Origin of the sequence: Hymenobacter frigidus, from assembly GCF_014640435.1 — a bacterium.
GTDB classification, from domain to species: domain Bacteria; phylum Bacteroidota; class Bacteroidia; order Cytophagales; family Hymenobacteraceae; genus Hymenobacter; species Hymenobacter frigidus.
On the sequence record NZ_BMGY01000015.1, the window covers coordinates 1 to 95,952 of the forward strand.

The 95,952-nt window shown below is 59.2% G+C and carries 89 protein-coding genes; 44 read left to right on the forward strand and 45 right to left on the reverse strand.

Features of this window, described 5'->3' with window-relative positions:
- The first annotated feature begins 71 nt into the window (after nt 1-71).
- The 7 genes from IEW17_RS09630 (at nt 72) to IEW17_RS09660 (ending at nt 9,179) form a co-directional block, all read left to right on the forward strand.
- Nucleotides 72-3,977 (forward strand): HAMP domain-containing protein, encoded by a 3,906-nt coding sequence (locus IEW17_RS09630; protein ID WP_229748927.1) that lies wholly within the window; start codon nt 72-74, stop codon nt 3,975-3,977.
- 98 nt (nt 3,978-4,075) lie between these two features.
- The gene (locus tag IEW17_RS09635; protein WP_188561837.1) at nt 4,076-4,606 is read left to right on the forward strand and encodes a chemotaxis protein CheW; all 531 of its coding nucleotides are present in this window, start codon (nt 4,076-4,078) and stop codon (nt 4,604-4,606) included.
- 76 nt (nt 4,607-4,682) lie between these two features.
- Nucleotides 4,683-5,069: a response regulator gene (locus IEW17_RS09640; protein WP_188561838.1), complete on the forward strand. Its 387-nt coding sequence runs from the start codon at nt 4,683-4,685 to the stop codon at nt 5,067-5,069.
- Between the two features lie 105 nt (nt 5,070-5,174).
- Nucleotides 5,175-6,815 carry a chemotaxis protein CheA gene (locus IEW17_RS09645; RefSeq protein ID WP_188561839.1) on the forward strand — a complete coding sequence of 547 codons (1,641 nt, stop codon included), beginning with the start codon at nt 5,175-5,177 and terminating at the stop codon, nt 6,813-6,815.
- Nucleotides 6,816-6,869: 54 nt separating this feature from the next.
- Nucleotides 6,870-7,502, forward strand: a complete 633-nt coding sequence (locus IEW17_RS09650; protein WP_229748928.1) for a chemotaxis protein CheC — start codon at nt 6,870-6,872, stop codon at nt 7,500-7,502.
- Between the two features lie 216 nt (nt 7,503-7,718).
- Nucleotides 7,719-8,813, forward strand: coding sequence for an agmatinase (gene speB, locus IEW17_RS09655; RefSeq protein ID WP_188561840.1), 1,095 nt, complete (start codon nt 7,719-7,721; stop codon nt 8,811-8,813).
- 27 nt (nt 8,814-8,840) lie between these two features.
- Nucleotides 8,841-9,179, forward strand: a complete 339-nt coding sequence (locus IEW17_RS09660) for a phage holin family protein (RefSeq protein WP_188561841.1) — start codon at nt 8,841-8,843, stop codon at nt 9,177-9,179.
- Nucleotides 9,180-9,380: 201 nt separating this feature from the next.
- Here IEW17_RS09660 and murA read toward each other — a convergent pair whose 3' ends face one another.
- The 3 genes from murA to IEW17_RS09675 form a co-directional block, all read right to left on the reverse strand.
- Entirely contained in the window at nt 9,381-10,685 is a 1,305-nt protein-coding gene (murA, locus tag IEW17_RS09665) for a UDP-N-acetylglucosamine 1-carboxyvinyltransferase (protein WP_188561842.1), read from the reverse strand.
- A 125-nt stretch (nt 10,686-10,810) separates the two neighbouring features.
- Nucleotides 10,811-11,566: a DUF4290 domain-containing protein gene (locus IEW17_RS09670; RefSeq protein ID WP_188561843.1), complete on the reverse strand. Its 756-nt coding sequence runs from the start codon at nt 11,564-11,566 to the stop codon at nt 10,811-10,813.
- A gap of 140 nt (nt 11,567-11,706) precedes the next feature.
- Entirely contained in the window at nt 11,707-13,953 is a 2,247-nt protein-coding gene (locus IEW17_RS09675) for an ATP-dependent helicase (protein ID WP_188561844.1), read from the reverse strand.
- Between the two features lie 101 nt (nt 13,954-14,054).
- Here IEW17_RS09675 and IEW17_RS09680 point away from each other — a divergent pair, with 101 nt between their 5' ends.
- Complete coding sequence (locus tag IEW17_RS09680) at nt 14,055-14,630, forward strand: DUF3109 family protein (protein ID WP_188561845.1); 576 nt, start codon at nt 14,055-14,057, stop codon at nt 14,628-14,630.
- A gap of 158 nt (nt 14,631-14,788) precedes the next feature.
- Here the strand turns inward: IEW17_RS09680 and IEW17_RS09685 are convergent, their stop codons facing one another.
- On the reverse strand, nt 14,789-15,247 hold the full coding sequence (locus tag IEW17_RS09685) for a peptidylprolyl isomerase (protein WP_188561846.1): 459 nt from the start codon (nt 15,245-15,247) through the stop codon (nt 14,789-14,791).
- Between the two features lie 189 nt (nt 15,248-15,436).
- Between IEW17_RS09685 and IEW17_RS09690 the strand changes: the two genes are divergently transcribed.
- Nucleotides 15,437-16,069, forward strand: coding sequence for a fasciclin domain-containing protein (locus IEW17_RS09690; protein ID WP_188561847.1), 633 nt, complete (start codon nt 15,437-15,439; stop codon nt 16,067-16,069).
- Nucleotides 16,070-16,250: 181 nt separating this feature from the next.
- Here the strand turns inward: IEW17_RS09690 and rsgA are convergent, their stop codons facing one another.
- From rsgA to IEW17_RS09715, 5 genes are all read right to left on the reverse strand, one after another.
- Nucleotides 16,251-17,219: a ribosome small subunit-dependent GTPase A gene (rsgA, locus tag IEW17_RS09695; protein ID WP_188561848.1), complete on the reverse strand. Its 969-nt coding sequence runs from the start codon at nt 17,217-17,219 to the stop codon at nt 16,251-16,253.
- Nucleotides 17,216-18,466: a 3-deoxy-D-manno-octulosonic acid transferase gene (locus IEW17_RS09700; RefSeq protein ID WP_188561849.1), complete on the reverse strand. Its 1,251-nt coding sequence runs from the start codon at nt 18,464-18,466 to the stop codon at nt 17,216-17,218. Before IEW17_RS09700 ends, rsgA begins: the two co-directional genes overlap by 4 nt.
- A 47-nt stretch (nt 18,467-18,513) precedes the next feature.
- Nucleotides 18,514-19,098 carry a peroxiredoxin gene (locus IEW17_RS09705; protein ID WP_188561850.1) on the reverse strand — a complete coding sequence of 195 codons (585 nt, stop codon included), beginning with the start codon at nt 19,096-19,098 and terminating at the stop codon, nt 18,514-18,516.
- 146 nt (nt 19,099-19,244) lie between these two features.
- Nucleotides 19,245-20,018 (reverse strand): enoyl-CoA hydratase-related protein, encoded by a 774-nt coding sequence (locus tag IEW17_RS09710; protein ID WP_188561851.1) that lies wholly within the window; start codon nt 20,016-20,018, stop codon nt 19,245-19,247.
- Between the two features lie 82 nt (nt 20,019-20,100).
- Nucleotides 20,101-21,438, reverse strand: a complete 1,338-nt coding sequence (locus IEW17_RS09715) for an aspartate kinase (RefSeq protein WP_188561852.1) — start codon at nt 21,436-21,438, stop codon at nt 20,101-20,103.
- Nucleotides 21,439-21,634: 196 nt separating this feature from the next.
- Here IEW17_RS09715 and fbp point away from each other — a divergent pair, with 196 nt between their 5' ends.
- Nucleotides 21,635-22,654, forward strand: coding sequence for a class 1 fructose-bisphosphatase (fbp, locus tag IEW17_RS09720; RefSeq protein ID WP_188561853.1), 1,020 nt, complete (start codon nt 21,635-21,637; stop codon nt 22,652-22,654).
- Nucleotides 22,655-22,737: 83 nt separating this feature from the next.
- Here fbp and IEW17_RS09725 read toward each other — a convergent pair whose 3' ends face one another.
- The 3 genes from IEW17_RS09725 to yihA form a co-directional block, all read right to left on the reverse strand.
- Entirely contained in the window at nt 22,738-23,349 is a 612-nt protein-coding gene (locus IEW17_RS09725; RefSeq protein ID WP_188561854.1) for a DUF5606 family protein, read from the reverse strand.
- 109 nt (nt 23,350-23,458) lie between these two features.
- On the reverse strand, nt 23,459-23,920 hold the full coding sequence (locus IEW17_RS09730) for an energy transducer TonB (protein WP_229748929.1): 462 nt from the start codon (nt 23,918-23,920) through the stop codon (nt 23,459-23,461).
- 88 nt (nt 23,921-24,008) lie between these two features.
- Nucleotides 24,009-24,629 carry a ribosome biogenesis GTP-binding protein YihA/YsxC gene (gene yihA / locus IEW17_RS09735; protein WP_188561917.1) on the reverse strand — a complete coding sequence of 207 codons (621 nt, stop codon included), beginning with the start codon at nt 24,627-24,629 and terminating at the stop codon, nt 24,009-24,011.
- Nucleotides 24,630-25,067: 438 nt separating this feature from the next.
- On the opposite strand from yihA, the gene IEW17_RS09740 reads away from it, so the two are divergent.
- The 4 genes from IEW17_RS09740 (at nt 25,068) to IEW17_RS09755 (ending at nt 29,770) form a co-directional block, all read left to right on the forward strand.
- Nucleotides 25,068-27,287 (forward strand): OmpA family protein, encoded by a 2,220-nt coding sequence (locus IEW17_RS09740; protein ID WP_229748930.1) that lies wholly within the window; start codon nt 25,068-25,070, stop codon nt 27,285-27,287.
- 175 nt (nt 27,288-27,462) lie between these two features.
- A complete protein-coding gene (gene ubiE, locus IEW17_RS09745) occupies nt 27,463-28,191 on the forward strand; it encodes a bifunctional demethylmenaquinone methyltransferase/2-methoxy-6-polyprenyl-1,4-benzoquinol methylase UbiE (protein ID WP_188561855.1) in 729 nt (242 codons plus the stop codon).
- The gene (porT, locus tag IEW17_RS09750) at nt 28,140-28,943 is read left to right on the forward strand and encodes a type IX secretion/gliding motility protein PorT/SprT (protein WP_188561856.1); all 804 of its coding nucleotides are present in this window, start codon (nt 28,140-28,142) and stop codon (nt 28,941-28,943) included. The genes ubiE and porT overlap by 52 nt, the downstream gene beginning before the upstream one ends.
- Nucleotides 28,944-29,020: 77 nt before the next feature.
- Nucleotides 29,021-29,770, forward strand: coding sequence for an SDR family NAD(P)-dependent oxidoreductase (locus tag IEW17_RS09755; protein WP_229748937.1), 750 nt, complete (start codon nt 29,021-29,023; stop codon nt 29,768-29,770).
- An 88-nt stretch (nt 29,771-29,858) separates the two neighbouring features.
- Here IEW17_RS09755 and IEW17_RS09760 read toward each other — a convergent pair whose 3' ends face one another.
- Together IEW17_RS09760 and cdd are read right to left on the reverse strand one after the other, a co-directional pair.
- Nucleotides 29,859-30,524, reverse strand: a complete 666-nt coding sequence (locus IEW17_RS09760; RefSeq protein WP_188561858.1) for an alpha/beta hydrolase — start codon at nt 30,522-30,524, stop codon at nt 29,859-29,861.
- An 8-nt stretch (nt 30,525-30,532) separates the two neighbouring features.
- Nucleotides 30,533-31,033, reverse strand: a complete 501-nt coding sequence (cdd, locus tag IEW17_RS09765; protein ID WP_188561859.1) for a cytidine deaminase — start codon at nt 31,031-31,033, stop codon at nt 30,533-30,535.
- 128 nt (nt 31,034-31,161) lie between these two features.
- Here cdd and IEW17_RS09770 point away from each other — a divergent pair, with 128 nt between their 5' ends.
- From IEW17_RS09770 to IEW17_RS09780, 3 genes are read left to right on the forward strand one after another with little or no spacing between them, the layout of a single operon-like run.
- On the forward strand, nt 31,162-32,508 hold the full coding sequence (locus IEW17_RS09770) for a saccharopine dehydrogenase family protein (protein WP_188561860.1): 1,347 nt from the start codon (nt 31,162-31,164) through the stop codon (nt 32,506-32,508).
- Between the two features lie 51 nt (nt 32,509-32,559).
- On the forward strand, nt 32,560-33,519 hold the full coding sequence (locus tag IEW17_RS09775; RefSeq protein WP_188561861.1) for a hypothetical protein: 960 nt from the start codon (nt 32,560-32,562) through the stop codon (nt 33,517-33,519).
- Between the two features lie 15 nt (nt 33,520-33,534).
- Entirely contained in the window at nt 33,535-34,227 is a 693-nt protein-coding gene (locus tag IEW17_RS09780; protein ID WP_188561862.1) for an ATP-binding cassette domain-containing protein, read from the forward strand.
- A 53-nt stretch (nt 34,228-34,280) separates the two neighbouring features.
- Here the strand turns inward: IEW17_RS09780 and IEW17_RS09785 are convergent, their stop codons facing one another.
- The 5 genes from IEW17_RS09785 to aroQ form a co-directional block, all read right to left on the reverse strand.
- Nucleotides 34,281-35,006, reverse strand: coding sequence for a tRNA1(Val) (adenine(37)-N6)-methyltransferase (locus IEW17_RS09785; protein ID WP_188561863.1), 726 nt, complete (start codon nt 35,004-35,006; stop codon nt 34,281-34,283).
- Between the two features lie 8 nt (nt 35,007-35,014).
- A complete protein-coding gene (gene rnhA, locus IEW17_RS09790) occupies nt 35,015-35,488 on the reverse strand; it encodes a ribonuclease HI (protein ID WP_188561864.1) in 474 nt (157 codons plus the stop codon).
- Nucleotides 35,489-36,049 (reverse strand): MarC family protein, encoded by a 561-nt coding sequence (locus tag IEW17_RS09795; protein ID WP_188561865.1) that lies wholly within the window; start codon nt 36,047-36,049, stop codon nt 35,489-35,491. It abuts the gene before it with no gap.
- Between the two features lie 147 nt (nt 36,050-36,196).
- Nucleotides 36,197-37,264 (reverse strand): aminotransferase class V-fold PLP-dependent enzyme, encoded by a 1,068-nt coding sequence (locus IEW17_RS09800; RefSeq protein ID WP_188561866.1) that lies wholly within the window; start codon nt 37,262-37,264, stop codon nt 36,197-36,199.
- A gap of 252 nt (nt 37,265-37,516) precedes the next feature.
- Nucleotides 37,517-37,963, reverse strand: a complete 447-nt coding sequence (gene aroQ, locus IEW17_RS09805; protein ID WP_188561919.1) for a type II 3-dehydroquinate dehydratase — start codon at nt 37,961-37,963, stop codon at nt 37,517-37,519.
- A gap of 153 nt (nt 37,964-38,116) precedes the next feature.
- Between aroQ and xerD the strand changes: the two genes are divergently transcribed.
- The gene (gene xerD / locus IEW17_RS09810; protein ID WP_188561867.1) at nt 38,117-39,016 is read left to right on the forward strand and encodes a site-specific tyrosine recombinase XerD; all 900 of its coding nucleotides are present in this window, start codon (nt 38,117-38,119) and stop codon (nt 39,014-39,016) included.
- On the opposite strand, the gene IEW17_RS09815 is transcribed toward xerD, so the two are convergent.
- Entirely contained in the window at nt 38,991-39,458 is a 468-nt protein-coding gene (locus IEW17_RS09815) for a hypothetical protein (protein ID WP_188561868.1), read from the reverse strand. The genes xerD and IEW17_RS09815 overlap by 26 nt on opposite strands.
- A gap of 177 nt (nt 39,459-39,635) precedes the next feature.
- Between IEW17_RS09815 and IEW17_RS09820 the strand changes: the two genes are divergently transcribed.
- The 7 genes from IEW17_RS09820 to IEW17_RS09850 all read left to right on the forward strand — a co-directional run bounded on the left by IEW17_RS09820 (nt 39,636) and on the right by IEW17_RS09850 (nt 48,912).
- On the forward strand, nt 39,636-42,626 hold the full coding sequence (locus tag IEW17_RS09820; protein WP_188561869.1) for an FtsK/SpoIIIE family DNA translocase: 2,991 nt from the start codon (nt 39,636-39,638) through the stop codon (nt 42,624-42,626).
- A gap of 212 nt (nt 42,627-42,838) precedes the next feature.
- Nucleotides 42,839-43,483, forward strand: a complete 645-nt coding sequence (lolA1, locus tag IEW17_RS09825) for an outer membrane lipoprotein periplasmic chaperone LolA1 (RefSeq protein ID WP_188561870.1) — start codon at nt 42,839-42,841, stop codon at nt 43,481-43,483.
- A 69-nt stretch (nt 43,484-43,552) separates the two neighbouring features.
- Entirely contained in the window at nt 43,553-44,854 is a 1,302-nt protein-coding gene (locus IEW17_RS09830; RefSeq protein ID WP_188561871.1) for a DUF2851 family protein, read from the forward strand.
- On the forward strand, nt 44,851-46,152 hold the full coding sequence (locus IEW17_RS09835) for a hypothetical protein (RefSeq protein ID WP_188561872.1): 1,302 nt from the start codon (nt 44,851-44,853) through the stop codon (nt 46,150-46,152). The genes IEW17_RS09830 and IEW17_RS09835 overlap by 4 nt, the downstream gene beginning before the upstream one ends.
- Before the next feature lie 127 nt (nt 46,153-46,279).
- Nucleotides 46,280-46,912, forward strand: coding sequence for a NeuD/PglB/VioB family sugar acetyltransferase (locus IEW17_RS09840; RefSeq protein WP_188561873.1), 633 nt, complete (start codon nt 46,280-46,282; stop codon nt 46,910-46,912).
- A gap of 8 nt (nt 46,913-46,920) precedes the next feature.
- A complete protein-coding gene (gene trhO / locus IEW17_RS09845) occupies nt 46,921-47,877 on the forward strand; it encodes an oxygen-dependent tRNA uridine(34) hydroxylase TrhO (RefSeq protein ID WP_188561874.1) in 957 nt (318 codons plus the stop codon).
- Between the two features lie 165 nt (nt 47,878-48,042).
- On the forward strand, nt 48,043-48,912 hold the full coding sequence (locus tag IEW17_RS09850; RefSeq protein ID WP_188561875.1) for a nucleoside phosphorylase: 870 nt from the start codon (nt 48,043-48,045) through the stop codon (nt 48,910-48,912).
- 533 nt (nt 48,913-49,445) lie between these two features.
- Here IEW17_RS09850 and IEW17_RS09855 read toward each other — a convergent pair.
- The gene (locus IEW17_RS09855; protein ID WP_188561876.1) at nt 49,446-50,459 is read right to left on the reverse strand and encodes an aldehyde dehydrogenase family protein; all 1,014 of its coding nucleotides are present in this window, start codon (nt 50,457-50,459) and stop codon (nt 49,446-49,448) included.
- 193 nt (nt 50,460-50,652) lie between these two features.
- Between IEW17_RS09855 and IEW17_RS09860 the strand changes: the two genes are divergently transcribed.
- The gene (locus IEW17_RS09860) at nt 50,653-51,003 is read left to right on the forward strand and encodes a 4Fe-4S dicluster domain-containing protein (RefSeq protein WP_188561877.1); all 351 of its coding nucleotides are present in this window, start codon (nt 50,653-50,655) and stop codon (nt 51,001-51,003) included.
- A gap of 75 nt (nt 51,004-51,078) precedes the next feature.
- Here IEW17_RS09860 and IEW17_RS09865 read toward each other — a convergent pair whose 3' ends face one another.
- A complete protein-coding gene (locus IEW17_RS09865) occupies nt 51,079-52,287 on the reverse strand; it encodes an N-acetyl sugar amidotransferase (RefSeq protein ID WP_188561878.1) in 1,209 nt (402 codons plus the stop codon).
- A 99-nt stretch (nt 52,288-52,386) separates the two neighbouring features.
- The gene (locus IEW17_RS09870; RefSeq protein WP_229748931.1) at nt 52,387-53,301 is read right to left on the reverse strand and encodes a carbon-nitrogen hydrolase family protein; all 915 of its coding nucleotides are present in this window, start codon (nt 53,299-53,301) and stop codon (nt 52,387-52,389) included.
- Nucleotides 53,302-53,666: 365 nt separating this feature from the next.
- On the opposite strand from IEW17_RS09870, the gene IEW17_RS09875 reads away from it, so the two are divergent.
- Nucleotides 53,667-56,297, forward strand: coding sequence for a valine--tRNA ligase (locus IEW17_RS09875; RefSeq protein WP_188561879.1), 2,631 nt, complete (start codon nt 53,667-53,669; stop codon nt 56,295-56,297).
- Between the two features lie 81 nt (nt 56,298-56,378).
- On the opposite strand, the gene IEW17_RS09880 is transcribed toward IEW17_RS09875, so the two are convergent.
- From IEW17_RS09880 to IEW17_RS09940, 13 genes are all read right to left on the reverse strand, one after another.
- Nucleotides 56,379-56,576, reverse strand: a complete 198-nt coding sequence (locus IEW17_RS09880) for a hypothetical protein (protein WP_188561880.1) — start codon at nt 56,574-56,576, stop codon at nt 56,379-56,381.
- Nucleotides 56,577-56,712: 136 nt separating this feature from the next.
- Complete coding sequence (locus IEW17_RS09885; protein ID WP_188561881.1) at nt 56,713-58,095, reverse strand: dihydrolipoamide acetyltransferase family protein; 1,383 nt, start codon at nt 58,093-58,095, stop codon at nt 56,713-56,715.
- 111 nt (nt 58,096-58,206) lie between these two features.
- Nucleotides 58,207-58,608 carry a hypothetical protein gene (locus IEW17_RS09890; RefSeq protein WP_229748932.1) on the reverse strand — a complete coding sequence of 134 codons (402 nt, stop codon included), beginning with the start codon at nt 58,606-58,608 and terminating at the stop codon, nt 58,207-58,209.
- Between the two features lie 115 nt (nt 58,609-58,723).
- Nucleotides 58,724-59,080, reverse strand: coding sequence for a hypothetical protein (locus tag IEW17_RS09895; protein ID WP_188561883.1), 357 nt, complete (start codon nt 59,078-59,080; stop codon nt 58,724-58,726).
- Nucleotides 59,081-59,155: 75 nt separating this feature from the next.
- On the reverse strand, nt 59,156-60,502 hold the full coding sequence (accC, locus tag IEW17_RS09900) for an acetyl-CoA carboxylase biotin carboxylase subunit (protein ID WP_188561884.1): 1,347 nt from the start codon (nt 60,500-60,502) through the stop codon (nt 59,156-59,158).
- Between the two features lie 149 nt (nt 60,503-60,651).
- Entirely contained in the window at nt 60,652-61,113 is a 462-nt protein-coding gene (gene accB / locus IEW17_RS09905; RefSeq protein ID WP_188561921.1) for an acetyl-CoA carboxylase biotin carboxyl carrier protein, read from the reverse strand.
- 83 nt (nt 61,114-61,196) lie between these two features.
- Nucleotides 61,197-61,760 carry an elongation factor P gene (gene efp, locus IEW17_RS09910; RefSeq protein WP_188561885.1) on the reverse strand — a complete coding sequence of 188 codons (564 nt, stop codon included), beginning with the start codon at nt 61,758-61,760 and terminating at the stop codon, nt 61,197-61,199.
- Between the two features lie 102 nt (nt 61,761-61,862).
- The gene (locus tag IEW17_RS09915) at nt 61,863-62,915 is read right to left on the reverse strand and encodes a beta-ketoacyl-ACP synthase III (RefSeq protein ID WP_188561886.1); all 1,053 of its coding nucleotides are present in this window, start codon (nt 62,913-62,915) and stop codon (nt 61,863-61,865) included.
- Between the two features lie 150 nt (nt 62,916-63,065).
- Nucleotides 63,066-64,007 carry a phosphate acyltransferase PlsX gene (gene plsX, locus IEW17_RS09920; RefSeq protein ID WP_188561887.1) on the reverse strand — a complete coding sequence of 314 codons (942 nt, stop codon included), beginning with the start codon at nt 64,005-64,007 and terminating at the stop codon, nt 63,066-63,068.
- A 118-nt stretch (nt 64,008-64,125) separates the two neighbouring features.
- Nucleotides 64,126-64,356, reverse strand: a complete 231-nt coding sequence (gene rpmF, locus IEW17_RS09925; protein WP_188561888.1) for a 50S ribosomal protein L32 — start codon at nt 64,354-64,356, stop codon at nt 64,126-64,128.
- 60 nt (nt 64,357-64,416) lie between these two features.
- The gene (locus tag IEW17_RS09930) at nt 64,417-64,974 is read right to left on the reverse strand and encodes a YceD family protein (protein WP_229748933.1); all 558 of its coding nucleotides are present in this window, start codon (nt 64,972-64,974) and stop codon (nt 64,417-64,419) included.
- Between the two features lie 80 nt (nt 64,975-65,054).
- On the reverse strand, nt 65,055-66,083 hold the full coding sequence (pdxA, locus tag IEW17_RS09935) for a 4-hydroxythreonine-4-phosphate dehydrogenase PdxA (protein WP_188561889.1): 1,029 nt from the start codon (nt 66,081-66,083) through the stop codon (nt 65,055-65,057).
- A 162-nt stretch (nt 66,084-66,245) separates the two neighbouring features.
- Nucleotides 66,246-67,706 (reverse strand): leucyl aminopeptidase family protein, encoded by a 1,461-nt coding sequence (locus IEW17_RS09940; RefSeq protein ID WP_188561890.1) that lies wholly within the window; start codon nt 67,704-67,706, stop codon nt 66,246-66,248.
- A 238-nt stretch (nt 67,707-67,944) separates the two neighbouring features.
- On the opposite strand from IEW17_RS09940, the gene rsmA reads away from it, so the two are divergent.
- From rsmA to IEW17_RS21340, 4 genes are all read left to right on the forward strand, one after another.
- Entirely contained in the window at nt 67,945-68,775 is an 831-nt protein-coding gene (rsmA, locus tag IEW17_RS09945) for a 16S rRNA (adenine(1518)-N(6)/adenine(1519)-N(6))-dimethyltransferase RsmA (RefSeq protein ID WP_188561891.1), read from the forward strand.
- Nucleotides 68,776-68,793: 18 nt separating this feature from the next.
- Nucleotides 68,794-69,759, forward strand: coding sequence for an NAD(P)-dependent oxidoreductase (locus IEW17_RS09950; protein WP_188561892.1), 966 nt, complete (start codon nt 68,794-68,796; stop codon nt 69,757-69,759).
- Nucleotides 69,760-69,860: 101 nt separating this feature from the next.
- Nucleotides 69,861-70,337, forward strand: a complete 477-nt coding sequence (gene greA / locus IEW17_RS09955) for a transcription elongation factor GreA (protein ID WP_188561893.1) — start codon at nt 69,861-69,863, stop codon at nt 70,335-70,337.
- 158 nt (nt 70,338-70,495) lie between these two features.
- Nucleotides 70,496-71,329, forward strand: a complete 834-nt coding sequence (locus IEW17_RS21340; RefSeq protein WP_188561894.1) for a nuclease A inhibitor family protein — start codon at nt 70,496-70,498, stop codon at nt 71,327-71,329.
- A 323-nt stretch (nt 71,330-71,652) separates the two neighbouring features.
- Here the strand turns inward: IEW17_RS21340 and IEW17_RS09965 are convergent, their stop codons facing one another.
- Both IEW17_RS09965 and IEW17_RS09970 read right to left on the reverse strand, forming a co-directional pair.
- Nucleotides 71,653-73,083 carry a DNA/RNA non-specific endonuclease gene (locus tag IEW17_RS09965; RefSeq protein ID WP_188561895.1) on the reverse strand — a complete coding sequence of 477 codons (1,431 nt, stop codon included), beginning with the start codon at nt 73,081-73,083 and terminating at the stop codon, nt 71,653-71,655.
- A 102-nt stretch (nt 73,084-73,185) separates the two neighbouring features.
- On the reverse strand, nt 73,186-73,365 hold the full coding sequence (locus IEW17_RS09970; RefSeq protein ID WP_188561896.1) for a hypothetical protein: 180 nt from the start codon (nt 73,363-73,365) through the stop codon (nt 73,186-73,188).
- A 160-nt stretch (nt 73,366-73,525) separates the two neighbouring features.
- On the opposite strand from IEW17_RS09970, the gene IEW17_RS09975 reads away from it, so the two are divergent.
- The gene (locus tag IEW17_RS09975; protein WP_188561897.1) at nt 73,526-74,257 is read left to right on the forward strand and encodes a Bax inhibitor-1/YccA family protein; all 732 of its coding nucleotides are present in this window, start codon (nt 73,526-73,528) and stop codon (nt 74,255-74,257) included.
- Nucleotides 74,258-74,325: 68 nt separating this feature from the next.
- On the opposite strand, the gene IEW17_RS09980 is transcribed toward IEW17_RS09975, so the two are convergent.
- Complete coding sequence (locus IEW17_RS09980; RefSeq protein WP_188561898.1) at nt 74,326-75,213, reverse strand: alpha/beta hydrolase; 888 nt, start codon at nt 75,211-75,213, stop codon at nt 74,326-74,328.
- Nucleotides 75,214-75,412: 199 nt separating this feature from the next.
- On the opposite strand from IEW17_RS09980, the gene IEW17_RS09985 reads away from it, so the two are divergent.
- Nucleotides 75,413-77,992, forward strand: a complete 2,580-nt coding sequence (locus IEW17_RS09985) for an alpha-amylase family glycosyl hydrolase (protein ID WP_188561899.1) — start codon at nt 75,413-75,415, stop codon at nt 77,990-77,992.
- A 162-nt stretch (nt 77,993-78,154) separates the two neighbouring features.
- On the opposite strand, the gene aspA is transcribed toward IEW17_RS09985, so the two are convergent.
- Nucleotides 78,155-79,561 (reverse strand): aspartate ammonia-lyase, encoded by a 1,407-nt coding sequence (gene aspA / locus IEW17_RS09990; protein WP_188561900.1) that lies wholly within the window; start codon nt 79,559-79,561, stop codon nt 78,155-78,157.
- A gap of 298 nt (nt 79,562-79,859) precedes the next feature.
- Here aspA and IEW17_RS09995 point away from each other — a divergent pair, with 298 nt between their 5' ends.
- The 3 genes from IEW17_RS09995 (at nt 79,860) to IEW17_RS10005 (ending at nt 83,044) form a co-directional block, all read left to right on the forward strand.
- Complete coding sequence (locus tag IEW17_RS09995) at nt 79,860-81,629, forward strand: DUF885 domain-containing protein (RefSeq protein ID WP_188561901.1); 1,770 nt, start codon at nt 79,860-79,862, stop codon at nt 81,627-81,629.
- Nucleotides 81,630-81,728: 99 nt separating this feature from the next.
- Complete coding sequence (locus tag IEW17_RS10000; protein ID WP_188561902.1) at nt 81,729-82,088, forward strand: thioredoxin family protein; 360 nt, start codon at nt 81,729-81,731, stop codon at nt 82,086-82,088.
- A 191-nt stretch (nt 82,089-82,279) separates the two neighbouring features.
- Nucleotides 82,280-83,044, forward strand: coding sequence for a YdcF family protein (locus tag IEW17_RS10005; protein ID WP_188561903.1), 765 nt, complete (start codon nt 82,280-82,282; stop codon nt 83,042-83,044).
- 44 nt (nt 83,045-83,088) lie between these two features.
- Here the strand turns inward: IEW17_RS10005 and IEW17_RS10010 are convergent, their stop codons facing one another.
- The gene (locus IEW17_RS10010) at nt 83,089-84,489 is read right to left on the reverse strand and encodes an NAD-dependent succinate-semialdehyde dehydrogenase (protein WP_188561904.1); all 1,401 of its coding nucleotides are present in this window, start codon (nt 84,487-84,489) and stop codon (nt 83,089-83,091) included.
- A gap of 218 nt (nt 84,490-84,707) precedes the next feature.
- Between IEW17_RS10010 and IEW17_RS10015 the strand changes: the two genes are divergently transcribed.
- The 5 genes from IEW17_RS10015 to IEW17_RS10035 all read left to right on the forward strand — a co-directional run bounded on the left by IEW17_RS10015 (nt 84,708) and on the right by IEW17_RS10035 (nt 88,325).
- Nucleotides 84,708-85,268 carry an RNA polymerase sigma factor gene (locus IEW17_RS10015; protein WP_229748934.1) on the forward strand — a complete coding sequence of 187 codons (561 nt, stop codon included), beginning with the start codon at nt 84,708-84,710 and terminating at the stop codon, nt 85,266-85,268.
- Nucleotides 85,269-85,275: 7 nt separating this feature from the next.
- Nucleotides 85,276-86,160: an anti-sigma factor gene (locus tag IEW17_RS10020; RefSeq protein ID WP_188561905.1), complete on the forward strand. Its 885-nt coding sequence runs from the start codon at nt 85,276-85,278 to the stop codon at nt 86,158-86,160.
- Nucleotides 86,161-86,341: 181 nt separating this feature from the next.
- The gene (locus IEW17_RS10025) at nt 86,342-86,680 is read left to right on the forward strand and encodes an arsenosugar biosynthesis-associated peroxidase-like protein (protein ID WP_188561906.1); all 339 of its coding nucleotides are present in this window, start codon (nt 86,342-86,344) and stop codon (nt 86,678-86,680) included.
- 59 nt (nt 86,681-86,739) lie between these two features.
- Nucleotides 86,740-87,267 (forward strand): rhodanese-like domain-containing protein, encoded by a 528-nt coding sequence (locus IEW17_RS10030; RefSeq protein ID WP_188561907.1) that lies wholly within the window; start codon nt 86,740-86,742, stop codon nt 87,265-87,267.
- Between the two features lie 173 nt (nt 87,268-87,440).
- Complete coding sequence (locus IEW17_RS10035; RefSeq protein ID WP_229748935.1) at nt 87,441-88,325, forward strand: hypothetical protein; 885 nt, start codon at nt 87,441-87,443, stop codon at nt 88,323-88,325.
- 10 nt (nt 88,326-88,335) lie between these two features.
- On the opposite strand, the gene IEW17_RS10040 is transcribed toward IEW17_RS10035, so the two are convergent.
- From IEW17_RS10040 to IEW17_RS10050, 3 genes are all read right to left on the reverse strand, one after another.
- A complete protein-coding gene (locus tag IEW17_RS10040; RefSeq protein WP_188561908.1) occupies nt 88,336-89,691 on the reverse strand; it encodes an MptA/MptB family glycosyltransferase in 1,356 nt (451 codons plus the stop codon).
- 79 nt (nt 89,692-89,770) lie between these two features.
- Nucleotides 89,771-91,225 carry a cellulose synthase family protein gene (locus IEW17_RS10045; protein WP_188561909.1) on the reverse strand — a complete coding sequence of 485 codons (1,455 nt, stop codon included), beginning with the start codon at nt 91,223-91,225 and terminating at the stop codon, nt 89,771-89,773.
- A gap of 79 nt (nt 91,226-91,304) precedes the next feature.
- Nucleotides 91,305-92,003, reverse strand: a complete 699-nt coding sequence (locus IEW17_RS10050) for a glycosyltransferase family 2 protein (protein ID WP_188561910.1) — start codon at nt 92,001-92,003, stop codon at nt 91,305-91,307.
- Nucleotides 92,004-92,098: 95 nt separating this feature from the next.
- Between IEW17_RS10050 and IEW17_RS10055 the strand changes: the two genes are divergently transcribed.
- Both IEW17_RS10055 and IEW17_RS10060 read left to right on the forward strand, forming a co-directional pair.
- Complete coding sequence (locus IEW17_RS10055) at nt 92,099-92,554, forward strand: peroxiredoxin (RefSeq protein WP_188561911.1); 456 nt, start codon at nt 92,099-92,101, stop codon at nt 92,552-92,554.
- A 620-nt stretch (nt 92,555-93,174) separates the two neighbouring features.
- Nucleotides 93,175-94,167, forward strand: coding sequence for an alpha/beta fold hydrolase (locus IEW17_RS10060; protein WP_188561912.1), 993 nt, complete (start codon nt 93,175-93,177; stop codon nt 94,165-94,167).
- Nucleotides 94,168-94,288: 121 nt separating this feature from the next.
- Here the strand turns inward: IEW17_RS10060 and IEW17_RS10065 are convergent, their stop codons facing one another.
- Complete coding sequence (locus tag IEW17_RS10065) at nt 94,289-94,681, reverse strand: hypothetical protein (RefSeq protein ID WP_229748936.1); 393 nt, start codon at nt 94,679-94,681, stop codon at nt 94,289-94,291.
- Between the two features lie 588 nt (nt 94,682-95,269).
- On the opposite strand from IEW17_RS10065, the gene IEW17_RS10070 reads away from it, so the two are divergent.
- Nucleotides 95,270-95,584, forward strand: coding sequence for a hypothetical protein (locus IEW17_RS10070; protein ID WP_188561914.1), 315 nt, complete (start codon nt 95,270-95,272; stop codon nt 95,582-95,584).
- Nucleotides 95,585-95,952: the final 368 nt, after the last annotated feature.

Consider the following 95,952-nt stretch of genomic DNA (forward strand, 5'->3'; position numbering starts at 1 on the left):
TCCGACTTTTTTGGGAGTCTTTTTGCTGCCCACTCTGCCCGCCGCCAAAAACCCTAAACAGGCTCAAAGTATTGAAGAACATCAGCCGCGGTAATCTGGACGAAAGCTTCCAGATTCCGGTATCGGGTGACTTCAAGCTGATGGCCGAAACCATCAACAAAACGATTGATAACCTTAATATTTTCGCCAGCGAAGTAACCCGCGTGGCCCAGGAAGTGGGCACCGAAGGCAAACTCGGCGGCCAGGCCAGCGTGCCGAACGTGGGCGGTATCTGGAAAGACCTCACCGACAACGTAAATAACATGGCCTCGAACCTGACTTCTCAGGTGCGGGATATTGCCAACGTGGCAACCGCGGTAGCCAAGGGCGACTTGAGCCAGAAAATCACCGTTGATGTAAAAGGGGAATTCCTGCAACTCAAGCAGAACCTCAACCAGATGGTGGACTCGCTGAACCTGTTTGCCGGCGAGGTAACCCGCGTGGCCCAGGAAGTAGGCACCGAGGGCAAGCTCGGCGGCCAGGCCAGTGTGCCGAACGTGGCCGGCGTATGGAAGGACCTGACGGACAACGTAAACTACATGGCCTCGAACCTGACTTCGCAGGTGCGGGACATTGCCAACGTAACCACCGCGGTGGCCAAAGGCGACTTGAGCCAGAAAATTACCGTTGATGTAAAAGGAGAACTGCTCCAACTCAAGCAGAACATCAACCAGATGGTGGACTCGCTAAATCTGTTTGCCGGCGAGGTAACCCGCGTGGCCCAGGAAGTGGGCACCGAAGGCAAGCTCGGCGGCCAGGCGGTGGTACCCAACGTGGCCGGCGTGTGGAAGGACCTGACGGACAACGTAAACTACATGGCCTCGAACCTGACTTCGCAGGTGCGGGACATTGCCAACGTAACCACCGCGGTAGCCAAGGGCGACTTGAGCCAGAAAATCACCGTTGATGTAAAAGGCGAGATTCTGCAGTTGAAGCAGAACATCAACCAGATGGTGGACTCGCTGAATCTGTTTGCCGGCGAGGTAACCCGCGTGGCCCAGGAAGTGGGCACCGAAGGCAAACTTGGTGGCCAGGCCAGCGTACCCAACGTGGCCGGCGTATGGAAAGCCCTGACGGACAACGTAAACGACATGGCTGCGGCACTTACCTCGCAGGTACGGGACATTGCCAATGTGGCCACGGCCGTAGCCCGTGGCGACTTGAGCCAGAAGATGACGGTGAATGTGAAGGGCGAAATCCTGGAGCTGAAGAACATCCTCAACCAGATGGTGGATTCGCTGAACATCTTCGGTGACGAGGTGACCCGCGTGGCCCGCGAGGTAGGTACCGAAGGCAAGCTCGGCGGCCAGGCCGTAGTGCCCCGCGTAGGCGGCACCTGGAAGGAGCTGACCGACAATGTGAACACAATGGCCAGCAACCTGACGTCTCAGGTACGGGACATTGCCAACGTGGCTACCGCGGTATCTAAAGGTGACTTGAGCCAGAAGATTACGGTAGATGTAAAAGGCGAGCTGCTGGATTTGAAGGATAACCTCAACCAGATGGTGGACTCGCTGAACATCTTTGCCGGCGAAGTAACCCGTGTGGCCCGCGAAGTGGGCACCGAAGGCATCCTGGGCGGCCAGGCCAATGTGCCGAAAGTAAGCGGCACCTGGAAGGACCTCACGGACAACGTGAACACGATGGCCAGCAACCTGACTTCGCAGATGCGGGACATTGCCAACGTGGCCACGGCCGTGGCTAAGGGCGACCTCTCGCAGAAAATCACCGTCAATGTGCGCGGCGAGCTGCTGCAGCTGAAGGAGAACCTCAACGAAATGGTGGACTCGCTGAACACCTTCGGCGATGAAGTGACCCGCGTGGCCCGCGAAGTAGGTACCGAAGGCAAGCTTGGCGGCCAGGCTAAGGTGCCCAACGTGCGCGGCACCTGGAAGGACCTCACGGACAACGTGAACACGATGGCCAGCAACCTGACTTCTCAGGTGCGGGATATTGCCAACGTGGCTACCGCGGTATCGCGCGGTGACCTCAGCCAGAAGGTGTCGGTAAACGTGAACGGTGAGCTACTCGACCTGAAGGACAACCTGAACCGAATGGTGGACTCGCTGAACATCTTCGCCGGCGAAGTAACCCGCGTGGCCCAGGAAGTGGGCACCGAGGGCAAACTAGGCGGCCAGGCCAGCGTACCCAACGTGGCCGGCGTGTGGAAGGAGCTGACCGACAACGTAAACTACATGGCCTCAAACCTCACCACGCAGGTACGGGGCTTGGTGAAGGTGGTAACGGCGGTATCAAAGGGTGACTTGACCCAGAAACTGACGCTGCAAGCCAAAGGCGAAGTAGCCGAGCTGGCCGATACCATCAACCGCATGGTGGACGACCTGAACCGCCTCGCCGTCGAAGTTAGCCGCGTGGCCAAAGTGGCCGGGGTGGAAGGCAAGCTGACTGAGCGCGCTACGGTAGGCGGCGTATCGGGTTCCTGGAAAGAACTGGTGGACACGCTCAATGCCCTGCTCGAATCCATCGCCTCGCCGGTACTGGAAGTGAGCCGCGTGGTGCGCGCCATCTCGGAAGGCGACCTGACCCAGCGCGTGGAAGTGCCTACCACGGGCGACATCCTGGCCATGTCGAGCGCCCTGAACCTCGCCGTAGAGAACCTGAACGAGCTGCTTGGCGAAATCAACGATTCGTCGCAGATTGTGGGAACTTCTTCGGAAGAAATGGCCGGCAAAGGTCAGGAAATGAGCCGTGTAACCGTCGATGTGGCCCTGGCCATGCAGCAAATGGCCGAAGGTGCTCAGAACCAGGCTCTGAAAACGGACCAGGCCTTTAAGCTGATTGAAGAAATTATGCAGGCCACGCAGGAAACGGCCAATAAGGCCGACGTGGTGAACAAATCAGCAATCCTGGGTGAGCAAACCTCGCAGCTGGGTTTGAAAACGGTGGCCGAAGTGGTGAAAAACATGGAAGAAATATCCAGCGCCGCTTCGCTGACCTCCCGCACCATCGAAGTATTGAGCACGCGGTCGGGCGAAATCAGCAAGTCGTTGGGCGTGATTACCGACATCGCCTCGCAAACCAACCTGCTGGCTCTGAACGCCGCCATCGAAGCTGCCCGTGCCGGGGAAGCCGGTCGTGGCTTCGCCGTAGTAGCTGAGGAAATTCGCAAGCTGGCTGAAGGCTCCCGCAAGTCGGCCAACGAAATTGCTACGCTGGTAGAGGACGTTCGGAAGGATACTACCTCGGCCGCAACCGCTATTTCGACCATGGAAAACCGGGTATTGAAAGGCAAGAACGCCACGTTCGAAGCCAGCTCGGCCTTCAAGAATATTGCGACCAGCAGCGGCGAAACGCTCCGGACTTCACGCGACATTCTCACCGCTACCGAGGTACAGAAAGCCTCGATTAGCGACGTGGTGAAGTACGTGGAAGAAGTAGTAGCCATTGCCGAACAGACAGCTACCGGAACCCAGCAGGTGGCCGGCACGGCCAAGCAGCTCTCCACCGCCATGCAGGAGCTGACGACTAGCTCGCAGCGCCTGACCGACATTGCCGACGACCTCCAGGCCGGCCTCGAAACCTTCCAGCTCAGCTCCTACGAGCCGGAGCCCGAGCCCGAGCCAGTCCGTCGCAGTGCACGGCACCGCGATGATTACCGCTTAAGAGAGGTTTACGCACCTGCTCCGCCAAGCACCATATCGAACCGCCGCCCCCAAAGCCGCCCCGATGTAGTAGTTAGCCCGAACGATAACGGCCGCTCCAGCGGAATGATGCGGCGTCATGCCCGTTCCGAGCCCGCCGCCCCAGCACCTGCACCAGCTCCAACGCGCCGTGAGCGGCCTGTGCGTCCTGCTCGGGTCGAAGCTGTCGCCGCTCCTGTGGCGGCACCCAAGCCACCCGTGAGGGCCAGCCAAAGCGCCGAAAACGGAAAAGCCGGTAAAGCTGCTGCTCCAAAATCGAAAGCCAAGGCGAAATAACGAGTAGTATTAAATAACCAGCTTCGGCAGGCAGCGGATTCTTCGAAGACTGACTACCGAAGCCGGTTACTAACTACCCACTACGGATTACTAGATACATGGCCGATATTGAATTGTCTGTTCCTGCTGCCAAACCAGAGCGCGTTAAACCCGCCGAGCTGGTGCAGCTTATCGTTTTTCGCCTCGGCGATGAGGACTATGGTATTCGCATAGAACAGGTGAAGGAGGTAACTGTGACGCCAGAAGTGGCGCGCATGCCTAAAACGCCCCCTTTCATCAAGGGCATTGCCAACCTGCGCGGCGACATCATTGCCATTATCGACCTAGAGGAGCGGTTCCTGCTGCGCCCGGCTGGGCGCGCGGTGCCCGAGCGGAGCTACACCGTGGCCGTAGAAGCCGCCGACTACATCCTTGGTCTGATGGTGCGGGAAGTTCCCCGCCCATTCACGCTGCCCCAGAGCCAGATTGAAGCAGCGCCGGATTTCGTGCAGGATTCCAGCACCCGCGACAAATACCTCGAAGGCATTGCCAAACTGCCCGATGGGGGCATTATCATTGTGCTCGACATGCGCAAGCTCCTGACGCCAAGTGAGGTAATGCGCCTGCCAGGCAAAAGCGCATCTTCGTAGGCGCTAACCCGTACAAGCAAGGCCAGCCCGTTCGGTCTGGCTGCTATTCTCTTTTAATTTTATATTACCCAGTTCCATGAATAAGCGCATCCTCATCGTCGACGACTCATTTTACATGCGTACGATGCTCAAAAACATGCTCACCGATGCCGGCTACGAAGTAGTGGGCGAGGCAGCCAATGGCGCGCAGGCCCTGGAAATGGCTACGTCTACCAGTCCCGACCTCATTACCCTCGACGTAATCCTGCCCGATAACACGGGCTTGGATGTGCTCAAAAGCCTGCGGCAAATACAGCCATCGGCTAAAGTGGTGATGTGTAGTGCCGTAGGCCAGGAAGTAATTGTAACGGAAGCCATCGAAAATGGCGCGTTAGCTTACATCGTGAAGCCCTTCTCGGAAGAGAAAGTGTTGGAAATTGTTGGGGCCGCGTTGCAAAACGATGCCGCTGAACCAGCCGTCTAACGTGTTTCAATTACGTACCGTAGCAAGGCAAACACCCATCGGGAACGACGGGAAGAACAACCATGCCGCGGTGCTTGGTACAGATGACACAACCAAATCCGGCCAATGAAAACGCGCGACCAGGAATACCGGGAGCTGTTTATGGCCGAGGCGCTGGAGTATTATGACTCCATGAGCCGCCACCTGAGCGAGTTGGAACGCAACCCCAACGCCGGGCCGGCACTCAATGAGCTATTTCGGCTCATGCACAACCTGAAGGCCAACGCCCGGGCTATGGGTTTTACCGACTTGGGCGAGGTAGCGCACCACCTCGAAACCCTTTTTGGACTGATTCGGGACCAGGAACGCACCTTCAGCGGCCCGCTCATTCGGGTGGTATTCGCGGGCGTTGATGCCTTGGGCAATATGATTCGTGCGGTAGGGGCCAATCAGCCCTTGCCCGATGCCAGTGCGCTGCTCGACAACCTCGACCGCTTGGTGCGCGGCGAAGCCCCGGTATTGGATGAGGTGGACGAAGGCGACACCGAGGAGGAGTCGAACCGGAAAATGGAGCTTTCTGACTTGGTGTACATCCAGGTCAAGAAGCTGGATAATCTGTTGAATCTGGTCGGTGAGCTGGTTATTGACCGCGACCGGATAATGACCCTGGCCCAGGAAATTGGCAATCCTGCTCTGTTGGCTACCGCTCAGCACTTGTTCCGCATTTCCGACGACTTGCAGTACAGCGTGATGGATGCCCGCTTGGTGGGCGTGGGCGTATTGCTCAACAAATTTCCGCGCGTGGTGCGCGATGTTGCCACCGCCGAAAACAAAGAAGTTGAATTAACCCTAAGCGGCCAGGATGTTCAAATAGACCGCAATATCCTTCAAATCATCACCGATGCCTTGTTGCATCTGGTGCGAAATGCAGTCAGCCACGGGCTGGAAACTACTGAACAGCGGCAGGCCGCTGGCAAGTCGGCGATTGGCCACCTCACGTTGTCGGCCCTCACTGAGCGCGACGATGTGCTCATTCAGGTGCAGGACGATGGTCGCGGCATCAATACCGAAGCGGTGCGCCGCAAAGCCGTGGAGCGCGGCCTGATTACGGCCGCCGCCGCCGGCTCACTCAACGAGCAGGACGTGTGGGCCCTCTTATTCGAGCCGGGTTTCTCGATGGCCGATAAGGTGACCGATATTTCCGGCCGTGGCGTGGGCCTCGACGTGGTAAAGCTGGCCCTCGATTCGTTGGGAGGCCAGTTGCGCGTAGAATCTGAGCTCGGCATCGGCACTACGTTTACGTTAGTGCTGCCCACATCCATCGCCGTGAAGGGGGCCCTGCTCATCGAGGTGGATGAGCGGCCTTACGCGCTGCCGTTGATGCACACCGACACCGTTTTATCCCTGGAGCCCAGTCAGATTTCGGTGGTGGGTGGGGTATTGGTAACACATGTGCAAGGCTTGGCGGTGCCGCTGGTGCCGTTGCGGCTACTGCTCCACGATGAGGGCGACGACGTGTTGCCGCTGGCCAGCAAAAGTGAATTGGACGGTCCGCAGCAAGTGCTGGTCGTCAACTATAATAATCGGCGCTTGGGCTTGGTGGTTGACCGGTTTATCCGGCAGCAAAATATCGTCATCAAGCCTCTGAGCAAACCTTTAGACACCATTGACCTTTTTGGAGGAGTTACGCTTTTGGGCAGCGGGCAGGTTTGCCTGGTGCTCGATGTGCCCGCTCTTACCCGCCTGTTTCTTGCCAAACGACCTTAATTTTCATTTCTTTCACCCCAGTCCTCGCAGCTGCACTTCCCCTAGTTTGACGTTATGGATTTATCGATGACCGACTTAGAGCGTGATATAATTCGCGAGATTTTGAACATTGGTCTGGCTCGCGCCGCCGATTCGTTCGCCATTATTGCCAAGGACCGTGTCCTGCTCGAAGTGCCGAATATTGACTTGCTTATGAGCGAGGATATTCTGCAGCGAGTGCGTGAATATCAGTCCAGGCATGTGGCTATTCAGTCCGACATCCGGGGTGATTTCAATGGGACTACGCTGATGTTCTTTTCGGGCCAGCACGTGCAGCGACTTTCCCGGGTGTGCCTGCGCATGCAAACCGACGAAGCGTTGGACGTGAACGAGTTGCAGGAATCCCTATTGCTGGAAATTAGCAATATCATTACGGGCGCGCTCGTCACGCAATTGGCCAATATCCTCAAGGCAAACATTTACGGGGCTCCGCCCACGGCTCCCCGGGGCGACATTGCGGATACCCTGCAAAGCCTGATTCCGGAACAGCAGCTCCAGCCGCTTATTTTCACGGTTATCACGCAATTCTCCGATAAGGATAATATGGTAGAGTTGCCACTGATGCTCTTTTTTGACCGGGCGACGTTTATAAAAATCCTGGATATTATTCGTAGCTACGACTTCCTGGGTAGCCAGATGTCGGCGTAAGCAAGCAAAACGTTTGTCCGTTTTGGGTCCCCATTACTGTTAAATCAGCGCGTCATGCTACGCCTGCTTGAGGTGCGTTTGCCAAGGCGTTGCAGAATGCTTTGGACCAATGCGTTTCCGTAGGGGCAGCATGACGTCGCTTTTCCATGCCAGGCCAAACTCATACCCTGTCGCTGGCTTGGCTGCCTTGTTTCCCTCATTTACCATTCAATAGTTATGTCAAAAGCTGCTGCCGCACGTGCCGAAAAAATAGCTTCCTTCGACCCCAACGCACCCGGCGATGCCGATGGCGGCCTCTTCGGGCTGCCCTTTACACCAGAAGAGGCGCAGGTGGTGGTGGTGCCCGTGCCCTGGGAAGTGACCGTGAGCTACCGGGCCGGCACTGCCAACGGCCCCGCGGCCATTCGCGATGCTTCCCTGCAAGTCGACCTCTACGATTCCGACATGCCCAATGCCTGGCAGATGGGCCTGGCCATGGAGGAAGAAGACGAAACCATCGCCGCCGCCAGCCGCGCCTTGCGCCCCCTGGCCGCTGATTATATCACTTGGCTCGAGGCTGGCAAACCCGAAGCTGACCGCCAGAAATTCGAGGGTGTGCCCGCCCAAGCCACGGCTGAAGGCGAAAAAATGCTGCAATGGCTGAAAGCCAAAACCGGAGCTTTGCTCGATGCCGGCAAGGGGGTGGTGGTGCTGGGCGGCGACCACAGCACCCCGTTGGGTTACCTGCACGCGCTGGCCGAACGCCACGAGGAGTTTGCCATTCTGCAGTTTGATGCGCACTGCGACCTTCGCCCCGCTTACGAAGGCTTCCGGTTTTCGCACGCCAGCATCATGCACAATGCTTTGGAACTGCCCCAGGTGAAGAAACTGGTGCAGGTGGGTATTCGCGACATGTGCCAGCAGGAGGCCGAACTAATCGAGCACTCCAACGGACGGGTGGCGCTGTTCAGCCAGCGATTTTTGAGCGACGAAAAATTTGCAAAGAAGTCCTGGAAGAAGGTGTGCGGCAAAATCATTGCCCAACTGCCGCGTAAGGTTTACATCAGCTTCGATATTGACGGGCTCGACCCCAAACTTTGCCCCGGTACCGGCACGCCCGTACCCGGCGGCCTGGAGTATGAAGAAGCCACGTATCTGATACGCGCCATTGTGCGCGAGGGCATTCAGATAATTGGCTGTGACCTCAACGAGGTGGCCCCCGGCGACACCGACTGGAACGGTATTGTGGGTGCTCGCCTGCTCTACCAACTTTGCAACTGGATGGCCGTATCTCAAGGCCGGCTCGCGGCCAAAGGCATGCACGCCGAGTAATTCACTTTCACCTTTCCACTTGTTGATATGGTTGGTTTTATCCTCAAATTTGTTCTCACGGCGGTGTTGGTTTATGGCCTCAGCACGGTGTTGCCGGGCGTGACGCTGAGTGGCGTGGGCGGGGCCGCCATCCTGGTGCTCGTGCTAGGTATTCTCAATGCCGTGGTTAAGCCAATCCTTCAGATTCTGGGCTTTCCCATCACAATACTCACGCTGGGGTTATTCCTGCTGGTCATCAACGTAATTATCGTCAAGCTGGCCGATTTCCTGATGACCAGCTTTACGGTAAATGGCTTCATTAATGCGTTGATATTCAGCGTGGCGCTATCGGTTGTCAACGCGGTGGTTGATATGGTGATTGACTAAACACCCTGTTCCTTCACAACCAAAGCCCCACCGCTGTCCCTATTCGGGTACGGCGGTGGGGCTTTTCGTTAACCGGTGCGTTGTTTCAGGTCAGTGTGCGGTAGCGCCAGCAACGGCGTTTGCGCTACGACTCGCTACCGACACATCGTAAAAATGCCCTGCGGGTGGGCCGGGCATTTTCTGTAAAAGAGTTGCGGGAGGTTACATCCGGCGAATATCTGCGCCCAGCGCGTTTAGGCGCAAGTCGATGTTCTGGTAGCCGCGGTCAATCTGCTCCACGTTTTCGATGGTGCTCTTGCCTTCGGCCGAAAGCGCAGCGATGAGCAGAGCCACGCCGGCCCGGATATCGGGCGAGGTCATGGTGATGCCGCGCAGGCGGGCGCGCTGGTCCAGGCCGATGACGGTGGCTCGGTGCGGGTCGCAGAGAATAACCTGCGCGCCCATGTCAATGAGCTTATCCACGAAGAACAGGCGCGACTCGAACATCTTTTGATGAATGAGCACCGTACCCTTGGCTTGGCAGGCCACCACCAGCACAATGCTCAGCAAATCGGGCGTGAAGCCCGGCCACGTATGGTCCGACACCGTGAGGATGGAACCGTCGAGGTACGTAGCGATTTCGTAGTGCTCCTGGGCCGGAATGTGAATATCATCGCCCCGAAACTCCAACTGAATACCCAGCTTGCGAAATGTGTCCGGGATGAGGCCCAACTCGGCAATCTGGCAATCCTTGATGGTGATTTCGGAGCCCGTCATGGCCGCGAGGCCGATGAACGAGCCAATCTCAATCATATCGGGCAGCATGCGGTGCTCGGTGCCGCCAAGGCGTTCCACGCCTTCAATGGTGAGTAGGTTTGAGCCAATGCCCTGAATATTGGCCCCCATGCGTACCAGCATCCGGCAGAGCTGCTGCAAATAAGGCTCGCAAGCGGCGTTGTAGATAGTGGTGGTGCCCTCGGCTAGCACGGCGGCCATCAGAATGTTGGCAGTGCCGGTCACGGAGGCTTCGTCGAGCAGCATGTGGGTGCCGCGCAGCTTGCCTTCCGCCTTGATGCGGTAAAAGTCGGCCCCTTCCAGCGTGAGCTTGCCGCCCAGCTTTTCCAGCCCCAAAAAATGCGTGTCCATGGGCCGGCGGCCAATTTTATCGCCACCTGGCTTGGGCAGCTGGCAACGGCCGTAGCGACCCAGCATGGGCCCGAGTATCATCACAGAACCGCGCAATGCACTGGCCTGAGCCACGAATTCTGACGTGTCCATGTAGTCGAGGTTCACATTCTCGGCTTGGAAGACGTACGTGTCCGTGGCCAGCTTACCCACCTTTACGCCCATATCGCGCAACAGCTCGATGAGCTTGTTGACGTCGCGAATATCGGGAATATTGCTAATAGTGACAGGCTCCGAGGTCAGTAATACCGCGCAGAGAATCTGGAGGGCTTCGTTTTTTGCGCCTTGGGGCGTGATTTCGCCGCGCAATGCTTTGCCGCCGCGTACTTCAAATGATGCCATATGGATTTAAGGGTAAAAGGCTGTCATCCTGAGCGCGACGAAGGACCTTATTACGCTTGAATAAGTCATTCAAGCGTAATAAGGTCCTTCGTCGCGCTCAGGATGACAGGTAGGAAATGTAAAAATTATTGGGGCGGCTGCTGCGGCTCTTGGCTGCGGCCTTTTTTACGCTTCTTGCCGTTTTTATTGCCGAAGCCGTTGTTGCGCCCGTCGCGGTCGCGGCCTTCGCGGCGGTCCCGGTTCTGGCCTTCGCGCGCTTGGGGTTGCGGCACTATGAAGGCCGGCGTGCGGCTCGGGGCAGCGGTGCCAGCGGTGCCAGTGGGCATTTCGAACAGGTTTTCACTGTCGACCAAGGCAGAATCGAGCGTGAGTTCGCCGCCCGATAATTCGCTCAAATGGCGCAGGATGGTGACGTCCTTCGCGTTTTCCTTATTGTGCTGCCGATACAGGAACTTCATGGTGCGGCCAATCTGAATGGTGGCCTGCTCGCGTTCGGCGGCATCCTCCAGCGTCAGGGCTTTGGTAATCAGCGCCTCGATGGCGGCCCCGTAGACCCGCAGCTTGGGAGCCGTGCGCGGGTATGGCACGCGAGACGGTTTTTCGGTGCGTACCGTGAGGCTGCGCAGGGGCACCGGGGCCTCCAGCGTCACTTCCTCGCCAGCCAATGCGTGCAGGTGGTTCCAGAGGCGGGTTTGCACCTCGGGCAGGTCGCGCAGAGCGGGCTGTAGGCGTAGCATCAGCTGCACAATCTGCCCGGCGCGCTTGGTGCGCTCGGCCACGTCCTCAATGTCCTTGAGGCCCAGAATGAGTTGGTAAGTGCTGTGCCCGTATTCACGCACCAGCAGTTGCAGGTGGAAGGGCAGGGAGAGAATATCGGTCATAAAAAACAGGAGGGAGGCTGCCAGGGGCAGCGCTCAGGCCAAAGGTACGTACTTGGGAGCGTCGGTGACGAAGTCGTTTGGCTCGATAAAGAAGGTCGTGCAGCGCGTAGCGAAGCATGGCCTTCTTGCGAAGCGGATACTTAATGCACCCGCAGCTTGGCAAAACTCAGCAGCAGCACTTTCTCGCCCACTTCCTCAAACTGAATGGTGGCTTTGGTAGTGCCCTGTTGAGTTTCCAGCGCACTCACCGTGCCGAAACCGAACTTGGCGTGCTCCACGCGCTGACCGGCTTGTAGCTTGGAGGTGTCGGAGGGGGCGAAATCGGCGGGGGCCACGTATTTGGTGGCCATTACCTTGCGGGGCGGCGTCGGAATCAAGTTTGAGCGCCGCTCAAATACGTGCTGGAACGGCGACTCGCCAGCCCCCGGACCGGCCGCGAACTTGAAGTTGACGTACTGCGGGTCGATTTCGTCCAGAAAGCGGCTTTTTTCGCAGCTGCGCAGGTTGCCCCACTGGTAGCGGGAGGTGGCGTAGCTCAGGGTAAGTTTTTTCTCCGCCCGCGTAATGGCCACGTAGAACAAGCGGCGTTCTTCTTCCAAATCGGCCCGCGAGGTAATCATCATCTGGCTAGGGAAGAGGTTTTCCTCCATGCCCACGATGTACACGTTGCGGAATTCCAGGCCTTTAGCCGAGTGAATGGTCATCAGCGTCACGGCCTCGCCTTCCTGCGCCGCGTCCTTCAGGTCAGAATCCGTGACCAGGGCAATATCCTGCAGAAACGCGCCGAGGCTTTTGTCTTCCCGCTCCGGGTCGTCCACATACTCCTTGATGCCGTTGAGCAGCTCCTGCATGTTCTCGTAGCGGGAGAGGCCCTCAATGCTTTTATCGGCATACAATTCCTCCAGCATGCCGGAGTTTTTGGCGATAAACTTGGCCGCTTCAAAGGCATCTTCCTTCCCGGCAATCACCACGTAGCTTTTGATTTTCTCCGCAAAACCCACTACGGGATTCGATACCCGCGCGGCCAGGAATTGGTCGGCGTGGGCTACCACTTCCCACAGCGAGTGGTTGTTTTCATCGGCCGTGGTAATGAGCTTGCTGATGGTGGTATCGCCAATGCCGCGCTTCGGATAATTAATTACCCGGCGAATAGCCTGCTCGTCATTTTGATTAACGGTGAGGCGCAAGTAGGCCACTAAATCCTTAATTTCCTTGCGTTGATAAAACGACAGGCCGCCAACAACTTTATACTTTATATTTAATTTTCGCAACGATTCCTCCATCGCGCGGCTTTGCGCATTAGTACGGTACAGAATGGCGAAATTATCGTAAGAAAGATGCCCATTCATCTTATCCTCAAAGATGGAATTAGCCACCAATTTGCCCTCCTCGTTGTCGGAAGCGGCTTTCAGGACTTCAATCAGCGTGCCGTCTTCATTCTCCGAAAATACGTCCTTGCGCAATTGCGCCTGATTGTTTTTAATTACCGAATTGGCTGCCCAAACAATGTTTTTCGTGGAGCGGTAATTTTGCTCCAGCTTAAATACCTGCAATTCCGGATAGTCTTTCTCGAAATTGAGAATGTTGGTAATATCCGCGCCACGGAAGGCGTAAATACTTTGCGCATCATCGCCCACCACGCAAATATTTCGCTCTTTGGCCGCCAGCTTGCGCGTAATTAAATACTGTGAATAGTTGGTGTCCTGGTACTCGTCCACCATTACAAACCGGAACATATTCTGGTATTTATTCAGAATATCGGTGTGTTCCTTAAACAGCACGTTGGTGTTGAAAAGCAGGTCGTCAAAATCCATCGCGCCGGCCTTGAAACAGCGTTGCTGGTACTGCTGGTAGAGCACCCCGATTTTGGGGCGCAACGCCGCCTCATCGTCGGCCTTGATGGCCGCGTCGTTGAGGTACTGACTTACCGAAATCAGCTTATTCTTGGCAGCCGAGATGCGGCCCAACACCAGGCTGGATTTGTAGAGTTTGTCATCCAGCTCCAACTCCTTCACAATTTGGCCCATCAGGGTTTTTGAGTCCTGGGAGTCGTAGATAGTAAAGCTGCGCGGGTAGCCGATTTTGTCGGCTTCGGAGCGCAGGATTTTGGCGAATACGGAGTGGAAAGTGCCCATCCACAGGTTGCGGGCATTGGGGCCAACCACTTTTTCCACGCGGGCGCGCATTTCCTTGGCGGCCTTGTTGGTGAAGGTGAGGGCGAGAATATTGAACGGGTCGACGCCCTTTTCGAGCAGATGGGCAATGCGGTAGGTGAGGACCCGGGTTTTGCCCGAGCCGGCACCGGCGATAATCATGCAGGGACCGTCGGTTTGCATCACCGCGCCGGCCTGCGACGGATTCAGAAGGGAAAGATAATCTAATGCCATGTGCGAATAAGCCGCCTTTTGAGCGGGTTTACAAAGGTACGGAGCCGTGGGCAGGGGCGGGTCATCAATTTGGGCCCGCGCCGGTGGGGTTATCTTTGTGAATGATTATTATTCAGGAAACGGTCATTTCCGACGACATCGCCGATAATTTTTTCGTCTGCAACCTCGAAGCCTGCAAGGGCGCGTGCTGCGTGGAGGGCGACCTCGGCGCGCCCCTCGAAGAACCCGAGTTGAAGATTCTGGAGCAGGAATACGCCAATATCAAGCCCTTCTTAACCGACGCCGGCCGCGCCGCTATCGAGGCGCAAGGCCTCTACATTAAGGATTGGGAAGGGGATTTCAGCACCACGACCATTGAGGATAAGGAGTGCGCCTACGCCCTGTGGGACGAGCGCGGCATCCTGAAGTGCGGCATCGAGCAGGCGTACCTGGCTGGGGCTACCACGTTCAAAAAGCCCATCAGCTGCCACTTATACCCCATTCGCATCACGAAGTACGAAGGCTTTGATGCTTTGAACTACGACCGGTGGAACATCTGCAACCCGGCCTGCGCATTCGGCGGCACGTTGGGCGTGAAAGTGTACCAATTTCTGAAGGAGCCGCTGATTCGTAAGTACGGTGAGGGCTGGTACGGGGAACTGGTGAAGGAAATTGAGAATCCGACAGTGAAGAAATAAGCAACGGATAGGCCCGTTAAACGTGAGAACGTCATGCTCAGCGAAGTCGAAGCATCTCGCGTGTGGTAGTAAACCATTTAATTGGGTTACTGTGGCACGCGAGATGCTCCGACTTCGCTCAGAATGACGTTTCTGGTTTATGCAGAATGGGCGAAAATCTACTCCTCCTTCACCACAATCTTCTCAATCTCGTCGTTGGCGGTAATCTGGTCAATTACATTAACGCCTTCTACTACCTTACCGAATACGGTGTGTACACGGTCGAGGTGCGCGGTATTGTCACGCGAGTGCACCACGAAAAACTGCGAGCCGCCGGTATTTTTGCCGGCGTGGGCCATGCTCAGCGCGCCACGCTCGTGGTACTGGTGGTCGCCGCTGGTTTCGCAGTCGATTTTATAGCCGGGGCCACCGGTGCCGGGCTGGCCCTTAGCCCCATCGCGTGAGTTAGGGCAGCCACCCTGAATCACGAAATTCGGGATAACGCGGTGGAACTTTAGGCCGTCGTAGAAGCCTTTCTGCGCGAGGTCGGTGAAATTTTTTACGGTTTTCGGAGCGTCCTGCTCGTAAAACTCAACTTTCATTACACCCTTTTTGGTGTGGATTTCAGCGGTTTTCATGAATCGCGGATTTTAGCGGATTGATTAAACGGAAGCAGACCTCGCTTCCGGGGCCGAAGGTAAGAATTTGGCGGCCTTGCAAAACATCCCGGGAAGGTTGTAGTTTCGTAAGTTCACAGCCGTATAAGCACATACGTTGTTAATGATTTTCTGCTCACCCGTTTTTTCTTCTTTCACAACAACCATCTCATGAAAAAATCTTTTGCTCCTCTGCTAGCTGCTTTTGCAACGACCCTGATGCTCACAAGCTGCGGCAACGAAAAGACCACCACTACCGAAACTGCTGTAAGCACGGTGAACCCGGCTGACTCATTAGCCGCAGTGGCCGGTGATTCGGCCCGGATGGCCAAGCCGGAAGGCGTAATGGTGGACGGTGTGGCCATGACGGCCGATAAGAATATCGTGGAAAATGCTGCTGGTGCCAAAAGCGTGAGCACGCTGGTATCGGCCGTGAAAGCTGCTGGCTTGGTAGAAACACTGAGCGGCACCGGTCCCTTCACGGTATTCGCGCCCACCAATGCTGCCTTCGACAAGCTGCCCAAAGGTGCCGTAGCCGGCCTGATGGACCCCGCCAGCAAAGCCAAACTGGCTGGTGTGCTCACTTACCACGTCATCGCCGGTCGCCTCGTGGCCGCCGACCTGAAAGACGGCCAGGAGTTGACTACCGTGAACGGCGAGAAGCTGAAAGTGACGGTGAAAGACGGCCAGGTGATGGTTGGCAACGGCAAAGACGCCCCCGCCACCGTGCAAATCGCCGACGTGATTTCGAGCAACGGCGTAACCCACGTAATTGACACCGTGATTTTGCCCGTTGCCAAGTAAGTTCCTGTCACAGCGAGCGGAGCGAAGCAATTCGTCCTGTTCTCAGCGATAAACCTACAAGTGTGAAAAGCCTCAACTTCGCGAAGGAGTTGGGGCTTTTTTCTTGAGAAACGGGTCAAATTTTAAGAGCTTCTCGCTGGGAACAGGACGGATTGCTTCGCTTCGTTCGCAGTGACATTTGCTAATGCCGGTTGTCCTCGCCGGCCAGCATGCTGATATAACTGTCGTAGCGGGGCAGCGCAATGCGGCCTTGGTCCACGGCGTCGCGCACGGCGCAGCCGGGCTCGTGGGTGTGCTGGCAGTTGTGGTAGCGGCATTGGCCCAGCAGCGCCCGAAACTCAGGAAAATAGCCGGCCAGCTCGGTTGGCGGAATCTCTACCAAGCCCAGCTCTTTGATGCCGGGCGTATCAATAATGAACGTACCGGGGCGCACTACCAGCATTTCGGCGAAGGTGGTGGTGTGCACGCCTTTGTCGGAAAACTCACTGATTTCGGCGGTTTTCAGGTCGAGGTCGGGCACTAAGGCGTTGATGAGCGTGCTTTTGCCCACGCCGGAATGGCCCGCCAGCAGGCTCACCTTGCCGTCGAGCAGGTGGTCAATTTCGGGTACGCCTTCGCCGGTAGTGGCGGCGCAGGTACGGCTGGGATAACCCAGACTGGCGTACATGCCCGCGATTTCGGCTTGGTACTCAAAGCCATCGGCATCGTACAGGTCGGTCTTGTTGAAGAGCAGCGTGACGGGAATGTGGTAGGCCTCGGCCGTGACCAAAAATCGGTCGATAAACCCGAACGAGGTGGCCGGCGATACCAGCGTAACTACCAGCAGTGCCTGGTCGATGTTGGCGGCTACGATGTGGACGTGGCCGGTTTTGTGTACCGAGCGGCGCACGATGTAGTTGCGGCGCGGCGTGATGTGTGAGATTACGGCCGCGCCTTCGCCCTGGGCTTCCACCGTAAAATCAACTATGTCGCCCACGGCCAGTGGGTTACTGGCTTTAAGGCCCTTGATTTTGAATTTGCCGCGCAGCCGGCAGCGGTACAGCTCCCCGGTGGCGAGGCCGCGCACCACGTACCATGAGCCCGTGGATTTTACCACAATGCCGCGTAGCAGCCCCGTGGGGCCAGTTGGGGGAAAGGTTTCGGGAGTCATGAGGGGGTCAGGCCGGGCAGGGCGGCCATAATGGTGCGGGTGGCACCGGCTTGGTCGTGCACGTAGTCGAGAATCGTGTCTTGAAGGCGCAGGCGGGCGTCGTCGTGGTTCCAGAGGTAGGTAAAGGCGGCTTCCAACTCCGCCGCGTTGTGTACCGGAAAAGCGCCTTTCATGGCCACCAGCTCCACCGCTTCCTGAAACTTGGTATACGAGGGACCAAAAAACAGCGGCAGCCCAAAAGCAGCAGCTTCCAGCGTATTGTGCAAGCCTTTGCCAAACGCGCCGCCGATGTATGCATACTCGCCAAAGCGGTACAGCTGGCTCAACAGGCCCACATTATCGAAAAGCAGCACTCGGGCCTGAGCCACCGTGGCGGCATTGGCCTGCGAGTAGCGTTGTACCTGGCCCGGCAGCACGTTTTCGACTAAGCGCAAATTGGTTTCAGTGACCTCGTGCGGGGCTATCAGCACGCGCATTTCGGGGGCGTAGCGCAACAGCAGCGGGCGCAGAATGGGCAGGTCCTCGGGCCAGCTGCTGCCCACTACCAGCACGGGGGCGCCATCGGCCACGAAGGCATCAACCAAAGGCAGGGAGTGCGCGGGGGCCAGGGCCGTGGCCACCACCGTATCGAAACGGGTATCGCCGGCCACGCTTACTCGGGTCAGGCCAGCAGTGCGGAGCAGCGCGGCCGAGGCCTCGTTCTGCGTGAAGATGTGGGCGAAACGCGTGAGAATTTTTCGGAAGAAACGGCCCCAAGGCTTGAAAAAAACCTGCTCAGGCCGGAAAATAGCCGATACCACCACCGCCGGAATCCGGCGCCGGTGCGCCTCATTAAGGAAGTGGTACCAGAACTCGTACTTCACAAACACCACCAGCCGAGGCTGCACGGCATCCAGAAAAGCCCGGGCGTTGGCGCGCGTATCCAAGGGGAGGTAGAAAATATAGTCGGCTCCCGGCCAGTCCTTGCGGATTTCGTAGCCCGAAGGCGAGAAGAACGTGAGCACCAATTTAGTGCCCGGATGGGCTTGCCGGTAGGCTTCCAGCAGTGGTCGGCCCTGTTCAAACTCACCCAGCGAGGCGCAATGGAACCAGACTCGGGGGGCCGGGTCGTGCCCGATGGTGTGCCGAATGTGGGCCAAAAGCCCACGGCGGCCCGCCACCCAGGCCGCTGCCTTGGGCACGAACGGCGCCAACAGCCGGAGCAGCAGGCCGTAGAGGCCCAAAACGATGTCGTAGAAGAAAAGCAAGCCCCAAAATTACGCAATCCGCGCCCAGTCGATGATTACGGCCGCGCCTAAAGGTTTTTGTCGGCTTCCCAATCAACGGGGCAAGCCTCGCCGTTTTGCTCATAGTATTGCAGCGCGTCAATCATGCGGATGGCCTCGTTGAGGCTGCGGCCCAGTGGCCGGTCGTTCACCAGCTGGTGGCGCACAATGCCGTCTTTATCAATGAGAAATAAGCCCCGATAGGCCATCGGCGAGCCCACGTAGGTCATTTCACCCTGTTCGGTGTAGTCATAATGCCCACCGAGCACGTCGTAGTTGGCCGAAATGGTTTTGGTGGTGTCGGCCACCAGCGGGTAAGTCACGCCCGCGATGCCGCCCTGGTCGCGGGGCTGCTCTACCCAGGCCAGGTGGGCGTAGTGCGAGTCCGTTGAGCAGGCCACCACGGCCACGCCCCGGCGCTCAAATTCTTCCAACCGGTCCTGAAAAGCCAGTATCTCGGTAGGGCACACCTTGCTAAAATCGGCGGGGTAAAAATAAAACAGCACGTATTTTTTGCCCAGGTAGCGGTCCAGCGAGAATTCTTCTTCGAATTTGCCGTCAATCACGGCCGTGGCCTTAAAGGAAGGGGCACGCTTGCCCACGAGTACTGACATATTGATTTAATGTGAAATTGTGGCGATGTGAAAATGTGAAGAATTAGCGAGTACGTACCCAGAAACGGAATAGTCGCTTTTCGTCAGTATTCTTAGTCGAAAGCGAATTCCTTTGTGTGCACTTCGTTGCATTTCCACATTAAAAATTATTTGCCCTTGAAATCCGGCTTGCGCTTCTCCACGAAAGCCGCCATGCCCTCTTTCTGGTCTTCGGAAGCGAAGGTGAGGTAGAAGTTTTTGCGCTCGAAGTGCAGGCCTTCATCCAGCGGTGTTTCGAAGGCTCGGTTGATGGACTCCTTGGCCAGCCGGGCCGCTACCGGGCTCATGGCCGCGATGCTGGCGGCCAGGCGGTAGGCCTCCTCCAGGTACTGGCCCACGGGTGCCACGCGGTTTACCAGGCCCACGCGGTGGGCTTCGTGGGCCGAGATAAACTCGCCGGTGAGCACCATTTCCATGGCCTTGGCCTTGCCCACGGCGCGGGCCAGGCGCTGGGTGCCGCCCGCGCCCGGCATGGTGCCGAGGCGGATTTCGGGCTGCCCAAACTGCGCCGTTTCCGAGGCCACCAGCATGTCGCAGGTCATGGCCAGCTCGCAGCCGCCGCCCAGCGCGAAGCCCGATACCGCCCCAATCAGCGGCTTGCGAAACTTGCGAATCTGCTCGAGAGTAGCAAACCGGTCGTCCAAAAACATGTCCACGGCCGTCTTGCCGGCCATCTCCTTGATGTCGGCCCCGGCCGCGAAGGCCCGTTCATTGCCCGTAATAATGACCACGCGCACCGCTTCATCAGCATCGAGGGCCTGGAGGGCATCGCGGATTTCGCGCACCAACTGTCCATTCAGGGCATTCAGCTCCTTGGGGCGATTGAGTTGAACGAGGGCCACGCCGGGGCGGGCCTGCGGCGTTACGAGGAGGAATTCCACAGGAGTTTTTGATTGAAATTTTAGGAAAACGTCATGCTTCGGCTGCGTTCAGCATGGCCTTTCTTTACGAAAAAGTGCTCCCTTACGCCTGGCACACAAACTGAAACGTGCCCCGGGTGCGCTGCTCCAACAGCAACTTTCGTCCTCCAGTGAGGCGGGCCACGCTGGCCGAGTCGTAGTTTTTGATGGTGAACAGCGTGAGGCCGGTGTTATAGTGCAGCGTGAATTGCTCGCGCAGCAAATCGAGCAACCGGTGCACGCGCCGTTCCGAAAAATCAGTGCACACCGAAAAGCTGATGGCCGAATTCTGCATCACGTTAATCTTGAGCTTGGCCTGGGCCAGCGCCCCAAAAATCACCGCCAGGTTTTCCTCCGAAATAAACGAGAAGTCCTTGCTCGAAAAAGACAGCAGGCACTGGTCGGTTTTGCGGATGAAGGCCGGGGCCAGTGGCGGGTGCTGGCAGTCGTGAATGAGCGTGCCCTCGGCCGCCGGGTCCAGGAAGGACTTCACCCGTAGCGGAATACCGCGGTCGGCCAGCGGCTTCAGCGTTTTGGGATGGATAACCGACGCGCCGTAGTACGCCATTTCAATGGTTTCTCGGTAGCTGATTTCGGGGTAGCGCACCGTGTCCGGGAAGATTTTGGGGTCGGCGTTCAGCAGGCCGGCCACGTCTTTCCAGATGGTCACGCTCTCGGCCCGCAGGCAGTAGGCCAGGATGGCGGCCGTATAGTCGGAGCCCTCGCGGCCGAGGGTGGTATAACGCAAGCTTCCACCGGGTAAGTCTCCTCCGACGGGGGTGCTACTAATGAAGCCTTCAGTCACAAGCACCTGCGCACCAGTAGCCAGCATTCCGTTCACCGCGTTTGTTGCGTTCCATTCCGTTGCTGACCAGTTCACGCGCCCTTCGCGCCACGTTGCGTCAGTCTTAATCATTATCGAAGCTGGAACGTAGCGCACATCTGTAGCTGGCAAAAACTGGGCGAGCGCAGTGCCAGCTAAAAGGGCCGAAAGCCGTTCGCCATAAGCTATTATCTGGTCGTAACCCTGGTCGTAGGTTTCGGGGTTTTTAACAAGCCCCATGTAATGCAGGTCTTCGGCAAAACCTGAAAGAAGCTGTTGCAATCGCTCCTTTAACTGCGAAAGATTTATCGTTGGAATCAGAGCGGCTAACTCCACGCAAGCTTGTTCGTGGTAGGTTTCTAAACGTCCTGCCTGTTGTTCCCAATCTTGGTCGGAATGAGCTAACTCATAAATCTCCTCCAGCGCATTAGTCGTCTTACCCATTGCCGACACTACAACCACCAGCGGCCCCGGCGGCCCGTAGTCCCGCACAATGCGGCAAAGATTAAGAATGGCCGCCGCGTCCTTCACCGATGCGCCGCCGAATTTGTAAACCTGAAGTCCCGTCAGCTCGCTCATAGGTTCCAAAAGTAGGCAGCCCGGCCAGAAAAGCAGGCTTGCCGGCCCGAGAAACCCCCTTGCCAACAACCTCAAACGACTTGCCGGGCCTTCCGAACGACTTGTCGGGCTTTCCGAACGACTTGTTGCCAAGCCGCTGGTTTCTCAGCCTTTTGCAGGTAATTTTGCCTCCCGCTATTCCCACTCAACCCCACTCATGGACCACAATAAACTGGCGCTGCCCGTCGGCACTACTCTTGACCGCTTCATCATGCGCAAGCAGGAGGATTTTCCCTATGCCACGGGAGAATTGTCGCAGCTATTGCGTGATATTGCCTTGGCCGCCAAGATTGTAAACCGCGAAATTAACCGCTCGGGCCTCATCGATATTGCCGGCGCTTATGGCAGCCAGAACGTACAGGGCGAAGACCAGCAGAAGCTCGACGTCATCGCCAACATCCGCTTCATCCGCGCTTTGCGCAATGGCGGCGAGGTGTGCACCATCATTTCGGAAGAAGACGACGAAATGATTCAAACGGGCAACAACCAAGGTAAATACGTGGTGGCCATCGACCCGCTCGACGGCTCGTCGAATATTGACGTGAACGTGAGCATCGGCACCATTTTCAGCATCTACCGTCGCGTATCGCCCACCGGCCGCGAGGGCACCGCCGCCGACTGCCTGCAGCCGGGCACTCACCAAGTAGCCGCCGGCTACATTATCTACGGCTCCAGCACCATGCTGGTCTACACCACCGGAAACGGCGTCAACGGCTTCACCTACGAGCATTCGCTGGGCGAATTCTTCCTATCGCATCCCGATATTCAGACCCCCAAAACCGGTTTTGTTTACTCCGTCAACGAAGGCAGTTCCGATTCCTTCTCGCCCGGGGTGACCGAGTTCCTGAAGCAGTGCAAAACCAGTGACTTTTCGGCCCGCTACATCGGCTCGCTCGTGGCCGACTTTCACCGCAACCTGCTCAAGGGCGGCATCTACATTTACCCCGCCACCGTCAAAAACCCCGCTGGCAAGCTACGCCTCATGTACGAGTGCAACCCCCTGGCCTTCATCGTGGAGCAGGCCGGCGGCAAAAGCAGCAACGGCAGCCAGCGCACCATGGAAATTGAGCCCAAAGTCCCACACGAGCGCTGCCCGGTCTTCATCGGCAGTAAAGTGCTGGTTGAGCAGGCCGAAGCCTGCCTGGCCCGCGAAGCCAAAGCCGTAGTAGCTAAGTAAGCAGCACCAAGCAACTTCCCCTCAACACAAAGGCCGCTCCTGATTCAGGAGCGGCCTTTGTGTTGAGGGGAAGTTGCTGAAAACTACTCAGCTTTCTTGCGGCTTTTTTTGGATGGGGCCGCGGCCTCAGGGTTGCCGTCAGCATCGGGGGCTTCGTCGGTTGTGCCGATTACGCCACCCGTGCTCAAGGGCTCATCGGCGGTGGGCTCGTCGGCTTTGGCTTTGCGCTTGGCTTTGGGGGCCGTTTCGGTAGCGGTTTCGGTGGTAGTTTCAGCGGCAGATTCGGTGGGCGCAGCGGCTTCCTGGTAGGGGCGGTGCTTGCTCACGATGCCGTACCAGCTGGCCAGTTTCTTGATGTCGGACAGGTACACCCGGTCGCGGTCGTAATCGGGAATAATGCTGGCCATGAAATCGGTCAGCTCGCCTTCGCTCGACTTCGCCGTCACGGGCGACGCCGTGCCGTGTTTCTGGTAAATGCGCTCGAATACGTCCGTGAGGAGCACCGTCTGGTCGGGGTCCTGGGTATAAATGGAGATTTCCGATAGCAGCGACACTTTGTTCCGGGCCGGAGCCAGGGTGCGGGTGGCTTTCTCGTCGAGGCTTTCTACCAGCACGCCGTGGCGGGCGGCGCGCACCAGGCGGTACAGGCCGGGCATACCGCTAATGGCGGCCAACTCTTGCAATTCGTAAGGCATTCTTATGGGAATTATGAGTTTTAAATTATGAATTATGAATTGAGCTGAAGAGGCAAAATTGACAAACGCCCCAACTCAAAACGCATAATTCACAACTCAAAATTAAGACTTATTGTCCTTCCGTCGCGTTCGAGCCGGTCATGCCCAGCTTGAAGGTGATGGGCAGGCTGGTTAGAATCGGATATTCGGGCTTTTTGAATTTCAGCAGGCGCACCACGCGCAGGGCTTCTTCGCCGGTGCCGCCGCCTACTTGCTTCACCAGCTTGATGCCCGACATGGTGGCGTCGGGGTTCAGCGTGAAGCTCACGATGCACTGGCCCTGAATGCGGTTGCGCTTGGCCATCAGCGGGTATTTCAGCTCCTTGGCAATAGCGGTATACATGGCTTCCTGGCCACCTTCGTAATAGGCAGCCACCGGAATGACTTTGCCCGCCGAAGTGATGCCGGTGCCTTGTTCGGTCTGGGTTTTAGGGGCGGGAGTGGTGTTGGGGGCCGTTTGGGCCAGGGCCGGCGCGGTAGCCGCCAGCATCAGGCCCAGGGCCAGCTTCGCAATGTGGGTTGGGGTGGTCATTATATTGATAACGGTTGGGGGCGGGGAGGAGGAAACGTTAAAATAGCTCAAGTTGGGCCGGGCGGCGGTTGGCAATTTAAGGGCCAATCTACGCATCGGCCATAGCATCGGCCTTCCAGTCCTGGTTCACACCCGTAATGAAGTCCAGTAGCTCGTCGCGCCCCAGCTTGGTTTCGGCCGAGGTCTGGAAATAGCGCGGCAGCTCATCCCAGATTTCCGACATTTTGGCCAGATAAGTCGTGAGTAAGGCCTTGGTTTGGGCCGTCGATTGCTTGTCCGACTTCGTGAACACCATGACGAAGGGAATACCCTCCTCGCCCAGCTTCTCCATAAACTCCAGGTCGGCGGGCTGGGGCGCGTGGCGCGAGTCCAGCAGCACGCATACGCACATCAGGTTAGGACGATTGCGCAGGTAGAAGTTAATCATCTTCGCCCATTCGGCCCGCGAGGTTTTGCTCACCTTGGCGTAGCCGTAACCGGGCAAATCCACCAAGTACCAATTGTCGTTGATTACAAAATGGTTAATTAATTGGGTCTTGCCCGGCGACGACGACGTTTTGGCCAAGCCGTTGCGGCCCGTCAGCATATTAATAAGGGACGACTTGCCCACGTTGGAACGGCCGATAAAAGCGTATTCGGGCAAGGTGGGGGCGGGGCACAGGTCTGCTCGCGAGTTGCTGGTTAAGAAACGGGCATCGTGAATAATCATCGGGTAGCTACGAAATAGCGGATTGGTACGAGCCACAAAATTACATCTTAAAATCAGCGGCCGCCGGATTAATAAAAAAGTGTGATTAGGTGGCTATTTCATTGATGCTTCTATATTTGCGCGTCCTGCTTATTCATGCCGAGGGTCATTATCATTACACCTGCCCGTTACCAAATGGCCGATTTTCCGCCAAAAACCGCATTTCGTAAGCAAAAAACCTATCTTTGCTCGTCATTGGCCTTTCCATGGTAAGGACCCTGAGCGAAGTTTAGCGTTGGCCACTACGGTTACCTTCCTGCGCAAACGGGCATTAAAATCTAACCCTGCGTCTTTTTTTCAGTATAAACCCAAAATACTGCTCGCTGCTTCCGCTTTCAGGCGCCGCTTCAACGTAAATCAACCCCTTCAGAAATTTCTTTTTTTCAAAAATCTCCTCCAATGGACAACTTATCCAGAAGGTTACTGCAAGCGTCGTGCGCTGTTGCCCTCACCGCTGCCATGGCCAACCCGGCCGCCGCGCAAAGCACCCGTAAGGACCTCAAGACCGGTAACAAGTTCTTCGAGCAGGATAATTACCGTGCTGCCCTCCCGTACTATGAGAAGGTGCTCGCCAAAGACCCCAATAACGCCAAAGCGCTGTTCAATGCGGGCATCTCTTACATGTCGTTCGACAAAGAGAAGGCCAGCGACTACATCTATAAGGCACAAAAAATCAAGCCCAAAGTTGATAAGTCGGTTGAATACTGGCTCGGCCGGGTCGACCACCTCAACTACAACTTTGATGAGGCCGTAGCTCACTTCCAGGCTTACAACGCTACGTTGAAGAAAAACGACCAGCGCAAAGAAGAGCTGGCGCAGCTGATTCAACACAGCAAAAATGCCAAGGTGCAATTCAACTCGCCCAAGGACATTTTTGTAAAGAACCTGGGTCCTACCATCAACACGCAGTACTCGGAGCATAGCCCGGTTATCTCATCTGATGACAAGGTGCTCATCTTCACCTCGCGTGGTGAGGCCGTAACCGGCGCTTCCGGCAAGGTTTCGGATAGTAAAAACAAGAGCATTGCCGCCGACGGTGAGTATTACGAAGACATCTTCGAAACCACTCGCATTGACGACGAGAACTGGCAGAAGCCCCGCTCGCTGAGCGGTGTGCTGAACGGCAAAGGCCACGATGCGTCAACGCAACTGTTTGACAACGATACCAAGCTGCTGATGTACCGCAACGACAACAACGGCGACATCTTTGTGTCGGATAAGTCGGGCGGAGACTGGGGCGTTCCGAAACCTTTGGATGGCAACATCAACTCGAAGGCTTATGAAGGAGATGCCTTTATTACGCCTGACGGACTGACTCTGGTTTTTGCCACCGGTAAATACGCCGAGGACGGCACACTTGACCTGTTCCAGTCGACCCGCGTGGTTGGTGGTGATTTCGGTCCGGCCAAGTCGTTGGGTGCCAATATCAACACCAAGTACGACGACGATAGCCCGTTCATGAGCAAAGACGGCAAGACGCTGTATTTCTCGTCGCGCGGTCACAACACCATGGGTGGCTATGACATCTTCAAGTCGGAGTACGACGAAGCTGGCCGCAAGTGGGGCCCCGCGCAGAACATGGGTTACCCCATCAACACGCCGGATGATGACTCGTACTACCGTCTGAGTCCTGATGGCTCATATGCCTACCTGAGCTCGTACCGCATTGGTGGCTACGGTGAGAAGGACATCTACACCATCAATTACATCAAAAACGCCAACATCATTGGCAAGGTGTTCTCGAAGCGCGACAGCACCACCGTTATTCCCGGCATTGAGCTGGTATTCAGCGGTGCCCAGGCCGACAAAACGGCTCTGAGCTTCCGCGATGTCACCAAGCCCGACGGCGCTTACCAAGTAGCTGTACTTTCGGGCCGTACCTACCAGGTAGCCGTGAGCAAGGATGGCAAGAACATTGAAACGCAGGAATTCGCCGTGCCGGTGTCGACCAACGACTCGACCACCATCACCAAGAATTTTTACGTCGATTACATTGACACGACCAGCACTGGCCTCGCGTTCAAGAACATCTACTTCGATACCGATAAGTACAAGCTCCGTCCGGAGTCGATTACGGAGCTGAACAACACCAGCCAGGTACTGATGGCCAACACCGGCATCAACATCTCGATTGAAGGCCATTGCGACTCGCGCAACACCGATGAGTACAACATGGTACTGGGCCAGAACCGTGCTGAGGCGGCTTACAACTACCTCAAGAAGCAGGGCATTGCCGAAACCCGCATGACGACCGTGAGCTACGGCGAGCGTCGTCCGGCTGCGCCGAACGATTCGCCCGAGAACATGCAGCTCAACCGCCGCGACGAATTCAAGGTGGTGCTGAAGGAAGGCGAGACGATGCCAGTAGTGGCACCTGCTGCCCCAATGGCCCCGATGGCTGAGCCTACCGCCGCGCCGCTGAACCCCGGCAAAAGCAAAATGAAGATGGCCGACGGCACCAAGGTGAAAACCAAAGTGGACGAAGATTCGGACAAAGTGAAAGTGAAAACCAAAGGCCCGAGCGGCGATACCAAGACGACCACCAAAAACGGGGAAGTTAAGGGCAAAGCCAAAGACGCCGATGGCGAAAAGACCAAAATCAAAGCCAAGAACGAGTAATCGCTCTGACCTTTGAATAGGGAGGCGGGCCGGGCAGATTGTCCGGCCCGCCTTTTTTTATCCCCTTTGCCCGGCCGGCGCTACGCTTTTGTAGCGCCCGGGCCAACAAACCGGCTCAGTTAGGCGTTGGGGAAGAACAATTTTCTCGCTTCAATTCCGTTCTTTGCGCCCGCTCATGGCCGTAGTACCTTACAAAGACAATTCCGCCGACAAGAAATCGCAGGTTGCCCAGATGTTTAATTCCATCGCGGGCAAGTACGATTTCCTCAACCATTTCCTCAGCGCTGGCACCGATATCTATTGGCGGCGCAAGGCAGTGGATGAGTTGAAAACCCTGCGTCCGGCCCGCATTCTGGACATTGCAACCGGCACCGCCGATTTCGCTATCGAAACCCTGCGGACTGCCGCGCCCGACGCGCACGTGACGGGCGTAGATATTTCGGAGGGTATGCTGGAAGTAGGTCGGCGCAAGCTGGCCGCCAAGGGCCTGGGGCACCGTATTCAACTCGAACTCGGCGACTCGGAAAACCTGCCTTTTGCTGATGGGGAATTCGATGCCGTGACTGCTTCTTTTGGAGTGCGCAACTTCGCGCACCTGGAGGCGGGCCTGTCCGAGATGCGCCGGGTGCTGCGGCCGGGGGGCAAACTGGTGATTTTGGAATTCAGCAAACCAACTGCTTTTCCGCTCAAACAAGCATATAATTTTTATTTCCGTCAGGTGCTACCCGTTTTTGGTAAGCTTATTTCCAAAGATAATTCGGCTTATACCTATTTGCCTGCTTCGGTGGAGGCATTTCCCGACGGCTCCGATTTCCTGGCCATTCTGGCCAAAGTCGGCTTCAAAGAACCTGCATGGCAACCCCTCACATTCGGTATCAGTTCGATATACACGGCGCACAACTAAAGCGCTTAGCGCTACTGGGCCTGTTGGTGCTGGTAGCCCCAACCGTGGCGCTGGCCCAGCGCAAGACCAACTCCCGCATTACCCGCAATAGTAAGGGCGTAGTGAAATCGGTGACGGTAAAAAACCTGCCGGCCTACGACGAGCGGTGGTTTCATCCGGGTATGTACGTGGGCTTTACGGGCTCGAAGTTCACTATTGAACAGTCGAAAACGTACGTCAACAACCGAAATGTCACGGCCAACTCAGTAATCAGCCCTAGTCTGACGGTGGGCTTTATTGGCGATGCCCGCTTAGGCGGACCAGGCACACCATTCGTCCTGCGGTTCGCACCCGGCGTGAGCTTCCTCACTCGCCGGGTGGAGTTCCGCCCACGGGGCTATCCCAATCCGGATTCCATCGTGACGCAGGAGATTACGTCGACGGTCGTCAATTTTCCATTGTTGGTGAAGTACCAGTCGGACCGACGCCGCAATACACGGGCTTACATGATTGCCGGCCTGAACCCCAGCCTGACGGCCAGTAATCGCCGCAGCGACCCGCTCCGCAATCAACTACAATCGTTGAATAGTGACCTAACCTTGGAATACGGCGTGGGTCTGGAGCTGTTTTATCCGTTGTTTAAGCTAGCCCCCGAGCTGCGCTTTTCGCACGGCCTGCGTAACCTGCTGGTGCCTCACAACGATGTATTCAGCAATAGCTTGCAAAGCATGAGCACCAATTCGGTGACGCTTTACATCAATATTCAAAACTAAAGCTGGTGCCTGGTAGCTGGTTCTTGGTCTGTTGAGTAACTAATAACCAAGCATCGGACACCAAAAATCAAGCACCAATTATGAAAACTGCATTCGTAACCGGCGCGTCGTCGGGAATTGGCCGGGCTACGGCGGTGGCGCTGGCCAAGGTTGGCTACCAATTGGTGGTGACGGGCCGGCGACGGGAGCGCCTAGATGAACTGGCGGCGGAACTGGCCCCGTTGCCGGTGCACGTGCTCGCATTCGATGTGCGTGACCGGGCGGCGGTTGTTGCGGCGGTGGCATCGCTGCCGGATGCGTTGCGCGCGCCCGATGTACTGGTGAATAATGCCGGGGGAGCCCACGGGCTAAGCCCTATCCAAACCGGCGACCCGGCTGATTGGGACCAGATGCTGGACGCCAACGTGCGCGGCCTCCTGAACGTGACCCATGCCCTGCTGCCGGGCATGACAGCCCGCCAAACGGGCTTCATCCTGAACATTGGCTCGATAGCCGGACAGGAAGCCTATGCCAATGGTAATGTGTACTGCGCTACCAAAGCCGCAGTGAGCATGCTCACCAAAACTATGCGGCTTGACTTGTTGCCCACGGGGGTGCGCGTGGCCGAAGTAAATCCTGGTGCGGTAGAAACCGAGTTTTCGCAGGTTCGCTTCAAGGGCGATGAAGCGCGGGCAGCCAAGGTGTACGAAGGGTTCGAGCCATTGAAAGCCGAGGATATTGCCGACGTTATCGTGTTTATGGTGACCCGGCCGCCGCACGTAACCATTGCCGAAGTGCTGGTGCTGGCGGGCGCGCAGGGCGCGGCTACCACCATCGCGCGCAAATAAGCTGACGAATAGCTAGGCTGACCGGAAGAATCTGAAGTAATAAGAATGGGCTTGCGAACTTCCTTGGGTGGTTCGCAAGCCCATTCTGCTATTTGTGAGTTGGGGTAGTCAGTTGGGCCAGTTCTTCAAGTACGGTGCGGTTTAGCTCGTGCTTGCCTGGGAAGGTTAATAGCCGGGGCGTGGCACCAAGTAGCTGGAGCTGTTGCCGGACAGTTGCGGCCTGGGATGGAGAGATGTACTCATCCTCGGTGCCGACTACAAGGGTGAGCGGTAGGTGTTGCAGGAGTCGTTGGGCGATATCGGGGGCTAAGTCGTCGGGGAAGCTGCCGGCCCATAGGATGAGCTGTGCAGGCCGAAAAGCCGCCTGGGCCAGCCATCTGCATATCGTGGCGGTACCCTGCGAAAAACCGAGCACCGTGACCTGCACATTGGCCGAACAATTGGCCAGCACTTTTGCGGAAAGCTGGTTGAGGAAATTAATGTGGTCCGCAATTTCGTGGAGGCGGTCGTCCCGCGTCATCCAGCTGGCTCCCACGCGTCCGCCGTTGCCGGTGAGGTAGAAGCGCGACAGGCCCTCGGGGGCAATGATTACGGTGGCGGGGTCTGCTTCGGCCAGAAAAGCAAAATGGCGCACGAAGTAGGCTGCCAGCTGGCCGTAGCCGTGGCACGCGAACCATACCCGCCGCGTACGGGCCGACAGGGTGCCCAATTGCTGGTAGCGGGCCGTGCGCGAAACGGTGAGGTGGTGCTCCATGGCAATGGCTAGCTCAGGACGGGCAAGTCGTCGGCCGAAAAGCTGAACGGCATGAGGGCACTGAGCGTGCTGAAGCGCAGAATAGTGCCGTCGCGACCCGGGAGAAGGAGCGGAATGGGTTGGTTCTGGCGGGTTTCGTACTCCAGCATCACCTGGCGGCAGGCCCCGCAGGGCAGTGCGGGGCCAAAATCGCCGTCGCTGGGGCGGGCGGCCACAGCCATGCCCACAATGGGCGAGTGGCCGGGCTGTGCGGCCGCAAGACCGAATAGGGCGGTGCGCTCGGCGCAAAGACCGGAGGGATAAGCGGCGTTTTCCTGATTAGTGCCCCGAAAGATGGTGCCATCGGCCAGCAGTAGTGCGGCACCCACGTGAAAGCCGGAATAGGGGGCGTAGGCGTGGTTGGTAGCGTCGCGAGCGGCCTGCCAGGTGGTTTGTTCGGCCGGCGTCAGGTCGGTATTGGAGTCCAGCTCTTCGAAGTCAATGAACTGCTGGCGGGAAATTCGGGCCATGCGGAGGGGATAAGGGGGCGGCGAAGGTACTACCCTGTGCCTGATAGGGAATTAAGAATTAAGAATTAAAAATGGGCGGAAGCTTCCTCATTCTTCAGCAAAGCATCGTAGCGTTCTACTTTTGCCGGATGACTTCCCGCCTTTTGCTTCTGGGGGCCGGCCGCTCGGCCTCTTCCCTTATTCAGTACCTACTGCGCCACGCGCCCACCGAAAACTGGTTCCTGACCGTGGCCGACGTAAATCCGGCCCATCTGGTACCGGTGCTGGCCGCGCACAGCGAATACGCCCGCGCCGTGCCCTTCGACCTCGCCGATGAAGCCGGGCTGGAGGCGCTGGTGAGCCAGGCCGATGCCGTGATTTCGATGCTGCCGGCCACGTTGCACCCCGTGGTGGCCCGTGCCTGTGTCCGCCACGGCCGCCACCTGGCCACGGCCAGCTACGTGAGCCCGGAGATTCGGGCGCTGCATGACGACGCGGTGGCGGCAGGCGTGACCTTGCTCATGGAGTGCGGCCTCGACCCTGGCCTGGACCATATGTCGGCCATGCGGGCCATTGAGCACATCCGGACGCGGGGCGGCGTCATTACGTCTTTCAAGAGCTACTGCGGGGGCCTGCTGGCCCCGGCGGCGGAAGGGGATAATCCCTGGAAATACAAGTTCACCTGGAACCCGCGCAACGTGGTGCTGGCCGGCCAGAGCACCGCCAAGTTTCTGGAAAACGGTCGCCTGCGCTTCATTCCTTACCAGCAGCTGTTCGCCCGCACCGAAAGCCTGACCGTGCCCGAACACGGCGAGTTCGAAGGCTACGCCAACCGCGACTCGCTGAGCTACCGCGCCCCGTATGGCCTGGATGACGTTCCGACTATTCTGCGCGGCACCTTGCGCCGCCCGGGCTACTGCGCCGCCTGGCACGCGCTGGTGCGCCTGGGCCTCACCGATGATTCGGTGAACCTCGACAACCCCGAAACCATGACCTGGGCCGAATTGGTAGCGGCTTACCTGCCCGCCACGCAAGTGCCGCACCTCGATTTGTCACAGCGGGTTGCCACTTACCTGGGCCTGAATCCTGCCGGCGAGGAAATAGGTCGTCTGAGCTGGCTGGGCCTGTTCTCAGACCGGCTAGTGGGCCACGCCCACGCCACGCCCGCCCAGCTGCTAGAGCGCCTGCTGAGCGAAAAGTGGCAGCTGCAGCCTCATGACCACGACCTGATTGTGATGCAGCACCAGTTTGAGTTTGAGCTGAATGGGGCGACCCACCGACTCACGTCGTCGCTGGCCGTGGTCGGGGATGATGCCACTCACACCGGCATGGCCAAAACGGTGGGCCTACCGCTGGGCATGGCCGTGCGCCGCCTCTTGCGCGGCGAAGTGGCCCAGCGCGGCGTACTTATTCCGGTTGGGGCTGATTTGTATGAGCCAATTCTGGAGGAGCTGGCGGCGGACTATGGCATCCGGTTCAGTGAGGAGGAGCATTAGTCGGTCGCTTTTTAGCAATACTTAACTGCATTTGGACGTTGGGCCCGCGCTATGATGCCACTTCGGGCCTACCTGCACCTGCGCTACCTGCTGACGGGGCGCCTGCTCCGCGAAATCGGCTGGCTACGGCTGGCATTCCTGGTGCCGATGCTGGTGGCCGTTGTTGGCCGGGCGTTGGTGCTGGCCGCTACTCACCCGCGCTGGCAGTGGGCCGCACCGGGCTTTGTGGCATTGACGCTGGCCTCAGCTCACCGGCAGCGGGCCGATATCCGATTTCTGGCCACCAGTGCACCGGCCTACCGGCGCTGGCTGGCGGCCGAGTACTTTTTGTGGGCGCTGCCGGTGGCCGTTGCGCTGGTAGGCTTTGGCGATTGGGGCGCGGCGTTCCTGACCTTGACGCTGGCTCCGGCCGTGGCGGCGCTGCCCCCGGCCCGCGAAAGCCGCAGCACTCGCCAGCGTGCCCGCAGCCTGTTTCGCAGCGAGGCATTTGAATGGGTGAGTGGTATGCGCACAGGCGGCCTGTGGGCATGGCCGCTGCTGCTGGCCGGGGCGTGGTGGCAGCGGGGTGGTCCGCTGGCCTCGGTGCTGGCGCTAGCGGGCTGGTTATTAATGGTGCTGCCTTGCTACGGCACTTCCGAGTCCGTGACCATGCTGGTGCTGGCGGCCCGCACGCCCCGGCAGTTTCTGCGGCGGCGGTTGGCGCTGGGGTTGGGCTACGGGTTGCTCACGGCCGCGCCGCTGCTGTGGTTGCTGGGCAGCGGGCCGGCGGGGCCGGGGCCGGGGGCGGCAGTGGCCGTGGGGCTGGCTTGGCTGATGCTTTTAGGCCTGCTCATCCTGGTCAAATACGCATTTTATCCCAATAGCACGCACATTCGCATTACGCAGGCGCTGGTGGTTGCCGTGGCCCTTACGATGGTGGGCCACCCGGTGTATCCGGTGCTGCTGCTGGTGGCGGTGGGCGGCGTCATCTGGCAAAGCCAGCGGCGGCTGCGCCGCGTGCTGGGCCAGTAGTTTACTTTTTAATCAATGCTTGAAATTCGCAACCTGCGCAAAGCCTATGGCAGCCACATCGTGCTGCACGACGCTAGCCTGACCCTGCGGCCCGGCACCATCCACGGGCTGGTGGGGGCCAACGGCGCGGGCAAAACCACGCTTATCAACTGCCTTTACGGACTGGAAAGCGACTTTAGCGGTACAATACGCGATACTGCCGGCTCGGCGGTGCGCGAGCGTACCGGCCTGTTGCCCTACGAGCCGTATTTCTACCCGCGCCTCACCGGGCGCGAGTACCTGGAGTTTTGCCTGCAGGCCCGTGGCCGGCCCGTGGTGGACTTCACCGGCTGGAACCAGCTGCTGGAACTGCCGCTTGACCAGTTTGCCGACGAATACTCGGCCGGCATGCGCAAGAAGCTGGCCCTGCTGGCGCTCCTCGTTCAGCAGTTCAACTACCTGATTCTGGATGAGCCCTTCAACGGCCTTGACCTCGAAGCCAACCTGCTACTCAAGGAAATCCTGAAGCGCCTGCGCGACCGGGGCACGGGCATTCTGCTGACATCGCACATCCTCGGGGCGCTCACCGAAACATCCGATGAAATCTCGGTGCTGGTGGGCGGGCGCGTGCAGCGCCACTACACAGCGGCCGAATTCGGTACGCTTGAAAACGACCTGCTCGATAGCCTGCACCGCGAGAAGCTGGGCTTGCTGAAGAAACTGCTGTAGCGCGGGCTTTTAGTCTGCAACCAGCAAGGGTGTCCACGGACTAAAAGTCCGCGTTACAGCGCCAGGTAGAACCCCGCCAACAAGGTGCGAAACTCCACCGAATACTGCGTGTCGTCGTCAGCGGACCGAATAGCCAGCTCCGTTTCCCGAACAGCGCCCGTGGCGCGTCGAAACCCGGTGATGTGCCGCAGCGGCCGGCTGCCGGGCCGGTGCCGCACCATCAACCGGGTGGCCGGATACAGCCCGTCTGCGGCTGCGACTTGCTCAAAGGCCTGCATTTCGGGCGGCGGCAGCAACACGGTGAGCAAGCCCGCAGGCTGCAGAAATTCCTGAGCGAAATTCGCTAATGCGCCAAAGGAAAGGGTGTCGTCGGCCGTGTGCCGGGCGGTGCTCCGCGCCGCATCGGGTGAGCGTAGCGACCGCCGAAAAAATGGGGGATTGCAGACAATGTGACTAAACGGACCGGGCTGAGTGGCCGCATATTCTGCCAAGCCTTGCGGCCGCACCTGGATGCGACTGTTCCACGGGCTCCCCGCCACGTTGGCCGCGGCCTGCGCCGCTGCCGTTTCCGCTATTTCCACCGCTACTATCTCCACGCTGGCGTGGCGCTGGGCGGCCATGAGAGCCAGCAGGCCGGTGCCGGTGCCGATATCCAGCAAACGGGTGGCCGCGTTCAAGTCGACGGCCGCGCCCAGCAGGCAGGCGTCGGTGCTCACCTTCATGGCGCACTGGCTTTGCTCGATGCGGAATTGCTGGAACTGGAAGTAGTCGTTGGACATGAACGGACCTACAGCAGCGACGTTTTGGCCAGTGCCTCGTAGCCTTCGTCCACCAGCAGGCCACCCTTGCCTAGGGCGCTTTGCACGGCCAGCACGTCGCAGCGCTCATTCTCGGCGTGGCCGGCGTGGCCTTTTATCCAGTGGAAACTCACTTTGCGCTGGCGGTATATTTTGAGGAAGCGGCGCCACAGGTCCTCGTTGGCTTTCTTGCCGAAATCAGACTTCTTCTCCCAGCCGAAAACCCATTTTTTCTCCACGGCATCGACCACGTACTTGGAGTCGGAAACGACGCGGATGGACAGGTCGGGGCGCGTCACGGCTTCGAGGCCGACTATCACGGCCAGCAGCTCCATGCGGTTATTAGTGGTGTGGCGGAAGCCCTGGGTCAGCTCCTTTTCGTGGGGGCCGTAGCGCAGGATAGCGCCGTAGCCGCCGGGGCCGGGGTTGCCGCGGGCCGAGCCGTCGGTGAACAGGTGTATCATCTAAAAATTGGCTTTGAATAACTTGATGGCGATGGCCAGCAGAATCACGCCGAACACGCGGCGCAGCACGTCCTCGCCGGCTTTGCCCAGCTTGCGCTCAATCCAAGGGCTGGTTTTGAGCACGCCGTACACGAATACCAGGTTGAGCAGGATGCCCACCAGAATATTGGGCAGCGTGTAGGCGGCTCGGAGCGAGAGCAGCGTGGTCATGGTGCCGGCCCCGGTGATGAGCGGAAACGCCAGCGGCACAATGGAGCCCGTGCTGGCCGTGAGGTCAGAATGAAAAAGCTGGATGCCGAGTATCATTTCCAGCCCGATGAGGAAGATGATGACCGCGCCCGCCAGCGCGAAGCTCTCGTTGTCGACACCGAACAAATGCAGAATGCTCTGGCCCAGGAACAAAAAGGTCACCATCAGGCAGCCCGCCACGATGGTGGCCAGTTCGGCCTTAATCTGTCCTTCGCGCTGCCGAATCTGAATGATAATCGGGATGGAGCCGATGATGTCAATCACGGCAAAAAGCGTGAGCGTGACCGAAAAGATTTGTTGGAGGTTGAGCATTGAGGGATTTTGGTTTTAGCAGGCCGTCATGCTGAGCTTGTCGAAGCATCTCTACTGCGCAACTAATTCACGCTGTTGCAACGAAGCGGTAGAGATGCTTCGACAAGCTCAGCATGACCGTTCTCTTATTCCGATACCAAAACTGAATTACCCCGGAAACTCTTTGGCGAAAAACTGCACCAGCGCCTCGAAAGCGGCATCGGGCACGGCGGGGAAGTTGGCGATACGAACGGTGGTGTTCTTAAGCGGGCCATAGCCGCTGCCCAGGTGCAGGCCGGCTGCGCGGGCTTTCAGCTTGATTTCTTCGATGAGCGCGGGCTCGCCCTGGAGGCCGATGACGGTTGTGGAGCGGGTTTCGGGGTTCGTGACGAAGGGGCGAAGCGGAGTGGCCTGGTCGAAGAAATCGTAGAGTTTCTGAGCACGGTCCACCAAGTGCTGCTGCACGGTTTTGATAGGCTCGCGGTCGGCCAGCACGCGGCTCAGCAGGTAGATGCCGAGGACGTTGGGCGTGAAGTTGGTTTGGAAGTTCAGCATCTGGGCCAGCATGGCGGGCAGGCTGTTGTAGTAGGTGCGGTCGTTCAGGGTTTTGGCCTGGGCCACGGCGCGGGGCGAGAGCAGCATCACGCCCAGCCCGGCGGGCAGCCCAAAGCACTTTTGCACCGAGCCAAACCAGATGTCGGCCTTGATGTACTTCAGGTTCAGGCCGCCCAGCGAGCTAGTGGCATCCACGGCCAGCAAGGCCCCCCCCAGGCGGTTGTAGAGGTTCAGGATGAAGCCTTCGCGCAGCTGGGTGGCGGTGCTGGTTTCGTTTTGGGTAATGCAGACGAGGTCGGTATCGTTGGGCGCGAAGGGCAGGGCCGTCACGTCGGGCACCTCATCGAGCCCGAAGGAGAGCCCGGTGCTGGCTGGCCGAATGGCCCGGGCATACTTCAGCCACTTCTCGCCAAAGTCGCCGTTGTAGAGGTGAAATGAGCGGCGCGGGGTGAGGCTCTGGGCCAGAATCTCCCAGCATTCGGTGGCCGAGCTGGCGAACAGAACGGTGTAGTCCTGCGGCACGTTGAGCTTGGTTTTGAGGTCCGTCACCGTCTGGCGCACCAGGCTGGTGACCTTTTCGGAACGGTGCGGGGCCGAGAGCCAACCCTCGTCAAAAGCATCGGTGAGGTACTGCCGAACGGCGGGATATACGGCCGAAGGCCCGGGATTGAAGGTATACATGGGAAGAAGGAGCAAGAGGAGAGGGCACCGCCACCGTAAAGGTAACGGCTACGCCAAGCGTCGGAAGCAGCATTTAGCGGCCCGCGTATTGATTTTCCAACGCCGAGAAGGGCCGTTTCATTGCGGCAAATAGTTCTCCCGGCCGGCCAATGGCACCTCACGCAAACCCAATGCGTCTTCCCGGGCCTTCGCCGTGCATTCCTGCCGGTAGGAATGAACGGCGAAGGCTCGGGAAGACGCGTTGGAAAATTTTCAGACCCGAAAGCCGACGCGCTTGGGTTGCTGATTGACGAACCACTGCACGGCCAGCCGATAGCTTTCCAGGCCGAATCCGCTGATGCAGCCCGCGCAGTGGCGGCCCAGCAGGCTCTTCTGGCGGAAGTCTTCGCGGGCGGCCAGGTTGCTCAGGTGCACCTCTACCACGGGCGTGGCAATGGCGGCCACGGCATCGGCCAGGGCCACGCTGGTGTGGGTGTAGCCCCCGGCGTTGAGCACGATGCCGTGGTGGGAGAAGCCGATTTCGTGCAGCTTGTCAAGAAGCGCGCCCTCGTGGTTGGACTGAAAGTGCGCCAGCTTGAGCTTGGGAAAGGCTTCTTCGAGCTCCGGAAAAAAGTCCTCGAACGAGCGGTTGCCGTAGATGCCGGGCTCGCGGCGGCCGAGCAGGTTGAGGTTGGGGCCGTTGATGATGAGGATATCCATGTTGGGAGGAGCATTGAAAAGCCCAAAGAACGTCATGCTGAGCTTGCCGAAGCATCCCTGCGGCCGCAACTAATCCAAGCGCTGCAACGAAGCAGGCGAGGTGCTTCGGCAAGCTCAGTATGACGTTCTTTGGGTCTCATTCCATTAAGACCCATGACCTGGCCCGTTGCCATCAAACAATTTCAGGGCTACCTCCGGCTCGAAAAGTCGCTCTCGCCCAATTCGGTGGAGGCTTACGTGCGCGATACCACCAAGCTCCAGCAGTTTTTGGTGTTGCAGCAGCTGCACATGGGACCACTGCAAGTAACTACGGTGGTGCTGCGCGAATTCCTGGCTACGCTGCAAGGGCTGGGCCTGAGCGCCACCTCGCAGGCCCGCACGCTCTCGGGCCTCAAGGCGTTTTTCAACTTCCTCATCATGGAAGACCTGCTGAAGCTGGACCCCACCGACACGCTGGAAGCGCCCAAAACCGGCCGCCACCTCCCCGATACCCTCAGCTACCCCGAAATTGAGCAGCTCCTGGCCATTATCGACCTGAGCACCGACGAAGGCCTGCGCGCCCGCGCCCTACTTGAAGTCATGTACTCTTCGGGCCTGCGCGTGAGTGAGCTGTGCGACCTGCGCCTGTCCAATATGTACGCCGAGCAGGGATTTGTGAAAGTGGTGGGCAAGGGCAATAAGGAGCGGCTGGTGCCCATCGGCCGCGAAGCCCTCAAGCACCTCAACTTTTACCTGAGCGGTGTGCGAGGGCACCTCGATATTAAGCCCGGCAGTGAAGACTTCGCGTTTCTGAGTCAGCGCGGCCGGCCGCTTTCGCGCATCACCGTGTTCACCACGCTCAAAAAACTGGCCGAGCAGGCGGGGCTGCGCAAAACCATCAGCCCGCACACGCTGCGGCATTCCTTCGCTACGCACCTCATCGAGGGCGGGGCCGACCTACGCGCTGTGCAGGAAATGCTGGGCCACGCCAGCATTACGACCACCGAAATCTACACGCACCTCGACCGGGACTACCTGCGCCAGGTCATCACCGAGTTTCACCCGCGCAGTTAGGGGGCAGCTTCTTCAGGTGGCCGGCTGCTGGCTGCTGGCAGTCGTGCAGCCAGCGCTGGGCCTCGGCTACGGTGCTAAAAATTTGCAGGTCGAACCGGTCCGCAAAGGGGTTGTGGGCGCTGCCGGCGGCTAATTCGGCGTTGGCGTCGGGCTGCATTACATGGGCTACGCAGCGCAGGCCCAGCCGCTCGGCTTGCGGGGCCCACACCCGCTCTAGCCATTCCACCGAGTCGAACCACGGGCCGGTCACTTGGCTGTTGTCGTTCAGTAGAAACGGTATGTGGGTAAGGCGCAGCATCCGGAGGCTTTCCTGTGCGCCCTGCTCGCCGTCCTGTGCCGTCACAAACCCCTTCCACGTCACCAGCAGCCAGCCGTTATCGGTATCAAAATCGGCGGCGCAATAGCCAGTGGCGGAGTCGTGGCAAAAAACATGGCTAGACATAGCGAATGGGCGCGAGCGGAGAGTAGGGGAGGGGCAGCGGTAAATGTAACGGCTTGCGGCGTTGCCGAACAAACTTCCCAGCATTTTCGCCGCCGCTTGGCACCCGGTGAGATTTCGGCCCGGCGCACAAAAAAACCGCCGTGAATTGCGTAGATTTGGCCTTTATGCTTCTTTCGAATGGCAGATAATCGTTATAAAAATACCCCCGCCGGTCCTTCTGCCAACCGCCCTGCCGAATCCCGGCCGCTGCGGCGCAACGAGGCACGTCCCGGCACCCCCGCCCCTGAAGACGCTCCGGCCGGGCGCGCTGAGCCCCGCCCCGCCGCCACCAACGTGCCCAAGGCAGCCCGCGTGGCGGCCCCCGCTGCCAAACCCGCCACGGCACCCCGCGCCCCGCGGGGCCCGCTACCCGGCGTGGTCAACTTGCTGAACCTGCTGCGCGACCGCCGCTTCCACCTGTTCATTGGGTTCGGCCTGTTGTTGGGCAGTTTGTACCTCACCATTGCTTTCACCTCGTTTCTGTTCACCGGTCACGCCGACCAGAGCGTGGTCGGTTCCCTGGGCACCGTACCCGTGAAGGAAGCCGGGCAGGAATCCAATAACTGGCTGGGTTTGCTCGGGGCCTGGGCCGCGCATCTGTTCATCTACAAACTGTTTGGGGTGGCGGCGTTTGCCCTCATTCCCATCGTGTTTTTTCTGGGGTATAAGATTGTGTTCCGCACGGCCGGCGGCTCGGCGAGCTACGTGCTGGCCTTGGGGCTGTTCACCATGGCGTGGCTAAGCGTGCTGCTCGGCTACGTGGTCGTGACCCTGGCCACGCCCGGGGCCGACCCCGTGTTGGCCCACCGCCTCGATTTTTTGAGCGGGGGAGTAGGCTTCGAAGCCGCTTCCTGGCTCGACAGCCTCATCGGCTGGGGCACGGTGCTGCTGCTGGCCTTCGCGCTGATATCCTTCGTGGTGTTTTTCTTCAACGTAACCAGCCTCAACCTGAGCCGCTTCCGCAGCCTTAGCTCCGAGGATGATGCCGACGAAGACGCCGAGCTGGAGGCCGAGCTGGCCGCAGAGCAAGCTGCCGCTGTAGCCCCGGTAGCCGCCGCAATTCCAGAAAAGCCCAAGGCCGTTATGCCCGCTCCAACGGGGCAAAGCGCTACTGCCGCGAGCGCTGCTACGGTGGTCGCCGGTGGTGCGCAGGCCGCGCGCCCAGCGCTGGAGCTGGATGCTGATGACTCGCCCGGTACGCCTGCTGCTGCAGTTGAGTTTGAGCCCGCCCCTCGGGCCAGCGCTGGTTTGCCCCTCAGCGTGGCGGGCCTGGCGGTGGCTCCGGCCTTAACCACTGCTGCGACGACGGCTGCGGCCGCTGCGGTGGCGGTACCGCTGGTAACTGCTGGCCCGGCCTTTTCCATCGAAATGCCGATAGCCGACGAGCCGCCGGTAGCGGCCAGTGCCTCCGTATCTGCTATTCCTACGCCGCTTTCGCTGGCTGATTTGGCTGATGGCGACTTGCCCGTGCCTGCCCCGCGCGCCTCGCTGCCCGCTCCTCGCTCCCTTGAAATCACCACGCCGGGCCGCGACGACCTCGACCCCAATGCCGGAGCCGCCATTGCTGCCGTGGCCGACGAAGACGAGGATGCCGACGCCATGCCGGCCGGCAACTACGACCCCACGCTGGACCTCGCCCGCTACCAATTCCCGACTCTGGAGCTGCTCAACGACTACGGCGTAGCCAAAGCCCAGGTAACCAAAGAGGAGCTGGAAGCCAACAAGGACCGCATCGTGGAGACGCTGGGCCACTACGGCATCAGTATCGCCAGCATCAAGGCCACCATCGGGCCCACGGTCACGCTCTACGAAATTGTGCCCGAAGCGGGCGTGCGCATCTCCAAAATCAAGGCGCTGGAGGATGATATTGCCCTGAGTCTGGCCGCGTTGGGCATCCGCATCATTGCCCCTATTCCGGGCAAGGGCACCATCGGCATCGAGGTGCCGAATGCCAAGAAGGAAATGGTGAGCATTCGCTCGGTGCTGGGCTCGGAGAAGTTCGCCCGCACCGAAATGGACCTGCCCATTGCCTTTGGCCGCACCATCACCAACGAGGTATTCGTGGCCGACCTGGCTAAAATGCCCCACTTGCTCATGGCTGGTGCCACGGGCCAGGGCAAGTCGGTGGGCCTGAACGTGATTCTGGCTTCGCTACTTTACAAGCGTCATCCCGCCACGCTAAAATTCGTGCTCGTCGACCCCAAAAAGGTGGAATTGAGCATCTTTAATAAGATTGAGCGCCACTACCTGGCCAAGCTGCCCGACACCGACGAAGCCATTATCACCGACACCAAGAAGGTGGTGAATACGCTGAATTCGCTGTGCATGGAGATGGACCGGCGCTACGACCTGCTCAAAGAAGCCGGCTGCCGCAATCTGAAGGAGTACAACGTCAAGTTCATCGAGCGCCGCCTCAACCCCAAGAAGGGTCACCGCTTCCTGCCCTTCATCGTGCTGGTGATTGACGAGCTGGCCGACCTGATGATGACGGCCGGCAAGGAAGTAGAAACGCCCATTGCGCGCCTCGCCCAACTGGCCCGCGCCATCGGCATTCACCTCATCGTGGCCACCCAGCGGCCTTCGGTAAACGTGATTACGGGCATCATCAAAGCCAATTTCCCCTGCCGGATTTCCTTCAAGGTGACCAGCAAGATTGACTCGCGCACCATTCTGGACACCGGCGGAGCCGACCAGCTTGTTGGGCAGGGCGACATGCTGTTCTCGGCCGGTTCCGACCTGATTCGGGTGCAGTGCGCCTTTATCGACACGCCGGAAGTGGACCGGGTTTGCGACTTTATTGGGGAGCAGCAGGGCTATTCCGACGCCTACCTGCTGCCCGAAGTGGCCGGGGCCGACGGTGATGCCGGCGGCGGCAACGAGGAAATGGACCCCTCGGAACGCGACTCCATGTTTGAGGATGCGGCCCGCTGCATTGTGCTGCATCAGCAGGGCAGCACCAGCCTTCTTCAGCGCAAGCTCAAGCTGGGCTACAACCGAGCCGGCCGACTCATCGACCAGCTTCAGCACGCCGGTATTGTGGGGCCTTTTGAGGGCAGTAAGGCCCGCGATGTACTTATTCCCGACGAGTACCAGCTGGAACAACTGCTGACCAGCATAAAGTCGAAGTAGCGCATGCATACTGCCGCCCGCACGGTGCCGCTTGGGTCTGGCGGAACAGTGGCCGGGTGCTTGCTCCCTCACGAAAGCCAGATATTGCGCCCGAACTATTTTTGCCTTCATCGGGCTTTCACTGATATCCTGGCCGGTTGTTTGTTAAGCCGTATCCGTATCAGGCTTTTTAGGCGTGGCACAAGCGCCTCTTGAACTCTCCCTCCCTACTAATGAAAAAATCATTTTCCCTGCTGTTGCTCGCGGCCTCGCTGGCTTTGCCCGCCGCCGCCCAACAGGACCCCAAAGCCGGCAAGATTCTGGACCAGATGAGCGCCAAGTATCAGGCGCTGAAAGCTTTTCAGGCAACTTTCACTCAAACCCTGGAAAATCCTGGTGCCAAGGTGAAGCAAAACATCAACGGCGACATCACGGTGAGCGGCCAGAAGTTTCGCCTCAAAATCAGCGGTCAGGAAGTCATCAATGATGGCAAAACCACCTGGACCTATCTGAAGAACGAAAACGAGGTGAATATTTCCGATTCGGACCCGGACTCGCAGGAAATGTCGCCCTCGCAGATTTACACGATGTATAAAAAGGGTTATAAGTACAACTACGTGCAGCAGGTAACCGAAGGCGGCGAGTCCCTCGATGTCATTGATTTGTCGCCGGATAACCGTCAGAATGACGTGTTTAAAGTGCGACTTAAGGTGCGAAAATCGGATGCCTCGGTGAAAAGCTGGCAGATGTTCAAGAAAAACGGCAATCAGTACACCTTCTACATCAAGAAATTCCAGCCCAATCCGTCCACCAATGCCGGCACGTTTGCCTTCGACAAGGCCAAGTACAAAGGCGTGAAAGTGGTGGACCTACGCTAAGCCGCCTATTCAGTGTCTAATTTCAAACGGCCCGCTTCGAAAGAGGCGGGCCGTTTTACATTTGCTGCCATGCGCGAAGATTTTCTCCATTACGTATGGCAGCACCAGTACTTTGATAAGGCCGACTTGCGCACGGCCGCGGGTGAGGAAATTCAGGTACTCAAACCGGGCCACCGCAACGCCGATGCTGGTCCCGATTTCCTGAACGCCCGCCTGCGCCTGGGCGACGTGGAATGGAACGGGGCGGTGGAAATCCACCTGCGCTCGTCCGACTGGGCCCGCCACAACCACCAAATCGATGCCAAGTACGACCAGGTGGTGCTGCACGTAGTGGGCAGCCACGATGCCGAAGTGGTGCGCACCAACGGCAGCCCAATTCCGGCGCTGGCCCTCCAAACCCGCCTCGCGCCCGAGCTGCTGGCCCGCTACCAGGCCCTGGTAGATGCGCCGACGACTGCCCCGCTGCCCTGCGCGCCACTGCTGAAGCTGGTGCCCGAAATCACGAAAACGATGATGACGGAGCGCGCTTTGCTGGAGCGCGTGGAACGCAAGGCCGACACGGTTCTGGAGCTGCACCAGCACCTGGGGCAGGATTGGGAAGCCACGGCCTACCACGCGCTCATGGCCGCTTTTGGGTTCCAGAAAAACAGCGAGCCGCTGGCGCGCCTTGCCAAGGCAGTTCCGCTGGCCGTGCTGCGCCGCCACCGGCACGACCAGCGCCAGTTGGAAGCGCTACTGTTTGGGCAGGCCGGCTTTCTGGCTGAAAACGACGAAACAGCTACCGACGCCTACATTCAGGACTTGCGGCGGGAGCACGATTTCCTGCGGCATAAATACAACTTGGGTGCGGCCGCGATGGCCGTGCACGAATGGAACTACCTCCGCCTGCGGCCGGCCAATTTTCCGCCCGTGCGTTTGGGCCAGCTAGTGGGTCTATTGCACGCCCGTCCGGCCCTGTTCGATGCCCTGCTGACGGCGCAAAGCGTGGCGGCGCTCACCGAATTCTTTCAGGCCCCAGCGCCGGATTATTGGCGCGCACATTTCCGGCCCGGCCGGCCGGGGAAAGTACCCAGTCTGGGCAAAGCCAGTATTGATTTGCTGATTACCAATGTAGTGGTGCCGTTGCGCGTGGCCTATGCCCGCCACGTGGGCCAGCCTGCTGTGGTCGAAAGCAGCGTAGCGCTCCTTAGTGAGCTGCCCGCTGAGCACAACCAATTCACTGACGTGTACGAGACGCTGGGGTTTGCCCACCGCACCGCCGCCGACTCGCAGGGACTGCTGGCGCTGCACAAAAACTACTGCGTTCCACGCCGCTGCCTGCACTGCGCCATTGGCAGCCGGCTGGTGCAGCAGCCTCGAATTATAAGATGAAAGTAGTACTAGCCATTCTGCTCAATGTAGGCTTACTGGTACTGCTGCTGCCTTGGCTGCGGCGGCAGTGGTCGGGAACATGGCGTGGGGTGTTCGGCCTATCCCTTGGGCTGCGGGTTTTGGTGGGAGCGGTTCGTAACTGGCATCCCCAAGCCGATGCGGCCTTTATGAGTTTTGTGGGGCGCTTGGTTACGGACAAAATCTGGCAGCACCCCACCCAAACTTGGGACATTCTAACCCGGGCCGTTACCGTCTTTCCCAAAGGTCACGCGTCTTACGATTTTGTTTTTCGCAATACCTCTAATACCTGGATTTTGATAAAGGTATTGGCCGTGCTAAACTTGGCCTCTTTGGAAATTGACTGGCTGAACGCGCTTTACTTAAGCCTGTTCGCCTTTGTAGGCTGTTGGGTCTTGGCTCGTACGCTGGTCAATGTATTCCCTGATACACCGGCGGGGGCTGGATTGGTGGCCTTTCTGTTTTGGCCGTCGGTATGGTTCTGGGCCACAGGCATTAGCAAAGAAGCTGTTTTACTGGGAAGCGGAGCTTGGCTCACGGCTCGGGTGATGGATATTTGCTTTGGTCCGACTCGGTCTGGGTGGGCTTGGGCGGCGTGGCTGCCGGGCACGGTGGTGCTGGCGCTGGTGCACTTCGGTATGCGCTATTTCTTCGCTGTGCCACTAATCGGGGTGCTGGTGGGCGTGGCAATAGTGCAAGCCCTGTGGCGTAGCGGCGTGGTGCGGCAGCACGGCGTGCAGGCCTTGGTGCTGGCAACTGTATTGGGGAGTGGCGTGTGGCTGGTTCCGCAATTGAGCACGGCGTTCAGTTTGAATAAATTCACGAATCAGGTAATGAAAGTTTACTCCTTCGATGTTGCGCATTCGATAGGCAGGCCCCATTTTGAATATCCTAACCTGCGGCCCACTGGCACAAGTATTGCCGCGCACGCTCCGTTGGCTGCGGCCAATGCCCTGACCCGGCCGTGGCTGGGAGAGTCGTGGCAGCCCCTGTACGTTGCTGCCGCCCTTGAAAACGTGGCCCTGTTGGTCCTGCTGGCGCTGGCTGGGTGGGCTGTGGTACGCGGCCGGCCCGGCCGGCTACCCTTTGGCTTAACGCTAGGCCTGATTATCTTTTGCCTAGTGCTGGCTTTTCTCATCGGCCTGACAACCCCCAATCTGGGCTCGCTCAACCGCTACCGTAGCGGGCTGCTGCCCTATTTGTTGCTGCTGCTACTTCAGAATGACTACGCCGCGGCCGTACTTCGGCGGCTGGGCTTGGAGCGGGGAAGCTGGCGGTAGCTTGGGCCGCGCTGCCCGTTCGTTCGCAAAACAGCCCCTGCGGCTCGCATCGTACCTTTGCGTTTCGGGCCTGTTTCCGGCGGCGTATTGCTGCCGGAGCTAAGCGCCGAAATTTGCAACGCAATTCATGGAAAATCCCGTTATTATTCTTGGTGCCCAGACGGTTGGCACGGCTGCTCTCGATGCTTTTCTCTCCAACGAAGTGGTGGTGTACTGCTTGCTCGACGACGATGCCAAGCTGCAAGGCACGGAGTTGCTCGACGTGCCCGTGATGGGCAATACCGACGACGGCGAACTGCTGAAGTTGCTGGGTAAAAAATGCGAGGTATTCGTAGCTACCGAGGACACGGCCAGCCGCCGCAGCCTCACCCAAATGCTGCGCACCGAGTACGAAGCTGTGCCGGTAAATGCCATTCATGCGCGGGCCAGCGTATCGGCACACGCCACGCTGGGCCACGGCAACTACGTGGGCCCCAACGCGGTGGTAGCCGCTACCGCCACGCTCGGCGACAGCTGCCTGATTGGGGCCAACTGCGTGGTTGAAGCCCGTGCCAACGTCGGCAGCTTTGCCCAGCTGGGCAGCGGAGCCTTGCTCGGGGCCGATGTGCAAGTGGGGGAGCTGGCTTTCATCGGGGCGGGAGCCGTGGTGGTGGCCGGCGTCAAAATCGGTGATAAAGCCCGTGTTGGGGCTGGCTCGGTGGTGGTGGCCGATGTGGCCAGTGGCCAGACCGTGTTCGGCAATCCAGCGGTTAAAGTTTAGTTAAAAGAATGTACCAGGTTCTGCTGTATTACTGCTACACGCCCCTCGATAACCCGGAGGAGTTTCGCGACGAGCACCATCGATTGTGCCTGAAGCTGGATTTGCGCGGGCGCATAATTGTGGCGGGCGAGGGGCTGAATGGAACGGTATCGGGCACCGTGGAAAACTGCGCCCGCTACATGGCGGCGATAAAGGCTGACCCGCGCCTTGCCGCGCTCGAATTCAAGGTCGATGACGTGCCGGCCCACACGTTTCAGAAGCTGCACGTGCGCGTGAAGCCCGAAATCGTGCACAGCAGCCTGCATCACATGCGGCCGCACGAAAAAACCGGTCAGCACCTATCGCCCGCCGAATTTAAGGCACTGAAAGACCGCGACGATGTGGTGGTACTGGATGTGCGTTCCGACTACGAGTACAATCTTGGCCGCTTCAAGAACGCCGTAACGCTCGATATGGAGAACTTCCGTGATTTCCCCGAGCGCGTGGAGAAATTAAAGGAGTTCAAAAACAAGAAAATCCTGACCTACTGCACCGGCGGCGTAAAGTGCGAAAAAGCCAGCGCCTACCTGCTGGAACAAGGTTTTGAAAATGTGTACCAGCTGCACGGCGGTATCATCAAGTACGGTATTGAGGCCGGGGGCGAGGATTTTGATGGCCAGTGCTACGTGTTTGACAACCGCGTGGCGGTGGATGTGAACCGTGTAAATCCCACCGTGATTTCGCGTTGCCAGCACTGCCAGAAGCCCAGCAACCGCTTGGTCAACTGCGCCAACCCACACTGCAATGCCCATCTGCCACTCTGCGAAGCCTGCGGCGCGGAGCTGCGCGGAGCCTGTTCCGAAGCCTGCGCCGCTCATCCCGGCAAGCGCCCCTACAACGCTACCGGTGTCTACTTCAAGCCGAGCAACCATTACACGCCCGCCCAGGGCCTGACCTCTTACGCTAGGGGACTGGTAGAAAATTAAAAATGATAAATGCCCAGCCGCATTCTTTGAGGCTGTTTAGGAATTCAAAACGTCTGTCATCCCGAGCCTGCGAAGAATGACAGACGTTTTGAATTCCTAAACAGCCTCTTTTGGTCCGGCAGTTCTGACCATTAACTTTTTAATTCTTCATTCTCAATTATTCCCATGATTCCTTCCTCCGAGCTCATCCTGAACCCCAACGGCAGCATTTACCACCTGAACCTGCTGCCCGACCATATTTCCGATACCATCCTGACCGTGGGCGACCCCGCCCGGGTGGCACAGGTGAGTCGGCATTTCGATTCGGTGGAGTTTGAGGGTACGCACCGGGAGTTCGTGACCCACGTGGGCTACTACCGCGGCAAGCGCCTCACGGTGCTCAGCACCGGCATGGGCACCGACAATATTGATATTGTGATGAACGAGCTCGACGCGCTGGTCAATATCGACTTCGTGTCCCGCACCGTGCGCCCGGCCGAGGAGCGCCTGAGCCTGCGCATCATCCGGCTGGGCACCAGCGGCAGCCTGCAGGCCGATGTGCCCATTGGCGCCATGCTGGCCACCGAGCACGCCGTGGGCCTCGACAGCCTCATGCAATTCTATCCGCTGATGGAAACCGGCCTGGAAACTGAAATCGCCACCGAACTGCAGCAGACTCTGGGCCTGCCTTTTGCTCCCTACGTGGTGCGCGGCTCCGACCTGATACGCGAGCAGCTGGGCGCGGGTATGACCATGGGCAACACGCTTACCTGCCCCGGATTCTACGGGCCGCAGGGCCGCCGCCTGCGCCTCGACCTGCGCCAGCCCGATTACATTGCCCGCCTCCAGGGCTTCCGTCATCAAAGTGCCGAGGGCGAGTTTCGCCTGAGCAATTTTGAGATGGAAACGGCTGGTTACTATGCGCTGGGCCGCTTGCTGGGCCACGACGTACTCTCGCTCAATGCCATTGTGGCCAACCGCGCCACCGGCGAGTTTGCCGAAAATGCCACGGCTGTGGTCGATGCCATGATTGAGCGCACCCTGCAGCTTCTCTAATTCGCGTCCTTCAGCGGTTTCAATAGCATGCCGCAGCATCTGTTAAAAGTCGATAGAAATGGCCCGCTTCGGCGGGCCATTTTCAGTTCAGAAATTGCTAAAAGTTGCTGCCATCCGCAACTGCTTTGCGCTAATAAAAATCGAAGCCGAGCACGGCGCGGAGTGGCAGCGAAGTCCCCGACTTTAGGGTAAGGTGGTCGGTATCGGAGGCCCACACGGTGGTAGCTACGCGCTTGGCGTGCCCGTCGGAGGTTTGGAAATAGATGTCGAGTTTACCGTGTTAGGCGTTGCCGAGGGTTACGGCCCGGTCAGCATCGACCCGGCGGCGCTAGGCGGGCCGCTTCGTCGGGCAGCACATCCTCGGTGGCGAAGTGCATGCTACCGAGCTCTTCTTTCTCGATAATTTCGACGGTGGAGGTGGAGTGCGTGAATGATATGGAGGGGGAAATTGACGCGGCTGAGAAGTAGCGTGGTGCCGTTTCGGGTTAACGCTGAAAAGTAAGCGTGTCAGTCTGTGTTTTAGACGAAAAATGCTAGACAAGCTGGGCTAGAAATTCCATCGTGTCTACCCGGTCAGCGTATTCGCTCACGCCCGGGCTCTGCGCTTGCCCAAACGGCAGGCTACCCGCAAAACGCCCCTCGGCCGAAACCACGCATTGCGTTTGGGCCGCCACATCAGTCAGCTGGTCAGCCAGGTCAACTTCGCTGGCGTACTCGGCGTAGTGCACCACCGAAATGGGCGATACCAGGCCCGCCGCGCGCGTGAGGAGCAGAAAGCCGGTGTCGTAGTGCGGCACGCGGTTCACCAGCAGTATGCTCTTGTTGTAATCGTAATTGTTGTTGTATTTGTGGTGGTTTAGCACCCCCTCACAGGTTTGCAGGGCATCGAGCAGGGGCACGAAATTATAATCGGTGGGCACAAACAGCTTGCTCACGTTGCGGCAGCCCAGCCCGTAGTATTGAAAGATGTCGGGCCCCAGCCGGGCCAGCTCGGCGCTGGTTTCCAGGCCAGTAAGCACGCCCACGCTGGTGCGGTTGCGCCGAATAAGATGGGGCTTTTTGCCAAAATAAAATTCGAAGTAGCGGGCCGTGTTATCCGAGCCGGTGGCGATAAACGCATCGGCCGCATTCAGACGCGGAAGCACCCTGATGAACTCACCAAAGCGCGGTTCTAGCTGCGTCAATTCCTCCATTACCCAGGTCATGAGCACGGTGTCGTCGGCGCTGAGTTTGGCTAGCAACACGTGGCCGCTCAGCAGCACGCATAGCAAGTCATGAAACCCAACCAGAGGGATGTTGCCAGCCATCACCACGCCTACCTGCCGCACGGTGGTGGGCTCGGGTGGGTAGCGCGCCGCCCAGCGGCGGAGGGGCTCTTCGGCCAGCAAATGGGCAATGCCAGTTACAGCCGCCGTTACGCTGGGGGCATCGAACCACGCGTTTTGGTTACGGGCCCGCCCGGCCAGGGCGGTCAGTTCGTCGGCAGCAATTGTATTTAGGCGTTGGCCCAAGGCCACAAAAGCAGCTAGTCGTTCGGAGTGAGTCATGAAAGAGGAGTGGGGCTTGGGCCCAGGAGGCCAGCCGTAATGGCAAATAGCCAGCAAAATTGGTCGAAACCGTACAAAGCCCGCCGTTGTTGGTTAATTTTGTGAGCTCAAAGAACGGCGTGAATGGAGCTTTCCACGTAAAGCCCACACGATTTGTACTGGTTTACCCTTCACTTCTGACCCCCGACGCCCCATGGCCATCATGATAACCGACGAGTGCATCAACTGTGGTGCCTGCGAGCCGGAATGCCCCAACAATGCTATTTACGAAGGTGGTGCCCAGTGGCGCTGGGCCGATGGTACGAGCCTGAAGGAAGTGACGGCCACTGACGGTGCCGTGGTAGCCGGTACTGCTCCCCAAACCCCGGTTTCGGACGAGTATTACTACATCGTATCAGATAAGTGCACAGAGTGCGTGGGATTTCATGAAGAGCCCCAGTGCGCGGCCGTGTGCCCCGTCGACTGCTGCGTGGATGACCCAGACTACCGCGAAACCCGCGAGCGCCTCCTCGAAAAGAAGGAGTGGCTGCACATTGTCGCCTAGAAATTTCGGTACAATTCACCATAAAAGAAAGGCCGTTTCAGCTATGAGGCGGCCTTTTCTTATGGTTTGCCACGCTCAGGTACCGCAATTAAAAAACTTGTCGTATGCCGACTCGGGAATCAGGTTGAGCCGGCTCATCAGCTTAATGGGCAGGCGCAAGAGGCGCAGAAAGGCGTAGCTGTTGGGATAGTCGTGAAAGGACTTAGGTGGGGCAGCCACAATTTGCTCAAATTCGGTGCGCGTGAGCCCGAGGCGCTTGATGCAGAGCGTTACCACGGTTTCGTCCTCAATCGAGTTGATGCGGGAAATGCGGTCGAGCGCCACTTCCCGGCTCATTTGCCCCGAACGCACCAGCGCCGAGTAGTTGAACAGCCGCCGGTCAATGTTGAACTTGACGCGGTTGAGGTAGTAAATCAGGCTTTGATAAAGGTCGTCGGAATAGTGTGCGCCGGGGCTTTTCCAAGCCAGTTCGCGCACCAGTACCTCATCTACCTCGGTACGCACGTAGTCAAGATGGTACAGGAGTGTGACGGTTTTGATGCGCCGAATGAAGGCGTAGTAAAACATCTCTTTGATGCCCAGATTAAACCCAGGGTCGTTGGGTTGCCAGGGCCGTAGCGGCATCGTGCCAAACTGCTGGTGTACACTGCGCAGGTACTTGCCATCCAAGTAGTTCCAGCTGAGCGGGGCAATGCCTTCGGTGCGAAATGACTGCCCAATCACCAAGTGCTGAATGCCTTCCCTGGCCGCCACCCCGTACAGGGCCGTGGCAATGCCCAGGTCGGTTCCTTCCTCCATATCGGGCACGGAGGCTTTCAAAAACGCAATTTTAAGGTCTTTCGACTCGCGCCAGTCCGAGGTAACGGTGCGCAGCTCCACGCCCAGGCGCTGGCAGGTGCGCACCATGTTTTCGCCGGCAATGGGATTGCCAAAGCCGTCGTTGAAATGCACGGCTAGGGGGCGCAGCTTGAGCTGCGTCACGCAGTACCAGAGGGTGTAGGTGCTGTCGCGGCCGCCACTTAGACCAATTACGCAGTCGTAGCGCTGGTCGCGTCCGGCCCGCCGCATTTGGTCGGCCAGTTTTTGCGCGGTGCGCCGCCCCGCTGCGCCCAGCGGAAAAGCGGCCGCCATGCGGTTGTGCACCGCACAAAAAGAGCAAATGCCCTCCGCGTTAAACGAAATGCCCGGCGCGGTCGTGTCCATCACGCAGCGGGTGCAGCGCTGACGCAGCACCTCGCGGTCCAGGGTTATTGAGGTGTCCGAGGGCTGAATTTGGGTGAGCAAAGGAGAAGGCTGAAAGGACGCTGCGGTGGTAGCCGAGGGTGGGCAGCAAAGACAATAGTGACGCGGGAAAGAAGTGGAAAGGAATAGAAAGGGGGGAAATTAGGGTAGTTGGTCAAATTGAAAGCCTTTGCGTTGCAGCATGAGGCCAATATCGGTGCCTTTTTCAGGCCGGTTGGGGCGGGCCAGGTCGGCTACCACCAGCTGCCCGGCAAACTCATTGAATGCGCCCTGGGCCTGGACGCCTTGGGCGTCGACAGCCAGGGAGCAGCCTACGCTTTTTTTGCCTTCGTAGGGTCCACCCACGATGTAGCCCACCGAGGTAGTGCCCGCCACCACTACGTTGTAGAGCTTGGCAAGGATAGAAAACGGGCGCAACCATTTCTCTTTATACGGGTCGTGTTCCTCCGTAATAGAATAATCAACCGTCCAGGACGACGGGGCCAGAATAAAGTCGGCTCCCATGCGTGCCAGCGTGTGGCCAATGGGCAGCCCATCCAAATAGTTGTCGGAGCAGATATTGACCCCAATCTTACCCAAGGGGGTATCGACCACATTCAGCGTCTGGCCCACGGCATAGAACGGCTGCTCGATATCCAACAAATTGATTTTATGATACTTGAGGATGATGTGGCCCTGCGGGTCAATGAGAATGGCCGCGTTGTAGTTGCGGCCATCGGCGCCCCGCTCGGTGAGGCCGGCGCAGACGTACAAGCCATGGCGGGCCGCCGCCTGGCAAAGCTGGTCGCTGAACGGCCCGGGGATGGGTTGGGCTTCGTAGAGGCCGCTGGGGTGCGTCCAGGCAAAGTCGAGGGTTTCGGGCAACAGCACCAAGTTGCATTGCTGGGCGGCGGCCTGCGCAATCTGCTCCACGGCACGAGCTAAGTTGCGAGCGGGCTCGCCTCCCTCTACCAGCAATTGGCCCAGCCCGATGCGCATCGTGCCCAAGCTAGTGGGGGCAGCAATTGGAGCGGATGAAGCGGGGGCCGGTTTACGAAAAGTAAAAAGTGTTGCCATAAACGCATGTAATTGAAGCCGGAAAAAGTTATTCGGAAGGTACAAAGTCCAGATTAAACTTTACCCTCCAAATTGAGTCTTGTGGCGCAGTAGCAGATGAAGTATTTTCTGAATAATCAGTTTTACTGCCAATACGTATTTATTAAAACACTAGCCATCAATGTTTTAATCTATTAATTCGAATTTTGGCTGGTAGGGAGGCTATAATGTGATGATTTAATGAGTTTTTAATGTGATTTGACGTTCGTGATAGCATCGAGAGCATCTGGTGCGGTTGGGAGCTCGCCCGCTTAATGTTTTTGAACGGGGAGCAGGCTCGGTTCTAATGCCTATTTTTGTGGTTCCTGCTTTTTGCATCTTTCTCTATGTCCCTCGCCACTACTTACTCACCCACCAACGTTGAAGCCAAATGGTACCAGCGTTGGCAGGAACAAGGCTTTTTCAAGGCCAAACCCAACCCCAAGAAAAAACCTTACACCGTTGTTATCCCGCCGCCCAACGTAACCGGCGTGCTCCACATGGGGCACATGCTCAACAATACGATTCAGGACGTGCTGGTGCGCCGCGCCCGCATGCAGGGCAAGGAAGCCTGCTGGGTACCTGGTACCGACCACGCCAGCATTGCCACCGAGGCTAAAGTAGTGGCCTTGCTGAAGGAGCAGGGCATCGCCAAAAGCGACCTGACCCGCGAGCAGTTCCTGGCCCACGCTTTTGCCTGGAAGGATAAGTACGGCGGCATCATCCTCGAGCAGCTCAAGCAGCTGGGCGCGTCCTGCGATTGGGACCGCACGCGCTTCACCATGGAGCCCGACCTGACCGATGCCGTGCTCCGCGTGTTCGTCGATTTGTATAACAAGGGCCTGATTTACCGCGGCGTGCGCATGGTGAACTGGGACCCTGAAGGCCTCACCGCCATTTCCGATGAAGAGGTGATTGCCAAGGACGTGCAGGCCAAGATGTACTATCTCAACTACGCCGTGGTAGGGCAGGAGGGCCAGTTCCTGACCGTGGCTACGTCGCGGCCCGAAACGATTATGGCCGACGTGGCCGTGGCCGTGAACCCCAACGACCCGCGTTTTGCCCACCTGGCGGGCCAGTCGGTGCGCATCCCGTTGCTGGGCCGCGAGATTCCGGTGATTTTCGATGAGTACGTGTCCATCGACTTCGGTACCGGCGCGCTGAAGGTGACGCCCGCGCACGACCTGAACGACTACGAGCTGGGCGTGAAGCATAACCTGCCCGTTATCGACATTCTGGCCGATAACGGCACGCTGAACGAGAAAGCCGTGCTCTACGTGGGCCAGGACCGGTTTGCGGCGCGCAAGCAAATTGCCAAAGACCTGCAGGAAGCCGGGCTGCTCGTCAAAATCGAGGAGTACGCCAGCATCGTGCAGACGTCGGAGCGCACCAAGGCCGTAATCGAGCCCAAGCTCAGCCTGCAGTGGTTCATGAAAATGGAGCACATGGCCAAGCCCGCCCTGGATGCCGTGGAAAACGACACCGTGCGCCTGCACCCGCCCAAGTTCAAGAACATGTACCGGGCCTGGATGGAGAACGTGCGCGACTGGTGCATCTCGCGCCAGCTGTGGTGGGGCCAGCAGATTCCGGCCTACTACCTGCCCGATGGCACCTTCGTGGTAGCCCTCACCGCCGAGGATGCGTTGCAACAAGCCATTGCCCAAAGCGGCAAGGCCGACTTGCAGCTCAGCGACCTGCGCCAGGACGAGGACGTGCTCGATACCTGGTTTTCGTCGTGGCTGTGGCCCATTTCGGTATTCGACGGCTTCAAAGACCCCGACAATGCCGATATCAACTATTTCTATCCCACCAACGATTTGGTGACGGGGCCGGACATCCTGTTTTTCTGGGTGGCTCGTATGATTATGGCGGGTATTGAGTACCGTCAGGAAGTGCCGTTTAAGAACGTGTACCTCACCGGCATCGTGCGCGACGCGCAGGGCCGCAAGATGAGCAAGCAGTTGGGCAACTCGCCTGACCCGCTCGACCTCATCGCCCAGTACGGGGCCGACGGCGTGCGTACTGGCATGCTGTTCTCGGCCCCGGCCGGCAACGACTTGCTCTACGATATCAAGCTGGTGGAGCAAGGCCGCAACTTCTCAAACAAGCTCTGGAACGCCTTCCGCCTGGTGAAAGGCTGGGAAGTTGATGCGTCCCTCCCTTTCGTGAATGACAAGGCCGTGGTCTGGTTCAATGCCAAGCTGCAAGCCGCCATGGTGGAGATGGACGACCATTTCGAGAAGTTTCGGATGAGCGACGCGCTGATGACGGTGTACAAACTGGTGTGGGATGATTTCTGCGCCCTGTACCTGGAAATGGTAAAGCCCGTTTACCAGCATCCCATCGATGCCGAAACCCTGCGCCACACCACTGCCTACCTCGAAACACTGCTCAAGCTGCTACACCCGTTCATGCCCTTCATCACCGAAGAGCTGTGGCATGAGCTGGCCGAGCGCGGTCCCCGCGATTACGTGTGCGTGGCCCCCTGGCCCCGCGCCACCGCCCCCGCCAACAGCGCCGAGACCCTGACCAACATGGATAAGGCGCTGGCCATCGTGGCTGGCATCCGCAGCGTGCGCAACCAGAAGAATCTTGGCCCCAACAAGCCGCTAACGCTGGTTGCCAAAACCGACGACCCCGCGCTGCTGACCGATTACGACGGCATCATTCGCAAGCTGAGCGGCATTTCGGAGGTGACGTTGGCCGATGCCGGCCCCGCCGCCTCGGTGAGCTTCGTGCTAGGTGGCAGCGAGTTTTTCATTCCACTCGAAGGCCACATTGACCTGGCGGCCGAACGCACCCGCCTTGAAAAAGAGCTGGAATACGCCCAGGGCTTCCGCGACTCGGTGCAGCGCAAGCTGGGCAACGAGAAGTTTGCTCAAAACGCCAAGCCCGACGTGTTGGAGCGTGAGCGCCAGAAACTGGCCGATGCCGAAACCAAAATCACCGCGCTGGAACAGAGCTTGAAAACGCTGTAATCCAACGACAACGACAACACAAAAGCCGCTTCCTGATTCAGGAAGCGGCTTTTGTGTTGTCGTTGTCTGCGAAAGACCTGCCTACTGTGGCACGCCACCCAGCTGTTTCTTCTGCAGCGGAGCCAATTGGTTTTGCAACTGGAACGTGACTTTCTCGCAATCGGTAAAGCGTTTTTCGGACAGCTGCAGGGCTTTTTCGGTGGCCGCGAGCTGTTGGTATAAGTAGCCAATCAGGCCAAGGGCCAGCACTAGTGCTCCGAGAATAATCAGGTTTTTCATGAAAATGCGAAGTAAAAAAGAACGTCATGCTGAGCGGAGTCGAAGCACCTTTACCGCAGAAGTAGCTGAATTACTTACGCGGTAGAGATGTTTCGGCTCCGCTCAACATGACGTTCCGAATATTTTTTCAAAGGCTCTAGATTGCCGTGTTCGGGTCGAACTGCTCCAGATAATCAGCCACTTTGCGCACGAACATGCCGCCGAGCGAGCCATCCACCACGCGGTGGTCGTAGCTGTGGGAGAGGAACATGAACTGGCGCACGCCAATCAGGTCGCCCTGCGGCGTTTCAATCACGGCGGGCTTTTTCTTAATCGCGCCCACGGCCATGATAGCCACCTGTGGCTGCATGATGATGGGCGTGCCCATCACGTTGCCGAACGAGCCCACGTTGCTCAGCGTGTAGGTGCCGCCTTCGAGGTCCTCGGGCTTCAGCTTGTTGGCCCGGGCGCGGTTGGCCAGGTCGTTCATCTTCTTGCTCAAGCCGTTCAGATTCAGCTGGTCGGCGTTGTGGATGACGGGTACAATGAGGTTGCCGCTGGGCAGGGCCACGGCTACGCCAATGTTAATGTCGCGCTTCTTGATGATGTAGTCGCCATCAATGGACACGTTGATGAGCGGGAAATCCTGAATGGCGCGAGCCACGGCCTGAATGAAGATAGGCGTAAAGGTGAGATTTTCGCCCTCGCGCTTCTTGTAGGCGTCCTTGTGCTTGTTGCGCCAGTTCACGATGTTCGTCACGTCGGCTTCCACGAAGCTGGTGACGTGGGGCGAAATGCGCACCGAATCCACCATGCGCTGCGCAATCATCTTACGCATGCGGTCCATCTCAATCAGTTCCTGCCCGCCGCTCACGCTGGGCACGGGCTTCACGCTGGCTGCTTGCGGAGCCGGAGCAGCCTGGGGTTGGGGCTGCGGCGCGGGCGTAACGGCAGGGGCAACTGCCACTGCTGGTGCGGCCACGGCAGGGGTGCTGGCAGCCAAGGGCTGCTTGCCACCGGCCACGTAGTCCAGAATGTCTTTCTTGGTTACGCGGCCTTCCTTGCCGGTACCGGGCAGGTACTCCAGGTCGCTCATGCTCACGCCTTCTTCGCGGGCGATGCTCAGCACCAGCGGCGAAAGGAAACGGCCGGGCTGATGCACGGCTCCTGCTGCCTGCACCGCCTGGGGATTGTTGGGCTCGGGCAAGTAGGGCACGGCGCTGCCGTTGGCCGATGGAGCGGGGGCGGCCTGCGGGGCGGCGGGAGCACTGGCTGGCGCGGCGGCACCAGCGGCAGCCGCATCGGTTTCCATGATGGCGATGGGCGCACCCACGGCCACTACCTGGCCTTCCTGCACCAGAATTTCCGTCAATACTCCCGCGTAAATGGCGGGCACCTCGGTGTCAACTTTATCGGTGGCCACTTCCAGTACTGATTCGTCCTGCTCAATCGTGTCGCCAACTTGCTTGAGCCATTTCAGGACGGTGCCTTCCATGATGCTTTCGCCCATTTTGGGCATCGTCATTTCCACTCGTGCCATATTAGGAGGGGGTATTTGGGGGATTAGGGTGGGGTGGGAGTTTTGGTGCAGCAAAGGTAGCCCAAAAGCCGAACGCCCCCGGCGCATGGGGCGGCGGGGGCGTTTTAATATTTATTGACCCGACAGCACGTCGCGCGAGGTGCGATGGAAGTGCTTGCGGCGCAGCTTCCGGCGGATGTCGGGCGGCAACCCCCAGCCCTCCGCGTAAAGTTTGAGCACAGACGCCTCATTCTCGACGCTGTACCTACTGGTCTTTAACGCGCCCACTCCGAAAAAAGCAGCGCTGCCCAGCGCGTCTGGACGCTTTTCAACCCTAGTGGAGCTAGCGCTCTGCTGAACGTACTTGGTGCTGCTGGCCGCGCTGTCCCCGGCCGCCAACAGGCCATTACCACTGGCGCGCTTCTCCCGAAACAGTTTATGCACGGCAAACACGGTGTCACGGCCCAGCTTTGGCACGGCCGATTGTGCCAAGGCGAAACGGCTGCAGCCTAGCGCAGCCAATAGCAGATACATGCGTAGTGAGCGAATAGGCATCAATTTAAAAAAAAGCAAAAGTGGCCAAAGTTCCTGTTTAGGAGCCTCAGCCATTTGCGTGGGTTGCACGAGGTGCTGTGTTGATTTAAAAAGATTATTCCACCGAGATGACCGGTAAGCCTTCTTCTGTCAAATCACCGCCGGTAGTGGCCACTTGCTGCCGAAACTTCGAAAAGCAAATGGTGCGGTTTGACGCAAAGCGGTTGGTGGGGTCGTTGATGATGACTACGTGCTCGAACGTGCCGAATTCCTTGCCCTCATACATCAGGCTTTGCTTGATGCCCAAACCGGGTTTGTTCACCACGTTCACGTAGATGGACCGGCCCACGGCTTTCGGCCCCGGCTTGGCGTAAAGCACCGTGGTTTCGATGCTGCCATTACAGCTGTCGGCGCAGCCGGTGAGGGCGAGGCCGGTGCTTGAGAAAAAGACAAATTGAAATAGCCGCTTCATTGCCGAGATAAAAAGGTAAATAGCCGTGCCTGACCAATTCTGGTCAGGCACGGCTATCGCTTATAGTCTAACCGCTTAAATGGTCGAAAAATCAAACGACGTTTCCAAAAACGCCGTCGTGAAATTGCCTTCGCGGAACTGCTCGTTGTCCATCAGCGCGAGGTGGAAGGGGATAGTCGTTTTCACGCCTTCCACCACGAACTCGCTCAGGGCGCGCTTCATTTTCACGATGCACTCTTCGCGGGTTTGGGCTACGGTGATGAGCTTGGCAATCATCGAGTCGTAGTTCGGCGGGATGGTGTAGCCCGCGTACACGTGCGTATCGACGCGCACGCCGTGGCCGCCGGGAATGTGCAGCGTGGTGATTTTGCCGGGGGCCGGGCGGAAGTTGTTGCGCGGGTCTTCGGCGTTGATGCGGCACTCCATGGCGTGCATCTTCGGGAAGTAGTTTTTGCCCGAAATCGGGATGCCCGCCGCCACCTTGATTTGCTCCTTGATAAGGTCGTAGTTGATGATTTCTTCGGTTACCGGGTGCTCCACCTGAATGCGGGTGTTCATCTCCATGAAGTAGAAATCCCGGTTTTTATCCACCAGAAACTCAATTGTGCCCACACCTTCGTAGCCGATGGCCGAGGCGCCGGCGATGGCCGCCTTGCCCATTTTCTCGCGCAGGGCATCGGTCATAAACGGCGACGGCGCTTCCTCCACCAGCTTCTGGTGGCGGCGCTGAATGCTGCAGTCGCGTTCCGACAGGTGGCAGACGTGGCCGAACTGGTCGCCCACCAACTGCACCTCAATGTGGCGCGGCTCCACCACGTACTTCTCCAAATACATGCCGTCGTTGCCAAAGGCCGCCTTGGATTCCGTGCGGGCATCGTCCCAGGCTTTCTGGAATTCGTCGTCGCTGTGGATGATGCGCATGCCGCGCCCGCCGCCGCCGGCCGTGGCCTTGATGATGACGGGGTACTTGATTTTGTTGGCGATTTTTTTGCCCTGCTCCACCGAGTCGAGCAAACCCACCGAACCCGGAATGCAGGGCACGCCGGCCTTAATCATCGTGGCTTTGGCCGTGGCCTTGTCGCCCATCTGATTAATCATCTCAGGCGAGGCCCCGATGAACTTGATGCCGTTTTCGGCGCAGATACGCGAGAATTCCGCGTTTTCGCTCAGGAAACCATAGCCCGGGTGAATGGCATCAGCATTCGTGATTTCAGCGGCCGCAATCAGGTTGGGCATGCTCAGGTACGACTGCGCCGAGGCGGGCGGCCCGATGCACACGGCCTCATCCGCAAATTTCACGTGCAGGCTTTCCTTATCGGCAGTCGAGTACACGGCCACCGTTTTGATGCCCATTTCCTTGCAGGTACGGATAATGCGCAGGGCAATTTCGCCCCGGTTAGCAATGAGTATTTTCTTGAACATGGGTGGGAACGTCAGGGATTAAAAACGGTCATCCTGAGCGCAGCGAGGGACCTTATTACATTAGAACAATTCGCAGTAATTCAATTTACCGCACCTTGCTCGGTTGTCTTAAGGTCCTTCGCTGCGCTCAGGATGACAAACGGGTTCAACTATTCAATTAAAAACAGCGGCTGGTCGTACTCCACCGGCGTGGCGTTCTCCACCAGCGCCTTCACGACGCGGCCGCTTTCTTCGGCTTCGATTTCATTGAACAGCTTCATGGCTTCGATGATGCAGATAACCTGGCCTTTCTCCACCATATCACCCACTTGCACGAAAGAGGGCGAGTCGGGGCCGCTGCTGCGGTAGAACGTCCCAATCATGGGCGCTTTCAGGGACTTGTTGCTGGCTGGGGCCTCGGTAGCAGCGGGGGCAGGAGCCGCGGCGGGAGCCGGGGCAGCCGGAGCGGCAACTGGAGCAGCTACAGCAGCCGGGGCGGCCATGCTCACAATCTGCTTGGTGTTGGGGTCGCGCTGAACCGAGATTTTAAACTCCTCAGTTTCAATGTTGACCTTGTTGAGGCCCGATTTGGCGATAAAATCGAGCAGTTCCTGTAGTTCTTTGGCTTTCATGGCAGCGTCCTTTTTGGGCGGGTTTGACATATTCAATAAGCGGTTGGTTGTGCGCTATCAGCTGTTAACTAACGGCTTAGATTCTACTTCACGCGCTCGACGTAGCTGTAGTCGCTGGTCTTAATACGAATTTTGGTATCCGTATCAATAAACAGCGGCACTTGAATGCGGGCACCGGTTTCCACCGTGGCCGGCTTCAGCGTGTTGGTGGCGGTGTCGCCTTTCAGGCCGGGCTCGGTGTAAGTCACCATCAGGTCAACGGTGGTGGGCAGCTCGGCCGTTAGCGGCAGCTCGGTTTCGGCGTGCATAAGAATGGTTACTTCCTGGCCTTCCTTCATCAGGTCGGCGAAGGGCAGCATTTCCTCGGGCAGTATCACCTGCTCAAAGGTTGCATTGTCCATGAAGTTGTAGCCGTAATCATCTTTGTAAAGGAACTGGTGGGGGCGCTGCTCCACGCGGGCCGTCTCCACCTTCACACCGGCATTGAAGGTGTTGTCGATGGTGCGGCCGGTTTTGATGTTACGCATCTTGGTGCGCACAAAGGCGGGGCCTTTGCCGGGCTTCACGTGCTGAAACTCGGTGATGACGTGCAGCTCGTTGTTGTAATTGAGAACGAGGCCGTTGCGAAAGTCGGCGGTACTTGCCATGGGAATTCAATTAAAAATTAAAAATGAAGAATTAAAAATGGGCAGACCAATTTCAATAACTCCTTTTTTAATGGATTTTAGTTTGGGATTTATGCTCAGAAATTAAGAACCTGCTTGATTTTCGCTGATTAATAATTTTTCATTTTGAATTGCGGCCACGGCGGCACCGTCGTACGCCCATTTGATGTAGATGGAGCCCCAGGTGAAGCCGCCGCCAAAGGCGGCCAGCACGAGGTTATCGCCGCGATGCAACTGGCTTTCGTAGTCGGCCAGGCACAGTGGGATGGTGGCATTGGTGGTGTTGCCGTACCGGTCAATGTTGAGCATCACCTTCTCCGGGCCTACGCCCATGCGGCTGGCGGTGGCGTCGATAATGCGCTTGTTGGCCTGGTGGGGCACCAGCCAGGATACATCATCCTTGCTGAGGTGGTTGCGCTCCATTACTTGGGCGGCCACATCCGCCATGCTTTTCACGGCAAACTTGAATACCGTGGCGCCTTCCTGGTAAATGTAGTGCTCCTTATTATCCACGGTGGCGTGGGACGGCGGGCGGCGGCTGCCGCCCGCTTTCTGGTGCAGGTAAGTCTCGCCGCTGCCATCGGTGCGCAGCACCTGGTCGAGGAGACCAAAGCCATCGGTGCTGGGTTCTAATAGTATGGCCGCCGCGCCGTCGCCGAAAAGGATGCAGTTGGTGCGGTCGGTGTAATCCACAATGGCCGACATTTTATCGGCCCCCACCACAATCACCTTTTTGTAAGTGCCCGCCTGAATGAACTGCGCGGCCGTGGCCAGTGCGAACAGAAAGCTGGAGCAGGCCGCGTTCAAATCGTAGCTGAACGCCCGGGTGATGCCCACGCCGTTGGAAATGATGTTGGCCGTGGCCGGAAACAGCACATCGGGGGTAGTGGTGGCGCAAATCAGCAGCTCCACGTCCTCGGGGTTGGTGCCGGTTTTGTCGAGCAGCTGCTGCACGGCCTTAATGCCCATTACGGACGTACCCTGGTTTTCACCCTTCAGAATGCGCCGCTCGCGGATACCCGTACGCGACATAATCCACTCGTCGTTGGTATCCACGAGCTTTTCCAGCTCAGCATTGGTGAGCACGTAGTCGGGTACATAGGCACCCACACCAGTGATGGCAGCAGTAATCTTCATACGGGCAAAAGTAGGCGGGGCAAGCGAAAAATAGGAATTGGGGCCGAAGCAGAACCGTCATCGGGCACCCAATACCCCGACAGTGAGTTAACAAGCGTCTAAAAAAAATCCGGCCGGAGCCGGAGGTTTTTCCACCGCCTGGGGCAGTGTTCAGGATTTAAAAGTAGCCTTAATTTGGTCAACAATCCCTGACTCGGCCATGTTGAAGCCCTGCACCAGCATATTGCCAATGGCACGGGGTGTGCTCCGGCCGTGTCCGATGATGGCGTTGTCGTTGATGCCCAGGATGGGCGAGCCACCCACGGCCTCGTAGTTGAACTTGTCGAAGAATGGGTCGTGCATGTGCTTTTCCTCCATCATCTCGTAAATGGATTCGGCCATTTTTAGCAGGATGTTACCCGTGAAGCCGTCGCACACCACCACATCGGCCTTCTCGTTGAACATGTCGCGGCCTTCGATATTGCCTACGAAGTGAACGTGCGGGTTGGCCTTGAGGAGCTGGTGGGCCGCTTGGGTGATGGGCGTGCCCTTGCCTTCCTCTTCGCCCAGGTTCACCAGGCCCACTTTGGGCTGCGCAATGCCCAGGACGTACTTAGCGTAGAGTGAACCCAACTCACCGAACTGCTCCAGCATTTCGGGTTTGCATTCGGCGTTGGCCCCCACATCGAGCAGGACGCCAAAGCCACCAGCTAGTTTGGGAACGAAATTGGCAATGGCCGGGCGCATCACGCCAGCCACGGCCTTCACCGTCAGCATCGAGCCTACGAGCATGGCTCCGGTATTGCCCGCAGAGCAGAAGGCATCAACTTCGCCCGCAAGCAGCAGCTTGTAGCCCACGGCAATACTGGAGTCCTGCTTCTGCTGGAAGGCTTTGGCCGGGTGTTCGCCCATGTCGATGACCTGCGAGGCGGGCACAAACTCCAGCGCGGAGCCGGCGGGGCCGGCCGCCTGCAGCAGGGGCCGCACGGCGTCTTCCTGACCAATGAGGACAATGGTGGCCCGGCCAGCGAGTTGTTCGGCGGCCAAAAGGGCACCCGCCACGGCGGCTTGGGGGGCGAAATCGCCGCCCATTGCGTCGAGGGCTATTTTCATGAAAAAGGTGTTAGGAGGAAGTACAGCGGAAAGCAAAAGTACCAAAAATCCGGCTCCGCTGGCTTAAAAAAGGAGCGAAGCCGGACCAAGTGGTGCCGCGAAGTAACAACCTGACGCGCTATTCGTCGTCGCCGGTAGTGTCGGCGGCGGGCGCAGTGCTCACCTTCGAGTAGTTTTTGATGGCCAGCTGGCCGTTGTGGTACAGGTCGCCGTCAACTACGTAGGCCTTGTGGCGCAGGTGCAGCTCGCCCGTGTTGGGGCACAAGGTCACAGCCTTGGGGGTCAGCTTGTAGTGGGTACGACGCTTGTCGCGAACGGCGGAAGAAGTGCGGCGCTTAGGATGAGCCATGGTTTGGTTGAATTAGGGGAGTTGAAGTTGGAGTGAGCGAGTGGAAACGACTCGGGGCGCTTAGTTCAAATTGCGCAGGGCGGCCCAACGGGGGTCGGCCGGCTCGTCGTCGTCGGGCTTATCATCGGCAGGACGGGTGCTGAAGATGAGCTTGGTCGGCGCGTCGGGGTTGTCGTCGGCCTCGTTCTGGAAGCGCGGGTGCAGCTTCTTCATGGGCAAAGCCAGACCGATGTAATCGTGTAAATGCTGGGCCAGCGGTAGGGTCTGGGTTTCGGGCGTGATTTGAAGTACGTTGTCGTCCAGTTCCTTGGCCTCGTCGCCGAAGCGTACCAGCAGCTGCTCGTCAATGTCGAGCGGTTGGTCAAACTCATCCAGACTCCGGTCGCACGTCAGGCGCACGGTACCGGTGATGTGAAAGTTCAAGGTCATCAGCCGCTCGGTTTTCAGTAGCTCCACTTCGGCGTGCAGGTTGCCTTGTTCGACCAGGGGCTGGTCAAATAGGGCGAAGAAATCGGGACCCAGCTCGTACTCAAAGTGGTGCGTTTTCAGCGCCAGCTTAGTAAGGTTCAGGTCGTATTGGCTTTCTTTTTTCACGGTCGGCTGGATAGCAGGGGGCAAAAGTAGTGAAAATCCGGCTTTTTGCCAAAAAAACCAGCCAAATTTCTGCGCAACAACCGACCTGGGTAGCCAATTAGGCCTTAACGGGCCGAGCGTGGCTGGGCATTTTCCCAGCGTTGCTGCCATACTTCACAGGCCAAGTACACCGCTGCTCGGAACGACGACTCATCAGCCTTGTACTGGCCGGCAATGCCATAGGCGGTCCCGTGGTCGGGGGAGGTGCGCACCACGGGCAGGCCGGCGGTGAAGTTTACGCCGCGCTCAAATGCCATGAGCTTAAAGGGAATCAGGCCCTGGTCGTGGTAGAGCGCCAGCGTGGCATCGAACTGCCGGAACTGCTGGGTGCCGAAGTAGCCATCGGCCGGGAAAGGACCCAGCACAAGGTGGCCGTCGTGGGCAAACTGCTGGATGACGGGCGTCACGATGTCGCCTTCCTCGCGGCCCAGCAGGCCGTTTTCGCCAGCGTGGGGGTTTAGGCCAAGCACCGCGATGCGCGGCTTGAGAATGCCGAAGTCCTGCTTCAAGGACTTGAGCAGCAGCGTGATTTTAATGCGCAGCAGCTCGGGGGTGAGGCGGGCGGCCACGTCTTTCAGCGGGATGTGCCCGGTGACGGTGGCAATGCGCAAGCCTTCATCAACGAGAAACATCAGGCTCTCCGGCGCCTCGAAGTAGCTGGTGAGAAACTCGGTGTGGCCGGGGAAGCGGAAGTCGTCGGCCTGGGTATTTTCCTTGCTGATGGGAGCCGTGACAATGGCGTCGAGCTTGCCGGCTTTGAGGTCGCGGGCAGCGCTGAGCAGGCTCTCGCGGGCCGCCGCGCCGGTGGCGGGGGAGGGCTGGCCGGGGGCCAGCACGAAGTCCTCGTCCCAGCAGGTCACGGCGTTGAGGCGGCCGGGGGCGATATCGGCCGCGTCGCGCAGCTGCCGGAAGGTGAGGTGCCCGGCGTCGGCGGGGGTGGGAAAATCATCGAACAGCGCCGTGGCCGTACCGTAGATGACCGGCGTGCAGATTTTCAGCAGCCGCTCATCGAGTAGCGTTTTGTAGATTACTTCGGGGCCGATGCCGGCGAGGTCGCCCACGGAGAAGCCGAGGCGGGGGAGGTTTTGGGGCATATTCTAATCTTGAAACGTCATGTTGCGCATTCCGCCTATAGTAAGCTTAAGCGGCGTCGCAGCGGAGTCGGAGCATCTCTACCTCATTAGTAAATCGTGGCTGATAGCAACGAAGCGGTAGAGATGCTTCGGTTCCGCTGCGCGCCGCTTGAGCATGACGTTTTACTTCGTCAGTTTACGCGTCAAAAACTCATACAGCAGGCGCACGCCAACTCCGGTGCCGCCTTTGCCACGGTAGCTTTCGGCGGCGGTGAGGTAGGCGGGGCCTGCGATGTCGAGGTGAATCCAGGGGTAGCCTTCGGCGAAGCGCTCCAGGAATTTGGCGGCCGAAATATGGCCGGCTTCGCCCTTGCCCAGGTTGCTGAGGTCGGCAATGTCGGACTTGATGTGGTCGGCGTACTCATCCCAAAGCGGAAACTCAACCAGGCGTTCGTGTACCGCGTAGCCGGCGTCGGAAAGCTGCTTGAGCGTGGCCGCATCGGCGGTGCCCATCACGGCGGAGGCTTCGGTGGCCAGGGCGCGCACGGCGGCTCCGGTGAGGGTGGCGAGGTCGACAACCAGCGTGGGCTCGTAGCGCTTGGCGAAGCTGAGGGCATCGGCGAGGAGCAGGCGGCCTTCGGCGTCGGTGTTTTTTACCTCCACGGTGAGGCCGCTGTGCATGGTGATGACGTCGCCGGGCGCGTAAGCGAGGCCGCCGGGCCGGTTGTCGGTGGCCGGCACTAGGCCGATTACGTGCAGCGGGACGTTGTTTTTGGCCAGGGCGAAGAGGGTGCCGGCTACGGCCGCGCCACCGGCCATGTCGCACTTCATCATGTCCATGCTGTTGGGCGTGGGCTTGAGGCTGAGGCCGCCAGTATCAAATACTACACCTTTGCCCACCAGCACGTAGGGCTTGGTATTCTGGGCGTTGGCCGGCTTGTATTCGAGGATGCTGAACGTGGGCGGCTCGGGCGAGCCGAGGTTCACGGCGAGCAGGCCGCCCATGCGCAGAGCTTCGATTTTGGCCAGGTCGAGGATGTCGGTGGTGTAGCCGGCGGCGTCGCCGGCCTGCGCCATGCGCTCGGCAAACTGCACGGCGTTGAGCTTATTGAGCGGAGCATTGACGAGGTCACGGGCCAGAAATACGCCTTGCAGCAGGCCGTCGAGCTCGGTGAGGTCCGAACCGGTAGCGGCATCGCCAACCAACGAAATTTTGGTGAGCGCCGGAGCCTTGCGCGATTTTTCGTCCGTCTTGTAGCCTTCGAACTGGTAGGCGCTCAGCGACAAGGCTTCGGCCAGCAGCAGGGCCGCGGCCGGGGTGGCCGATAGGTTGTGGACGTAAACCTCGGCTACTTTATTCGCTTTCAGCAGGCCGTGCAGGGTGTGGCCATTGCGGCGCAGGGCCTCGGCAACCTGGCCGGGAGTAGGCTTGTCGGCCAGCACCACGAAGTAGTGGTGGTGGCTGAAATGGTTAAGGTGAACAATTTTCTGGTCGTCGGCCAGCGCGGCGGCTACGTACTGCCGGGCTTCGGCGGAAAGGTCGCCGACAGCGGCGGCAGGTAGGGTGGTGGTGCCGTGGGGCAGAATGAAAACCTGGGTGGACTGGGCCGGCGCGGCGGCCGCGTGAGCGAGGGCTAGGGACATAAGCGGAGATGAAGGCCGTAGATTTGAGGCCGCAAGGTACTGTTTAGGTGGCAAGGTTTTTCTGACGTTATTAATAGAGCGTCATGCTGAACTCATTTGAACGTCATGCTGAGCTTGCCGAAGCATCTCGCTTGTGGTAGTAATGAAAAATCGTTGTCACGATTGAATTAGTCATGCACGCAAGATGCTCCGGCAGGCTCAGCATGACGTTCCGATTCAATCATTATGCATTCCTAACGTGAATACAGTTCGCCCCAAAAAGCACCTGGGCCAGCATTTTCTGGCCGACCCCAACATTGCCCGCAACATTGTGGGCGCTTTGCAGCTGCCCGATGGCGTGCAGCAGGTGCTCGAAATCGGGCCGGGCATGGGCGTGCTCACGAAATACCTGCTCGAAAACCCCGCCTACCAGACCAGCGTAGTCGAGATTGACACCGAGTCGGTGGCCTACCTGAAAGTGCATTATCCCGCGCTGGCCGACCGTATCTACGCCACCGATTTCCTGAAACAGAGCCTGGCCACGATGTTCCCGGACCAGCCGCTGGCCATCATTGGCAACTTTCCCTACAATATCAGCAGCCAGATATTCTTTGCCGTGCTCAACAACCGCCAGCAGGTGCGCGAAGTGGTGGGCATGATTCAGAAGGAGGTAGCCCAGCGCCTGGCCGAGCCCCCCGGCTCGAAAACCTACGGCATTCTGAGCGTGCTTTTGCAGGCCTACTATAAGATTGACTACCTGTTTACGGTGCCGCCTCACGTGTTTGTGCCGCCGCCCAAAGTGGAGTCGGCCGTAGTGCGCCTGACACGCAACACCACTGAGCAGCTGGACTGCGACGAAAAGTTATTCTTCCGGGTGGTGAAGCAAGCGTTTCAGACGCGCCGCAAGACCCTGCGCAATGCCCTAAAACCGTTCGGAATGCCCGCTGAGGCTACCACGGATGCCATTTTTGATAAGCGTGCTGAGCAGTTGGGCGTGGCAGAATTTGTAGGTCTTACGCAGCGCGTGGCCCAGCACCAGGCCGGTGGAGCATCTCTGCCCGACCTGGATTTGAGCGACATTTCGGAATAAAACCGGTTCAGGAAATCAATGAATACCTGTTTAGTCGTCGACGAAATGCACCCTTCGCTGCAGCCGCTGCTCCAAAGTATCGGCATCGCAGTGGATTACCAACCGACCCTCACCGCCGCCGAGGTGCCTGCTGCCCTGGCTGCGCAGCCCTACGAGGGCCTGGTGGTGCGGAGCAAGCTGCGCGTGACGGCCGACTTGCTGGCCCACGGCCCGCACCTGCGCTACGTGGCCCGCGCCGGAGCCGGCACCGACAACATCGACGAAGCCGCAATGGCGACGGCCGGTGTCACGCTGCTCAATGCGCCCGAGGGCAACCGCGACGCGGTGGGCGAATTTGCCGTAGGCCTGCTGCTGACGCTGCTGCGCAACATTGCTCGCGCCGACTATGAAGTGCGCCAGGACCTGTGGCTGCGCGAAGCCAACCGGGGCGAAGAAATCGGCGGCAAGACCATCGGTTTGCTGGGCTACGGGCACATGGGCCGGGCACTGGCGCGGCGGCTCAGCGCATTTGGCTGCACGGTGCTGACCCACGATAGCAACCCGGCGGTGGTGACTGACCAATACACGACGCTGGTGCCACTGGCCGAGTTGCAGGCCCGCGCCGACGTGCTTAGCCTGCACATTCCATACTCGCCGGCCAACCATCATTTTGTGAATGAGGCCTTTTTGGCTGCGTTTACCAAACCCATTTGGGTGCTGAATACGGCCCGGGGCGAAGTACTGAACCATGCCGCGCTGGTGGCCGGGCTGCAGGCCGGCACCGTGCGTGGTGCGGCCCTCGATGTGCTCGATAACGAGAAGCTCCGGCAGCTGACAGCCGCGCAGCAGGCCACCTTTGATTTCTTGAAAACCGCTGCTAATGTGGTGTTAACCCCGCACGTAAGCGGCTGGACGCACGAGAGCTACGCTCGTATCAATGAGGTGCTGGTGGAGAAAATTCGGGCCTTTCGGGCGGGCGCGGCAGGCCCAACAGCGAGGAGCTAACTGCTTTTGCGTATCTTTGCTGAGAACCTAAGAAGGGAGAACGGTTGGCAGTGCCAGCCGTTCTCCTTGCTTTTTAGCCAAACCGTTCAGCACTTACTACTATGGCCACCACCATCAACTATTACACCCCCGAGGGCCTGCAAAAACTGAAGGATGACCTTCAGGACCTCAAACTGCGGGGCCGGGCCAAAGCCGCCGAAGACCTGCGCGAAGCCCGCGATAAAGGCGACCTGAGCGAGAACGCCGAGTACGATGCCGCCAAGGACGCGCAAGGCCTGCTGGAGTTGAAAATCTCGAAGCTCGAAGAAGTGGTGGGCAATGCCCGCGTCATCGACGAAACCAACATGGACTTCAGCAAGGTGCTCATCATGAGCAAGGTGAAGCTGAAGAACCTGAAGAATAACATGGTGCTTGACTACACGCTGGTAGCCGAGGAAGAAGCCAACCTGGCCGCCGGTAAAATCTCGGTGAAGTCGCCGATTGGCAAGGGCCTGCTGGGCAAATCGGCCGGCGACCTGGCTGAAATCACCGTGCCGGCCGGCAAGCTGCAGTTCGAAATTCTGGAGATTACGCGGTAAATTATTGATGCCTGGTGCTTAGTTATTGGTACCTGACATTTTGCTTGAAGGGCAGTTCCGAAAGGAGCTGTCCTTTTTTTTGTGGCTTTTCGGTAAAAGCCGTTATTTGCACCGTGCGAAATCAAGCACCAAGCACCAACGACCAAGAACCTATTCCCATGCCTTCGATTTTCTCCCGCATCGTTTCCGGCGAATTGCCGGCTTTTAAAGTAGCCGAGGACGGCCGCCACCTGGCATTTCTCGATATCACTCCGCTGGTGGAGGGCCACGTGCTGGTGATTCCCAAGAAGGAAGTCGACTACATTTTTGATTTGCCGGCCGATGAGCTCGCCAGCCTGCACGTATTTGCGCAGCGCGTGGCGAAAGGGGTGCAGGCCGCCGTGCCGTGCAAGCGCATTGGGGTGGCCGTGATTGGGCTGGAAGTGCCGCACGTTCATATTCATCTTATTCCAATGAACAAGGTGGCGGATATGAACTTCGCCAACCCCAAAATAAAAGTGCCCGAGGCCCGCATGCAGGAGCTGGCCGCCGCCATTGCCGCCAAAGTTGAAGGCGGCAGCGGCCTGAGCGAAGCCAAGCCCGGCAAAGATTCCGACAGCGCCGCCCCCGTGCCCCCGCAGCTGCAAAAACAGGTGGAAGGGCTGCATTTCATGAGCGAGTCGGATGCGCCGCTCAAGGCGGTGGCCTATGCCGCCCCCGGCGGCGAGCTCAGCAACGCCGCGCTGCTCAAGCTGCTGGGCGAGCCTGCCGATGCCAACGTGGAAATCGTGGAGCTCACGCAGTTTCTGCGCAACCACACGGCCGATGACGGCGTGCTGGAAGACGTGGCGCTGGCCAACCGCTACAAAGCCCTGCAAATGTTTATGAAGCAGGAGATGGACGGGGTGCAGGTGTACCGCGTGGGCAAGGGGCCGCAGGTGCACGCCTACGCGCTGGGCCGAATGATGGATGGCACGCTGGCCGGCTTCAAAACCGTGCTGACGGAGACGTGAGTCCCTTTCTACTCTTGATAATTTAACAACTTTGCAACTTGTAGCATGAACTGGGGATTATTATACCCGTCACGAAGTGCGGCAATTTTTGACAGGAAAGTAAAATTGAGTCGGAGCTAAGCCGCGGCGCAACTTTCGGGCACGGCTATTCTGGCGCCCAGCTTTTGGAACCTGCTGCACCACCGGCCGGCGGGCGCGGGGCGCACGGCAGTGGTTCGGGGCTGGTGCTGACGCGGCGGTTTTAGGCAGTGTAGCGCGGACTCTGCGAGTCCGCGCGTAGACCGTTAAACAGCGCGGACTCGCAGAGTCCACGCTACACTGCCTTACTGCGCCCGGCCGGTATCTACTAGTTTTTGGAGGCGGGCCTGGGTGTCGCGGGGCAGGGCACTGAGTAGGTCGAGGCCGGTGGCGGCTTCGATTTTATCAACCGAAGTCAGGTACTGCTTCCAATCGGGGTCGATGGCGTTGTCATTGGGGGTGTCGATGGCGAGCACGCGCACGCTGGGGTCAGTGCTGATGCGTTGGAGGTCGTTGGTGCCTTCGGGGAGAATCACCAGGACTTTCCAGATGCGGGCGGGGACCGTGACGCGGCCTTGGTCGAGGGACTGAGCGAAGCCGTTGGTGCCGGTGCCGCCGCGCCCGTAGCTGCCCATGATGACGTAGATTTCCTGGCCGCGCTGCACTTGGGCGCGGCCGTATTCTTCGAGGTGCGCCCAGGTCTGTTGGTTGTTTTTAGGGGCTTGGGGCACCATGTTGGTCATAAGAAAAGTGGCCGAGTTGGCGTCGAGGTCGGCGGTGCGGTCGCCGCTGGGGCAGTTGTGGCCTTTGTCGAAGCCGGAGCGGCTGTAGCTGGCGGGGGCTACCTGATAGAACTGCCGGGGCAGGGCGGCATCGGGGCGAAAGTTGTTCTGGCGCGGGGCCTGGCCGAGGCTGGCGCGGCTCAGGTGCCAGCTCACCCAGGTGGGGATGCCGCGCGTGGCGTGGTAGCCGATGGTGAATTCGGGGTGGACGAGCAGGTAGTTGGTCGCGTTGGCAGGGTCGGAGGTAGCGCCGCTGGGGTTGCCGAGGGCGAGGTTGCTGTCGTTGGGGTCGGTCGGGACTTGGGCCACGCCAGGAGCGGCCGGCCGCGTGGGCTGGGTGCGGGTTTCAAAGTAGCCGCCCGTGACCCCGGAGTTGGTGGCTACGGCGGGACCGGTGGCGGTTTCGAGGATGATGTCGTCGATGTCGAGCCGGGTCTTGGGGCCACTGGTCTTGCGGATTTCCAGGCGCAGCGGCGCGTTGGCGAGGCCGGCAAAAACGTGGGGCACCAGCGCCGGGCCGCTCGTGACGACCGGTGCCCCGGTGCGGGCGAAGGTGCGGCCGCCGTCGCGGCTCAGCCACAGCTCCCAGGTGCTGGGGCCATCGGTGCCGTAGGCGGCGGCCGAAATGGTGATGCGGCGCACGCCGGCCTTGGCATCAAACCGCATGGTGATGCGGCCCAGGTTGCGGAGGCGGGCGGCGCGCTCCCCAGCCTTGTGGTCCTGCGGGCTGCTGCCGATGAGGGCATCCTGAAAGTGCCAGGGGCCGGTGGCCAGCGGCTCGTCAGCTTCTTCGTAGGCGCCTTTGCTGCCGGCTTCGAAGGTTTCGGGGAAGGGCGCGGGGGCCGGGGCGGAGAGCGGTGGAGTGGCGCGCGCGGTGGCGGCGGTTTCGGCGGGCTGCTGGGAGCAGGCGAGCAGGGTGAGGCTAAGGGCGGCGAGGTAGGCGGAAGCGTGCATGGGGCGAAGATATGCCCACGGGCGCGGCTGGGGCGGCTAGCGCACAGGCTCTGGTACGGGCTGCTCTTGGGTGCCGCCGTTGGTGATGGCGTTCGGCTCGGTCTATTTGGGTATGCCGCGCCGGTAGTGGTTATCGCGGGTGTGCGCACTATCGCTGGCCGTTTTGGCGTGGCCGTGGGGGTGCTTGTTGGGGTTGACACCGTAGGGGGTGCCATCGGGCTTGTTGCCGCAGCCGGTGAGGAGCAGCAGGAAAAGCAGGCTGGCAAGAAGGGGCGAAGACATGCGTAGGGAGGCCGGATGGTAGGGGAGGATTTACGGTGCCGTGGTGTTTCGGGGTGCAGCACTGGCGGTTTTCTTTTGGGATTACGGCCCGTGGCAGGATGGAGCGGCGTAGCTTAGCCCGCACATTGAATCCTTCACTCTTTCAAAAACCCGAAATTTTATGGAATCCGACGATAACCACCTGACGCCCGCTCCCCGACTAATCCAAATCTCGGCCGAGGAAGCGGCCGACGTGCAGGCTCGCTTTTTTGCCCAGGTCTACGGCTGGATGGCCGCCGGCCTGGGCCTGACCGGCGGCATTGCCCTGTTTGCGTCTTCCTCGCCCGAGCTGATGCAGTTCGTGTTTGGCACGCGCTTCGTGTTTCTGGGGCTGATAATCGTCGAATTGGTGATTGTGGGCTTCCTATCGGCGCGGATATTCAACTGGAGCCTGGGCAAGGTGCAGGCCGCGTTTGTGGGCTACGCCGCGCTGAACGGCGTGACGCTGAGCTGCGTGTTTCTGGCCTACACCTCGGCCTCAATCACGTCCACGTTTTTCATCACCGCGGGCACCTTTGGCATCATGAGCCTCTTCGGCTACTTCACCAAGGCCGATTTGTCGGGCTGGGGCAAGCTGCTGAGCATGGCCGTGATTGGGCTGGTGCTGGCCATGGTGGTCAATATTTTCCTCAATAATTCGGTCCTGGAAATTATCACTTCCTTCATCGGCGTGCTGGTGTTTGTGGCCCTCACGGCCTACGACACCCAGAAGCTGAAGCAGCTGGCGCTGCTGGGCGTGACGGACGGCGAGGAGACGGGCAGCAAGGCCTCTATCCTGGGCGCACTCACGCTCTACCTGGATTTTGTGAACATGTTCCTGTTTTTGCTGCGCCTGTTCGGGTCGCGGCGGTAGGAGGTCGCGCCACAACAAAAAGCCCCGCTGGCATCACCAGCGGGGTTTTTTGTTGTAAAACCGAAATACTACAATGGTACCGTCACGCCATTGCTTTTCAGCACCTGCTGCAAAAATAGCACCTGGTAGGGCAGGGCATTCTGCCAATACTCCCAGGTGTGGGCCCCGGGGCGCTCGGTGTAGTCGTGGGGGGTGCCACTGTAGAGCAGGCGGCGGTGCACTTCGCGGTTAATTTCGAGCAGGCCGTCGTCCACCCCGCAGTCGATGATAAGGGGCAGGTTGTTGCGCTGCATCAGGTCAATGAGGCTCACCACCGAGTTGGCCACGAAGCGCTCGGGGTTATCAATTTCGGAGCCGAGGACCGGCGCCCAGAGTTGGGCCCGTTGGGCGGCATTGGTGGGGGAAAGCCTGCGGTTGACGCTGCGCAAATCGAGGGCTCCGCTCATGCTGCCGGCGGCGCAGTACAGGTCGGGGTGCCGGGCCGAGAGATAGAGCGCGCCGTGCCCACCCATGGAGAGGCCGGCGATAACGCGGCCCCGGCGGTCGGCCACGGTGCGGTAGGTCTGGTCGATTTTGGGCAAAACTTCCCTGGTGAGGTAGGTTTCGAACTGGCTGCCGGGGCTCACCGGACTATCGAGGTAGAAGGCGAAAGTTTCGCCCTCGGGCAGCACGATAATCAGGTTGTATTGGTCGGCCAGCCGATGCACGGTTTGCTTATCGGGCGTGCTTTTCAGCCAGTCGCCAAAGTGGCCGTAGGCCCCGTGCAGCAGGTAGAGCACGGGGTACTTAGCCTTCTTGTTTTTGGCATAAGAGGCGGGCAGCACCACAGCGGCGCGGTAGGTTTTGCGCATGGCCGCGCTGGGAATGGCCAGGGTGTCGACCTGGGCGGCCGAGGCCGCAGTGGCAGCACCGGCCAGGAGCAGCAGGGCCAACAGGAGGGGGCGGAGGAATGGCATGGGTAGCAAAAGGGGGGTGCTGGTGGAGGGGGCGCAAATATGGTGGAAGGGGCGTAAATATCTGGAATTACCGCTGGTTAGAATTCGCAGTCAGTCAATTGAAAAATCTCCGTTGGCAATCGGGCGGGAATTACGTGTTTCGGGTGGTGGTTGGCCGGGGCTTACCTTTGGCACTAGGTATTTACACCAAGCACAGTCGATGAAACTCGTTCTACTTATTTGCGCGCTGCTGATTGGCGCAGCCGGAACCCAGGCTGCTCAGCTCACCTTTCGGGTTGACATGGGCATGCGGACAGTGCCCGCCAGCGGCGTGCACGTAGCGGGTACTTTCCAGGCCCCCGCCGGCTTTCCGGCCAACTGGAACCCCGCCACCACGGCCCTGACCGACCCCGACGGGGACCACATCTGGGAAGTGAGCGTGACCGTGCCGGCCGGCGTGTACCTCTACAAATTCGTGAACGGCAACACCTGGAGCGGGGCCGAAGCCGTGCCCACCAGCTGCGGCCTGGACGATGGCGGCGGCAACGTGAACCGGCAGGTGGTGGTGGGCGGCGCGGCGGTGCGCCTGCCCATCGTGGCCTTTGGCGACTGCGCCACGCAGCTGCGCTTCGCCGTGAACATGACCGGCCAAACCGTGTCGCGCGCTGGCGTGCACGTCATCGGCAATTTCCAGGCGCTGGCCGGCTACGGGGCCAACAACGACGCCACGGCCCTGCCGCTGCGCGACGACGACGGTGATGGCATCTACGAGGTGCAGGTTGGCCTGCCGGCTCCCGGTCTGTTTCAGTACCGCTTCGTGAACGGCAATACCCTGGCCCAGGCCGAAACCGTGCCCGCTGCCTGCGGCACCGCCGATGCCACCGGCACTCTCACCCGCGTGGCTACCGCTACGGCGGCCGTGAATACCACGCCCAGCTACTGCTTTGGCGCCTGCGCCGCGTGCAGCGGCACGCCCATCACCACCTACGCCACGCACTGGTGGAACGATGCCGTGTTCTACGAAATCCTGGTGCGCAGCTTTCAGGACAGCAACGGCGACGGCAAAGGCGACTTCGCGGGCCTGACCCAGAAGCTGGATTACCTCAACGACGGCAACCCGGCCACGACGGCCGACCTGGGCATCACCGGTATCTGGCTGATGCCCATGATGGAATCGCCGAGCTACCACGGCTACGACGTGACCAACTACAAAGCCACGGAGGCCGACTACGGCTCAATGGCCGAGTTTGAGGCCTTCCTGGCGGCGGCCCACCAGCGGGGCATCAAGGTGATTATTGACTTGGTGCTGAATCATTCATCGAGCCAGCACCCGTGGTTTCAGCAGGCGGTGAGCAGCAGCACCAGCCCGACGCGGGACTGGTACCGGTGGTCGGCCACCAACCCCGGCTACCTGGGTCCCTGGGGCCAGACGGTGTGGCACCCGCGCAATGGCAGCTTCAACTACGGCATATTCTGGAACGAGATGCCCGACCTGAACTGGCGCAACCCGCAGTTGAAAGCCGCTATGTGGGACGTGAGCCGCTTCTGGCTGCGCAAGGGCGTGGACGGCTACCGACTGGACGCCGTGAAGTACCTGGTAGAAAACGGCCCTACGCTGGAAGACACGCCCGAAACCATGACGCTGCTGGAAGAATTTCACGACTCGGTACGGGCCGTGAACCCGGCCGCGCTCACCGTGGGCGAGGCCTGGAGCAACACCCGCGCCGTGCTGCCCTACGTGCAAAAAGACCGGCTCGACCTCTGCTTCGAGTTTGACCTGGCTACCAGTATCGTGGCGGCCGTGAACCAGGGCAGCGCCACCAACCTGCGCAATCAGCTCAACTTGGTGACCACGCTCTATCCCAAGCTGCAATACGCCACCTTCCTCACCAACCACGACCAAAACCGGGTGTTCGACGTGCTGGGCAGCAACCTGGCCCGCATGAAGCAGGCCGCCGCCCTCTACCTGACCATGCCCGGCGTGCCATTTCTGTACTACGGCGAGGAAATCGGCATGGCCGGTTCGGGCCCCGATGAGAGCAAACGCCGCCCCATGCAGTGGACGGCTGGCTCCCGGGCTGGTTTCACCACCGGCAACCCGTGGTATTCCATCAACCCGAACTACACCCAATTCAACGTGGCCACCGCGCAGGCCGACCCTGCTTCGCTGCTCAATCATTACAAAAAGTTGATTGGCTTGCGCAATGCCAGCGAAACCCTGCGCAAGGGTTACTACCTGCCCGCCACGGCATCGGCCGCGCCGGTCCTGGCCTACGCCCGGGTGTTTGGCCAGGAGGCCGTGCTGGTGGCCGCCAACCTGGGCAGCAACGCGGCTGGCAACCCGACTTTTGCCATTGATATGTCGACGCTGGTGGCTGGCACGTACCAGGTCACGGAGCTCTACGGCGGGCAGCTGGCGGGCACCGTCACGGTAAACTCGCAGGGCGGCTTCAGCAGCTGGACTGCCACCGGCCTGCCCGCCCTGGCCGGCAACCAGACCTGGATGCTGCGGCTCCGCTCCACCACCGCCACGAGCACGGCCAGCGCGCAGCCCGCGTTCGCTTTCGCGCTGTTCCCCAACCCGGCAGCCGGTGGCCCGGTGCGGCTGGCGCTGGCGGCCGCACCGGCCGCGCACAGCCAGGTCCAGGTTTTCGACCTCGTTGGGAAGCAGGTTTACACCGGTCGTTTCGCCGGTAATACTTCCGCACTTGACACCAATGGCTGGGCGGCTGGTACCTATTTTGTGCGGGTGCAGTCAGGCACGGCGGTGGCCGTGCAGCGGCTGGTCGTGGAGCGATAAAGTACAGCACGGTATGTACATAGAACGTCATGCTCATCTGGCGTCCGCGCAGCCGAAGCATCTCGCGTGCTTGAGTAAACCAATCGATTGAGTTACTACCCCACGCGAGATGCTTCGACTACGCTCAGCATGACGTTCTGTAATTTGAGCCGAGTTTTAGTCTTACTTCATAAACACCGGTCGAATCAAATTTTCAAACGTGAAAATCTCGTCCCACTTTTCCTGCGTCAACAGCCCGCGCTCGGTCACGGCGATATCGTGCACGGACTTGCCGGTTTTGAGGGCTTCTTTAGCGATATCGGCCGAGGCCTCGTAGCCGATAACGGGGTTGAGCTGCGTGACGATGCCGATGCTGTTGCGCACGAGGCTTTCGGCGTGTTCCTTGTTGGCCGTGATGCCTACTACGCACTTCTCGCGCAGGGTGCGGCAAGCGTTGGTCATGTAAGAAATGGACGTGAACAGCGCGAAGCTGATGACCGGCTCCATCACGTTGAGCTGAAGCTGGCCCGCCTCCGCCGCCATGGTCACCGTGAGGTCGGCCCCGATGACGTAGAAGGCCGTCTGGTTCACCACTTCGGGCACCACGGGATTCACCTTGCCGGGCATTATGCTGGAGCCGGGCTGCAGCGCGGGCAGGTTGATTTCGTTGAAACCCGTGCGCGGGCCGGAGGACAGCAGGCGCAAATCGTTGCAGATTTTGGAGAGCTTCACCGCCGTGCGCTTCAGCACGCCGGATAGCTGCACGTAAGCACCCGTGTCATAAGTGGCTTCGAACAAGTCGCCGGCCAACACCAGGTCGAGGCCCGTGATGGTGCGCAGGTGCGCGGTCACGATGTCGGGGTAGCCGGTGGGAGCGTTGATGCGCGAGCCAATGGCGGTGGCCCCCATGTTGATTTCGTCAATCAGCCGGCGCGAATCGTCGATGCGCAGCAGCTCTTCGCGCAGGTTGGTGGCGAAGGCTCGGAACTCGTCGCCCATGCTCATCGGCACGGCATCCTGAAGCTGGGTGCGGCCCATTTTGAGTACGTCGCGGAACTCTTCGCCCTTCTGCGCGAAGGACTCGGCCAGCGCGCCCAGGGTTTCGCGGTAGCCCACCAGCTTGTTGTTGAGCGCAATGCGGAAGGCGGTGGGGTAGGCGTCGTTGGTGCTTTGCGAGCAGTTGACGTGGTTATTAGGGTGGCAGTATTGGTACTCGCCCTTCTGGTGCCCCATGATTTCGAGGGCCACGTTGGCGATGACTTCGTTGGCGTTCATGTTCACGGAAGTGCCCGCGCCGCCCTGAATCATGTCGGTCAGAAACTGCTGGTCGAACTCGCCGGTGGCCACCCGGTCGCAGGCGGCGGCAATGGCATCGGCAATGGCGGGGGCGAGCACGCCGAGCTCTTTATTGGCCAGGGCCGCGCCTTTTTTCACGTACGCCAAGGCTTGCACAAACAGCGGCTCCGAGTTGATGGGAATGCCGGTGATGGCGAAATTTTCCATGCCGCGCAGGGTCTGGATGCCATAATAAGCGGAATCGGGCAGGCTGCGCTCGCCCAGGAAATCGTGTTCAATGCGGGAGGTACTCATGCGTAATGATAGGGTGGGAATGATGGATGGGAGGGCTAGTAATGGAGGTGATTTAATGCATTGTCATCCTGAGCCTGCGAAGGACCTTATCGCGACTGCTCAATTTGAGCTGCATCCATTGGCGCAGGTGTGGCAAGGTCCTTCGCAGGCTCAGGATGACAGATGGTTGAATTCTTAAACCAACCTACGGCTACCTTCAAATCGCCTGTAAACCTACGCCCACGTTCTGCAACGTAACCGCTTTCCGCTGTTTCTTTACGGCATCCCATTCGCTTACCGCTCGTTTCAACCGCTGCTTATGAAACTCCGCTACTTACCGTTGCTGGCCCTGACCCTGGCCGGCTGCTCCCAAGCCGATAAATCCGGAACCGCCGCCACCGACTCTGATGCCCGCTTCGATGCTTTTAAGGGTCAGTTTATTGAAGCCCTGTGGCGGCAAAATCCCGACTACGCTTCCAGCCAGGGCTACCATAGGTACGATTCGCTGCTGGTGATTCCCAACGCCGCCCAGCGGCAGAGCGACGACGCTTTCACCCGGAAATACCTGGCTGCGCTCGGCACCTTTGGCCCCGACAGCCTCTCGCCCAACAACCAGATTGACCTGCGCCTGCTGCGCAATGAGCTGCGCGCCGAGCGCTGGTACGCCGACACGCTCAAAACCTGGCAGTGGAACCCGGCCGGCTACAACCTCGGGGCCAGCGTGGGCGACCTGCTCGCCGGCCGCCACTTTCGCCTCGACCGCCGCCTGCGCAATATCTCCGATAAAATCAGCCACGCGGCAGACTTCTACGCGGCCGCCAAAGCCAACATCAGCAACCCCACCCGCGAGCACACCGAACTGGCCATCAAGCAGAACGCCGGTGGCCTGACCGTATTTAGCTCCGCCCTGGCCGATTCGGTGCGCAAATCCGGCCTGAGCGAGGCCGAGAAGAAGACCATCACCGACCGCATTATGGCCACCCGCGCGGCCGTGCAGGGCTACCTGGATTTCCTGAAATCCGATGTGCTGCCCAAGGGCAAGTTCCGCTCGTTCCGCATTGGCCGGGAGTTGTTCGACCAGAAGTTTGCCTACGATATTCAGTCCCATTTCACGGCCACTGAAATCTACCAGCAGGCCCTAACGCACAAGGCCGAGCTGCTGCACGACATGGGCCGCCGCGCCGCCCGCCTCTATCCCAAGTATTTCTCCGGCCAAAAAGCCCCGGCTGACACGCTGGCCCTGATAACGGCCGTCGTCAACCAGCTCACGCTGAAGCACGCCCCGCGCGACGGTTTCGTGGACGCCGTGAAGCGCCAGATTCCGACGCTGGTGGCTTTTGTGAACGATAAAAAGCTGCTCACCCAAGACCCCAGCAAGCCGCTGGTGGTGCGCGAAACCCCGCTCTACATGCGCGGCAGCGGCGCGGGGGCCAGCGTATCCGCTCCCGGCCCCTACGACAAGGGTGCCAACACCTACTACAACGTGGAGCCCTTGCCCACCGAATGGACGCCGGCCCAGGCCGAAAGCTACCTACGCGAATACAACGACTACACCCTCCAGATTCTCAACATCCACGAGGCTATTCCGGGCCACTACACGCAGCTGGTGTACGCCAACCGCTCGCCTTCGCTGGTGAAAAGCATTTTTGGCAACGGAGCCATGATTGAGGGCTGGGCCGTGTACTCGGAGCGCATGATGTTGGAAAACGGCTACGGCAACAACTCCGACGAAATGTGGCTGCTCTGGGACAAGTGGAACATGCGCGTGACGCTGAATACCGTCATCGACCACGCCATTCAGGTCGATAACATGAGCGAAAACGACGTGGTGACCCTGCTCCGCCGCGACGGTTTTCAGGAAGAAGCCGAGGCCCGGGGCAAGTGGCTGCGCGCTACCCTGAGCCAGGTGCAGCTCAGCAGCTACTTCACCGGCTACACCGAGATTTATGCCCTGCGCGAAGAGCTTAAGCGTGAGCGAGGCAAGGAGTTCGATTTGAAGAATTTCCACGAGCAGTTCCTCAGCTACGGCAGCGCCCCGGTGAAATACATCCGCGAGCTGATGCTGCGGCCGAACCAATCCAATCAGTAGTTTCAAAGGCAGTCACAAAACGGGAATCTTTCCGCAATGCGGCGTGTATAAGCCGCACACCGGCTCGTGCGGCGCCTCTTTCTCTGTAATCCTCCTGCTATGTTTGACTTCTTACTTAACGACACCGTGCTCGACACCGATGATGAAGGCTTGCGCCATTGCATCTACGAGCACCAGAAAGTCTTTGCCAAATTCACGGCCGAAGACTGTGCCATTTGCAAGCTGCTGGGCCCCAGCTTCGCCAAATTTTCTAAGGACGAAGACTATCAGGGCATTCAATTCGTTCGGCTTTCTTCGGAAGAAAACCCTGTGGCCAAGCAACTTATGTCTGAGCGCGCCGCGCCGTTCTTTGTGAGCTACTGCCAGGGCCGCATTCTGGAGTGTGATAGTCTGGGCACGGATGTCGACGTGCTCGCCCAACTCAATCGCCTGCGGGCCCATACGCCAACCGCCGAATAAGCCGCTTCCTGTAGCTGGGGCGCACGGGCATTGCTTCGGGGCCTTCACAACTGTAGTACCCTAACAGGGCTAAATCCCAGCAACTGCTTGCACGAGTAGCTGCTGGGATTTAGCCGTGTTGGGGTAATGCAGTATTTGCCTGATAATCCTGGCAAACGGGGTGCTGCCGCCGCACAGCCCTACCTTTAGGCGTGTTTTTTCTGCTCTCCAAGGTTCTCGATTTTTTGCTGCTGCCCACGGTGTGGCTATTGGCTCTCCTCATTGCCGGCCTCCTGGCCCAGCCACTCAACCGCCGCCGTTGGCTGGTTGCGGCGCTGGTACTCACGGGGCTCAGCACCAATTCATTTCTGGTGAATGAGCTGCTTCTGGCCTGGGAGCGCCCGCCGGTGGCCCTGGCCGCTCTGCCCCGCCACGCCGATGCGGCCGTGCTGCTCACTGGTATCACCGCTGTGAATAAGTCGCCGCACGACCGCGTGTACCTCGGGGCCGGGGCCGACCGCTTTACCAGTGCGCTGTGGCTGTACCGGGCCGGCCGGGTGCGCCGCATCCTTATTTCCGGTGGGTCGGGTGCGGTGGCCGCCAAGGCCCACACCGAGGCCCACGACCTCGCCACCCTGTTGCGCCTGGCGGGCGTGCCAAACTCAGCCATTATACTGGAAGAAAAGAGCCGCAACACTCGTGAAAACGCTCTTTTTACCAAGCAATTGCTAGCCACCACGCCCGGTATGGACACGCTCATCCTGGTCACATCGGCCTTTCATCAGCGGCGCGCCCTGGGTTGTTTCGAGAAAGTGGGCCTGCGTCCCATCGCCTTTCCCGCTGGCTACCGCAGCGCCGACCGCCGGGCTACGCCCGACTACTGGCTGGTACCCAGCCCTGAGGCGCTGGAGAATTTCAGCCTGCTGATACACGAGGTAACAGGGTGGCTGACCTACAAGGCGCTGGGGTATTTATAGCAGGTTTGTTGCGCTCGGTACAACGGTCAAAAGAGGGCTTTTGTCTATTCCGTCTTCGCTGCCTCCACCACCACTACTTCCTTGCCAATCCAAATCGACTTCTGGTTCACGAATTCGCGGATGCCCAGGTACGAGAGCTCCCGGCCGTAGCCCGATTTCTTCACGCCGCCAAACGGCAGCTCGTTCATCGACTTTACGAGGCCGTTGACAAATACTGCCCCGCTCTCAATCTGACGGGCCATTTGCTCGCCTTTCTTCGGGTCTTGGGTCCATACGGCCGCGCCCAGGCCGAAGCGGGAATCGTTGGCCAGGCGCACGGCATCATCGGCATCTTTGGCTTCGAGCACCAGCGCCACCGGACCAAAAAGCTCTTCGGAGTAAGCACGCTGGCCCGCTTTGATATTGGATAAAATCATGGGGCGGAACAGGGCGGCGCCGGGTTTCGCCTGTCCGCCGTACAGCTCCACTTTAGCTCCCTGTTTCACCGAATCCTCAACTTGCTGGGTCAGGTCGTCGGCCAGGTCGGGCCGGGCCAGGGGGCCGTATTGCGTGGCCTCGTCGAGCGGGTCGCCGGTGCGCAGGGCCAGCAAATGGGTTTTCAGGTGGCTGATGAATTCCTTGAGCACCGGTTTCTCCACAATGAAGCGCTTGGCCGCGATGCAGCTCTGGCCGCTGTTTATCATGCGGCTTTTGGCGGCGGTTTTGGCGGCCAGGGCCACGTCGGCGTCGGCCAGCACGATGAACGGGTCGGAGCCGCCCAGCTCCAGCACGGTCTTCTTGATGTGTTGCCCGGCCGCGGCCGCCACCGCCGCGCCCGCGCCCTCCGAGCCGGTCAGCGTCACCGCTTTCAGGCGGTCATCGGCAATGAGTTTTCCCACCAAATCAGACCCGATAAGCAGGGTGCGGAAGCAAGCCGGCGGCAGGCCCGCATCGTGAAATATCTTCTCCAGCGCCAGCGCGCACTGCGGCACGTTGGAGGCATGCTTGAGCAAGCCCACGTTGCCGGCCATGAGGGCCGGAGCGGCAAAGCGAACTGCCTGCCAAAACGGGAAGTTCCAGGGCATCACGGCCAGCACCACGCCCAGCGGCTGGTAGCTGATGAAGCTGCGGGCCGCATCGGTCTTGATGACTTCATCGGCCAGAAACGCCTCGGCGTGCTCGGCGTAATAGTCGCAGCAAGCGGCGCACTTCACGGCTTCGGCGCGGCCGTCGGTGATGGGCTTGCCCATTTCCAGGGCCATGAGGCGGGCCAGCTCGTCCTGCCGTTCGCGGAGCAGGGCAGCGGCCCGGCGCAGCACCCCGGCCCGGTGCGCAAACGTGGTGGCCGGCCACGTAGCCGCCGCCCGGTGCGCCTGGGCTAGAATTCGTTCGGTTTTTGCCCAGCTGAAAGCGGTGAAGCGGCGCAGCACGCGGCCGGTGTAAGGATTGAAGGACTCGATGGGCATAAAGTGTTGGTGGTTAGTCGAAAGGTTGAAACGTAGCTGGTGGGTAGCAGGCACGGATGTGCCCCGTATTGAGCCCGGAAATTTTGCTTCAACTTATGGAAGGGCTATTCGGTTGCGTTGGGGTCAGGGCCGTATACGGCCAATTGCTGCGCGCACCGTATTTTCGTGCGTTTTGCATGATGCCGATTAGGTCTCATCATTTATTTTCAGTCACTCCTGTGTCCGACACCTCCCTTATTTCCCTACCACCCGCGGCCGAGGCTGATTTGGTCCGGCGCCTGCAGGCCCGCGACGAATCGGCGATGACTATGTTCTACGACCGATATTCGGCGGCGCTCTACGGCGTCATCTTTCGCATTGTGAAAGCCGAAGAAGAGGCCGAGGACGTGTTGCAGGAAGCGCTGGTCAAAATCTGGAATGCGTTTGCAACCTACGACCCCAGCAAGGGCCGGCTCTTTACGTGGGTGCTGAACATTTGCCGAAATTTGAGCATCGACAGAATCCGCTCCCGGCAGCACCGCGTAGGTAGCCGCACGCAGGGCCTGGATGACAGCCTAACGGCGCAGCGCCAAGCCGCGCCCACGGCCTTCCGGCCTGAGCACATTGGCCTGCAGGAAATAACCCAAAAACTTATTCCCGAACAGCGTCGGATTATCGACCTGCTCTATTTCGAGGGCTTCACCCAAAGTGAGGTGGCCGAGGAGCTCAACATTCCTTTGGGAACGGTGAAAACCCGTGCCCGCACCGCCATCAAAGTCCTCAGCAAACTTATTCGTTGAATTAATCGTGGAAAACATCCAAGACTATATAGAATCGGGCATCCTGGAGCAATACGCGCTCGGGGAGCTTTCAGTTGCCGAACAAGCGGCGGTGGAAGCGCAAGCGGCCAGCCATTCCGAAATCCGGGAGGAACTGCAACAGGTACAGGAGACATTAGGTTTTTATGCCGAAGCCCACGTCGTGACGCCCCCCGCTGGAATGCGCGAGCGGGTGCTGACCAACGTACTGGCCCAGATTGCCGCCCCCACGCCCAGCAGTGCCTTGCGCGCTGACGTGGATGCCGTGGCCCAGGCCAACCACCGCCCGGCCCCGACCGAAACCGTCGTGCGCTCCATCGGTTCGGCCACCGCGCCTGCTCCGGCGGCCCGTTCGGTTTGGGCCATGGCCGCCTCGGTGGCACTCATTCTGAGCCTGGCAGGCAACGCCTTGTTCTACTCGCGCTGGCAGAACGCCAGCACCGAGCTGGTAGCTATGCAAAACGACCAGGCCCGCTTCGCCCAAACTTCGCAGGTAGTAGAGCGCCAGCTCGGCGACCTGCGCCAGGAGAACGAAGTGCTTCGCAACGATGAGTTCAAGGCCGTAGCCCTGGCGGGCACCAAAACCGCGCCTTCGGCCCGGGCTCGGGTGCTGTTCAATGCCGTTACGCACAAAGTGTACGTTGATGTGCGGAGCCTGCCGGCCCTGCCCGCTGGCAAGCAGTACCAGCTGTGGGCCCTCGACAAAGGCAAGCCCGTGGATGCAGGCGTGCTCACCGCGGCTACGGCCATCGGCGAAGGCATCCAGCACATGAAGGATATTGCCAGCGCCCAAACCTTTGCCATGACCATAGAGCCGGCCGGTGGTAGCGTGAACCCGACTTTAAGTACGATGACCGTAGTCGGTAATATTTAAACCCGAAACAGTTTTGAGCAGCAGCGGAGTGTCGGCTTAGCCATGCTGCTCGCTGCTGACTGAAAGGCTTTGCCGCCTGTTAGCCGTCTGGTTAGCAGGCGGTAAGTGTTTTAACTCCTGCTGTTGTGCGCTACACGCGTGAGCCACCATTCTTTATTTCCATCAACCCTTCACCCACATCATGAGCAATTCGTCCTACTACAACCCCGCCGACTTGGCCAACTTTGGTAAAATCACCGAATGGCAGCCCGAAATGGGGCGCAAATTCTTTGAGTACTACGGCGAAGTTTTTAAGGAGGGCGCGCTCACCGAGCGCGAAAAGTCTTTGATTGCCTTGGCCGTAGCTCACACCGTGCAGTGCCCGTACTGCATTGATGCCTACACCTCGGATTCGCTCCAGAAAGGAGCCGATGAGGCCCAGATGATGGAAGCGGTGCACGTGGCAGCAGCGATTAAGAGCGGCGCGGCCCTGGTGCACGCCACCATGATGATGAACAAGGCCAAAGAGCTGTCGATGTAATTCGGAACCAGCGGGCGGGCTGGCGAAGTTTTACGGGTAATAACCAACTCCCGATGGCAATGAAATGGACGGCTTCCGCGAGCTTTTGCAGCGGCCTGTTGATACTGGCTGGCTGCGGAAACGCCGATAACACCACCGTTGGCCCGAGCCCGGCCTACGACCGGTTGCTCCGCACGATGTACCGCAACACCGTGCCCACCGTGACGGCGGCGGCGCTGGTCCGGGAATTGCGCCTGCCCGAGGCTCCGCTGCTGCTGGATATTCGCACCCCGGCGGAGTTCCGGGTTAGCCATTTGCGCGGGGCGCGCCTGGTGCCTTATGATTCGCTGGCCACCCTGCAGCTGGCCGGCGTAGACCGTGCCCAGCCGGTGGTGGTGTACTGCTCCGTAGGCGTGCGCAGTGAGCGCATGGGAGAACGCCTGCACGCGCTGGGGTTTCAGAACGTGCACAACCTGTACGGTGGCCTGTTTGAGTGGGTAAATCAGGGAAACCCGGTGTATGACGGGCAGCAAGCCACGGCCAACGTGCACCCATACTCCGCCTTGTGGGGCGTGTGGCTGAAGCGTGGCCACAAAACCTATGAATGAGAAAGCCGGTGCGAGTACGATTTTTTGCCGAAGCTCCCGATAAGTAAATCAGCAACGCAGGTGCCGCCCAGCATTAACTTACGAGTGCGAACGCATACCCCTTGGCCGAAAATAGGGCGCAAGCCGACCACATTTATTTCAGACAGCTTTTTTATTGTATGGTCTCTTTACTCATGCGAAACACATTCTCCCTGCTGGTGCTAGGCGCGTGGCTGCTAAGCAGCTGCTCGTCCGCCGATGAGAAGAAAAAGGAGGGTAGCCGGACTCCGGCCTCGGCCCAGGCCCTGCAGGCCGTGTCGCCGTATTTCGACCAGAAGTGGGCCATGCGCAAATACTGGGAGGACGGCTTGGCCGAGGTGGCGACCTACAGCGCCGAGCGCACCGTGTACAAGAAAAAGCGCACGTTCGAGTACACGCAGATTACGGTGAAGGAAGAATTCAACCAGCAATTCAACGTTAAAACCGATGATTATAAGCGGGCTGATTTATTTCCCGTGATGAAGATTAATCAGTTCTGCCAGATTCAGACGGACCAGTACCCGTACCACTTTCTGACCTCGCTGTTTTTCCGGCGCGACCAGCCGGTGGCGCTGTACAAGATGACAACGTCTTCGCAGGAGTGGTGCGGCAACACCTTCAAAACCATTGTCGATGACGGGGTGAACTTTGAGCAGACCTACGATTCGTATTGGGACGGGCAGGGCACGGGCAGTCGCGACCTGCGCCGCGACGTGTTTCTGGAAGATGCCCTCAGCTACTCGCTGCGCGCCCTCAAATTCGAGAAACTCCCCAGCTTCGATTTGGTGGTGCTGGATTTGCAGCAAACCAACAAAGCCACCCCACCGGTGTACTACCAGGCGCACCTGACCACGAGCGCCGCCGTAGCTGCCGACGTGCCCACTCCGGCCTGGCGCGTAGCCATCAAGCTGCGCGCGGGCCGCGAGAACGTGTATTGGTTTGCCAAAGAATACCCGAACGTGCTGCTGCGCCAAACTACCTGGGACGGCCGCAGCCTGCAACTTAAGTCGACCCGTCGCTTCGCCTACTGGCCCAAGTAGCTGGCCGTGGTTAGGCGGTCAGCCGGTCGGCAGTGGCAGATTTCAATTCCCAGGCCAGCACCGCGTACACCACGGCGTATTCAAGGCCTATCAACCACAAGTTTTCGGTGTAGGCACTGGTGCGGTAAGCCGCGTACGACAGTATGGCCATGCCACCCCACACCAACGGGAAGCGAAAGCGTGACAGGCTGCTGAGGCCAATGAGTAGGGTGAGGTACCAGGGGTGCACCGTGGTGGCCAGCGCGTAGTAGGCCGTGAGCATGAGCAGCAGCGTGCCCGGCAATGCGGCCAGGCCGGGCCTGCGCTCGCGCCATGCCATTGCCAAACCCACCAAGCCGCCCACCAAGGCCAGCACGGGGCCAAGACGAGCGATTTGATTGTAGGTAGTCAGCCAGTAGCCAACGGGACGGAGCAGGTAATAGATACTGGCATTGAACTCGAAGTTGCGGAAATACAGCGCAAGGCTGCGGCTGATATTCACGAGCAAATCGGTAGTAATGAATGGCCCAAACAGCGCCGCGAACACGCCCATGCTCAGCGCGGCGAAGGCGGCAAAGCGTGCCCAGCCCAGCCGCCGCACCAGCAGCGGCAGCGCCAGCAGCGGCACCAGCTTGGTGGCCACGCCCAGCCCCAGCGCCCCCGCCGCGCCCGCCCAGCGCCCGCGGCTCAGCAGCCACAGCATGAGCAGCACAAAGCAAAACACCAGCCCTTCAAAATGCAGATTGCCGGTGAGCTCGACGATGACCAAGGGGTGCAATAGGTAGCGTAGGGCCTGCTCCGGTGGCGCGCCCAGCCTGCGAAGCAGGGCTAACAACAGCCAGGCAGTGGCCAGCTCAGCGAGCAAAACAAAAGCCCGCAGGCCGACCGCGAACCCGGCATCGGAAGCCGGAAACCAACGGGCCGCTACGCCAAATACTGCCTGGCACACGGGCGGATACACCGAGTAATAATGGGGCGAATTGAGCTTGCCATAGAGTTGCTGCAACTGTGACAGCACGATATTCCGCTGGGCCGCATCGGGCAGGGCCACGCGGGCCCCGTCGGCAATAAGCGCATCGGGCCGAAACCGGAACGGGTTGATGCCGTGGGCCACCAGCAGGCCGTCCCAGTGAAAGCGGAACACGTCGTCGGATAGGGCAGGCTGAGCCGGCAGCCATAGCAGCCGGAACGCCAGCGCCGCGGCCACCCCCCAGCGCCACGGCAACTGGCTGCGCAGCAGCCAGGCATACGCCAGCAGCGCCACTCCAAACAACCCCAGCAACAGCCCAAACGCCGCCCGGGGCGTGGCATAGGCCAGCCCCACGTATGCCGCTGCGGAAAGCAGCAGCGCCGAAGCCTGAGAAACGGTGGGGAGCTTAATCGGCAAGGCTATTTAGAAGGCTAAGCGGATAGTAGGCGACTCGAAGTTTTGTAGAGTAATTCGAGCGCAAGGCTATGCTAATTAGCTAATTGGAGTGGCGTATCGAATAATAGCAAACGGTCGCAAACCCCGTAGTGAGCAAGGTATGGAACGGCAGCAGGCCGGCATCGCCCAAGTAGATGCCCGCCCCGAGGCCGAAGGCGAAGTAAGCGGCCAGCAGCCCTTCCAGCACCACCAGCGGGCCCACGCCGCCCGTGCGGTAGCGCCTCCGGGCCAGGCCCACGGAGCCGGCTTTGGGGGTGCGCACGAAGGGCGTGCGTTGGCCTAGCCACCCCAGTATCACCGCGCGGGAGTTGTGCAGGGCAAGGCCCATCGAAACCGATAGGAACAGGAGGAAGAAGCCCGGGTAGCGGCCCGCCTGACCCACCGGCTTCGCCAGCCGCCACGCGGTATAGTAGTAGTACACCAGCGGCACAAAGCCGACCAGAAAAACCGACGCCAGCTGAAAAACCAGTTGAAACTCGCGGTGCTGGGTTCTGATGAACACAAGCGGTACGCTCAGCAGCGCCATAAGCATGATGACGACGTACACGCTGCTGTTGAGCAGGTGAAAAGAGGCCTGCAGCTTCACGGCCAACGGTTGCGGGGAGCGCCACATAGTGCCCAGGTGCTTGCGGGCGGTTTCGGCCGCGCCCTTGGTCCAGCGGAACTGCTGCGACTTGAGGGCGTCCATTACGGCCGGTAGCTCGGCGGGGGCCACTATCTCGGGGCGGTACACGAAGCGCCAGCCGCGCAGCTGGGCCCGGTAGCTCAGGTCGAGGTCTTCGGTGAGGGTGTCGGTGTGCCAGCCGCCGGCGTCGGCTATGCAGGTGCGCCGCCACACGCCGCCCGTGCCGTTGAAGTTGATGAAGTAGCCGGCAAAGGTGCGGCCCACCTGCTCGATGAGGAAGTGGGCGTTGAGCCCGAAGCCCTGCAGCCGCGTGAGCAGCGACTCGTTCTCATTCAGGTGGCCCCAGCGGGTCTGCACCACGCCCACCCGCTCATCCGCCATAAAGAAGGGAATGGTGCGGCGCAGAAAATCTGGCTCGGGCACAAAGTCGGCGTCGAAAATGGCAATGAACTCACCGTCGGTTTCCTCCAGGCCGTGGCGCAGAGCCCCGGCCTTGTAGCCCTCGCGGTTGGGGCGGCGCACGTGGCTGATGCGCAGGCCCTGGGCCGTGTGGTGGGCCACGCGGCCGGCGGCCAGGGCCACGGTGGCATCGGTCGAATCGTCGAGCACCTGAATGTGGAGGCGGTCGGCCGGGTAGTCGAGGGCGGCGGTGGCGTCGACAATCCGTTCCACCACGTTTTGCTCGTTGTAGAGCGGGAGCTGCACCGTCACGCGGGGCCATTCGGCAGGGGCGGGCGGCGGTAGGCCCTGGGGCCTGGCGTAAGCCCGGAGCGCCAGGCGCGTGAGCTGCCATTGGCCCAGGCTAAAACCGACAATAAAAAGCAGGCACAGGCCATACAGCACCACTAGCAGCAGGGAGAGCACAGCCATCAGAAACGAAAAATGTAAACTTGAATCACAGGGAAGATGAAGCCAATGCGGCCAGCTTGACAGGCCGTAGCCCGAAAACTTACCAGTATTTAAAAATGGTCCACAGAATTTTGTAGCCCGCCCCGATGGTGCCGCGCACCGTGCCCGACACCTTGCTGGTGCCAATGCGCTTGCGGTAGCGCACGGGCACTTCCACGGTGCGCAGGCCCTGGCGGGCGGCTTTCACCTGCATTTCAACCGTCCAGCCGTAGGTTTTGTCTTCCATGTGCAGGGCCAGCAGGGCGGGGGCGAGGATGGCCCGAAAAGGGCCCAGGTCGGTGACGGTGCCGCCGTAGCGCAGGCGTAGCAGCCGCGAAGCCAGCCAGTTGCCAAATCGTTGCTGGGGTAGCAGCGAGCCCTTTTCCCGCACACCCAACGCCCGCGAGCCGATGACCATATCGGCCTCCCCGCGCAGGAGCGGGCCCAGGAGTTCGGGCATTTGTTCAGGAAAATCAGAGTGGTCGCCGTCGAGAAATACGACGATGTCGGGCTGTTCGGATTGCGGCCGGCCGTAGGCGTGGGCCATGCCGGCCAGGCAGGCGTAGCCGTAGCCGGGGCGTGTTTCGTGCAGTACGGTGGCCCCGTTGGCGCGGGCTATCGCGCTGGTGTTATCGGTTGAGTTGTTGTCGACGACGATGACCTCCCGCACCAGCCCAATCGGGATTTCAGCCAGCACGTAGGCAATGGCCCCAGCCTCGTTGTGAGCGGGAATGATGACACTGATACGGGGTTGGGGCATGAAGACAAAAAGCTAAACTGCCACAAAGATGCCGCCGCCGCCGTAAAGCAGTACCGTGCCGCTACCTTGCGGCCGTTATTCAACTCCTCATTCGTATGCTCCAGGTAGGCCAGCCCGCGCCCGATTTCACGCTCACCACCACTTCCAGCGCTATTTTCCGCCTCGCCGACCAGCGAGGCCGTCACGTCGTGCTTTATTTCTACCCCAAAGACGACACCCCCGGCTGCACCACTCAGGCCTGCTCGTTCCGGGACCAGTACGAAGATTTTAAAGACCTCGGGGCCGAGGTTGTGGGCATTAGCTCCGATAGCGAAAAATCGCATCAAAAGTTTACCCAGAAGCACCGCCTGCCCTTCGAGTTGCTGGCCGACACCGACGGAAAAGTGCGGACACTCTACGAAGTGCCCCGCGCTATGCTGGGCCTGCTGCCCGGCCGCGTCACCTTCGTGATTGATAAAAACGGCATTATTCAGTACATCTTCAATTCCCTGACCGGCGCCACCGACCATGTGAGCAACGCCAAGAAAGTGCTGGCGGGGTTGCCGGCGTAGTTGCACAAACTACAGCGGTTCTCAGGTTGGCATACGCGGTAGAGACGCAACAACTGTGCACCAAATTGATAATTGGGCTGGGTTGTGAATATTCGCCTGTCATGCTGAGCTTGCGAAGTATCTTATCACCGCTGAACGAGTTGTTGTAGCGTGATAAGGCCTTTGGGTACACTCGGGATGACAGGCGAATGGGATGAGTTAAGTGCCTAGACAAAATTAAACGAGGTATTAGAGCGTCATGCTGAGCTTGTCGAAGCATCTCTACCGCGCTTCGTCAGGGCCGTTCAACGAAGCGGTAGAGATGCTTCGACAAGCTCAGCATGACGTTCTGATTGCACAATTAATTTAGAACAAGCACTTAGATTAGTTTCGGGGTTGGTGAATAGGTTTGGCAAGCACGCTGTAGAGACGCATATTTGCGTCTGGTCGTTGAACGGCTGACGCAAGTACTACCAGGCGACTTTGTTCAACGACGAGACGCAAATATGCGTCTCTATAGCGTGTACACCAACCCCGGAATTACTCTAGGCATACGTTGTGGGTAATAATCACTCAAACAGCTTCTCAGTGAGCCTCTGAACCGATTTGCGCGTAGAATGGCCACACCCATTTCATTCGCGATGCCTCGTTTTCTGCTGTTTCTCCTGCTGCCACTGTTGCTGAGCGCTTCATCGGCTTCGGCCCAATTACAGCCCATGCTCAACGCCACCCTCGACGGCTACGAGTACCCATTCCCAGTGAAAATTCTGCCGCTGAAGCTGGAGGGGCAGTCCCTGCGCATGGCGTACATGGACGTGCCGGCCACGGCCAAAGCCAACGGTCGGACCGTGGTGTTGCTGCACGGCAAGAACTTCTTCGGAGCCTATTGGCGCGAAACCATTCAAACGCTGTCAGCGGCCGGGTTCCGGGTGGTAGTGCCCGACCAGATTGGCTTTGGCAAGTCTGATAAGGCCGATATCCACTACTCGTTTCACCAGTTGGCGCGCAATACCAAGCGCTTGCTCGATACGCTGGGCGTGCGCAAGGCCGTGATTGTGGGCCATAGCATGGGCGGGATGCTGGCAACCCGTTTCGCCTTGCTCTATCCCGAAACCACCGAAAAGCTGGTGCTCGAAAATCCCATCGGCCTGGAAGATTACCGCGTGGGCGTGCCCTTCCAGTCGGTGGACCAGGCCGAGGCCACCGAGCTGAAAAGTACGGAAGCCAGTATCCGTAAGTACCACGCCACCTATTACCCCAGCGGCTACCCGGCCGCCCACGACCAGTGGCTACTGCCCCTGGCTGCCCAAACGCGCAGCCCCGACTTCGCCAAAGTGGCCCGGGCTAATGCCCTCACCTACGACATGATATACCAGCAGCCGGTGTGCTATGAGTTCGGTCGTCTCGCGGTGCCCACGCTGCTCATCATCGGCCAGGATGACCGCACGGTGGTGGGCAAGGGCCTCATCAAAGACCCGAAAACGCTGGCGCAGCTGGGGCAGTACCCCGCTTTGGGCCGCCGCACTGCCACCCAAATAAAAGATGCGAAACTGGTGGAACTGGCGGGCGTGGGCCACATTCCGCATTTGGAAGCACCAGCGCAGCTTTACAAGGCGCTGCTGGGTTTTTTTTGAGCTACTGAGCTGAGCCTGATGCCGTTGAGTAACTTGTCCCTTTTACGTGCTGTAAAGGGTCGTTTACAACACGTAAAAGGGCTTACGCCTCATTGAAACCACCGTTTTCCTGAACACCCTTTCAATAGGGCACGCCTGCTTCCCATTCGAGGTAGATGCGTCGGGCATTGAATCGCCACACCAGCATGGTTGCCACCGCCCAAACCGCCAGCAGGGCCACTGTGAGCAGGACCTGCTGGCGCGCGGCAGGCAGCACGAACACCAGCAGCGGCAGGGCCGCGGGCGCCACACTGTAGCAGGTCAGCCACCGGCGAAACTGGGAAAACGTGGTGGGCCGGCCCGTGTGTGCCCCGACCGCCAACAGTAGGCGCTGCAACAGGACCAGCATGGGCAACCCCAGCACAATCAGGGTGGCCAACGCCCCCAGAGTCAGGGGAAACACCAGCAGCACGAGCATTACGGAAACCTTAAGGTCGGGGAAGAACACGGCGCTGACAACGGCGGCAGCAGCCAAAAGTCCGGTAGCGAGGCCGACCATTTGCAGCCAGAGAGGCCTTCTTATAGCAGCGAGGGGGCAGAATTACTCTAAGCAGTTTCGGGTGCGGGCCACAAAGTCGTAACTTATTGACCTATTACGTTTTGGGGCTTACTCAACCAATTAGTACCGCAAACATGGTTCAAAAAGGCAGTCCAAAAAGAAATAGCAATTTGGCTTACTGAACCTGACTTTTTGAGCCATGTGAAAATGGCATCTAGCTAAATGGCAGTCACATACAATATAGCACTTGTTCTTAGAGTAAGTTTGTCCCCCTGCTGCTATAAGAAGGCCAGAGATAGATAACGCGCGTTCGGAACATCCGGCGAAGGTGCAGAGGAAATACAAAAGCAATCCTCCTTTCAGTGTACGGGCCTAAGTTTACGGCAGTACCGTTTGGCTAAACTCGGATTTTATCTGATTACTTAGTGGCGCGTTAAGAAGATAACCACCATGAAGAGCGAAGGATGGCTAAAAGGGCTCGCTTTCCTGCTTGGTTTTAAGCATAAATCTCCCGCCGAACGAGCTGAAGGTGGAACGCAACTGGTGCTGGATGCTCTAGAAAGAATGGTGGCGGTTCACTTGCCTGTAGCCGAGATTCAGGAAATCCACCTCATCGGCGCAATCGCCTACTCGGCGGCGGAACTGGCCGCCATCGAAGCACAGATTCGCCAAGGCTTGGTGCCAGCGTTTTCCTTTCCCACTTCCTGGGACAGCCCAGACTTCATTGACTTTTATCGCATTACTACCCGCACCGACACGTATGTGTGTGCTGTCAGCGACCACTACGATTACCTGCGGCAAGACCAGTTGCTGATGTGGGAGAAAGTGTATGGTACAGTAGTGGTCGACCACCTACCGGTAAGCCATAAGTACCGCTAGCATTTTGCGTCCGTGCTCGAATGCGGTCGAGGGTTTGGTCATCAACCAAGACAAAAGAAACGCTCGTTTGCCTGAACGGCAGAAATCAGCCCGGCACCTGGTGGCCACTGGCTTCAATGGGGCAGGGCGAGTTTAAGAAACTCGTCCATCAATCAAAGTTTACGAAATAGCCCGAAGGGATGAGTTTCGTAAACGCCAAACAAGAGCCCGGTCCCCCGCCAAAGTACCACGCCGGCAGCATCGAACACCGCAAGGCCAAAACCACCACTTTTCCGAGGTCGGGTTTATAACATACATTATCCTATCCTATCCTATGTTCAGACACGACCTCTTAATTTAGGTCAATGAAGGAAAGGAGTGGAGTAAGA

Excerpts from the sequence above, each read along its gene's own strand:
- IEW17_RS09725 (WP_188561854.1), bottom strand. The coding sequence starts at position 23,349 with ATGCCTTACGAATTGCAAGAGTTGGCCGCCATTAGCGGTATGCCCGGC.
- IEW17_RS09785 (WP_188561863.1), bottom strand. The coding sequence starts at position 35,006 with ATGTCCAACGACTACTTCCAGTTCCAGCAATTCCGCATCGAGCAAAGC.
- IEW17_RS09645 (WP_188561839.1), top strand. The coding sequence starts at position 5,175 with ATGAAAACGCGCGACCAGGAATACCGGGAGCTGTTTATGGCCGAGGCG.
- IEW17_RS09870 (WP_229748931.1), bottom strand. The coding sequence starts at position 53,301 with ATGGCAACACTTTTTACTTTTCGTAAACCGGCCCCCGCTTCATCCGCT.
- IEW17_RS09715 (WP_188561852.1), bottom strand. The coding sequence starts at position 21,438 with ATGAGCGAGCTGACGGGACTTCAGGTTTACAAATTCGGCGGCGCATCG.
- IEW17_RS10030 (WP_188561907.1), top strand. The coding sequence starts at position 86,740 with ATGAAATGGACGGCTTCCGCGAGCTTTTGCAGCGGCCTGTTGATACTG.
- aspA (WP_188561900.1), bottom strand. The coding sequence starts at position 79,561 with ATGAGTACCTCCCGCATTGAACACGATTTCCTGGGCGAGCGCAGCCTG.
- IEW17_RS09880 (WP_188561880.1), bottom strand. The coding sequence starts at position 56,576 with ATGAAAAACCTGATTATTCTCGGAGCACTAGTGCTGGCCCTTGGCCTG.
- IEW17_RS09760 (WP_188561858.1), bottom strand. The coding sequence starts at position 30,524 with ATGGAGCACCACCTCACCGTTTCGCGCACGGCCCGCTACCAGCAATTG.
- IEW17_RS09635 (WP_188561837.1), top strand. The coding sequence starts at position 4,076 with ATGGCCGATATTGAATTGTCTGTTCCTGCTGCCAAACCAGAGCGCGTT.
- IEW17_RS09840 (WP_188561873.1), top strand. The coding sequence starts at position 46,280 with ATGGAAAATCCCGTTATTATTCTTGGTGCCCAGACGGTTGGCACGGCT.
- IEW17_RS09815 (WP_188561868.1), bottom strand. The coding sequence starts at position 39,458 with ATGTCTAGCCATGTTTTTTGCCACGACTCCGCCACTGGCTATTGCGCC.
- efp (WP_188561885.1), bottom strand. The coding sequence starts at position 61,760 with ATGGCAAGTACCGCCGACTTTCGCAACGGCCTCGTTCTCAATTACAAC.
- IEW17_RS09860 (WP_188561877.1), top strand. The coding sequence starts at position 50,653 with ATGGCCATCATGATAACCGACGAGTGCATCAACTGTGGTGCCTGCGAG.
- IEW17_RS09660 (WP_188561841.1), top strand. The coding sequence starts at position 8,841 with ATGGTTGGTTTTATCCTCAAATTTGTTCTCACGGCGGTGTTGGTTTAT.
- IEW17_RS09995 (WP_188561901.1), top strand. The coding sequence starts at position 79,860 with ATGAAACTCCGCTACTTACCGTTGCTGGCCCTGACCCTGGCCGGCTGC.
- IEW17_RS09820 (WP_188561869.1), top strand. The coding sequence starts at position 39,636 with ATGGCAGATAATCGTTATAAAAATACCCCCGCCGGTCCTTCTGCCAAC.
- IEW17_RS09640 (WP_188561838.1), top strand. The coding sequence starts at position 4,683 with ATGAATAAGCGCATCCTCATCGTCGACGACTCATTTTACATGCGTACG.
- IEW17_RS09685 (WP_188561846.1), bottom strand. The coding sequence starts at position 15,247 with ATGAAAACCGCTGAAATCCACACCAAAAAGGGTGTAATGAAAGTTGAG.
- IEW17_RS09895 (WP_188561883.1), bottom strand. The coding sequence starts at position 59,080 with ATGAAGCGGCTATTTCAATTTGTCTTTTTCTCAAGCACCGGCCTCGCC.
- IEW17_RS09680 (WP_188561845.1), top strand. The coding sequence starts at position 14,055 with ATGATTATTATTCAGGAAACGGTCATTTCCGACGACATCGCCGATAAT.
- IEW17_RS10025 (WP_188561906.1), top strand. The coding sequence starts at position 86,342 with ATGAGCAATTCGTCCTACTACAACCCCGCCGACTTGGCCAACTTTGGT.
- IEW17_RS10035 (WP_229748935.1), top strand. The coding sequence starts at position 87,441 with ATGCGAAACACATTCTCCCTGCTGGTGCTAGGCGCGTGGCTGCTAAGC.
- speB (WP_188561840.1), top strand. The coding sequence starts at position 7,719 with ATGTCAAAAGCTGCTGCCGCACGTGCCGAAAAAATAGCTTCCTTCGAC.
- IEW17_RS09975 (WP_188561897.1), top strand. The coding sequence starts at position 73,526 with ATGGAATCCGACGATAACCACCTGACGCCCGCTCCCCGACTAATCCAA.
- IEW17_RS09730 (WP_229748929.1), bottom strand. The coding sequence starts at position 23,920 with ATGACCACCCCAACCCACATTGCGAAGCTGGCCCTGGGCCTGATGCTG.
- IEW17_RS09970 (WP_188561896.1), bottom strand. The coding sequence starts at position 73,365 with ATGTCTTCGCCCCTTCTTGCCAGCCTGCTTTTCCTGCTGCTCCTCACC.
- xerD (WP_188561867.1), top strand. The coding sequence starts at position 38,117 with ATGACCTGGCCCGTTGCCATCAAACAATTTCAGGGCTACCTCCGGCTC.
- IEW17_RS09675 (WP_188561844.1), bottom strand. The coding sequence starts at position 13,953 with ATGGCATTAGATTATCTTTCCCTTCTGAATCCGTCGCAGGCCGGCGCG.
- IEW17_RS10050 (WP_188561910.1), bottom strand. The coding sequence starts at position 92,003 with ATGCCCCAACCCCGTATCAGTGTCATCATTCCCGCTCACAACGAGGCT.
- IEW17_RS09965 (WP_188561895.1), bottom strand. The coding sequence starts at position 73,083 with ATGCACGCTTCCGCCTACCTCGCCGCCCTTAGCCTCACCCTGCTCGCC.
- IEW17_RS09855 (WP_188561876.1), bottom strand. The coding sequence starts at position 50,459 with ATGACTCACTCCGAACGACTAGCTGCTTTTGTGGCCTTGGGCCAACGC.
- yihA (WP_188561917.1), bottom strand. The coding sequence starts at position 24,629 with ATGATTATTCACGATGCCCGTTTCTTAACCAGCAACTCGCGAGCAGAC.
- ubiE (WP_188561855.1), top strand. The coding sequence starts at position 27,463 with ATGGCCGTAGTACCTTACAAAGACAATTCCGCCGACAAGAAATCGCAG.
- IEW17_RS09950 (WP_188561892.1), top strand. The coding sequence starts at position 68,794 with ATGAATACCTGTTTAGTCGTCGACGAAATGCACCCTTCGCTGCAGCCG.
- IEW17_RS09670 (WP_188561843.1), bottom strand. The coding sequence starts at position 11,566 with ATGACCGATATTCTCTCCCTGCCCTTCCACCTGCAACTGCTGGTGCGT.
- rnhA (WP_188561864.1), bottom strand. The coding sequence starts at position 35,488 with ATGATACACCTGTTCACCGACGGCTCGGCCCGCGGCAACCCCGGCCCC.
- aroQ (WP_188561919.1), bottom strand. The coding sequence starts at position 37,963 with ATGGATATCCTCATCATCAACGGCCCCAACCTCAACCTGCTCGGCCGC.
- IEW17_RS09775 (WP_188561861.1), top strand. The coding sequence starts at position 32,560 with ATGATGCCACTTCGGGCCTACCTGCACCTGCGCTACCTGCTGACGGGG.
- IEW17_RS09835 (WP_188561872.1), top strand. The coding sequence starts at position 44,851 with ATGAAAGTAGTACTAGCCATTCTGCTCAATGTAGGCTTACTGGTACTG.
- IEW17_RS09770 (WP_188561860.1), top strand. The coding sequence starts at position 31,162 with ATGACTTCCCGCCTTTTGCTTCTGGGGGCCGGCCGCTCGGCCTCTTCC.
- lolA1 (WP_188561870.1), top strand. The coding sequence starts at position 42,839 with ATGAAAAAATCATTTTCCCTGCTGTTGCTCGCGGCCTCGCTGGCTTTG.
- accC (WP_188561884.1), bottom strand. The coding sequence starts at position 60,502 with ATGTTCAAGAAAATACTCATTGCTAACCGGGGCGAAATTGCCCTGCGC.
- IEW17_RS09690 (WP_188561847.1), top strand. The coding sequence starts at position 15,437 with ATGAAAAAATCTTTTGCTCCTCTGCTAGCTGCTTTTGCAACGACCCTG.
- IEW17_RS21340 (WP_188561894.1), top strand. The coding sequence starts at position 70,496 with ATGCCTTCGATTTTCTCCCGCATCGTTTCCGGCGAATTGCCGGCTTTT.
- IEW17_RS09915 (WP_188561886.1), bottom strand. The coding sequence starts at position 62,915 with ATGAAGATTACTGCTGCCATCACTGGTGTGGGTGCCTATGTACCCGAC.
- IEW17_RS09705 (WP_188561850.1), bottom strand. The coding sequence starts at position 19,098 with ATGTCAGTACTCGTGGGCAAGCGTGCCCCTTCCTTTAAGGCCACGGCC.
- rpmF (WP_188561888.1), bottom strand. The coding sequence starts at position 64,356 with ATGGCTCATCCTAAGCGCCGCACTTCTTCCGCCGTTCGCGACAAGCGT.
- IEW17_RS09940 (WP_188561890.1), bottom strand. The coding sequence starts at position 67,706 with ATGTCCCTAGCCCTCGCTCACGCGGCCGCCGCGCCGGCCCAGTCCACC.
- IEW17_RS10055 (WP_188561911.1), top strand. The coding sequence starts at position 92,099 with ATGCTCCAGGTAGGCCAGCCCGCGCCCGATTTCACGCTCACCACCACT.
- trhO (WP_188561874.1), top strand. The coding sequence starts at position 46,921 with ATGTACCAGGTTCTGCTGTATTACTGCTACACGCCCCTCGATAACCCG.
- IEW17_RS09830 (WP_188561871.1), top strand. The coding sequence starts at position 43,553 with ATGCGCGAAGATTTTCTCCATTACGTATGGCAGCACCAGTACTTTGAT.
- IEW17_RS10000 (WP_188561902.1), top strand. The coding sequence starts at position 81,729 with ATGTTTGACTTCTTACTTAACGACACCGTGCTCGACACCGATGATGAA.
- IEW17_RS09885 (WP_188561881.1), bottom strand. The coding sequence starts at position 58,095 with ATGGCACGAGTGGAAATGACGATGCCCAAAATGGGCGAAAGCATCATG.
- greA (WP_188561893.1), top strand. The coding sequence starts at position 69,861 with ATGGCCACCACCATCAACTATTACACCCCCGAGGGCCTGCAAAAACTG.
- IEW17_RS10010 (WP_188561904.1), bottom strand. The coding sequence starts at position 84,489 with ATGCCCATCGAGTCCTTCAATCCTTACACCGGCCGCGTGCTGCGCCGC.
- IEW17_RS09780 (WP_188561862.1), top strand. The coding sequence starts at position 33,535 with ATGCTTGAAATTCGCAACCTGCGCAAAGCCTATGGCAGCCACATCGTG.
- pdxA (WP_188561889.1), bottom strand. The coding sequence starts at position 66,083 with ATGCCCCAAAACCTCCCCCGCCTCGGCTTCTCCGTGGGCGACCTCGCC.
- IEW17_RS09980 (WP_188561898.1), bottom strand. The coding sequence starts at position 75,213 with ATGCCATTCCTCCGCCCCCTCCTGTTGGCCCTGCTGCTCCTGGCCGGT.
- IEW17_RS09875 (WP_188561879.1), top strand. The coding sequence starts at position 53,667 with ATGTCCCTCGCCACTACTTACTCACCCACCAACGTTGAAGCCAAATGG.
- IEW17_RS10045 (WP_188561909.1), bottom strand. The coding sequence starts at position 91,225 with ATGGCTGTGCTCTCCCTGCTGCTAGTGGTGCTGTATGGCCTGTGCCTG.
- IEW17_RS10060 (WP_188561912.1), top strand. The coding sequence starts at position 93,175 with ATGCCTCGTTTTCTGCTGTTTCTCCTGCTGCCACTGTTGCTGAGCGCT.
- IEW17_RS09985 (WP_188561899.1), top strand. The coding sequence starts at position 75,413 with ATGAAACTCGTTCTACTTATTTGCGCGCTGCTGATTGGCGCAGCCGGA.
- IEW17_RS09890 (WP_229748932.1), bottom strand. The coding sequence starts at position 58,608 with ATGTATCTGCTATTGGCTGCGCTAGGCTGCAGCCGTTTCGCCTTGGCA.
- porT (WP_188561856.1), top strand. The coding sequence starts at position 28,140 with ATGGCAACCCCTCACATTCGGTATCAGTTCGATATACACGGCGCACAA.
- IEW17_RS09650 (WP_229748928.1), top strand. The coding sequence starts at position 6,870 with ATGGATTTATCGATGACCGACTTAGAGCGTGATATAATTCGCGAGATT.
- IEW17_RS09740 (WP_229748930.1), top strand. The coding sequence starts at position 25,068 with ATGGACAACTTATCCAGAAGGTTACTGCAAGCGTCGTGCGCTGTTGCC.
- accB (WP_188561921.1), bottom strand. The coding sequence starts at position 61,113 with ATGAAAGCCAAAGAACTACAGGAACTGCTCGATTTTATCGCCAAATCG.
- fbp (WP_188561853.1), top strand. The coding sequence starts at position 21,635 with ATGGACCACAATAAACTGGCGCTGCCCGTCGGCACTACTCTTGACCGC.
- IEW17_RS09800 (WP_188561866.1), bottom strand. The coding sequence starts at position 37,264 with ATGTATACCTTCAATCCCGGGCCTTCGGCCGTATATCCCGCCGTTCGG.
- murA (WP_188561842.1), bottom strand. The coding sequence starts at position 10,685 with ATGGCATCATTTGAAGTACGCGGCGGCAAAGCATTGCGCGGCGAAATC.
- IEW17_RS09850 (WP_188561875.1), top strand. The coding sequence starts at position 48,043 with ATGATTCCTTCCTCCGAGCTCATCCTGAACCCCAACGGCAGCATTTAC.
- plsX (WP_188561887.1), bottom strand. The coding sequence starts at position 64,007 with ATGAAAATAGCCCTCGACGCAATGGGCGGCGATTTCGCCCCCCAAGCC.
- rsgA (WP_188561848.1), bottom strand. The coding sequence starts at position 17,219 with ATGACTCCCGAAACCTTTCCCCCAACTGGCCCCACGGGGCTGCTACGC.
- IEW17_RS09795 (WP_188561865.1), bottom strand. The coding sequence starts at position 36,049 with ATGCTCAACCTCCAACAAATCTTTTCGGTCACGCTCACGCTTTTTGCC.
- cdd (WP_188561859.1), bottom strand. The coding sequence starts at position 31,033 with ATGGCCCGAATTTCCCGCCAGCAGTTCATTGACTTCGAAGAGCTGGAC.
- IEW17_RS10070 (WP_188561914.1), top strand. The coding sequence starts at position 95,270 with ATGGTGGCGGTTCACTTGCCTGTAGCCGAGATTCAGGAAATCCACCTC.